Here is a 114,182-nt window from a genome sequence, read left to right as displayed (position 1 = left end):
TCGGCAGGGTACGCGGGCTTGGTCTACTCCGAGGAGAGCGGTCTGGTCAGGCTGGGAAGCGAACCACGTTTTCTGATCTGCGACCCCTACTGCAATACCTCGCTCACCTTCCGAGGTGTCAGGGAGTCCGCGGTCGCGGTATATGAATACACGTTGGCCGGTGTCTTCGTTGCGGGCGCGATCGCGGATCTTCAGATCCCGCGCGTGGTCTGGGCTGACCAGCAGACACCGACAAGTGTGACTCACCTCGGCTTCGAGGGTGCCACTGGGCCGGCGCGGCGCTCGTCCGCAAGTAGCGTCGATGATGCGTTTCTTGTCATCTCCCTCCTCAAGCAGAAGCGACGAGCGGAGACCCCTATGCGGCTGTTCAGAAGAGCTGGGCAGGTAGCAACGATTGATGGGGCAATTGTGGCCGTGCGGCTGGCGGTTGGCGAGATCGACGGCTTCGTCGATTCGACGATTGGTCAACCGTCATATGAGGCGCTTGCCTATGAGTTGGTACGGCGAGCTGGTGGGGTTGTGACGGACGGTGAGGGGGCCGACATCGACTTCCAGATGATTGTGGGCGGCCTTGCCAACGCCGAGGTACGACGGCAGACGGTGGTGGCGGCAGCCAACCGGTCCCTGCACCAGGAGTTGTTGACCCTGCTCGCCTAGCGACCTAAGACACCGAGCGCTTACTTAGGTTCACGCTCGGCGGGCGGCGCGCTGCGGGCTGGCGATCCGCAGGTCGGCATCGATCTTCGCCACCGTGGCCATCAGCAGCGGCAGCAGCTCGCGGCGGATCGACTCGACCGAGTGGCGGCTCGCGTGCACGGAGACGTTGGCGGCGCCCACGACCGCGCCGGTGCGGTCGCGGATCGGGGCGGCCACCGACCGCAGCCCCTCTTCGAGCTCCTGGTCCACGATCGCGTACCCCTGGGCGCGTACCTTGCGTAGCTCGGTGCGCAGCGCGGTGACGTTGCTGACTGTGCGCGCGGTCAGCCGGGTCAGTTTCACCCGGTCGAGGTACGCCGCCAGGTCCTCGTCGGCCATCCCGGCCAGCAGGACCCGCCCCATCGACGTCGCGTACGCGGGGAAGCGGGTGCCGACGTTGATGGCCACCGTCATGATCCGCGAGGTGGGCACGCGGGCGACGTACACCACGTCGTCGCCGTCGAGCACGCAGACCGAGGACGACTCGTGCACCTGCGCGACCAGCCGTTCCAGGTGCGGCTCGGCCACGTCCGGCAGCGACAGGCTGGACAGGAACGCGTAGCCCAGCTCCAGCACCCGCGGCGTCAGGCTGAACAGGCGCCCGTCGGTGCGTACGTAGCCGAGGTCGGTGAGCGTGAGCAGGAAGCGCCGGGCGGCGGCCCGGGTGAGGTCGCAGATCCGGGCCACCTCGCTGAGCGTCAGCTCGGGGTGGTGGGCATCGAAGGCGCGGATGACGGCGAGGCCGCGTTCCAGCGACTGTACGAAGTGGGCCTCGCGCCCCACGTCAGTCATGGACTCTCCTCCGCGAGCACCCGCTGCGCCACCGCCAGGGCACTGTTCGCCGCCGGCACACCAGCGTAGACGGCCGTGTGCAACAGCACCTCGCCGATCTCGGCAGGACTCAGGCCGTTTCGGCGGGCCGCCCGCACATGCATGGCCAGCTCGTCCTCACACCGAAGGGCGGCCAGCACCGCGAGCGTGATGCAGCTGCGGGTACGCCGGTCGAGCTCGTCGCGCCCCCACACCGCGCCCCAGGCGTACCGGGTGATGAAGTCCTGGAACGGCGCGGTCAGCTCGGTGGTGTTGGCGATGGCGCGGTCGACGTGCGCGTCGCCGAGCACCTCGCGGCGCACGGCCATGCCCTTCTGGTACGTCGGGTCAGCCATCGAGATGCTCCATGATCAGATTGGTGACGGTCTCCACCTGCTCCACATTGGCCAGATGGGCGGCCGCCGGGACGAGCGCCAGCCGGGCGCCCGGGATCGCCGCCGCGATCGCCGCGCTGTGCGCGGGCGGGATGGCCGGGTCGTCTTCGCCGTGTACGACCAGGGTGGCGGCGCGGATGGCGGGCAGGTCGGCGGTGAGGTCGAGCCGTTCGAGGACGCCGCAGCAGGAGGCGTACCCCTCGGCGGGCGTGCCGGCGATCATCGCCCGCAGCGTGGCGAGGCGGTCCGGGTGGCGGGCGGCGTACGGCGCGGTCACCCACCGGCTCACCAGCACGTCGGCGATCGATTCGAGGCCGTCCGCGCGCACGGTGCTGGCCCGCTGCGCCCAGGCTTCCGGCGGGCCGGGGCGGGCCGAGGTGCAGCACAGCACGAGCCGGTCGACGCGGTCGGGAGCGTGCGCGCCCAGCCACATGCCGACCATGCCGCCCAGGGACAGCCCGCAGAAGTGGGCCCGCGCCACGCCCAGCGCGTCGAGCAGCGCGAGCACGTCGCGGCCCAGGTCGCCGATGTCGTACGGGCCGGCGGGCACCGGAGAGCGGCCGTGCCCGCGGGTGTCGAAGCGTACGACCCGGAATCGCTCGGCTAGCCGGGGCAGCTGCGGGTCCCACATGTGCAGCGTGGCGCCCAGCGAGTTGCCCAGCACCAGCACCGGCGCGTCGTCCGGACCGTCCACAGTGTAGTAAGGCGTCATGGTTTGCGCTCCCGGTGCCGGCGGACTGCCCGGTCAGTCAGTTCACCGGCGTGGCCCAGGTACGACGCCGGGTCGAGCAGGTCGGCCAGCTCCGCCGGCTGGAAGTGCGCCGCGAACGCCTCGCTCAGCGGCCGGCCGCTCGCGACGGCGGCGCGTACCAGGTCGTGCGCCTCGGTCGCCCCGACCTTGGGGGCGAGCGCGCCGCTGATCCGTTCGGCGAGCAACGCCCCGCCGGTGGCGTCCAGGTTGGCGCGCATCCGGCGCGCGTCGACCCGCAGCGCGGGCAGGCAGGTGGCCAGCCAGTGCACGGCCGAGCCGGTGCTCCGCAGCAGGGCGGTGAGCGGCTGCCACTCGGCGTGCCAGGCCCCGGCGGCCCGCTGATGCTCGTGCGCCATCGTGGCGAGGAGCGTGGCCACCAGGCCGGGGGCCTGCGCCGCGCAGGCGGCGGCGGAGATGGCGGCGACCGGGTTCTGCTTGTGCGGCAAGGTGGAAGACCCGCCCGGCTTGCCCTCGGCCAGCTCGCCGACCTCGGTCTGGGCGTAGAGGACGACGTCGCGGGCCACCTTCGCGACCGCGCCGGCGGCGGTGCCCAGCGCGCCGGCCAGGTCGGCGATCCGGGTGCGGTCGGTGTGCCAGGGCAGCACCGGCTCGGCCAACCCCAGCTCGGCCGCGAACCGCTCCACAGTAGACAGATCGAGCGCGGAGAGGGTGCCCGCGGCGCCGCCCAGCTGGACGGCGAGCCGGTCGTCGCGCACCTCGGCGAGCCGCCCGGCGGCCTCGTCGAGCGCGGTCAGCCAGCCGGCGGCGACGAGCCCGAACGTGGTAGGCAGGGCCTGCTGCAGCAGCGTGCGGGCGGCCAGCGGGGTGTCCCGGTGCGCCTCGGCGAGGTCGGCCGCCGCGTCCGCCGCCGCGGACAGGTCGATCAGGATCAGCCCGAGCGCCTCCCGGGCGACCAGCATCGCGGCGGTGTCGAGGATGTCCTGGCTGGTGGCGCCGCGGTGCACGTACCGCGCCGCGGCGGGGGAGACCGCGGCGCGCAGCTCGCGTACCAGGGGAATGACCGGATTGCCCGCGCCGGCTGCGCCGGCGCTCAGCGCACTCCCGGCAAACGTGCGGCACCCGGAGTCGATCTCCTCAACGACGGCCGGCGGCGCCCCGCTCGCTCGCGCGAGTGCCACCTCCGCGTCGAGCATCGCCCGCAGCCAACTCCCGTCCCCTACGGCCGCCCGCACCGGCCCAGCGGCCAGCACGCCGTCGAACAGTCCCGGATGATCAGGGAACGCCTCGGGCGGGTCGCGGCGCGCCACCAGAGCCGCTCCCTGATCACCGGGATCTTGGGGGCGACCGTCAGATGGCGAAGAAGACGGTTTCATCGGTGCCCTGTAGGCGGATGTCGAAGCGGTAGCCGTCGGGGGCGGGTGCGGCGATGAGCGTTTCGCGGCGGTCCGGCGGGACGGTCAGGAGGACGGGGTCGGTTGCGTTTGCCGGCTCGTTGGGGAAGTAGATGCGGGTGACTACGCGGTGTAGGAGGCCGCGGGCGAAGACGGAGACGTCGATGTGTGGGGCCTGGGGGCCGTCGGGGCCGGGCACGGGACCGGGCTTCTGGGTGCGGATCTCGTACCGTCCACTGTCGTCGGTCGGGCAGCGGCCGAACCCGCGGAATCCCTTGGCGGCGCCGCGCGGGTCGTCGGGATGGTCGAAGCGGCCGTCGGGGTCGGCCTGCCAGGTCTCGATCAGCGCGTCCGGGACCGGCGCGCCGGTGCCGTCGGTGACGATGCCGTGCAACAGGAACGCGCTTGGTGCGTCCGCCTCGACCACGAAGGGCCCGTCCGGCCAGGGCAGCCCGATCGACAGGTACGGCCCGACCGTCTGCGATGGAGTGTGGCTCATGACTGCTCCTCCATCGGGGTGGCCCCGCGTCCACGAAGGACGATGTCGAACTCGAAGCCCAGCGCCCACTCCTCGACCGTCGCGGAGAGGTCGAAGCGGGAGATGAGCCGGTGCCGCGCGTCCTCGGGCACGGAGTTGAACACCGGGTCGTACGGGAAGAGCGGGTCGTCGGGGAAGTACATCTGGGTGACCAGGCGCTGGGTGAACGACCGCCCGAAGAGGGAGAAGTGGACGTGCGCCGGCCGCCAGGCGTTGAAGTGGTTGCGCCACGGGTATGCGCCCGGCTTGATGGTCACGAACCGGTACCGCCCCATCGAGTCGGTCATCGCCCGGCCCACCCCGACGAAGTGCGGATCCAGCGGCGTGTCGTGCTGGTCCAGCTTGTGCAGGTACCGGCCGGCCGCGTTGGCCTGCCAGACCTCGACGAGCGTGTGCGGCACCGGCCGGCCGTCGCTGTCGCGCACCTGGCCGTGCAGGATGATCCGCTGGCCCTGCGCCTCGCCGCCGGCGTTCTTGGTCAGGTCGGCGTCGGCGGCGGTGACCCGGCCCTCGCCGAGCAGCGGGCCGGTCACCTCGGTCAGCGTGTGCGGCAGCAGGATGGGGGCCTGGCTGGGGGCGCGCAGCACGGTGGACTTGTAGCCGGGCGAGAGCAGCGGCGGGTGCGCGCCGGCGTCGTCGCGCTGGTAGCCGGGTACGACGAGGGTCATGCCTCCTCCTTTACACCGTCGAGGGCCCGGAGCGCTGCCAGTTCGCCCGACGTGGGTGACGGCGTGGTGCGCAGGTTCGGCGCGACCGCCAGCTTCCAGCCGGTCGCGGCGCGCGCCTGGTCTGGATCAACCCCGGGTGTACCTGGGTGAGCGTCAGCTCGGCGGTCTCCGGGTCGGGCTCCAGCACGCCGAGGTCGGTGATGACCAGCACCGGCCCGCGCCCGGTCAGCCCGAGCTTGGCCCGGTCGCCGGGGCCGCTGCCGTAGCCGACCGAGGTGACGAAGTCGACCCGCTCGACGAACGCCCGCGGGCTCTGCTTGACGATCACGATCACCTCGCGGCAGGAGGCGGCGATCTCGGGGGCGCCGCCCGCCCCGGGCAGCCGTACCCGGGGGTCGCGGTAGTCGTCGCCGATCACGGTGGTGTTGATGTTGCCGTACCGGTCGATCTGCGCGGCGCCGAGGAAGCCGACGTCGATGCGGCCGGGCTGGAGCCAGTAGTTGAAGATCTCCGGCACGGGCACCACCGCGTCGGCCGTCTCGGCGAGCACGCCGTCGCCGATGGACAGCGGGAGCGTGTCCGGCTTGGCGCCGATCGTGCCGGACTCGTAGATCAGCACCAGGTTGGGCGCGTGCGTACGGCGGGCCAGGTTGGCCGCGGTGCTCGGCCGCCCGATGCCCACGAAACAGCGCGCCCCGTCGCGCAGCGCCCGGGCGGCGGCGACGGTCATCATCTCGTCCGCGGTCCAGCTCATGCCGTAATCCCGATGTGCGAGGACAACCATTCCGTGAACGCCGAACGGTCCCGGCTGATCGCGTCCCACGCCTGGTAGTAGTCGTTGTCCCGCTCGCTGTACCCCATCGCGTACGACGGGTGGGCGCCGCCGGGCACCTCGGCGACGTACGTGATGGCCCAGCCCGGCAGGATCACCGCGCCGGGGCGCGGGTCGAGCTCGTCGACGATCTCCTCGACGGTCACGAGCGACCGCCGGGAGGCGAGCACGACCTCCTTGTGTACGCCGGTGATGCCCCACATCTGCACGTTGCCGGCCCGGTCGGCGCGCTGCGCGTGGACGATGCCGACGTCCGGGTTGAGGGCCGGCACGGCGGTCAGCACCTCGCCGGTGAACGGGCAGGTGATCGGCTTGATCGTCGCGGTCTGCTCGACCAGGTCGGTGCCGACGTACCCGCGCAGCACCGCGAACGGCAGCCCGGAAGCGCCGGCGACGTACCGGTTGGCCATGCCGGCGTGGCTGTGCTCCTCGATCTCCAGCGGCCGGGGCCAACCGTTCTGCACCGCGTCACGGAACCGGTGCAGCGAGCCCACGCCGGGGTTGCCGGCCCAGGAGAAGACCAACTTGCGGGCGCACTCGGCGCCGATCATCTGGTCGTACACGATGTCGGGGGTCATCCGGACGAGCGTGAGGTCGCGCCGGCCCTGCCGGATGATCTCGTGGCCGGCGGCCACCGGGATCAGGTGCGTGAAGCCCTCCAGTGCCACGGTCGCGCCGTCGTACACCAGATCGGCGATCGCCTCACGCAGCGAGGTTATGTCCCCCATATTGCCTTCCTGTGCGCTGGTAGAACCGTAGTTCGCTATCCGAACGCTACGGCGGCGCCCGGATCACTGTCAACGAGCCGGTTGACGTGAGTGAGGTCACCCCCTACGTTCTTCATGAGAACTATCGTTCGTATTACGCACACACCGTTCGGAGGTCCCATGCGCAGGTCCTTCGTCACGTCTGTCGCCGCGTCCACGCTGTTGCTCGCGGCGGCGTGCGGGTCGTCCGACTCCCCCAGGCGCCCGCCAACGAAGGCAGCACCAAGGTCACGGTCGGGATCATCCCGATCGTCGACGTCGCACCGATCTACCTCGGCAAGGAGAAGGGCTTCTTCGCCAGCCGCGGCATCGAGTTGACGATGGAGGCCGGCCAGGGCGGCGCGGCCATCGTCCCCGGTGTGCTCAGCGGCCAGTTCCAGTTCGGCTTCAGCAACGTGACCTCGCTGATGATCGCGCAGAGCAAGGACGTGCCGATCAAGGTGGTCGCCAACGGCGTGGCCTCCACCGGCAAGTCGGGTGCGGACTTCGGCGCGGTCGCGGTCAAGGGCGACAGCACGATCCAGTCGGCCAAGGACCTGGTCGGCAAGAAGGTCGCGGTCAACACGCTCAAGAACATCGGCGACACCGTGATCCGCGAGGCGGTGCGCAAGGCGGGTGGCGACCCGGCGGGCGTCAACTTCGTCGAGATGGGCTTCCCGCAGATGCCCGCCGCGCTCGCCGCCGGTCAGATCGACGCGGCGTTCGCGGTCGAGCCGACACTCTCGGCGATCAAGGCCGCGGGCGGCCGGCCGATCTCCTGGGTGTACGCCGACGTCGCGCCCAACCTCACCGTGGCGGTGTACTTCACCGCCAAGAAGCTCATCGCCGAGAACCCCGACCTCGTCAAGCGCTTCACCGAGGCGATGAACGAGTCGCTGACGTACGCCAACGGGCACCCGGACGAGGTGCGGAAGGTGCTCACGACGTACACGAAGATCGACCAGAAGGTGATCGACGGCCTGACGCTGCCGGTGTGGCCGACCGAGATCAACAAGGCGTCGATCGAAACGCTGCGGACGCTCGGCGAGGGCGACGGCATCTTCGAGAAGACCCCCGACCTCACCCAGCTGCTGCCGTGAATCCTGGTAAGGCGATGCCGGTGATGCTCGGTCTTTCCGGGCTCACCGGCCTGCTGGTGCTCGTCGAGGTGCTGCCGCACACCGGTCTGGTCTCCGCGGACTTCCTGCCGCCGACCAGCCGGATCGCGACGGCGCTGGCCGACGAGGTGACCGACGGCGCCTTCTGGGCCGCGCTGTGGGACACGTTCGTCGCCTGGGCGATCGGGCTCGCCATCGCGGTGGCCGCCGGCATCGTCGCCGGGTTCGTCATCGGCTCGGTGCCGGCGCTGCGGGCGCTGACGGCATCGACCATCGAGTTCCTCCGGCCGATCCCGTCCGTCGCGCTCATCCCGCTCGCCGTCCTGTTGTACGGCACGGAGATCCAGTCCTCCCTCCTGCTCGTCGTGTACGCCTCGTTCTGGCAGGTGCTCATCCAGGTGCTCTACGGCGTACAGGACGTGGACCCGGTCGCGGACGAGACCGCTCGCAGCTACGGCCTCGGGGTGTGGGCCCGCGTCCGGTACGTCATGTGGCCCACCGCCCTGCCGTACGTGATGACCGGCGTGCGCCTCGCCGCCGCGGTGGCCCTGGTGCTGGCGATCACGGCCGAGCTGGTCATCGGCGCGCCCGGCCTCGGCAACCGGATCGCGGTCGCGCAGACCTCCAACGCGGTGCCGAGCATGTACGCCCTGATCGTGGTCACCGGCCTGCTCGGCGTCACGATCAACTTCGCCGCCCGCGCGGTCGAGCGGAGCCTGCTGTCCTGGCACCAGTCGGTCCGCGGCGAGGTGATCGTGTGATCGACGTACTGAAGAAGATCGTGCTCGCGATCGCGCTGCCCGCCCTGCTCTTCGCCGCGTGGTGGTTCGCCTCCGCCGGCAGCGAAAACTTCTACTGGCCGCCGCTGCGCGAGATCCTGCGCACGTTCGGCGAGGTGTGGACCGGCGAGCGGCTGCGCACCGACGTACTCCCGAGCGTGCTCCGGCTCGCCGCGGGGTACGCGGTCGCCGTACTCGTGGGGGTGTCGCTGGGCGTCGTCGTCGGCGGCAACCGGCGGGTGCGCGCGGTGCTGGAGCCGGTCCTGGAGTTCTTCCGAGCCATCCCGCCGCCGGTCCTGGTGCCGGTCATCATGCTTTTCGCGGGCATCGGTGACACGATGAAGGTTGTGGTCATCGCGGCGGGCTGCGTGTGGCCGATCCTGCTCAACACGGTCGAGGGTGTGCGAGCCGTCGACGGCGTCCTCGCGGACACGTGCCGGTCGTACGGCATCTCCGGCGGTGCGCGGCTGCGCCACCTGGTGCTGCGCTCGGCGAGCCCGCAGATCGCGGCCGGCATGCGGCAGGCGCTGTCCATCGGCATCATCCTGATGGTCATCAGCGAGATGTTCGCCGCCAGCAACGGCTTGGGCTTCGCCATCGTGCAGTTCCAGCGTGGCTTCGCCATCCCCGACATGTGGAGCGGCATCCTGCTGCTCGGCCTGCTCGGTCTCATCCTGTCCGTCCTGTTTCGACTGGTGGAAGGCCGGGCGCTGGCCTGGTATCACGGCCAGCGCCGCGCGCAGCGCGGCACCCGCTGAGGAGATTCGATGCTGCTTGAGGTCCATGGGCTGAAAAAGGTGTACGAGGGTCGCCAGCGCTCGGTCGAGGCGGTGCGCAGCCTGACCTTCGGCATCGACGACGGCGACTTCGTATGCCTGGTCGGCCCGTCCGGCTGCGGCAAGACGACGCTGCTCAAGTGCATGGCCGGGCTGCTCACGCCGACCGCCGGCGAGGTGCGGCTGCGCGACAAGCAGGTCACCGGGCCGCCGCCGGACATGGCCGTGGTCTTCCAGGAGTACGGCCGGAGCCTGTTTCCGTGGATGAGCGTGTGGGACAACGTGGAGCTTCCGTTGCGCCAGAAGCGCTTGTCCAAGGGCCAACGCCGCGAACTGGTCGGGCGCGCGCTCACCGAGGTCGGGCTCGCCGACGCCGATGCGGCCTACCCCTGGCAGCTGTCCGGCGGCATGCAGCAGCGGGTGGCCATCGCGCGCGCGTTGGCGTACGAGCCGCTGGTGCTCCTGATGGACGAGCCGTTCGCGGCGGTCGACGCCCAGACCCGCGCGGACCTGGAAGACCTGATCCGCAAGCTGTGGCGCCGGCTGGGCGTCACCACCCTCTTCGTCACCCACGACATCGACGAGGCGGTCTACTTAGGACAGCGGGTGATCGTCCTGTCGTCCTCGCCCACGGTCATTCGCGAGGAGCTCGAGATCGACCTGCCCGACGAGCGCGACCAGTTGACGACGCGGTCCAACACCAGATTCACCGAGCTGCGAGCGCACGTCTACGCGCAGATCCAAGCGGCCAAGCGAGAGTCCACTGTAGGGAGTTATTCGTGAGCAGGGAAGCGTTCATCGTCGACGGGGTTCGCACGCCGTTCGGAAAGTACGGCGGCGCGCTGTCCGGCGTACGCCCGGACGACCTCGCGGCGCACGTCATCCGCTCGCTCACCGCCCGCAACGCGACGGTGGACTGGGCCGCGGTCGACGACGTGGTGTTCGGGTGTGCCAACCAGGCCGGCGAGGACAACCGCAACGTCGCCCGGATGGCCGCGCTGCTGGGCGGGCTCCCGGAGGGCGTGCCGGGCACCACGGTGAACCGGCTGTGCGGCTCCGGCCTCGACGCCGTCGCGTCCGCCGCCCGCGCGATCCGGGCCGGCGAGGCCCACCTGGTCGTCGCGGGCGGCGTGGAGAGCATGAGCCGCGCGCCGTTCGTCATGCCGAAGGCGACGAGCGCCTTCTCCCGCACCGCCGAGGTGTACGACACGACGATCGGCTGGCGGTTCGTCAACCGGTTCATGCGCGAGGGCTGGGGCACCGACTCGATGCCGGAGACGGCGGAGAACGTGGCTTCGGCGTTCGGGATTTCGCGCCAGGCTCAGGACGAGTTCGCGCTGCGCTCCCAGGAACGGGCGGCGAAGTCACGGGCTCGGCTGGCGCTGGAGATCGCACCAATTGAGGCTTTTGAAAAGGACGAGCCGCCTCGCGATACGTCACTGGAGAAGCTGGCCGCGCTGCCCACGCCGTTCCGCGAGGGTGGCACGGTCACGGCCGGAAACGCTTCGCCGGTCAACGACGGCGCCGCGGCGCTGCTCGTCGCCAGCGAGGCCGCCATCGCGCGGTACGGCCTGACGCCGCTCGCCCGGATCGACGGCGCGGCGGCGGCCGGCGTCCCTCCGCGGATCATGGGATGGGTCCGGTGCCCGCCACCCGGCGGCTGCTCGACCGGCTCGGCGTCGCACTCGGTGACGTCGATGTGGTCGAGTTGAACGAGGCGTTCGCCGCGCAGGCGGTGGCTGTGCTGCGCGAACTCGGATTGCCCGAAGACGCGGAGCACGTCAACCCCAACGGTGGAGCGATCGCGCTCGGTCACCCCTTGGGTGCGAGCGGTGCGCGGCTGGCGTTGACCGCCGCGGTGGAGCTGGGGCAGCGGGGCGCCCGGCGTGCCCTGTGCACCATGTGCATCGGCGTCGGTCAGGGGATCGCTCTGCTCTTGTCTGCGCCGTAGCGGTAGGGTGATCGCGAGCTTGGTTCACGTGGGACGCGACCCTCTAGGGCGGACGATGGAACTACCACGCGATGTACCGACCGATATTGACATGAGTCGCCCCAGCGCGGCTCGCGTGTACGACTACTTCCTCGGCGGGGCGCACAACTTCGAGATCGACCGGCAGTTGGCCGAGCAGATCGCGAGCATGACGCCGAACCTGGCCGACACCATGCGGGCCGGGCGGGCGTTCCTGCGCCGCGCGGTGCGATACCTCGCCGCCGAGGGCATCGACCAGTACCTCGACATCGGCTCCGGCATCCCCACCGTGGGCAACGTGCACGAGGTGGCCCAGGACGCCAACCCCACCGCCCGCGTCGTGTACGTCGACATCGACCCGGTCGCGGTGATGCACAGCAAGTCCATTTTGGACGGTAACGAGTGGGCCGACGCCATCCAGGCCGACCTGCGGCAGCCGGAGCTGATCCTGGACGAGGCCCGCAAGCTCGGGCTCATCGACCTGAGCCGGCCGGTGGCCGTACTGCTGGCCGGTGTGGTGCACTTCGTGCCCGACGCCGACCATCCCGGCGACGTCATCCGTACGCTGCGCGACGCCACGGTGCCGGGCAGCTACCTGGTCATCTCGCACTCGACGTACGAGGACCAGCCGCAGGAGATGCTGGACGCGCAGAAGCTCTCGGCGCGTACCGCCACGGAGATCACGCTGCGGTCGCACGCCGAGATCGCCGGCTACTTCGGCGACTTCGCGCTCGTCGAGCCCGGCCTGGTGCACCTGCCGCTGTGGCACCCCGAGACACCGGGCGACGTCGACGAGCATCCGGAGCGGTTCGGCGCCTTCGGCGGTGTCGGGCACAAGGCCGGGTAGCCCTTGGGCACTGGCGGGATGTTCAGCGGGGAGGGAGCGCGGCGGTACGCGCACATATGGGCGCGCGCCGGGGCGGCGGTCGGCTATGTGCCGATGAGCCCCGCCGACACCGAACGGATGCTGCACAACCACACGCTGGTACTGGCGGAGGCGCTGCTCGGCGAGCCGTTCACCGTCCAGCCGGCGCACGCGGTCGGCCGTGCCCTGGTCGAGGCCCACTTCACCGCGCCCGAGTTCCTGGACCAGACGCTGTTGACGTTCGGGCGCGACTTCGTCGTACACCTTGCGCCTGACGGTCTTGCCCACGGCAAGCTCGCGGACCGGGTCGTGGCCCTGGAGGCGGCGCTGGCCGCCGGCTACGCCAGGGCGTTGCGCGACCGCACGTTCGCGCAGCAGGAGCGGATCGGGCGTGCGGTGTGGGACGCCCGCAACCAGATCGAGCAGGCGCTGCGCGCGAGCGAGGCCCGCTTCCGGGCGGTCTTCGCCGGGGCCGCGATCGGGATCGGCATCGGCGACATGGAGGGTCGCATCCTCGACGTCAACCAGGCGTTCGCGGACATGCTCGGATACACCGTCGACGAGATGCGCGAAATCAACGTCGCCGAACTCTTCTACCCCGACGACGCCCCCGGCATGTGGGAGATGTACGGGGAGATGCTCGACGGCAAGCGGGACGGCGCCCGGCTGGAAAAGCGCTACTACCGCAAGGATCGCAGCATCCTCTGGACCGACCTCGCCGTCTCGCTCATCCGCGACGACGACGGGCACCCGCGCTTCACCGTGGCGATGGTCGAGGACATCACCGACCGGTACGAGCTGCAGGAGCGGCTGCGGTTTCAGGCACTGCACGACCCGCTGACCGGGCTGCCGAACCGTACCCTCTTCTTCGAGCGGCTGGCCGCGGTCTTCGACGGCGGCGCCTCGCGCGTTGGCGTGTGTTTCCTCGACCTCGACGGCTTCAAGGCGGTGAACGACAGCCTCGGCCACTACGTCGGCGACGAACTGCTCGTCGTGGTGGCCAAGCGGCTGGCCGCGTGCGTGTCCGCGCGCGGGCACCTGGTGGCCCGGATGGGCGGCGACGAATTCGTCATCCTGGTCGAAGACTCCACCGGCACCGAAGCCGCCATCGCCGTCGCCGAAGCCGCCCTCGCCGCCGTCGCCGAGCCCGTACGCATCGACTCGCACCAGCCGCTGTCCGTCACCGCCAGCGTCGGCATCGTCGAACGGTCCGTCGCCGGCACCAGCCCCACCGACGTGATGAAGGCCGCCGACACCACGCTCTACTGGGCCAAGGCCGACGGCCGGGGCCGGTGGTCGATGTTCGACCCGGTACGCGGCGCGCACCAGCTCGCCCGCGCCGCGCTGGCCGCCGCCCTGCCCGGTGCGCTGGACCGGGGCGAGTTCACATTGGAGTACCAGCCGATCGTCGCGCTGGACGGCGGCGGGCTGCGCGCGGTCGAGGCGCTGGTCCGCTGGCGCCACCCCGAGCTGGGCATGGTGCCGCCGGACCGGTTCATCGGGCTGGCCGAGGAGACCGGCATGATCGTCCGACTTGGACGGTGGGTGCTGGAGACCGCCTGCGCGCAGGGCGCCGCGTGGAATGCTTCGTTTCCCGGCGCTGAGCTTGTGGTCAGCGTCAACCTGGCCGTACGGCAGGCGAACGCCCCCGGCATCGTGGAAGAGGTGGCCGGCGTGCTCGCCCGTACCGGCCTGCCGCCCGACCTGCTCCAGCTGGAACTGACCGAGAGCGCGGTCATGCCGACCGCGGGAGAGCCGGTACGGTCGCTGCGCGGGTTGGCGGCCACCGGCGTGCGGATCGCGATCGACGACTTCGGCACCGGATACTCGAACCTGGCGTACCTGCGGCGGCTGCCGATCCACTCGCTGAAGCTGGCCGGGCCGTTCATCGAAGGGCTGCGCTCCGGCGACCTGATCGACTCGGCGAGCGTGGCCGACGAGCGCATCGTCGACGCCCTGGTACGGCTGGCGCACGCGCTGGGGCTGACCGTGACGGCCGAGGCCGTGGAGACCGTGGAGCAGGCCGACCTGCTGCGCGGGTTGGGCTGCGACACCGCCCAGGGCCTGCACTTCGGCCGCCCCACGCAGGCCGAAAACATCACCGCCGTACTCCGCCGCTCCTGGGTAGCCGCCGTCCCCCGCCCACCCTCCACCCACCTCCCCGTCGCCACCCCCACACCCCCGCCGCCCGCACCGTTCCCGCGGACGTCGCCGTTCCCGCGGACCGTGCCGACCGCGCCGCTCCCGCCGACCGCGCCGCCTCCGCCGACCGCGCCGATCGCGCCGACCGCGCGGACCGCGCCGTCGATCAAGGGCAAACGGCCGTGGATTGATCTCCAAACCACGACCATTCGCCCTTGATCGGCGTGCGATCCCTTGATCGAAGGGCTCGGCGTGATCGGGGTGCGCGCGGTTGGCGCCGCGTACGTGCGCGCGTCCGTACCTGAGTCCGTGTCCGCGCCCGCGTCCCAATAGGGCAGCCCTCTTGGGCGTTGAGACGTGAGTAGGGGACCCCTATACCTGCGTGGGCGTGTACAGGGGCGCCCTACTCACGCGCGCGGGCCCAGCCGGGGCGCCCTATTGGTGGGCAGGCTCGCCACCAGGGTGCGCCCGGCGACGCGAAGATCGCGCACGCCGGTGAGTGGAACACCAGTGCTGTTAAGACGGCCGGATAGCAGCACTGGTGTTCCACCCACGGCGTCGTGCTGCCCACGCGATCGCACCGCCCCGCGCGAGCGCCGATCAAGGGAAAGTGCGTCGATCAAGGGCATACGGTCGTGGATCAGAGATCAAAGCACGGCCGTTTGCCCTTGATCGATGGACAAAGAGGGGGCGGGCGAGGGGCGGGAGGGCTAGGGGCGGATGCGGGAGTGGGAGGGGTCGTATAGGGGGTCTTGGACTACCGTGGCGCCCGCCCAGGTGGCGAACACGCCCACCTCTACGCGGGTGCCTATCGGCACGCTGGCGGGGAGGTAGGCGTACGCGATGGAGGCGCCGACGCGGTAGCCGTATCCGCCGGACGTCACGCGGCCGCAGGGCTCGCCGTTGACGCGTACCGGCTCGGTGCCCAGGCACACGGTCTGCGGGTCGTCCAGGACCAGGCAGCGCAGCCGGCGCGAGGGCCCACCCGCCTCGCGGGCCGCCAGCAGGGCGGTACGCCCGAGGAAGTCCTTGTCCGCCCGCACGGCGAAGGACAGGCCGGCCTCGTCGGGCGTGGTCTCGGGCGTGATGTCGGAGCCCCACACGCGGTAGCCCTTCTCCAGCCGCATCGCGTCGATCGCGCGGTAGCCGGCGGGCACCGCACCGGCGGAGACGAGCAGGTCCCACAGGGTCAGGGTGTATTCGGTCGGGGCGTACAGCTCCCAGCCGTACTCGCCGACGTAGGTGACCCGCTGGGCGAGCACCGGCACCGGCCCGACGGTCAGCTGCCGGGCCTGCATGAAGCGGAAGTCGAGCGGTTCGTCGGTCAACGGCTGGAGCACCGAGCGCGCGAGGGGGCCCCACAGGCACAGGCAGCCGTACGCCCCGGTCACGTCCGAAACGGTGACGTCGGACGGCGCATGCCGGCGCAGCCACGCCAGGTCTCGTACACCGGACGCGGTGCTGGTCACCACGCGGAAATGGTCCGGGCCGAGCCGGGTCACGGTCAGGTCGGCCTCGATGCCGGCGCGCGTGTTGAGCAGTTGGGTGTAGACCACCGTGCCGACCGGCTTGTCCACGTCGTTCGCGCACATCCACTGCAGGAAGGCCGCCGGACCGCGCACGTCGAGCTTGGCGAACGAGGACTGGTCGAACAGGCCGGCCGTCGCCGCGGTCGCCAGGCACTCGGCCTCGATCGCGGGCGACCACACCTGGCCGGCCCAGCCGGCGGGCCGCTCAGCAACAGCGCCCGCGGTCGAGCCAAACCAATTCACCCGCTCCCAGCCGGCTTTCTCGCCGAGCGAGGCGCCGAGCGGGGCCAGCCGTGGCCAGGTCGCCGACCGCCGCAGCGGCCGTCCCGCCGACCATTCGGTGTACGGGTAGACGATGTCGTAGTAGCGGGAGTACGCGTCGAGCGCCTTTTCGGTGGCCCACGAGCGGCTGGCGGCGTGCGCCCCGAAGCGGCGGATGTCCATGTGGGACACGTCGAATTCGGGCTGACCGTCCACAATCCACTCCGCCAGCACCTTTCCGACGCCGCCGGCCGCCGCTAGCCCGTGCACGCAGAAGCCCGCCGCGACCCAGAAGCCGCGAACCGCCGTCTCGCCGAGCAGAAACTCGCCGTCCGGCGTGAACGCCTCCGGCCCGTGCACGACCCGGTCGATCTCCGCCGAGCGCAGCGCCGGCACCCGGCGCCGGGCCGATGCCCAGGACTCCTCGAACTTCGCCAGGTCGGGCGGGAAGAGCGTGCGGGCCGTCGACAGCGGCGCGGCGCCGTCCTCGGGCCAGCACACATCCGGGGTACGGATGTAGCCGCCGACCAGCAGCCCCTCGCCTTCCCCGCGGAAGTAGACGATGTGGTCCGGGTCCCGCACGGTGGGGATGTCCCCAACGTCTCCGATCGAGGAGGACACCACGTACTGGTGCTTGATCGGGACGATCGGGATGGCGACGCCGGCGAGCCGCCCGACGTGGCCGGCAGCGGCGCCGGCCGCGTTGACGACCGCCTCGGTCGCGATGCGGCCCTGGTCGGTGTGGACGGCCCGCACCCGGCCGCCGGCCACCTCGATCCCGGTGACCCGCACGCCGGTGGCGAACGTGACGCCCAGCGCGCGGGCGCCGGCGGCGAGCGCGGCGGCCAGCGGCTCGGGGCGCAGGTAGCCGTCGCCGGGGAGCCAGCCGGCGGCCCGTACGTCGGCGACGTCGAGCATCGGCAGCCGCGCCGCGGTCTGCGCGGGGAGAGGAGTTCCATCTCCAGGCCGTACGTGGTGGCCGCGCTGACCTGCCGCAGCAGCTCCTCTTCGCGTTCCCGGGTGGTGGCCAGCCGGAGCCCGCCGACGCCGTGCCAGCCCGGCTCAAGGCCGGTGAGCGTACGCAGCTCCGCGTAGAGCGCCGACGAGTACATGATCATGCGAGTCTGGCTGATGGTGGACCGGAGCTGACCGACGAACCCGGCGGAGTGCCACGTGGTGCCGTCGGTCAGGTCGTGCTGCTCCACGACGACGATGTCGGTCCAGCCCAGCCGCGCCAGGTGGTACGCGATGCTGCAGCCCGCCACCCCGCCACCGATGACGACCACCCGCGCCTCTGTACGCACACCGGAGTCCTATCACCTAATTGGTCTGACCAAAAGAGCTGAGCGGATACTGAAAACCTAGCCTCCCGAGTATTGACCTCTTTGATCCTTCGGGCTGAGACTCAGCCATGGGTGGACGGATGGTTCGCGTCGAGGACGTGCTGGGACGCGTCTCGATGTGGGCTGGCCAGACGGTCACCCACGGGCCGCTGACGGGCGGCCTGTCGCACCAAATATGGCGGGTTATCGACATGAGGGGCCGTAGCTTCGTGCTGCGCGTGCTCGAGCCCGCGGTCTCCGCGGCGGGGCTGGGGGTGCCCCCGCCGTTGGAGATCGAAAATACCCTGCACGCGGCGGAGTCGGGCGTCGGTGCGCGGGTCTACGAGGTACTTCCCGACGTGCCCGCTCTGGTGCTGGAGTTCCTGCCCGGGCGGACGCTCGACCCGGCCGCGGTGCGGGAGGCGGCCACCATTCCGCGCGTCGCCGCGGCGTGCCGGCGGCTGCACGCCGGGCCGCGCTTCGCGAACGACTTCGACATCACCGTCAAGCTGCACGAGTTGCTGGACATCTGCCGGCGCAACGACCTGCGGCTGCCGGCCGACTACCTCGACCGCCTGTCCACTGTGGAAAAGGTTCGCGCCGCCCTCGCGGCCGCACCATTGAACACCGTGCCATGCCACAACGACCTGCTGGCGGAGAACTTCATCGACGTGGCCGGCACCATCCGGATCGTCGACTACCAGCTGTCCGGCAACAACGACCCAACCTTTGAGCTGGGCGACATCGCGGCCGAGGCCGACTTCGACCCGGATCGCGCCGGCGCGCTCGCCGCCGCGTACTTCGGATCGGAACTGAACTCCGCGCTGATCGCCCGGGTACGGCTGAACCTTTTGCTCTCCAACGCCACGTGGACGCTGTGGTTCTCCGTGCATCACGGGCTGCTCCGCAACCCCGAGTCGGATTTCGACTACTGGGCCGAGGCGGCCGACAAGTGGGCCCAGGCCGTCCGGGACATGGACGCACCGGATCTCGGCCGGCTCATGGAGGCGGCGGCAGGCCGCACGTCCCTACATCCATAGCCAACGGGAGATCTCATGGCTACGAGCGCGCCGGCGACGGCCGAACACCCTATGGACGACGACGCCCACCGACTTGCCGAACTCGGCTACAAGCAGGAACTGCGGCGCAAGTGGAGCGGCTTCTCCAACTTCGCCATCTCATTTTCGATCATCTCGATCCTGGCCGGCTGCTTCACCACGTTCGGCCAGGCGTGGAACAACGGCGGTCCGGTCGCCATCAGCTGGGGTTGGCCGCTCATCTCGGTGTTCATCCTGATCATCGGGTTCTGCATGTCGGAGCTCGTGTCGGCGTACCCGACGGCGGGCGGCATCTACTGGTGGGCCGCCAAGATGGGCAAGCCGGTGCACGGCTGGTTCACCGGCTGGCTCAATCTCATCGGCCTGGTCGCGGTGACGGCGTCGGTCGACTACGGCTGCGCCACGTTCCTCAACCTCACGCTGTCGGCCCTCTTCGACGGCTGGGCCGGGACGCTCAACCAGGCGTTCCTGCTCTTCGTGATCATCCTGGCGCTGCACGGGATCATCAACATCTTCGGGCACAGCATCATCGACGTGCTCCAGAACGTGTCGGTGTGGTGGCACGTGGCCGGCGCGGCCGCCGTGGTGCTGATCCTCGTGCTGGTGCCGGACGACCACCAGAGCTTCAAGTTCGTCTTCACCGAGCGGTTCAACAACTCCGGGTTCGCCGACGGCAGCAACAACAGCCTGATGTTCTGGTTCTACATCATGCCGCTGGGCTTCCTGCTCACCCAGTACACGATCACCGGCTTCGACGCGTGCGCGCACGTGTCCGAGGAGACCAAGGGCGCCTCGAAGGCCGCCGCCAAGGGCCTGTGGCAGTCCATCTTCTACTCCGCGATCGGCGGCTGGATCCTGCTGCTGTCGTTCCTGTTCGCGGCGACCAATGTGGACGCGGTGAACGACGCGGGCGGCTTCTCCGGAGCCATCTTCGAGAGCGCGCTGACGCCGTTCTTCTTCAAGGCCGTCATCATCATCTCCACCATCGGGCAGTTCTTCTGCGGCATGAGCTGCGTGACGAGCATGTCCCGGATGACGTACGCGTTCAGCCGCGACCGCGCCGTGCCCGGCTGGAAGTGGTGGTCCACGGTGGACCGCAACGGCACCCCGGTCAAGGCCATCATCGGCGCGACCATCGCCGGCCTGGTGCTGACCCTGCCGGCGCTGTACAAGAGCCCGGCCGGCATCCCGGTGGCGTTCTACGCGGTCGTGTCCGTGGCGGTCATCGGCCTGTACGTCGCGTTCCTCATCCCGATCGCGCTGCGGCTGCGGATGGGTGACCGCTTCGTGCCCGGTCCGTGGACGCTGGGCCGCAAGTACAAGGTGCTCGGCTGGATCGCGGTCATCGAGATCGTGATCATCTCGATCTACTTCATCATGCCGATCGTCCCGGCGGGCGTGCCCGGCAACGCCGAGTTCAGCTGGTCGTCGGTGAACTACGCGCCCATCGCGATCGGCGGCCTCGTGGGGCTGGTCGCGCTCTGGTGGTACGTGTCGGCCCGCAAATGGTTCACGGGTCCGCGCCGTACGATCGACGAGGCGGAGACCGCGGACGCGGACGCGGCCTGACAAAACGGGGAGAACGCATGCCGAGCGACGCGGTCGCCACACCGGCCGGGCGGGAGTCGAGCACTACCACGCCGATGCCGCTGTGGCGACCCGTGCGCGGCGGCAACGCGTTCGAGATCACCGTGTCCCGGCTGGCCCAGGCGATCAAGCTAGGGCTCGTGGCCGAGGGGAGCGCCTCCCGGCCGAGCGGGAGCTGGCCGAAAAGCTCCAGGTCAGCCGGGTCACGTTGCGCGAGGCGATCAGGGCCTTGCGGGAGGCTGGGTATCTCGAGTCGCGCCGTGGGCGTACCGGTGGAACGTTTGTGGTGTCGCGCTCCGGGACCCCGCCGCGGGCCGTCACGGCGCGGTCCAGGCCGGGAAAGCGGGCGGCGAAGCCGGTCGCCGCCGCCGTCACGCCGCTGGCCCGGCGCGGCACGGCGGCCGACCTGGCCCGGGAGATGGGTGACACGCTGCATGACGCGCTCGACTTCCGGCGGGTGGTCGAGCCCGGCGCCGCGGGTCTGGCCGCCAGCCGGACCCTGTCCGCGGCGGACCGCCAGCACCTCGTCGCGTGCCTGACCGCGTCCCGCGACCGCGACCCGGCCACGCGGCGGGTGGCCGACTCGCGGCTGCACCTGGCGATCGCGGCGGCGAGCGGCAGCCCGTCGCTCGCGTCGGCGGTCGCCGACGTCCAGATCACCCTGGACCGCCTTCTGGCGGCGATCCCGGTCATCAAGCGCAACCTCGACCACTCCGACAATCAGCACACCCGCATCGTCGACGCCATCCTCGCCGGCGACGCCGGCGCGGCCCGCGGGCTGATGGAAGAGCACTGCGACGGTACGGCGGAACTGTTGCTGGGCCTGCTGACCTGATAAAGGTATTAGAGAAGACCTTTTGGAGGCTCCCTTGACCACGACGGCACGCAAGCCGGCGCTCTCGCTCGAAGAGCTGCGCGTGGCGGTGGACGCCGGTCAGATCGACACGGTCGTGCTGGCCCTCACCGACATGCAGGGCCGGCTGCAGGGCAAGCGTTTCCACGCGCGGTTCTTCCTGGACGAGGTGGTCCCGCACGGCAGCGAGGGGTGCAACTACCTGCTGGCGGTGGACGTCGACATGAACACCGTCGACGGGTACGCGATGTCGTCGTGGGAGCGCGGCTACGGCGACTTCGCGATGGTGCCCGACCTGTCCACGCTCCGCCGGGTGCCGTGGCAGCCGGGCACCGCGCTGCTGCTGGCCGACCTGGCCTGGCTGGACGGCTCCGGCGACGTGGTGGCCTCGCCGCGGCAGGTGCTGCGCCGCCAGCTGGAGCGGCTGGCCGGGCACGGGCTGACCGCGTACGCCGGCACCGAGCTGGAGTTCTGCCTCTACCGCGACTCGTACGAGGACGCGTGGCGGCGCGGCTACCGCGACCTGACCCCGGCCAACCTCTACAACGTCGACTACTCGCTGCTCGGCACCGCCCGGGTCGAGCCGGTGCTGCGCCGCATCCGCAACGAGATGGCCGGCGCGGGCCTGGTGCCGGAGAGCGCCAAGGGCGAGTGCAACCTTGGGCAGCACGAGATCGCCTTCCGGTACGACGACGCGGTCGCCTGCGCCGACCACCACGTGATCTACAAGAACGGGGCGAAGGAGATCGCCGCCCAGGAGGGCATGTCGATCACCTTCATGGCCAAGCCCAACGCGCGCGAGGGCAACTCCTGCCACATCCACTTCTCGCTGCGTACGGCCGACGGGAGCCCGGCCATGCACGGGGATGGGCCCGCCCATTTATCCACCACGGGGCAGCGGGTGCTGGCCGGGCTGCTCGCCACGATGCGTGAGCTGAGCCTCTTCTACGCCCCCAACATCAACTCGTACAAGCGTTACCAGGCGGGCTCGTTCGCGCCCACGGCCGTGCGCTGGGGCACCGACAACCGCACCTGCGCGCTGCGCCTGGTCGGCCACGGCGGGCACTCGCTCCGCGTGGAGAACCGGGTGCCCGGCGCGGACGTCAACCCGTACCTGGCGATCGCGGCGCTGGTGGCCGGCGCCCTGCACGGGATCGAAAACGAGCTGGAGCTGGAAGAGGCGTACGGCGGCAACGCGTACGACGACGCCGACGCGCCGAGGGTTCCATCGACGCTGCGCGATGCCCTCGATCTGTGGGAGACTTCCGCGGTCGCGCGCGAGGCGTTCGGCGGCGATGTCGTCGCCCACTACGCCAACAACGCGCGCGTCGAACTGGCCGCATTCGACGCCGCCGTGACGGATTGGGAGATGTTCCGGGGGTTCGAACGGCTGTGACGACGATAGATGTGCTCAACCCGGCGACCGGGCAGGCCATGGCGACCGTGCCGTCGCTCTCGGCCGACGAGGCCGACGCCGCGATCGAGCGTTCGAGGGGGCGTTCGACTCCTGGCGCCAGGTCTCGCCCGGCGACCGGGCCCGGCTGCTGCGGCGGTTCGCCGCGGTGGTCGACGACCGACTGGAGGAGCTGGCCCGGCTGGAGGTGGCCGGGGCCGGCCACACCATCGGCAACGCCCGCTGGGAGGCCGGCAACGTCCGGGACGTGCTCGACTACTACGCGGGCGCGCCGGAGCGGCTGACCGGCCGGCAGATCCCGGTACCGGGCGGGCTCGACGTGACGTTCCACGAGCCGCTCGGCGTCGTCGGCGTGATCGTGCCATGGAACTTCCCGATGCCGATCGCCGGCTGGGGCTTCGCCCCCGCGCTCGCGGCCGGCAACACGGTCGTCCTCAAGCCCGCCGAGCTGACCCCGCTCACCGCGATCCGCCTCGGCGAGCTGGCGCTGGAGGCCGGCCTGCCCGAGGGCGTGCTCACCGTCGTACCCGGAAAGGGGTCCGTGGTGGGCGAGCGGTTCGTGACGCATCCGGCGGTGCGCAAGGTGTGTTTCACCGGATCCACCGAGGTCGGCAAGCGGATCATGAAGGGCTGCGCGGACCGGGTCAAGCGCGTCACGCTGGAGCTCGGCGGCAAGAGCGCGAACCTCGTGTTCGCGGACGCGGACCTGGCGGCCGCGGCCGCCGCCGCGCCGGCCGCGGTCTTCGACAACGCCGGCCAGGACTGCTGCGCGCGGTCCCGGATCCTGGTCCAGCGATCCGTGTACGACGAGTTCCTCGCGCTCCTGGAGCCGGCGGTGCGCGCCTTCCGGGTCGAGGATCCGGCGCTGGAGTCGGCGCAGATGGGTCCCCTGATCTCGGCCGGGCAGCGGACCACCGTCGCGTCCTATGTAGACGGTGCGAAGGTGGCGTTCACCGGCTCGGCGCCGGACGGGGACGGCTTCTGGTACGCCCCGACGGTGCTGCTCGCCGACTCGCCGGCCGACCGGCACTGGCGCGAGGAGATCTTCGGTCCGGTCGTGTCGGTGCTGCCGTTCGACGACGAGGCCCAGGCGATCGCGCTGGCCAACGACACCGAGTACGGGCTGTCCGGCTCGATCTGGACCCGCGACGTGGGCCGGGCGATCCGGGTGTCGCGCGGGGTGGAGTCCGGCAACCTGAGCGTCAACTCGAACTCGTCGGTGCGGTACTGGACCCCGTTCGGCGGGATGAAGCAGTCCGGCCTGGGCCGCGAGCTGGGCCCGGACGCGCTGCACGCGTTCACGGACGTCAAAAACGTATTCATCGCGGCGTGAGGAGTCACATGGATCGGTTAGCGGGGCGGGTCGCCGTGATCACCGGCGCGGGGTCCGGGATCGGGCTCGCGACGGCGCGGCGGTTTCGGGACGAGGGCGCCGTCGTCGTGTGCGTGGACGTGGACGAGAGCGCCGGGAAGGCGGCCGCGTCCGAGGTGGGCGGGGAGTTCGTCCACTGCGACGTGACCGACGAGGCCGCCGTGCGCGAGCTCTTCGACGGCGTCGCCGCGCGGCACGGGCGGCTGGACATCGCGTTCAACAACGCAGGCATCTCGCCGCCAGACGACGACTCGATCCTGGTGACCGGCCTGGACGCCTGGGAGCGGGTCATCAAGGTCAACACGACGAGCGTCTACCTGTGCTGCAAGTACGCGATCCCGCACATGCAGCGGCAGGGCAAGGGCTCGATCATCAACACCGCGTCGTTCGTCGCGCTGATGGGCGCCGCGACCAGCCAGATCGCGTACACGGCGAGCAAGGGCGGGGTGCTGGCGCTGAGCCGGGAGCTGGGCGTCCAGTTCGCGCGGGAGGGCATCCGGGTCAACGCGCTGTGCCCCGGGCCGGTGGCGACGCCGCTGCTGATGGAGCTCTTCGCGAAGGACCAGGAGCGGGCCGCCCGCCGCCTGGTGCACGTGCCGATGGGGCGGTTCGCGCAGCCGGAGGAGATCGCCGCGGCGGTCGCGTTCCTCGCCAGCGACGACTCGTCGTTCGTGACGGCGTCCCAGTTCGTGGTCGACGGAGGGATCACCGGGGCTTATGTCACACCCCTCTAGGCGTCCGATCATCGGGATCACGTCGTATGTCGAGCCGGCCTCGTGGGGGTGTGGCGGGACGTCCCGGCGGCGCTCCTGCCGTACTCCTATGTGCAGGCCGTGGAAGCGGCGGGTGGGCGCGCCGTGGTGCTCCCGCCCGACCCGGCCGGCGCCGAGATCCTGGACGTCCTCGACGGCCTGGTGCTGGCCGGCGGCGCCGACATCGCCGCCGACCGGTACGGCGCGGCGGCCGACCCGCGCACGGACAGCCGGCCGGACCGCGACGCGGGGGAGTTCCCGCTGGTGGACGCCGACCTGCCGATCCTCGGGGTGTGCCGGGGGATGCAGTTGCTGACGGTGGCGTACGGCGGGCGGCTGCACCAGCACCTGCCCGACGTGGTGGGGCACGACAAGCACCGCCCCGACGACGGCGTGTACGGCTCGCACGGCGTCCGCTTCGTACCGGGCAGCCGGATCGACGAGATCATGTCGGGCGACAGCGAGGTCAACTCGTACCACCACCAGGCGATCGCCGACGCGGGCCGGCTGGTGGTCACCGGCTGGTCCGACGACGGCGTGATCGAGGCGGTCGAGGACCCGACCCGGCGCTTCCTGGTGGGCGTGCAGTGGCACCCCGAGGTCGACGGCGATGTCCGGCCGTTCGAGGCGCTCGTCTCCGCCGCGGCCCGGTAGGTTGGCGGTATGGCGCGCCCTGTGATCGGGTTAACGACCTATGCCGAAGAGGCCCGTTTCGGGCTCAACGACACTTTTGCCGCGGTGCTCCCGCTGTCGTACGTCCACGCCGTGCACGAGAGCGGGGGCGGGCCGTCCTGATCACGCCCGACGCCCCGGACTCGGACGTCCTGGACGGGATCGACGGGATCATGTTCACCGGCGGGTCGGACGTCGACCCCGTCCTGTACGGCGAGCAGCCGCACCCCACCACCAACGTCAAGCCCGAGCGGGACGCCGCCGAGCTGCTGCTCATGCGCGCGGCGCTGGAGGCCGACCTGCCCGTCCTCGGCGTCTGCCGGGGCATGCAGCTCATGGCCGTGGCGTACGGCGGCCGCCTGCACCAGCACCTGCCGGACGTGCTCGGCCACGACGACCACCGGCCGATGAGCGGGCCGAAGTTCGGCCACCATCCGGTACGGCTGCTGCCGCACACCCGCGCGCACGCGATCCTCGGCGACGAACTGGTCGTCAACTCGTTCCACCACCAGGGCGTGCGCGACCCGGGCGGGCTCAGCCCGGTCGGCTGGTGCCCGGACGACGAGCTGATCGAGGTGGTCGAGGACCCGCGCCGGGCGTTCGTGCTGGGCGTCCAGTGGCACCCCGAGGACACCAACGACTTCCGGGTCTTCGGTGCGCTGGTCGAGGCGGCTCGGACGCGCAAAATGGCGCTGACTCGGCGTTAGGGTGGATCGCATGACCGTCCGTGCCCCGCTGGCGCCAGGCCAGCTCTCCCCGTGGCGCCAGGTGCCCGCGCAGATCCCCCGACCCGAGTACGTGGGGAAGAAGCGACCCAAGGAGTGGCGCGGCTCGCACGTACAGACGCCGGAGACCATCGAGAAGATGCGGATCGCCGGCCGGATCGCGGCGCAGGCCACCCAGCTCGCCGGCGAGCACTGCAAGCCCGGCGTCACCACCGACGAGATCGACAGGGTGGTGCACGAGTTCCTCTGCGACCACGGCGCATACCCGTCGACGCTCGGCTACAAGGGCTTTCCCAAGTCCTGCTGCACCAGCCTCAACGAGGTGATCTGTCACGGCATCCCGGACACCACCGTGCTGGAGGACGGCGACATCATCAACGTCGACGTCACCGCGTTCGTCAACGGCGTACATGGCGACACCGACGCGACCTTCGGAGTCGGCGACGTCTCAGAGGAGGCGCGGCTGCTCGTCGAGCGCACCCACGAGGCGATGATGCGCGGCATCCGGGCGGTCGCCCCGGGCCGGCCGCTCAACGCCGTGGGCCGGGTCATCGAGGCGTACGCCAAGCGCTTCGGGTACGGCGTGGTACGGGACTTCACCGGCCACGGCATCGGCGAGGCGTTCCACAGCGGGCTCTACGTGCCGCACTACGACAACCCGCGGCTCGACGTCGTGATGGAGCCGGGCATGACGTTCACGATCGAGCCGATGATCACGCTGGGCACGCACGAGTACACGATGTGGCGGGACGGCTGGACCGTGGTGACCAAGGACCGCAAGTGGACCGCCCAGTTCGAGCACACGATCGTGGTCACCGACGACGGGCACGAGATCCTCACCCTCCCGTGACGGCGCCGAAGTCCGCGTGGGTGGCCAGCCACGCGGCGTAGTGCGGGCGGTGGGTGACGACCTCCTGGTACGCGGCGGCGGCCAGGGTCAGCACCTCGGGGCCCGGATGGCGGCGGGGCTTTCCGGGTGCCAGCCGAGCAGGTGCCGCCAGCGCAGCGGCGTGCCGGCGAGCGGGACCAGCACCGTGCCCGGGGGCGGGCGGGAGATGCCCTGGCAGAGCAGCACCGCGGCGCCGCTCAGCACTAGGTCCAGGCAGCCGATGGGATCCGACTCGAGAATCTGGCGTGGGGTGAAGCCGGCTTTCGCGCACGCCTCGGCGAAGCAGTCGATGAAGCAGCCGTCGCCGGGCGCGTTCGCCCACCGGGCGCCGGACAGGTCGCCGAGCGCCACCTCGGCCCGCCCGGCCAGCGGGTGCTGCTCGGCCATGAGGATCCACACCGCGTCGACGGACACCGGGCGCCAGGTGACGCCGTACGGGGTCGGGGTGGCGTCGCCGCAGGCGCCGACGAGGGCGTAGTCGAGCTTGCGGGCGAAGACCATGTCCGCCAGATCCTCCTCCGACCAGTTCGTCTGGGTCGTGACGGTCGCCTCGGGGTACGCCGTGGTCAGCCGGTGCACGAGCCCGCCCATGATGGGTCCGTTGGTCGCGCCGATCCGGAAGCTGAGGGCGGCCTGCCCGGCGTCGGTGAGCCGGGTCGCCTCGGCGTGCAGGTCGTCGACCGCGGGCAGAAGCACCCGGGCCCGGGCGAGGATCAGCTCACCGAGGGGCGTCGGGCGCGCGCCGTTGCGGTCGCGTTCGAAAAGCGGGCCGCCGAGCCCGCGCTCGATGCGCCCGAGCTGCGTGGCCAGGGCGGCCTGGGCGAGCCCCAGCGAAGCGGCCGCCTTGGTCAGGCTCCCGGTCTCCGCGATCGTGCACACCATGCGGAGGTGGCGCAGCTCGAGGTCCATGGCCAGACGGTATGACCGATCGAGGATGGTCGAAAGGCCCAGGAGGTAAACACTCATGCCTCGAAGATCTGGCTGACCGTGGCGTCGACCGGGCGGCCCCGGTTGGCCAACTCCTTCGCCTGCTCGCGCAGGACCGCGCCCAGCTCGGTCATGTCGACGCCGGCCAGACCGGTGCGCTTGACCGCGTCCGCGCTGTTGCGGAAGTACGTCCGGGACAGCAGGCCCACCACCATGGCGGCGGACAGCCGCGACTCGCCGATCATCAGCAGGGCGGTGTCGGTCTCGTACCACTCGGTCAGCCGGATCGCCCGCGCGTGCGCCGAGGCGGCCCGGCACCACGCCTCCCGGGCCAGCGTCGTGAACTCCAGCGACTTGGCGTCGGCCAGCCGGCCGAGGTGCGTGTCGCGCAGGCGTTCCAGCCAGCCGTTCGGGTCGTAGATGGGCCGCGTGGTCACGTAGCGGTCCGCGGCCACCGGCCACGAGGTCGACAGGGTACGCGCGTGCTGCAGGTACTCGTCCGCACCCACGACGCCGAGGTCCACGAGGATCCCGTCGACCCGGCGGGTGACCGGCCGTGGCCCGCTGCCCGGCTTGTACGTCACCACCACGAGGTCGACGTCGCTGGTGTCGGTGTCGTCGCCATGGGCCAGCGAGCCGTGTACGCCGATTGCCAGCACGCCCGCCGGGAAGCGCCGCCGCGCCGCGTCGGCCACCTGCTCCGCGACCACCCACCGCGGATTGGCGAGGTACGGGTTTGGCTCCGCCACGGCGATCATTGTCCGGCATCACTGTGGCGGATCGGTAACTTTATGTTGGTCCGGCCCAGCGTTTCATGCGTTCATCGTGGGGCCGCCTCGCCGCCGGAGCCGGCGCCGCCGCCATTGGTGGCACGTTTCCGTGATCAGGCGTCCGGCGCGAGCCGGAAGATGCGGATGTCCCGCCCGCCGGCACGCTCCACGTAGGTCTCGTACGCCGGCCACTCCGCCACCAGCAGCTGCCACAGCCGTTCCCGTTCGGCGCCGGTGGCGAGCGTCGCGCGTACCGGGAGGTCGGTGCCCTTCAGGGTCACCGTGGCGGTCGGGTCGGCGAGGAGGTTGAGCGCCCACGCGGGCTGGGCGGTCTTGCCCCAGTTCGAGCCGACGACCACGAAGGAGTCGCCGTCGCGGACGTACAAGAGGGGATTTTGCCGTGGTACGCCGCTCTTGCGCCCCGTCGTCGTGATCAACATCGACGGCACCAGGCCGAGGGCGACGACGCGACCGCGGGTGAGCCGTCCGACCAGGCGGTCCAGCGGGACCAGGGCGGACATGGCGCGGGCGAACCAGCGCCCGTGCCCCAGCCGGCGCGTCAAAGCTCTCATGGACCAGAAACTCCAGAAACTGTAGATGCATGGAAGGGCACCTTGCTATGCAAAAAGCGATAACAAGGTGCCCTTCCTTGCATTTAGGTGCGGCGGGTTTCTACCGGGAGGCGGGAGCGGGTCAGGAGGCCGGCGCCGAGCATGGCGACCAGCGGGACCAACAGGACGACCACCAGCGGCTCCCAGGGGACGGCGATCGGGTACGGCGTCTGCTGGGGCCACCGGTCCGCGCTCGCCTGGTTGTACGCGGTCAGCACGGCGGCCGACGCGCCCAGACCGGCGACCACGCCGAGCACCGAGCCCAACCCGGCGATCACCCCCGACTGGCTCAACGACAGCCGGCGGCGTACCCCCGGACTGGCGCCGACGGCGGCGAGGGTGGCCAGATCCGCCCGGCCGTCGGCGGCGGCCAGGCCGGTGGCGATGCCGGCCGCGCCCAGCGTGATGAGCCCGGCCGCGGCGGCGAGGATCAGCAGCGTGGGGTCGGACGACCGGTCCGGCCCGCGCTCGACGGTCAGGCTGAACTGCTCGCTGAGGCCGCGCAGCGCACCGTTGAGGCGGTCCTGCTCCGCCTGCGTGGGCATCCGGGTGGTGGCCACCACGACGCTGTTCTCCTGCTGCGCCATGTTCGCGGCGCGTGCCGCACCCGCCGACAGGATCGCGGAGGGCGGTCGCGTCCCGGTGGTCGGCGCGTACCCGGGAACGGTCACGGTGGGCAGCCGGTCGCGGTCCTCCTCGGTCGTGGTGCCGTCGCCCTGGCGGGCGTCGTAGATCTCCAGGGTGACCTTCCCGTCGACCAGGTAGCGCTCGTCGTTGACCAGCACCCCGCCCGCCTCGATGGTCGCCCGGGCCCGGGCGAGGTCGTCGCCGGTCGCCCCGATCAGCGCCGGCACGGCGTCGGGAGTGGCGATGAGGCCGCCGTACGAGGCGTTGTACCAGCCGCCGTCGGACTGGCAGCGCGGGTCACGGACGGCCTGGCGCTGCTCGTCCCGGCTCAGTGGCCCGCCGGTGTCGTCGAACCACGGGCACTCGCGGTCCTTCGGCATCCGCGGCGACAGGCCACAGTAGACGTCGGCCGGGGTCCCCGCGGGGCAGGCGATCTCGGCCACCACGACCGCGTCGCGGACCGGCAGCGTGTCGCGGGCGAGGGCCGCGACGCTCTGCATGGCGGGTGGCGCTTTCGGCTCGTCGTCCGGCTTGCTGTTGGGCCCGACGTAGCGCGGGTCGAAGTGGATGTAGGCGTGGCCGTGCGGCATGAACTCCGCGTACTCCGAGTCGTTGCGTTCCTCGTCGGCGCTGAAGTAGACGCCGACGGCGACGCTCCCGGCGACCGCGGCCATCACGGCGGCGATGGCGGGCGCCGCGGCGGCCCGGTTGCGCGCGGTGTCGCGCAGCGCGATCCGCGGGGTGAGCGGCAGCACCCGGCCCAGCCGGGCGATCAGACCGACCAGCGTGGGCGTGCACAGCACGATGCCCAGCTCGCCGACGACGAGGCCGGCCAGGATGACGTTGACGTTCACCCGCTGGGCGCCGAACACCGTGACGGCCACGCCGGCGACGACCATCGCGAGGCCGGTGAACAGCCAGCGCTTGCGCGACCGGACCGCTCCGCGCCGGCCGGTCAGGGCCGCGACCACGTCGCTCTTGGCCGCCGTGAACGCCGGTACGAGCGCGGCCAGCAGCCCGGTGCCGATGGCGAGGAGGGTGATGCCGGCGAGCGCCAACGGGAAGATCCGGTAGCCGCCGGCCCGCGCCTGGACCAGGTGTACCTCCACCAGCGGCCGGGCGATGAAGGCCAGGGCGAGGCCGAGCACCAGCCCGGCGGCGGCGCCGAGCGCGCCGAGCACGATGCCGTCGGCCAGCACGATGCGGCGCAGGTGTGCCGGCGTACCCCCGTTGGCGGCGATGAGACCGAGGTCGCGCCGCCGGCGGCGGGCGCCCACCGCGAACGCCGGGCCAGCCAGCAGGACGATCTCCAGGATGCCGAGGCCGGCGATCAGTCCGCTGATCGCGATGGCGTCACCGTTCACGTTGGAGCTTTCGTACCCGACCCCGCTCGCATCGGCGGGCGGGGGGTCCAGCAGGACCGCCCGCGAGATGATCATCATCCCGCGCAGGTTGAGCTGCTTGACCTGCTCCCAGTTCACCGGCCGGGGGGCGTCCCACAGCCACTGGTTGGCGGCGTACAACTGGCCGTTCTCGCTGGGGACCGCACCGGGGCGGAACACGACCGTCTGGTACAGCTCGTCGGGGAACTCGACGATCCCGGTGACCGTCCACGACTTGGTGCCGTCCGGGTTCTGGATGGTGTCGCCGATCTGGGCACCCAGCCGGCCCACGGCCTTCTCGGTGATGGCCACCTCGCCGTCGCTGGCCGGGGCGCGGCCGTCGAGCAGCTTCACCCGGCCGCTCACCAGCGGGCTGGTGAGGTCCAGGCCGGCGCTGTTGAGGCTGCCGACGCCGGTCGCGGTGCGCAGCTCGACGATGCCGTCCTGCGTCGGCGTCACCCGGCTGCCGGGCGGCAGCGCGGCCAGCATGTCCTTCTCCGATACGACGTCCTGCCGCGGCTCGGTCGACGTGGACCAGCCCTGGCCGGTCGGGTCCTGCTCGAGCGGCCCGGTGGTCTCCCACCGGATCAGCGCGTCGGCGGCGCCGAGCTGGCGCGTCACCTTCTCCTCGGGCGTGAGCCGGAACATGTCGTACGACGCGGCGGCGAACGACAGCGCGAACACGGGCAGCGCGATCATCGCGATCACCAGCGCCGAGCGGCCCTTGGCCCGGCGGGACTCCCGCCACGCGATGCGCATCGCGGTGCGCCATGCGCTCATGAGACGGGCTCCAGCAGCTCTTCGGCCTGGGTCAGCGGGCCCGAGGTGTCGACCACGACGCCGTCGCGCAGGAACACCACGCGGTCGGCCCAGCCGGCGTGCCGCGCCTCGTGCGTCACGAGCACCCCCGCGGCGCCCGCGTCGACCCGGGCGCGGAGCAGGCGCAGCACGGCCTCTCCGGTCTGCGAGTCCAGCGCCCCGGTCGGCTCGTCGGCGAGCACCAGCCGGCGGTCGCCGACCAGCGCCCGGGCGATCGCCACCCGCTGCTGCTGGCCCCGGACATCTCGTCGGGGAAGCGCGGGCCCAGGTCGGCGAGGCCCACCTCCTCCAGCGAGGCGAGGGCGAGCCGGCGGGCCGCCCGCACGCTGGTGCCGTCCAGCTCCAGGGGGAGCGCGACGTTCTCCACGGCGGTGAGGCTGGGCAGCAGGTTGAGGTCCTGGAAGACGTAGCCGACCGAGCGCCGGCGTACGGCGGCGAGCCGCCGCTTGGACAGCTCGCCGAGGAGCTGGCCCTCGACGAAGACGCCGCCCTTGCTGGGCCGGTCCAGGCCGCCGGCGAGGTTGAGCAGGGTGGACTTGCCGGAGCCGGACGGCCCCATCACGGCGACGAGCTCGCCGGGGCGTACGGCGACGGTGACGCCGCGCAGAGCGTGCACGGCCGCCTCGCCGGTGCCGTGCGTGCGGGACACGTCGCGCAGTTCGAGGATCGCGGTCACGACTTGACCTCCTGCTGCTGCTCATAGGGAGCGGGGTCGGGTGCCTTCGCGGGTGGCGGGGTATATCGGACGAGGCTGGTCTCGCAGTGGTCCAGCCAGCGGATCTCCGCCTCCGCCTGGAAGATCATGGCGTCGAGGACCAGCCGCCACGGCATGTCGCCGGGCTCGGCCTCGCGGGTCTTGAGCCGCGTGTACTCCTGCAACGCGCGCATGGTGGCGGTGCGCTGCGTCTGCACCACGGCCCGGACGTCAACGCCGGGGGTGGTGAGGGCCAGCGCCAGCTTGATCGCCAACTCGTCGCGCGGCCGGTCGGTACGGCTGATCGGCGTCGCGAACCACACGGTCAGCTCGGCCCGTCCGGAATCGGTGATCTCGTACGGCCGCTGCCCCCGTCGTTTTCCGGCAGCGGACGTACGAGACCGTCCCGTTCGAGGCGGGACAGGGTCGTGTAGACCTGCCCGATGTTCAGCGGCCAGGTGGCTCCCGTGGACTCCTCGAACGCGGCGCGGAGCTGGTAGCCGTACATGGGGCCGCGCTCGAGCAGCGCAAGAAGGCCATGGCGGATGGACATGGCTACTGAGTATGCATACTCAGTATGGCTGGGGCAAGCCTGCTAGGCCGACCGCCCCGGGAAAGGCACGGTCACCGGGGTCACACCAGCGCGAATGCGCCAGCGGGTGGCGCGTACGGCACAGTCGGTGAGGGCGGCCAGCGCCGTGCCGCGGTCGGCGTCCTCCGTCTCGGGCAGGGCGGCCCGCCAGAGCCCGGCCGTCCGCTCCTCGATCTCGATCGCGAGGCGCAGCGCGGCCGCCCGGTCGGTCAGCGGGTACGGCAGGGCGTACGAGGCCGCCGCGGCCGGTGGGGTGGCGCCGAGCGCGGTCAGCCGGAGCATCAGGGCGTCGCGGCGGGACCGGTGGGCCGTCTCGGCGGCGCGCGCGTCCCCGGCCGAGGCGCTGTCCAGGCGTACCCCGATCGGCCCGTACGCGAAGATCGCCGCGTGCTCGGCGGCGAGCGCCGCGCTGAGCGCGTCCGCGGCCGTCACAGTGCTCGCCTTACGTTCGTGACGGCGGGGCTCGCCTGCGGGCGTCCGCGGTCGAGCCCGGGCCGTCGAAGCTCACTCCTCGCAATCACCGTGTCACCTCGAGATGAGTCGTCCGCGCGGCCGCGATCGAGCCCAGCAGGGCGGCCCGGTCGGCGGGGGCGGTCCGGCAGGCGGCCGCGGCGGCCTTCTGCCCCTTCTGCTCGGCCGCCCGCAGCGTGGCGAGCGTGGCCTTGACGTCGGCGGCGGCCGGCGCGCTCGGCGAGGCGGTCGGCGACGCCGGCGCGGCCACCTTGGTGATCCGCGCGAGCTCGGCCGCGTGCGCCCGGTGCGCCGCCGCGACCGGGGTCAGCCGTGCGGCCAGCTCCGGGAATGCGGCCACCGCCGCCTCGTGTTGGGTAGCGAGGTCGAGCGCCTCGGCGAGCAGGGGCGCGAGCGCGTCCGGCGGGGCCGGCGTCTGCTTGGCGTCATCCTCGAAGAGGTCGCAGCCCGCGAGGGGTACGCCGCGGCGGCCCCACCGCCACGACCAGCACACCGCGACGGGAGTGCCGTTGATCTTGTAACCAGCTCCGCACCGGCCAAGTCTGCCGTACGCGTACCACCCGAGGGCGGTGGCGCCCTGGTGGGGAGGCTCGCCGATCAAGGACTTCCTCGCCGATCAAGGGCAAATGGTCGCGGAAAAGAGATCGAACCACGACCGTATGCCCTTGATCGGCGGGAAAAGGCCGGGGAGGGGGCGCGGGACGGGTAAGAGGGGCGCGGCGATCGGTGCGGAAGCGCTTCCGCGCGTTACGCTCTGCGCAGCCGCCGGGCATTGTTGGCCAGGCGGCGCCAAGGCATGGCCGCCGACCAGGGCTTTGATAACGGAGAAGGGGTGCGGAGATGACACAGCGTGGCCGCACCACACCGCCCCGAGTCTCCCGGGACCGGGTGCAGGCCGTGATCGAGCCCGTCGTCGCCGGCGCCGGCTACGAGCTGGAAGACCTCGCCGTCTCCCGGGCCGGCCGCCGGCACCTCGTACGGGTGACCGTCGACGGCGACCGCGGGGTGAGCCTGGACGACATCGCCGACGTGTCCCGGGCCGTGTCCGCGGCGCTCGACGCGGCCGAGGAGGCGGACGGCGACCTGCTGCCCGGCGAGTACGAGCTGGAGGTCAGCTCGCGTGGGGTGGACCGGCCGCTGACCCTGCCCCGGCACTGGCGGCGCAACGCCGGCCGGCTGGTCAAGGTGACCGCCTCGGGTCGGCAGGTCACCGGGCGGATCAAGGCCGTCGACGACGAGCGGGTCACGCTCGACGTGGACGGTGCCATCCACGAGGTGGCCTATGCCGACCTGGGGCCGGGCCGGGTCCAGTTGGAGTTCACCCATTTCGGTGAGGAAGAGATCGACGACGAGGAGGACGAGGAGAGGTGAACATCGACCTCGCGGCGCTGCGCGCCCTCGAGCGTGAGCGGGAGATCCCGTTCGACACGATCCTCGCGGCGATCGAGACAGCGCTGCTGACCGCGTACCGCCACACCGAGGGTGCCGAGGCGCACGCCCGGGTGGAGATCGACCGCAAGACCGGGGCCGCGCTGGTGTACGCCCAGGAGCTGGACTCCGACGGCAGCGTCGTCCGGGAGTGGGACGACACGCCGCACGACTTCGGCCGGATCGCCGCGATGACCGCCAAGCAGGTCATCCTCCAGCGGCTGCGCGAGGCCACCGACGAGGTGCACTTCGGCGAGTACGTCGGCCGCGACGGCGACCTGGTCACCGGCGTGGTCCAGGCGCACGAGGCCCGTTCGGAGAAGGGCATCGTCACCGTCGACCTGGGCAAGCTGGAGGCGGTGCTGCCGCACTCCGAGCAGGTGCCGGGCGAGATCTACGCGCACGGTCAGCGGATCCGCTGCGTCGTGGTGCACGTGGCCAAGGGCTTCCGTGGCCCGCAGATCACGTTGTCCCGTTCGCACCCGAATCTGGTGAAGAAGCTCTTCGCGCTGGAGGTGCCGGAGATCGCCGACGGCACGGTCGAGATCGCCGCGATCGCGCGGGAGGCCGGTCACCGTACCAAGATCGCGGTGCGGTCGACGGCGTCCGGCGTGAACGCGAAGGGCGCGTGCATCGGACCGATGGGCCAGCGGGTCCGGGCGGTGATGAGCGAGTTGCACGGCGAAAAGATCGACATCATCGACTGGTCGGACGACCCCGCCACGTTCGTGGGAAACGCGCTGTCACCGGCCAAGGCGCTGCGCGTGGAGGTCATCGACGCGGCGACGCGCACGGCCCGGGTGACCGTGCCGGACTTCCAGCTCTCGCTGGCGATCGGCCGGGAGGGGCAGAACGCCCGCCTCGCCGCCCGGTTGACCGGCTGGCGGATCGACATCCGGCCGGACAACGAGCCGGCGTCCACGGGCGGACCGGGCAGATCCGGTGGTAGCGATCATGCAACGGAGCCAGGCGGAGCGGTCGCCGGGGCATAGGGTAGACTTTCTGGGTGGTACGACGTGCGCGGCCGGTGCGCACCTGTGTGGGTTGCCGGCGGCGGGCGCCGGCCGCTGAGTTGCTGCGGGTCATAGCGGTTCCCAGTGAGGCTGGACACAGCCTCACGCCGGATCCGGCCCGTAGACTGCCGGGTCGGGGAGCGCATCTGCATCCTGATCCGGCTTGCCTCGCGCTGGCGGAGCGGCGCCGTGCCTTCGGGCGGGCGTTGCGCATCGTGGGTGTCCTGGACACCGACGGGCTGGCCGAGCACATCCGTGCGGTAGCCACTACGACCGATCACCAGATCGGCCGAGGGTCGCAAAGAGCAAGGTAGGACGACCGACATGAGCACACGATGAAGTCGCTGAAATGACCAGGCTTCAAGTGCAGGAGTGAGGTCGCTGCGGGTGCCGCCCGCACGACCTCGGAGTGAGGAGTGCAGTGGCAGGCAAGGCCCGCGTACACGAGCTTGCGAAAGAGCTCGGGGTCGAGAGTAAGACCGTTCTCGCCAAGCTGAAAGACATGGGCGAGTTCGTCAAGTCCGCGTCCAGCACAGTCGAGGCACCGGTTGCCCGGCGGCTGCGCGGGGCGTTCGCCGCGCAGTCGGCCGCGCCGTCGGCACCACCGGCACCGGCACCGTCGGTACCGGCTGGTTCCTCGGCGCCCGCCGCGCAGGCGTCGACCCCCGAGTCCAAGGTGTCGGCCCGGCCGGCACCCCTAGGCGTGCGACACCGACCGCCGCCCCGTCGTCAGCCCGGCCGAAGGGCCCCGTGCCCGGACCGCCGCAGCCGGCGCCGGTGGCCAAGCCGGCGAGCGCCCACGACATCGAGGTCGCCGCGGCGGAGGAGCGCGCGGCCCGGTTGAAGCGCGACCAGGAGGCGACGGTCAAGGCCGCCCAGCAGGCGGCCAAGCAGCGTGAAACCGTCCGCCGGGAGCCCCCGGCCGACGGTGCGACCCGGCCCAGGCCGCCAGGTCCGAGCGCGGTCCCGCCGCGGCCCGGCTCTCCGGCCGCGGGTCGACCCGGCCGTCCCGACGGGCCAGCGCCCGGCGGGCCCCGGCCCGGCCAGCGGCCGCCGGCACGCAGCGGCGGTAACAACCCGTTCGGCATCACGCCGGGTGGCCAGCGCCCCGCGGCGGCCTCCGGCGGTCCCCGGCCCAACCCGGCCTCGATGCCGCCTCGGCCGAGCCCGGCCTCCATGCCGCCCCGGCCGAGCCCGGCGTCCATGCCCAGCCAGCGGCCCGGGCGTCCGGCCGGCGACCGGCCGGGTCGTCCCGGTGGTCCCGGCGGCGGTCCCGGTGGCGGTCGCACCGGCGGCGGCGGTGGCTTCCGCAGTGGCGGCGGTCCCGGTGGCGGCGGCGGTGGCGGTGGCTTCCGCGGCGGTCCTGGTGGCGGTGGCGGTCCCGGCGGCGGTGGCGGTGGCTTCCGCGGCGGTCCTGGTGGCGGCGGCGGTCCCGGCGGCGGTGGCGGTGGCTACCGCGGCGGCCCGGGTGGCGGTGCGCCGGCCGGTGCCGGCGGTGCCGGCCGTCCCGGTGGCGGCGGTCGCGGTCGCGGCGGCGGCGCGGCGGGGCCTTCGGGCGTCCCGGCGGCAAGCCGACCCGTGGTCGCAAGTCCAAGAAGCAGCGCAGACAAGAGTTCGACAACCTGTCCGCGCCGCAGATGAGCTCCGGCGCACCGCGCGGTCAGGGCCAGGTGGTACGGCTCTCGCGTGGCGCTTCGCTGTCGGACTTCGCGGACAAGATCAACGCCAACCCGGGCTCGCTCGTCCAGGAGATGTTCAACCTGGGCGAGATGGTCACGGCGACGCAGTCGGTCTCCGACGACACCCTGTTGCTGCTCGGTGAGCACCTCGGGTTCGACGTGCAGATCGTCAGCCCGAAGACGAGGACCGTGAGCTGCTCGCGCAGTTCAACATCGACCTCGACGCGGCGGTCGCCGAGGACCGGCTGGTCAGCCGGCCACCGGTGGTGACCGTCATGGGCCACGTCGACCACGGTAAGACCAAGCTGCTCGATGCGATCCGCAAGACGAACGTCATCGAGGGCGAGGCCGGCGGCATCACCCAGCACATCGGTGCCTACCAGGTCGAGGTCGAGCACGACGGTAACGAGCGCGCGATCACCTTCATCGACACCCCGGGCCACGAGGCGTTCACCGCCATGCGTGCCCGTGGTGCGCAGGTGACCGACATCGTCATCCTGGTCGTGGCGGCCGACGACGGCGTCATGCCGCAGACCATCGAGGCGCTCAACCACGCCAAGGCGGCCGAGGTGCCGATCGTGGTCGCGGTCAACAAGGTCGACAAGCCGGAGGCCAACCCGGACAAGGTGCGCCAGCAGCTCACCGAGTACGGACTGGTCGCCGAGGAGTACGGCGGCGACACGATGTTCGTCAACGTCGCGGCGAAGCCGGGCATCGGCATCGAGGAGCTGCTCGAGGCCGTACTGCTGACCGCGGACGCGTCGCTGGAGCTGACCGCTCCGGTCGACGGTCCGGCCCAGGGTGTGGCCATCGAGGCGCACCTCGACAAGGGTCGGGGCGCGGTGGCCACGGTGCTGGTCCAGAAGGGCACGCTGCGGGCCGGCGACTCGATCGTCGCCGGTGGGGCGCACGGCCGGGTCCGGGCCATGCTCGACGAGAACGGCAAGCCGGTCACCGAGGCCGGGCCGGCGCGTCCGGTGCTGGTGCTCGGTCTGACCGCGGTGCCCGGGGCGGGTGACACGTTCCTGGCGGCGGCCGACGACCGTACGGTGCGCCAGATCGCCGAGCAGCGGCAGGCGCGGCGGCGGGCGGCGAGCTTCGCCAACTCCCGCGGCCGGGTCACCCTCGAAAACCTCATGGAGCAGATCAAGGAGGGCGAGAAGACCACGCTCAACCTCATCCTCAAGGGCGACGTCTCCGGTTCGGTGGAGGCCCTGGAGGATGCGTTGTTCAAGCTGGACATTCCGGAAGAGGTTCAACTCAAGATCCTCGACCGGGGCGTCGGTGCGATCACCGAGAGCAACGTCATGCTCGCCAGTGCCTCGTCCGAGGCCGCGACGATCATCGGCTTCAACGTGCGGGCCTCCAACAAGGTTCGCGAGATCGCCGACCGCGAGGGCGTGGAGATCCGGTACTACACGGTCATCTACCAGGCCATCGAGGAGATCGAGGCGGCGCTCAAGGGCCTGCTCAAGCCCGAGTTCGAAGAGGTCGAGCTGGGTACGGCGGAGGTCCGCGAGGTCTTCCGTTCGTCCAAGATCGGCAACATCGCGGGTTGCCTCGTCCGGACGGGTCTCATCCGCCGCAACGCCAAGGCGCGTCTGCTGCGGGACGGAGCCGTCGTGGCCGACAACCTCACGATCAGCTCGCTGAAGCGGTTCAAGGACGACGCGACCGAGGTCCGCGACGGCTTCGAGTGTGGTATCACGCTCCAGGGCTACAACAACATCCAGGTAGACGACGTCATCGAGACGTTTGAGATGCGGGAGAAGAAGCGCGCCTGAGCACCTACGCGCTCCTTCTCGCGCCCTCGGCGAACCGTGTCTACGCGGACGCGGCCAGCCGCCTCACCCAGGCGGAACTGGCCGCGTTCGCGGAGGCCGGCGTGCTCGACTCGGCGATTTCCGACGCTGGCGAAGCTTCGATGGGTGGCGTCCCGTACGTCACCTTTCGGGGTGACCTGTCGGACCGGGATGTGGCCCACCTGTCCAACCTGTCGGCGGCGTACGCCCTCTTCTGCCTCCAGGGCGGTGACCTGCTCCGGCCGGTCACGCTGCGGCCCTGGCCCGGTACGACGACGACCTGATCACCATCCCCAAGTACGTCGGCAAGACCAACGAGCAGTTCACCCGGCTGCTGCTCAACGTCACGCTGCTGGCGTCGGCTTCGGCGCCCCGGATGCTCGACGGCGGGCTCACCGTGCTCGACCCGCTGTGCGGCCGGGGCACCACCCTCAACCAGGCCCTGATGTACGGGTACGACGGCATCGGCGTCGAACTCGACGGCAAGGACGTCGACGCGTACGCGGCGTTCCTGCGTACCTGGCTCAAGCGCAAGCGGCTCAAGCACTCCGCCGAGATCACGCCGGTACGCCGGGACCGCAAGCTCGTCGCGCGCCGCTTCGAGGCGGTGCTGGCGTCCACGAAGGACGACTACCGGGCCGGCGACACCCAGCGGGTCACCGTGCTGCACACGGACACCACGCACGCCCGCGACTTCCTCAAGACCGGGTGCGCGGACGTGATCGTGGCGGACGCCCCGTACGGCGTGGCGCACGGCAGCCGTACCCGGGAAAATGGATTGTCGCGCCGGCCGCTGGACCTGCTCGCGGCGGCCGCGCCCGGCTGGGCCGCGCTGCTACGCCCCGGCGGTGCGCTCGGCATCTCGTGGAACACCCACGTCGCCAGCCGCGAGGACGCCGCCAAAATCTTCGTCGATGTTGGCATGCAGCCGATCGATACCCCGACGTACCGTGGTTTCGGGCACTGGGTGGACCAGGCCATCACGAGGGACATCCTGGTCGCCCGCAAACCCGTCTAGGGGTTGCCATGGCGCGGCACTGGTGGTCGATCGAGGTGCGGGACGGCGAGTTCTCGGCCGAGCGCTGGCGCGACGCGCACGGCGAGGCGCTCTTCGAGATGGCGGCCACCCACGGTTCCCGCGACTGGAACTGGGTGGAGCGGCCGTGGGGCCTGGTTCTGGAGATCGCGTTCAAGCAGCCGGACGACTGGCAGCGCTTCCGTGACCTGCCCGGTGTGCGGGCCGCCCTGGACGCCGTCCCGGACCCGGTCAACGGGCTGTACGTCTACCCCGGCCGGGGTGGCAGCGCCGGGGCCGGGAAGCCGCGCCGGCCCCTCCCAACGCTGGGCGCGGGCGCCGCGCCGATCCCCGAGGAGCCGTCGCCAATCATCGTCGCGGGGCGGTCCGCCGTCGCGTAGCCTCAATCGCCGTGTACACAGGTACGGCGGTCTTTGATGTGCTGCTCCCGGGTGACTCCCGGTCCCTGAAGGCGAAGCGGTCGTACGTGCGGCCGATCGTGGCGGCGTTGCGCAAGTTCGAGGTGTCGGCGGCCGAGGTGGGGGCGCTGGACCGGCACGGGCGTGCCGAGATCGGGGTCGCGGTGGTGGCCGCGGAGGCCGGTCACGTCGGCGACGTGCTGGATTCCTGCGAGCGCCTGATGGCCGGCCGGCCCGAGATCGAACTGCTGTCCGTGAGGCGGCGGCTACGCGGGGACGAGGACTGATCCGTCCAGCTCACACAGGTAGTGTTCAGGGGTGCAGGATGCCTCGGAGGTGGCGAGATGACGGACCCGGCCAAGGTACGCCGGCACGCGGAACGCGTGCGGGAGTTGGTCGCTTCGGTGGTGCGTACCCAGATCAAGGACCCCCGGCTTGGCATGATCACGATTACCGACGCGCGGATCACCGCCGACCTGCGCGACGCCACGGTCTTCTACACCGTGCTCGGTGACGCCGCCGCCCAGGCGGGCACCGCCGCCGCGCTCGACAGCGCCAAGGGGATGCTGCGCAGCACGGTGGGCAAGGCGCTCGGGCTGCGGCACTCGCCGACGCTGACGTTCATCCACGACGACGTGCAGGAGAACGTGAAGCACATCGACGATCTGCTGGAGAAGGCCCGCTCGGCGGACGCGGAGGTGCAGCGGATGGCGGCCGGCGCCGCCTACGCGGGGGACGCCAACCCCTACGTCGAGAAGGACGAGGAAGAGCAGTGACGGCCCTCGCCGAGGCGCCCGCGCCGGACACGTCCGTGCCCTCCCCGGACGAGTGGGAGGCGGCCGTCGGAGCCGTCCGGGCCCTGCCTCAGGACGCGCAGGTGCTGCTGGTCTGCCACGTCAACCCGGACGGTGACGCGCTCGGCAGCATGCTGGGCGTCGCGCTGGGGCTGCGCCGGCTCGGGTTCCACAACCTGCAGGCGACGTTCCCGGGGCCGGCTCGCCGCCGGTCGTGCCCGAGCCGTTCCGCTGGCTGCCCGGCCTCGACCTGCTGGTGCCGGCCGCGGCGGTGTTCCCGGCCCCGGACGTGCTGCTCTGCTTCGACGCGGCCAGCGCCTCGCGGCTGGGTGACCTGGTCGACCGGCTCGACACGGCCGGCGCCGCGATCGTGCTTGACCACCATGCGTCCAACACGCGGTTCGGCGGGATCCACCTGGTCGACCCGGGCGCGGCCGCCACGTCCGTGGTCGCCGAGGGCCTGCTCGCGCGGCTCGGCGTGGCGCTCGATCCGGAGATCGCCGAGTGCCTGTACGTCGCGCTGGCCACCGACACCGGCTCGTTCCGGTTCGACATGACCACGCCGGCGGTGCACGAGATGGCCGCCCGGTTGATCGCGGCGGGCATCAGCCCCGGCGAGATTTCCCGCCGGGTCTTCGACACCCGGCCCTTCGGCGCGGTACGCCTCTACGGCGACGTGCTCCAGCGCGCCCAACTCGAGCCGGAGGCCGCCGGCGGGGTGGGGCTGGTCTGGACGTACGCGACGCTCGACGACCTCGCCCGGTACGGCCAGCAGCCGTACGTGCTGGAGCCGCTCATCGACTCCGTACGGATCGCCGCCGAGGCCGACGTGAGCTGCGTGGTCAAGCAGGTCGGCGAGGCCGAGTGGGCGGTGTCGATGCGCAGCAAGGGCGCGGTCGACGTCAGCCGGGTCGCGGTGGCGCTTGGCGGCGGCGGGCACCGGTTGGCGGCCGGCTTCACCGGGCGCGGGTCGGTGGGCGACGTGGTGGCCTCGATCCGGGCCCAGCTGGCGGCTTGATCGGCCGGGCGGCGCTGCTCGCGGCGCTCGCGCTGGTGGGCGGCCAGCTGCCGAGCTTCTCGACCTGGGCCACCCTCTACGTCCTCGGCACCGGCGGGTTGCTGATCTGGCTGGGCCGGCGGGACAGGGCGCGAGCGGAGCGAGCGCCAGCAAGTATGGCCCCGCTCGACCGGGCCGCCGCGTGGTGGCTGCTGCCCGCGGGGCTGTTCGCGGTGCTGGAGGCGACGACGTACCTGACCGGGTCGCTGACCATCTCGCTGATGGCGGACCCGCTCCTGGAGGGCGCGGTGGGCCGGTCGCTGGGCTATTTCGGGTGGCTGGCCGCGTTCTGGTGGCTGGTGCGGCGATGATCGCGCTCGCCTTCGTGCTGATCCTGGTGCTGTTCGCCGCCGTGGAGATCGCCGCCCGGCGCTCCCGGATCCCCACGCTGGCCGACCTGTGCGTACGCCTGCTCGCGTACGAGGTCTGGCGCGTGCCGGTGGGGCGTCTTGTCTTGATCGGGTTGTGGTGGTGGGTTGGTTGGCATTTTCTCGCTCGGTGACTTACCCGTCCGTATTGCGGGAACCGGGAGCGCGCCCACCTGACTTAACGCTAACTTGGCTGAGTACCGCCTCCAGGGTCTGATCGACCCGGGCCTGCACCTTGTCGCTCCGGCGATCCCGGACGTGGCAGTTTCCGGTGCATCTCGAAACTGCCCGATGTGTGGCGCCCGCCGCACACCCTGGGAGGATCCCGACATCATGGCTGCCAAGCCCAAGCCCGAAACCACCGATGAGGCGCGCGAGCAGGCTCGCCGCGCACTGCAGACCTCGATGGACACCCGCCAGTAGGCACGTACTCCCTGCGCCGGATCGCCGCACTCGCGTTCCCCGCGCTGATCGTTCTGGCCGCCGAGCCGCTCTACGTGCTCGTGGACACGGCGGTCGTCGGACATCTCGGCCGCCTCCCGCTCGCCGCGGTCGCCATCGGCGGCACGGTCATGTCGGTCGCCGCCTGGCTCGGCGCCGTCATGGCGTACGGGACGACCGGGCGAGCCGCCCGCCGCTACGGCGCGGGCGACCGCGCGGCCGCCGTCGCCGAGGGCGTGCAGGCGTCCTGGCTCGCGTTCGGGTCCGGACTGGCCCTCGCGGTCGGCATGCAGGTGGCGGCCGGACCGCTGGTGCGTACCCTCGCCGGTGGCGACACCGACGTGGCCGGCGCGGCCGCGGACTGGCTGCGGATCGCGGCCCTGGGCGCCCCTGGCCTTCTGCTCGCGGCCGCCGGCAACGGCTGGATGCGCGGCGTCCAGGACACCCGGCGCCCGCTGTACTACGTGTTGGGCGCCAACGTGCTGTCCGCCGTGCTCTGTCCGCTTCTGGTGTACCCGCTGGGGTTCGGCCTGACCGGCTCGGCGGTGGCGAACGTGGTGGCCCAGACCGCGTCCGGCGGCCTCTTCGCGTGGGCCCTGGTGGCCGAGCGCGTGTCGCTGCGGCCGCACCCGTCGGTGATCGGCCAGCAGCTCGTGCTCGGGCGCGACCTGCTGATCCGAGGTGCCGCGTTCCAGGCCAGCTTCCTGTCCGCGACGGCGGTCGCGGCCCGCTTCGGCGACGCGGTGGTCGCCGCCCACCAGATCGCCATCCAGCTGTGGTACTTCTGCGCGCTGGCCCTGGACGCGGTGGCGATCGCGGCACAGTCCCTGGTGGGCGCCGCCCTCGGGGCCGGCCACGACGGCGAGGCGCGTGAACTGGGGCGGCGCATCGCGCTGCTCGGCGGGGTGTGCGGGGCCGGGTTCGCGGTGCTCATCGGCGCCGGGGCGGGCGTGGTGCCGGGCTGGTTCACGAGCGATCCCGTCGTGGTCGAGCAGGCCATGGTGGCGTGGCCGTGGTTCGTGAGCCTGCTGCCGCTGGCCGGCGTCGTGTACGCCCTCGACGGCGTGCTCATCGGCGCCGGCGACGCCCGCTACCTGCGCAACGCGACGATCGTGGCGGCGGTGGGCGGGTTCCTGCCCGCGATCTGGCTGGCGTACGCGGTGGACGCCGGGCTGGGCGGCATCTGGGCCGGGCTGGCGCTCTTCATCGTCCTACGCTTGGCCACCCTGCTCCTCCGCATGCGCACCGGCGCCTGGGCCGTGGTAGGCGCCGTCCGCTAGCTCTAGATCTTGGTACGCAATCTTGGCTGGGGCAGCGGTGGCGTACCAAGATCTAGCGGGGAGGCTGCCAACCGGCGGCAATCAGGGCGGCGCGGACCTGGGCGAAGAGTTCGGCGGGGCGGTGTCGGGCCAGGTGGGCGGGGAAGCGCAGGACACGGTCGCCTTTGATCCAGAGTTCGTTCTGGCGCCTCATGTCGGCCCACTGATGGCGGGGGTCGTTGTGTTGGGCGCCGTCGATCTCGACGTGGACGCCCCACTGTTCGTAGTAGACGTCCAGGTAGCGGCGCTTACCGCTCGCGTCACGGCGGACCACCTGCCGGCTGGGTTCGGGCAGTCCGTACCGGCGGCCCAGCCGGAGGTAGTCCAACTCGGCCAGCGAATGGGATCCGCCCGCGGCGTCCAAGGCGGTAGCCGCGATCACGGCTCGCCGGCGGGCGCGGGGCAGCCGGTCGAGGACCGCTGTGATCTCCTCGACGGTGACCAGATGCCGGCCGAACGCCGCGGCGACGATCGCGCAGGCCGCGTCGTCGGATCCGGCCCACGCGGCGGCGTCGACCACCGACCGCGGCGGCATCGTGCGCGGCGGCGCGGCCATCGCGTGGACGTCTTCGGCGGGCAGCACGGTGGTCCGGTGCACGACCACACCGCGTGGGACGGTGCGGGCCTGCCGATCAGCGGGCAACAGCACATGGATGCCGGGGCCGGCGTAGCGGTGCAGGCCGTAACCGTCCAGCGCCGTACCGCCGGCGATGACCGCGCCGTCGCCCGCTGCCAGCACGGCGATCCACTGCTGCTGCTCCGGGCCGACCGGACCGCTGTGCGTGACGTACACCTTTCGGTGCACCCGGCGCCACCGGCCGGAGGCGAGGCGGTGCCGGATAGCGGCCTCGGTCAGGAACCTTCGCGCCTGCGCCCACGACACCACGCTGTCCTGCCGGAACAGCAGCCAGGTCAACTCGTCCGCCTCATCCGACGGCAGCGGCATCACATCAGTCGGATCTTGGTACGAAATCGTGGTCAGGGCGACGATTTTGTACCAAGATCTGACTGATATCTGCGTTGGGCATGCGGTCGAGGGTGCCATGAGGCGGTCGTTTTGGGGGACCCGGCGTCTGGCAGGCTGGCGGCGTGAGTACAGACGGGCTCGTTGTGGTGGACAAGCCGGGCGGGATGACGTCGCACGACGTGGTGGCGCGGGTACGGCGGTTGGCGCGTACCCGGCGGGTCGGGCATGGCGGCACGCTCGACCCGATGGCGACCGGCGTCCTGGTTATCGGTGTGGGCAGAGGGACCAGGCTCTTGACGTACGTGATCGGCTCGGCCAAGGGCTATGCGGCGACGATCCGGTTGGGGCAGAGCACGATCACCGACGACGCCGAGGGTGATGTGGTCGCCACCGCGCCCGCCGGGCACGTCACCGACGAGGCGATCGGTGCCGGGCTTGCCGCCCTCACCGGCGACATCCAGCAGGTGCCGTCCGCGGTGAGCGCTATCAAGATCGACGGCAAGCGCGCCTACAAGCGGGTACGCGAGGGCGAGCAGGTGGCCCTCGCCGCCCGCCCGGTGACGATCTCCCGGCTGGACCTGCTGGCGATCCGGCGCCCCACTGCCGACCTGGTCGACGTGGACGTACAGGTGGAGTGCTCGTCCGGGACGTACGTGCGGGCGATCGCCCGGGACCTCGGCGCCGGGCTGGGCGTGGGCGGGCACCTGACCGCGCTGCGGCGTACGGCGGTGGGCGGTTTCACCCTGGCCGAGGCGTCGACGCTGGAGGAGTTGGAGAAGGTCGCCCCCGACGTGGTCAACCTGCCGCTGGCGGCGGCGGCCCGGCGGTTCTTCGCCGCCCGCGAGGCGTCGTCCGACGAGGCGAAGGTGTTGTCGCACGGTGGGCCGCTCGCGGAGGCGGGTCTTGCGGGTCCCTACGCGGTCTTCGCTCCGGACGGCGGGCTGCTGGCGGTCGTGCGGGAGCGCGACGGCCGAGCCCGCCCGGAGGTCGTCTTCACGGGTTGACGCCGCTCAGGAAGCGGCGCACCTCGCCGCTCTCGCCGAGCACCTCCACGCCGCCGGGCACCTCCACCTCCACGCCCGCGCGCCCGGCCAGCGGACGCAGGTCGAGCGGGCCCCTACCGTTGTAGCGAATCATGATCTTGGGTACTGCGGCGTCGCGCAGCAGGGACAGGTCGGGCGGATCACCCGTCGCGAAGAGACCGAGGCGCTGGAGGGCGGGCGCGTCCGGCAGGGCGTCGATCGCGTGCGGGTCGCTGAGGTTCAGCATGAGATGCATGACCCTGGGGAGCCTGATCGCAGGCAGTGGTGCCAGGCTCCAGACCTCGTTAAGCGCCAGCGATCGCAACGCCGGCCACTCGGTGGCGTCGATGCCGTAGAACCGCAGCGCCTCCATGCTCAAGTGCCGCACGGCAAGCCCGGGGAGCACTTCTCCGTTGATCACGTCGCAGCGCAGGCCGACGCGGTCGAGGCGCGGCAGGGTCCCGAGCGGCGCCAGGTCCACCGGCCAATCACCCGATCCAAGGACAACGAGGTCCTCCAGGGGGTGTCCGGCCAGGGGAGCCAGATCCGCGACACGCGCCGCACTGAGCTGGCGTAGCGCGGGGAGCGCGCGGACGAAATCCAGGTCGACGGGGTCGCGGCGGCGCAGCGGGATCACCGTCAGGCGGGTGAGGTGCCGCAGGTGGCGCAGCGCCGGCAGCAACCGGCGATCCTCGACGATCAGGGAGCCGGCATTCAGGGGTGAGTCGCGCAGCACGGTCTGGGCGTACTCGTCCGGGTCGAAGCGGGGCCACGCCTTGACCAGGGCGTTCACGACGTCGGGGCGGGCGTCGGCGCCGTACCGGGCCAGGAGCGGCAGCGCGGCGGGATCGCCCGCCTCGGCGGCCGCGGAGATCATCAGTACCACGCCGTACTCCGTCGGGGCGGGGCCTGCATGAGCAGGTCGATCGCGAACGGGCCGGCCCGCCCGAGCGCCTTCGCGGCCGCCTCGGTCCGGGGCGGCACCAGCTTCGCGGTGGCCTTCCGGATCGCAGCCTCCATCTCGGGCGATCGCTCCGGGGAGGTCTCCAGGCAGCCGAGCGCCACCAGGCGCAGCAGGTCGCGCTGCTCGTGCGGGATGCCGGTGGTGTCGGCGAGGCGGAGCAGCCCGCTCAGCAGCGTCTCCCGCCCCGTGGCGGTCGCGTGGCCGGCCGCCATCACCACCACCTCGTGCCACTGCGGCAGGTGCGCGTGGGATCTCAGCACGCCGTAGTCGCCCTCGTCGATGGCCTGCTTGGCGGCCAGATACTCCTGGAAGGAGCGGTGCACGAAGTCCACCCGCCCCTCCACCTGCTCGCGCAGCAGGCCGCTGCGCTCCAGCAGTACCCGGTAGACCCGCTCCGGATCGGCGGTCACCCGGGGCATGGCGCGCAGCTTCGCGGCCAGCCAGCCGATCACGTCGGCCCGGGGCGCGTCCGACCACTCGTTGCGGATCAGCCGGTACGCCAGGTCGCACAGCAGCAGGGTCTGCTCGGTGCGGCCGAGCGCCGGCCCGGTGGCGATCCGCCGCTCCCGGTCGCGGCGCTCCAGCAGCATGTGCAGCGCCACCTCGTACAGCTCCATCCGGTTCGCCGGGAGCTGGCCGTGCCGGTCCCGGTGCAGCGCGCAGAGCAGGGCGCACAGCAGCGGGTACCCGGCCAGCTGGCGCAGGTGCCGGTGCTTGTCCAACCTGGCGATCAGCCGCTGCTCCTGCTCGGTGACCTCCTCGCGCTCCGCCTCGGTGCGGCGGCGGTGCTCGCGGTCAGGCTCAGGTAGGCCACCGAGAGCGGATAGCGCCGGCTGGACTCGGACAGGGTGGCGCCGAAGAACTCCACCTGATCCAGCCGGTTCGCCACGAGCTGGCGGTAGTCGCGCTCGAAGTCGACCACCCCGCGCCGCTCGGGCAGCCGGGCGAGCACCGTACCGAGGTCGTCGAGGATCTGGCGGTCGCGGCGCAGCAGCTCGGCCACGCCGGCCGCGCCGGAGCCGGGCAGCGTGCGGGCCACCTCGATGGCGTACGCGGAGCACTCCCGCAACACCAGGTCGTAGAGGCGGACCGCGGCGTCGGCGAGCCCCGCCCGGCGTACCCGATCGGGATCTTGAGCGCGCAGGTAGCGGTCGAGGTAGCCGGCGTCGAGGTCCTGCTTGAACAGGTCGTCCTCGGTGAGGGCGGCCACCTGGAAGGTGTCCCGGACCGCGTCGAGCGCGGCCACCCGCTCGTGCGGCGGCAGGTCGCGGAACTCGCGCTCCACCAGGGGCTCCACCCGTTCGGCGATCAGCTCCGCGGCCTGGTCCCAGACCCGGCGGAACTGGCGCTGCTCCCGGACCGAGGTCAGCCGCTGGGCGGCCAGGTCGATCACGCTTTCGCCCACCGAGGAGGCGAGCTTGTGATCGCCGAGCCAGACGCCGCAGGCCGCCTTCGCCACCGCCGCGCCGAGCGCGATCGCGGCAACCTCAAGACCCGGCACGAGACGAGGGTGGCACAGCGAGACAAGATCTTGTGACATGGCTCGCAAACGGGGACCGATCGCCTGCACATAAGCTGGGCAGCATGCAGAGGTGGCGGGGCTACGAGGCGGTCCCGAGCGGGTTCGGTCGCTCGGTGGTCACCATCGGCGTGTTCGACGGCGTCCACAGGGGACACCAGGCGACCATCGGTCATGCGGTGGAACGCGCGCGGGACCTGGGACTCAAGTCGGTGGTGGTCACGTTCGACCCGCATCCGTCGGAGGTGGTGCGGCCCGGGACGCATCCCGCCGTACTGACCGAGCCGCGGCGCAAGGCAGAGCTGATCGAGGCGCTCGGCGTCGACGTGCTGTGCGTGGTGCCGTTCACGCTCGACTTCTCCCGGCTGCCGCCGGAGGCGTTCGTGCACGACGTGCTGGTCGAGCACCTGCACGCCGCCGTGGTCGTGGTGGGGGACAACTTCCGGTTCGGGCACAAGGCCGCCGGTGACGGCGCGCTCCTGCGCAGCCTGGGCCGGACCTTCGGGTACGCGGTGGAGGACTCCGCCCTGGTGACGAGCGGCGGCACGATCTTCTCCTCGACGTACATCCGTGCCTGTGTCGCGGCGGGTGACGTGCGGGCGGCGGGCGAGGCGCTCGGGCGCCCGCACCGGGTGGAGGGCGTGGTGGTCCGCGGCGACCAGCGCGGCCGGACGCTGGGCTTCCCGACCGCCAACTACCTGACCGGCCCGCACACCTCGATCCCGGCCGACGGCGTGTACGCCGGATGGGTGATCCGCCGGGGCGAGCGGCTCCCGGCGGCGGCGTCGGTGGGCACGAACCCGACGTTCGCCGGGGAGGATCGCCGGGTGGAGGCGCACATCCTGGACTTCGACGACGACCTGTACGGCGAGCGGCTCGAACTGGAGTTCGTGGAGAACCTGCGCGGCCAGGTCAAGTTCGACGGCGTCGAGCCCTTGATCGCCCAAATCAAGCAGGATGTCGCGCTGACGCGGACGGTGCTGGGCGGCTAGATCAGCGTGGGCTGGTAGTGTTACCGGGACGTCGTGTTACGACGTTGGGTTCCGTGTGCCTGCACGACGCCGCGGGGCGGGACTGCGACAAGCCCACAGAAATAGGGAGAAAATGGCGCTCGACCAGCAAGCCAAGGCCAAGATCAGGGAAGAGTACGCGACCGTCGAGGGTGACACCGGGTCGCCCGAGGTGCAGGTCGCGGTGCTCACCAAGCGGATCGCCGACCTCACCGAGCACCTCAAGGTGCACAAGCACGACCACCACAGCCGTCGTGGTCTGCTGCTGCTGGTGGGTCGCCGGCGTCGCCTGCTGAACTACATGGCCAAGAAGGACATCAGCCGCTACCGGACGATCATCGAACGGCTCGGTCTGCGGCGATAACACCCGGGGAGCGGCGAGAGTCGCTCCCCTACCCACCACAGGGGCCCGGGAGCGGACGACGCACCGGTCCTCGGTAGTGGCCCCCGGGCAGCCGGTCACAGGCCGGCCCCCGGGCGCTTCGATCGAAGACCGGCCCGTCTGAGTAGCTCCCCAAGGTTGTGGCCCCACGACCAAAAGAGGAGCACGTCTCTGACATGACCGAGCAAACCAGCCTCGGCGCACAGCACAGCACCGCGGTGATCGACAACGGGTCCTTCGGCACCCGGGAGATCACCTTCTCCACCGGCCGCCTCGCCAAGCAGGCCGCCGGCTCCGTGATCGTCCAGCTCGGCGACACGGTTGTCCTCTCCGCGACCACGGCCAGCAAGCACCCGAAGGAGCAGTTCGACTTCTTCCCGCTGACCGTCGACGTCGAGGAGCGGATGTACGCCGCGGGCCGCATCCCCGGCTCGTTCTTCCGTCGTGAGGGCCGGCCCAGCGAGGACGCGATCCTCACCTGCCGCCTGACCGACCGGCCGCTGCGCCCCAGCTTCGTCAAGGGCCTGCGCAACGAGGTCCAGGTCGTCGCGACGATCCTGGCGCTCGACCCGGCCCACCCGTACGACGTGATCGCGATCAACGCGGCCTCGATGTCGACCAAGCTGTCCGGCCTGCCGTTCTCCGGCCCGATCGGGGCGACCCGGATGGCCCACATCGACGGCCAGTGGATCGCCTTCCCGACCCACGAGGAGCTGGCCCGGGCCACCTTCGACATGGTGGTCGCCGGCCGGGTCCTGCCCGACGGCGATGTCGCGATCATGATGGTCGAGGCCGAGGCGACGCCGAACGCGGTGGCGCTGGTCGCCGCCGGCGCGGTCGCCCCGACCGAGGAGGTCGTGGCCAGCGGCCTGGAGGCCGCCAAGCCGGCCATCCGCGAGCTGTGCCGGGCGCAGGACGAGATCGCGGCCGTCGCGGCCAAGCCGGTCGCCGAGTTCCCCGTCTTCCTGGAGTACCAGGAGGACGTCTACGCGGCCGTTGCCAACGTCGCCAAGGCCGAGGTCGCCGAGGCGTTGAAGATCGCCGGCAAGGCCGACCGCGAAGAGGCCCTCGACCGGGTCAAGGACAAGGCGGTCGAAGAGGTCGCGCCGCAGTTCGAGGGGCGCGAGAAGGAGGTCGGCGCAGCCTTCCGGTCGCTGGTCAAGTCCGAGGTCCGGGTCCGGGTGCTGCGCGACCAGGTGCGCATCGACGGCCGTGGCCCGCGCGACATCCGGCCGCTGACCGCCGAGACCCAGGTGCTCCCGCGGGTGCACGGCTCGGCGCTGTTCGAGCGGGGCGAGACGCAGATCCTGGGCGTGACCACGCTCAACATGCTCCGCATGGAGCAGCAGCTCGACACGCTGTCGCCGGAAAAGCACAAGCGCTACATGCACAACTACAACTTCCCGCCGTACTCGACCGGTGAGACCGGCCGGGTCGGCGCGCCGAAGCGGCGCGAGATCGGCCACGGCGCGCTCGCCGAGCGGGCCCTGATCCCGGTGCTGCCGAGCCGCGAGGAGTTCCCGTACGCGATCCGGCAGGTGTCCGAGGCCCTCAGCTCCAACGGTTCGACGTCGATGGGCTCGGTCTGCGCCTCGACGATGTCGCTGCTGTCCGCCGGTGTGCCGCTCAAGGCGCCGGTCGCGGGCATCGCGATGGGCCTCATCTCCGACGAGGTCGACGGCAAGACGCAGTACGTCACGCTGACCGACATCCTCGGCGCCGAGGACGCGTACGGCGACATGGACTTCAAGGTCGCCGGCACCCGTGAGTTCGTCACCGCGCTGCAGCTGGACACCAAGCTCGACGGCATCCCGTCGGACGTGCTGGCCGGCGCGCTGCAGCAGGCCCACGAGGCGCGGCACACGATCCTCGACGTCATGCAGGAGGCCATCGAGGCGCCGGCCACGATGTCCGAGTACGCGCCGCGGGTCACCACCGTGAAGATCCCGGTCGACAAGATCGGCATGGTGATCGGGCCGAAGGGCCAGACGATCAACGCGATCCAGGACGAGACCGGCGCCGAGATCTCCATCGAGGACGACGGCACGATCTACGTCGGCGCGACCAACGGCCCGTCCGCCGAGGCCGCGGTCGAGCGGATCAACGCGATCGCCAACCCGACGCTGCCGAAGGTGGGCGACAAGTTCCTCGGCACGGTAGTGAAGACGGCCGCGTTCGGCGCGTTCATCTCGCTGCTGCCGGGCCGCGACGGCCTGCTGCACATCTCCAAGGTGGGCAACGGCAAGCGGGTCGAGAGGGTCGAGGACTTCCTCAACGTCGGCGACAAGGTCGAGGTCCAGATCGCCGACATCGACCAGCGCGGCAAGATCTACCTGGACAAGGTCCGCGCCGAGGGCGAAGAGGCCCCGGCCGAGGCCGACGGCGGCGAGCGTCCGCCGGCCCGCGACCGCGGCGACCGGGGTCCGCGCGACCGTGCCGACCGGGACGGCGCCGACCGCGGCCCGAGCCGCGGCGAGCGCGAGGGCGGCGGCGGCGAAGGCGACAGCGAGGGCGGTCCTCGCCGGCGCCGGCACCGCCGCTAATGGCGCTCGACCAACGCGATGGAGGCAGCACGGTACGTCGTACCGTGCTGCCTTCGGGCCTTCGGGTGCTGACCGAGGCGATCCCGTCGATGCGGAGCGTCTCGGTCGGCGTGTGGGTGGCCATCGGCTCCCGGGACGAGGCGGCGGAGCTGTCCGGCGTCTCGCACTTCCTGGAGCACCTGCTCTTTAAGGGCACCGAAAAGCGGTCCGCGCTGGACATCTCCGCGCAGATCGAGGCGGTGGGCGGCGAGACCAACGCGTTCACCACCAAGGAGTACACCTGCTACTACGCGCGGGTGCTCGACGAAGACCTGCCGCTGGCCATCGACGTGATGTGCGACGTGGTCGCCAACTCGGTGCTCGACCCGGCGGACGTGGAGACCGAGCGGGGCGTGATCCTCGAAGAGATCGCCATGCACGACGACGAGCCCGGCGACGAGGTGCACGACGTCTTCGCCGAGGCCATCTTCGGTGCTCACCCGCTGGGCCGGCTGATCTCCGGCACCCAGGCGACGATCTCGCCGATGACCCGCGACCAGATCGAGGGCTTCTACCGCTCGCATTACACGGCGCCGTCCATCGTGATCGCCGCCGCGGGCAACCTGGACCACGACACCGTGGTGGAGCTCATCGCCGGGTCGCTCGGCGCGGGCTCCGCGACACCCGCGCCGCTGCGGCCCGCGTCGGTGGTGCCCACCCGGTCGCCGGACACGGTCGTACGCGACAAGGACACCGAGCAGGCGCACGTCGTACTCGGGTGTCCGGGCATCGACCGGCCCGACGAGCGGCGCTTCGCGCTCGGGGTGCTCAACAACGTGCTGGGCGGCGGCATGTCGAGCCGGCTCTTCCAGGAGATCCGGGAGAAGCGCGGGCTCGCGTACTCGGTCTACTCCTACTCCACCCAGTACGCCGACACCGGCCTCTTCGCGGTGTACGCCGGCTGCGCGCCGGGCAAGGTCGACGAGGTGCTCGAACTGACCCGCGCCGAGCTGGCCGCGGTCGCCGCGAAGGGCTTCACCGAGGCGGAGCTGGCCCGCGGCAAGGGCATGGCCAAGGGCTCGTACGTCCTGGGCCTGGAGGACACCGGCTCCCGGATGAGCCGGCTGGCCAAGGGCGAGCTGCTCTACGGCAACCTGCTCACGGTCGACGAGATGCTCGCGCGGGTGGACGCCCTGACCCTGGACGAGGTCAACACCCTGGCCGCCGACCTCCTGACCCGCCCGACCTCCCTGGCCGTCATCGGCCCCGTCTAGCTGCAAGGAAGGGCACCTTGTTATCGCTTTTTGCATAACAAGGTGCCCTTCCTTGCAAGATCAGTGCGCGAAGAAGTGTGCCAGGTCGCGGTCGCGCGCCGACAGTTCGGCGGGGTTGGCTGGGTGGCCGGTCGACAGGACGTAGAGGTGCTTGGGGCCCGCCAAGGCTTCGTAGACGGCGAACTGGCCGTCCGGGAGCACCGCCGGGTCGCGGCGGGCCGCGCTGACGTACACCGGAATGTGGATGCGGCGCGCGGCGATGGCGGCGTCGAAGTAGTCCAGGACGGGCCGCAGGTGCGGCTCGCGGGCCAGCAGCCGGCGGACCGCCTCGCCGCTGCCGGTGCTGGGCGCGGCGAGCCGGAGCGGATGGTGGCCGAAGCTCGGCACGTACAGGTGGGCGCGGGTGAAGCGGTCGTCCCACGGCAGCGCGAGCGCGCCGATGCCCCCGCCGAAGCTGCCGCCGTTGTAGTCCAGCCGTTCCGCCCCGGGAAGCGCTCCAGCAGCACGGACGCGGCGCGCCAGACGTCCGCGGCGCAGAAGCGGTGCACGTACGTCTCGCGGGCGCGGATGCCGTGCAGCACGTGCTCGGCGGCCCTCGCCGGGATGGTCGCGGAGTGGCTGCGGGGGAGTCCCGGCGCGCACGGAAATATCTTGGCGGCCCCGGGCACCGGCACGTGCTCGTCAGGCCCGTCCGGGCGGCCCTGGTAGCCGTGGCTGACGACCACGCCGCGCCGGATCGGTGCGCGCGCCGGATAGGTGATCCAGGCGAACGCCCGCTCCCCGGTCGACGAGTCGAACGTGACCTCCTCGACCCGGCGGCCGAGAGTCGCGTCGTCGTACTCCCGCTCGATCCGCCAGCGCAGCGGCCCCCGCATCAGCTCCGCCCGCGTCGTACGCCAGAAGTCGGCGAAGTCGGCGGGCTCGGGCGGGAGATCCATCGTTCCCTATGGTGGGGCCGTGTCGGCACGATAGTCATCAGCTGATCCGGCGGCGTGGGATAAGTTCTCCACGTGAGCGATGAGCGTGAGCCGATTCGGGTCGGTGTCCTGGGAGCCCGGGGGCGGATGGGCGTCGAGGTGTGCAAGGCCGTCGACACGGCGGACGACCTCGAACTCGTGGCGATGATCGACCAGGGTGACTGGCTGTTCAACGCCTCGGACGCCGGTGCGGAAGTCGTCGTCGACTTCACCAACCCGGACGTCGTCATGGACCACCTGCACTGGTGCATCGACCAGGGCATCAACTGCGTGGTCGGCACCAGCGGCTTCACCGAGCAGCGGCTGGAGCGGGTGCGCACCTGGCTGTCGCACAAGCCGGAGGTCGGCGTGATCATCGCGCCCAACTTCGGGGTGGGTGCCGTGCTGATGATGGAGTTCGCCGCCCGGGCCGCCCGGTTCTTCGAGTCCGTCGAGATCATCGAGATGCACCACCCGGGCAAGCTCGACGCGCCGAGCGGCACGTCGGCGCACACGGCGCGCGTCGTGGCCGAGGCCCGCGCGGCCGCCGGCATGGCCGGCATGCCGGACGCGACCAAGGACGAGGTGGCCGGCGCCCGCGGTGCCGACCTCGACGGGGTACGCGTGCACTCCGTGCGCGCCGCCGGTCTGGTCGCCCACCAGGAGGTGCTGTTCGGCACGACGGGGAGACGCTGACCATCCGGCACGACTCGTACGACCGGGCGTCGTTCATGCCCGGCGTGCTGCTGGCCATCCGCGAGGTCCTCACCCGCCCCGGCCTCACGGTCGGTCTCGGCCCCCTGCTCGGCTGACCCCCTCCGTGATCAGGGCGTCCTTCAAGTCGCTATAACAACTTGAAGGACGCCCTGATCACGTGAGGGTGGTGGTGCCGAGCGCGTCGACGGTGGCCGTCACCGGGGCGCCTCCGATGCGGAGGCCGCGCGCCGTGATCGCGCCCAGCGGCACGCCGGGGCGCAGCGTCACGCCGCCGCCCGGCACGTCGGGGTAGAGGCCCAGCGCCGCCTGTAGCAGCGCCACCGCGGCCGCCGCCGACCACGCCTGGGGCCGGCAGGCCGCCGGGTACGCCACGGGCCGCCCCACCTCGGCCCGGGAGTCCCCGCCGTACAGCTCGGGGAGCCGGTAGTCGAACGCCTCGGCGGCGGCGAGTACCCCGTCGGCGAGGCGCGCGGCGGCGGCCCCGAAGCCGGCCTGCGCCAGCCCGCCGATCACGATCGCGGTGTCGTGCGCCCAGATCGACCCGCAGTGGTACGACAACGGGCTGTACCCGCCGTCCTGTGTGGACATCGTGCGCAGCCCGAACCCGCTCGACATGGCCGGCAGGGCGAGCGCGTCGGCCACCGCGGCGGACTCCTTGGGCGTCAGCAGCCCGGTGCCGAGCAGGTGCCCGATGTTGCTGGTGAGCGCGTCGACCGGGCGCCCGCCGCCGTCGAGCGCCAGTGCCGGGTACGCCCGTGCGGGCCGTCCACCCAGTACGCGGCGCGGAACCGCTCGGCCAGCGCGTCGGCGTACTCCCGCCACCGGTCGCCGCCCGGCCGGCCGAACGCGTCCAGCAGCGCGGCGCCCTGCACGGCCGCCTGGTACGCGTACCCCTGCACTTCGGCCAGCGCGATCGGCGGCTCGGCGCGGCGACCGTCGCGGAACCGCACCGCGTCGCCGGAGTCCTTCCAGCCCTGGTTGGCCAGGCCCCGGCCGGTCGTGTCGACGTACCGGAGGAAGTCGGCGTGGCCGCCGAGCCAGTCGAGGGCGGCCTCCAGGGCGGGCAGCAGCGCGGCCACCTCGTCCGCCGGCATGCCCCACCGCCAGGCGTCGTGCAGCAGGCTGACCCACAGCGGAGTGGCGTCGACGGTCCCGTAGTACGCGGGCGGGAGGCTCGTGAACTCGTCCCGGCGCAGCTCGTGCATGATCTTGCCGGGCTCCTCGCCGGTGTGCGCGTCCACCCGCCGTCCCTGCCGGCGGGCGAGCACCCGCAGCGTGCCGGCGGCCAGGCCGGTGCCGAGCGGCAGGAGCATGCGGGCGGCCCAGATGCTGTCCCGGCCGAAGAGCGTGAGGTACCAGGGCACGCCGGCCGCGAGGAAGGTGTCGCCCTGCTCGGCGAGCCGCAGCGTGGCGAGGTCGTCGAGGGACCGGTCCAGCAGCCGGACCAGCCGGTGGTCGTCGGCGGTCACCTCCGGGCGGGACCACTCGATCGGCCCGCTCGGCGCGGCGACCGCGGCCCGGGTGTCGTCCACCCGCACCTGCCAGCGCAGCGTGGCACTGCCGCGGGTGGGCAGGTCGACGTCCCAGAGCAGGCCGCTGCCGGAGGCCGTGCCGTCGCCCGTCACGCGCACGGTCGTGCCGTGCGCGATCCAGGTCAGCGCGTCCGCGGGGGACACCGGCGGGACCGAGCCGCCGGACTTCACCACCTCCATCGGCGCCAGGTCGCAGGCCACCTCCAGGGTGACCGTGGCCCGGACCGGCACGTCGGCGGTCGAGCTGACCACGATCTCCTCGCTCATCCCGCCGGGGACCACCCGGCGGAGCCGGTCGACGCGGACGGTGGGGTCGGGGATGGGGTCGCCGAGCCACCGCACGACGGAGACGAAGCGGTCGGCGCCCGGCCCCGCCGGCGCGTACCCGATGGGCTCCGGCTCGCGGCCGTCGACCAGCAGCGACGCCCGCGCGAGCGCGCGGGCGTCGGCATGGAACACGCCCTGGACGCCAGTGCCCCGATCTGCCCGTCCGGCCCGCTGAGCGCGGTCGTCGGCGCCGACGTCGTGGTGACGAGGTCGTGCAGCAGCGGTTGCAGCTTGCGGTCCGGCACGGGCGGGGTCCTCCTGATCAGAGTCTTGACAGATCGGCGCGCGCAGAGCAAAGTGCGAAACAACCCCGAAACTTGAACGATCCAATCATGCACTACGCCGTTTTGAACGTTCAAGACCTTGGACGGAGTGAATGGTAGAAAAGGTGACGATCGCCACGGTGGCCGAGCACGCTCGGGTGTCCCGGCAGACCGTGTCGAACGTGCTGAACACCCCGCACCTGGTCCGCGAGGAGACCCAGGCCCGGGTGCGGGAGGCGATCACCGCCCTCGGCTACCGGGCCAACCAGGCGGCCCGGCAGATGCGCACCGGCCGGTCCCGGCTGCTTGCCGTGCGGATCGAGCCCACCCGGGACGGGATCAACGGCACGGTGCTCGACCGCTTCCTGCACGGGCTGACCGAGGCGGCCGCCCCGGCGGGCTACCGGGTCCTGCTCTACGCCGCGGCCGACGACACGGCCGAGATCGCCACGTACGACGACCTGCTCGCCGCGTACGACCTGGACGCGTTCGTGCTGACCAGCACGCACCACGGCGACGTGCGCACGTCCTGGCTGGCCGAGCGGGGCGTGCCGTTCGTGACGTTCGGCCAACCGTGGGGGCGCCCGCCAGCCATCCGTGGGTGGACGTGGACAACGCGGCCGGCACCGCCGCCGCGACCCGCCGCCTGCGCGACACCGGGCACGAGCGGATCGGCTTCATCGGATGGCCGGCCGGGTCGGGCGTCGGTGACGCCCGGCGCTCCGGCTGGGCCACCACCGCCGGGCCGGCCTGCGCGGAGCTGGATCGCTCCACGGTGGACGGTGTGGCCGAGGGTGAGGCGGCCGCCCGCGACCTGCTCCGCCTCCCGGAGCCGCCGACCGCCCTGGTCTGCGCGAGCGACTCCCTGGCCGTGGGCGCCGTCGCCGCCGTACGCGACACCGGCGTAGCCGTCACCGGCTTCGACGACACCCCGGTCGCCCGCGTGCTCGGCCTCACCAGCGTGGCGCAGCCGCTCGCCGAGGCCGCCGCCCGCTGCGTCGCCCTCCTCGCCGGCGTGCTGGACGGGGTGCCGCGCCGGAACCCGTACTCCTCCAACCCTCCCTCGTGATCCGCCAGTCAGCCTGAAGGAGAGACCGGACATGACACGCACGAGAGTCCTCGCCGCGCTGGCGGCCGGTGCATTGCTGGCCACCGCCGGGTGTGGCAACGGCTTCGACGACTCCTCATCGGACAGTGGCCAGGAGGCCGGACCCGCCGCGCTGCAGATCCTCATCGGCTCGTCCGGGCAGGCCGAGACGAAGGCCGTGCAGGACGCGGCCGCCGCGTGGGCCAGCTCCAGCGGCAACACGGCGACCGTGACGCCGGCGCAGGACCTGGTGCAGCAGCTCGGGCAGGCGTTCGCCGGCGACAGCCCGCCGGACGTGTTCTATGTGGACGCCGGCCGGTTCGCCGACTACGCGAGCGTCGGGGCGCTGGAGCCGTACGGCGACAAGATCAGTAACCCGGACGACTTCTACGAGAGCCTGCGCACCACGTTCACGTACGACGGCAAGTTCTACTGCGCGCCCAAGGACTTCTCCACCCTGGCGCTGCAGATCAACACCGACCTGTGGACCAAGGCCGGCCTGACCGACGCCGACGTGCCGACCACCTGGGATCAGCTCACCTCGGTGGCCCAGAAGATCAAGGGGTCCGGCACCGTGCCGCTGGCGCTGGGGACACCCGGGACCGGATCGGCGCGTTCATGGTGCAGGCCGGCGGCTGGATCACCAGCGCGGACGGCAAGCAGGCCACCGCCGACTCGCCGGAGAACCTCCAGGCCCTCCAGTACACCCAGGGCCTGCTCAAGCAGGGGCTGGCCCGGTACCCGAAGCAGCTCGACTCGGGGTGGGCCGGCGAGGCGTTCGGCAAGGGCAAGGCCGCGATGACCATCGAGGGCAACTGGATCAAGGGGGCCATGCAGGCCGACTTCCCGAAGGTCAAGTACACCGTGCACCCGCTGCCGGCCGGCCCCAAGGGCAGGGCACCCTGTCGTTCACGAACTGCTGGGGGATCGCGGCCAAGAGCAAGCACAAGGACCAGGCGATCAAGTTCGTCGAGGCGATGACCACCGTGGACCAGCAGATGGCGTTCGCCAAGGCGTTCGGCGTCATGCCGTCGCGGCAGTCCGCCGGCGCCCAGTACACCCAGCAGTTCCCGGCCGACAAGGCGTTCATCGACGGCGCCGCGTACGCCCAGGGCCCGGTCAACGCGCCCAAGATGGACAGCGTGCTGGCCGACTTCGACGCCGGGCTCCAGGGCCTGACGAACGGCGACCCCAAGGCGCTGCTGGCCCGCGTACAGAAGAACACCCAGTCGGCGCTCGGAAGGTGAGGAACTCGCGGGAAGGGCTGGCTGGTTGGCTCTTCGTCGCACCGGTGGTGCTGATCCTCGGCGTCTTCCTGCTGCTGCCGATCGGGATGGCGCTGTGGGTCAGCCTCACCGGGTGGAACGGCCAGGGCAGCCCGTTCACCAGTGATGTGCCGTTCGTCGGGGCGGACAACTACACCCGCCTGTTCACCGAGGACGGGCTGGCCCGCCAGGACTTCATGACGAGCATCCGCAACAACGTGTACTACGTGGCCGTCGTCGTACCGCTGCAGACCGTGCTCGCGCTCTTCCTCGCGCTCGTGGTCAACCAGCGGATGCTGAAGGGCAAGGGGTTCTTCCGGACCGCGTTCTACTTCCCGTCGGTCACCAGCTCGGTGGCGATCAGCGTGGTGTTCCTCTTCCTCTTCGCCAACTCGGGGGCGGTCAACGCCCTGCTCGCGGCGGTCGGGATCGACGGGCCGGTGTGGTTCGACGACTCCCGCGGCCTCGTCCACCTGGCGCTGGGCGCGGTCGGCGTGGACTCCGCGCCGGCCGCGCTCGCCGACGGCGGCGTGCTGGGGTTGAGCTGGTGGGACTGGCTCTCCGGGCCGAGCGTGGCCATGTGCGCCATCATCGCGCTGGTCGTGTGGACCACGTCCGGGACGTTCATGCTGATGTTTCTCGCCGCGCTGCAGAACCTCCCGCAGCAGCTCGACGAGGCCAGCCTGATCGACGGCGCCAACCGCTGGCAGCGCCTGCGGTACGTCACCCTGCCCCTGCTGCGCCCCACCCTCTTCCTGGTGCTCACGCTGGGGCTGATCGGCACCTGGCAGGTCTTCGACCAGATCTATGTGATGAGCCAGGGCAATCCGGCCAAGACCACGCTCACGCCGGCCTTCCTGTCGTACCGCACGGCCTTCCGGGACTTCGAGTACGGCTCCGGCGCCGCCATCTCGTTCGTGCTGTTCCTGATCATCGTGGTGATGACGCTGTTGCAGCGCTGGATCCTGCGCGAGAGGCGGCCCTGATGCGTCGCCTCGTGAACACCTTCGTCGGGTACGCCATCCTGATCTTCTTCGCGCTCGTGTTCCTGTACCCGTTCGTGATCCAGATCGCGAACTCGTTCAAGACCGAGCCGGACGCGGCGGCCAACCCGCTCTCGCCCGTGCCCGACCCGATCTCGCTCGCCGGGTTCGAGCGGATCTTCGAGGGCACCAACTTCCCGCTGTGGCTCGGCAACTCGCTCCTGGTGACGGTGGTGATCACGCTCGGCCGGGTCTTCCTCGACTCGCTGGCCGGGTACGCGCTGGCCCGGCTGCGCTTCCGCGGCCGGCGGGCGATCTTCGCGGGCGTCATCGCCGTGATGGCGGTGCCGGGCGTGGTCCTGCTGATCCCCAAGTTTCTGGTGCTCAACCAGCTCGGCATCTACGACAGCTACACCGCGCTGATCCTGCCGGTCATCGTGGACGCGGCCGGCGTGTTCATCATGAAGCAGTTCTTCGAGTCGGTGCCGGTCAGCGTCGAGGAGGCGGCCCGCATCGACGGGGCGGGCGTGTTCCGCACGTACTGGTCGGTGGTGCTCCCCATGGCCCGGCCCGCCCTGATCACGCTGACGATCCTGTCGTTCCAAGGCTCCTGGAACGAGTTTCCGCACACCCTCGTCGCCGTCCAGAACCCCGACCTCTTCACCCTGCCGCGCGGCCTGGCCGACCTGGTCAGCGGCTCGCTGGGCACGGGCACCCAGTACCCGCTGAAGCTGGGCGCCGCACTGCTGGCGACGATCCCGGTGGCCCTGATCTTCGTGGTGTTCCAGCGCTACTTCGTGCGCGGCGCGACCGAGGGCGGCGAGAAGTAGGTGTGCAGGCGGTGCTGCGCGATGAGCTGATCGTCCACGTCGAGCGCGCGGGCGGCCCCGTCCGGCTCCCACCCGGCTGAGGCTAGGAACTTTTGGGTGGCTGGGTCGCCGTCGTAGATCCAGGCGACGGCGGTACTGAAGCCGTCCTCGCGCCACAGGTCGACGCACGCGGCCAGCAGCCGGCTCCCGTGGCCGCGCCGGCCCCACCGCGGCTCCACGAGCAGGTCGGTGAAGGCCGCGACGTCCGCGCCGAGCGGCGCCTCGTCGGGCGCGAGCGCCTGCTCGTCGGCCGGCCCCGAAGCCGCAAATCCCACCGTGTACGCCTCGTCGGCCTGCTCGACGGCCACCAGCACCCGGTGTCGCGGGGACGGCGACGCCGTGATCGCCTCGGTCCACTGGGCCGCCAGCCACGCCTCGTCCAGCCGGTCGAGCGCCCGCTGCGGCAGCACCCGCCGGTACGCCGTCCGCCACGTCGCGAGTTGGATGCGTGCGATCTCGCCGGCGTCCTCGGGACGCGCCGGCCGGACGTACCCGAGCGCCATGAGTGCCCAGCCTACGGAGCCACCCGGCAGCCACGTGACCGGGGCACCCATCCCGCAGCTAGCGCCCGGAGAGCGCCTCCTCCGCCGCGCCGATCTCCGCCTTCCCCGGTCGCGCCGATCGCCGCCTCCTCCGCCGCGCCGATCGCCGCCTTCCCCGTCGATCAAGGGCAAACGGTCGTGGTTCGATCTCCTTTCCGCGACCGTTTGCCCTTGATCGACGCGAAAGTCCTTGATCGACGGAGCGGGGGAGGGTGGGTAGCGCGGCGTCGATCGGGGGGTCAACGCGGTACGGCGTCGGCGGTGCTGGCTCGGCGGGCGGCGGTCAGGCCCGAGCGGATCGTGCGCGCTGTCTCGTACGCCCCGAGGCCGGCGGCGCGGGCGGCGTGGGTGAGCGCGTCGGTGACCTCGTGCTCACCGAGGTGCCCGGCGGCGGCCAGCCGGCCCAGGCTGCGCGCCGCCCGGTAGAGCGTGTTGTTGCGCTGCCCCACCGGCGCCGACCGGACCCGGATCGCCTCGTTGTCGAGTGCGGCCGCGGCGTACCGGGTCGGGTAGCGCACGACCGGGGGTGGGGGCGGGGCGGCGGCATCACCAGCGAGATCAGCTCGGACGGGCAGTCCGGGGCGGGACCGTGCCGGATCCATCTGTAGCGGCGGCCGTTCGCGTGGATGGACGGGGGCGCGACGACGTACCCGTCCTTGCCCCGCCAGTCGACGCCGGGCAGCACCCGTACGCGGTTGGGCGCGCCGGTCGCCGCGAAGTACAGGTGGAGGCCGCCGGAGCCGGTGCGTACGGCGGGGACGGCGGCGTCGTCGACGAGTGCGCTCAGCAGCCGCAGCCCCACGGGAGTGTCCACGTCGCACACGTCGACGGTGACGCCGGTGCGGAGCCCCACGTTCGCGCGCGGCCAGGCGGTCCACCACCGTACGACCTGGTCCGGGTCGGTGGTCGCCTGGTGCAGGCCGGCGGTGATGAGCCGCGGGTGCCACCGCGGGTGCTTGCCGGGGCGGTCGCAGTGCGGGCGGCGGCAGGAGCAGCGGCCGCCGCCGCCACCGGTGTGCAGCGGGAGGACCGGCACGCCGCTGGCCGCGTACCACAGGGCGGTGGCGAGCGGCTCCACGCCGCCAGTCTATCGAACAAGTGTCCTAATAGCTCGCCTTCTGTGTAGCGGATGGTTGCTCCCCGTGAATGTCGTACCGGTGGGTTAGCTTCTGACGCGATGGCCGTACCCGAATTTTTGTCGCTTGCGCAGGCCCGCCGGATCGCGTTGGCCGCGCAAGGCTTCGCGGACCCCGCGCCGGCGGGGCCGCCCACCATGCGGCACGTGCGCCGCGTGCTCGCGCGCACCGGACTGTTGCAGATGGACTCGGTCAACGTCCTGCAGCGGGCCCACTACCTGCCGCTTTACAGCCGGCTGGGGCCATACCCGACCGGGCTGCTCGACCGGGCCGCCTACGGGCGCCCGCGGGAGCTGTTCGAGTACTGGGGGCATGAGGCGTCGCTGATCCCGGTGGCGCTGCATCCCGCGCTGCGCTGGCGGATGGCCGCGGCCAGCACCGACTCGTGGGGCGGCATGCGGCGCATCGCGGACGAGCAGCCGGAGCTGGTCGCCTGGGTGCTCGACGAGGTGCGCGTCAACGGCCCGCTGACCGCGGCGGAGATCGAGCACGACGCGCCGCGCGAAACCGGCAACTGGGGGTGGAACTGGTCGGCCGTCAAGCGGGCGCTGGAATACCTGTTCTGGTCCGGTGAGGTCGCCGCCGCCACGCGCAACGGCAACTTCGGCCGCGTCTACGACCTGGCCGAGCGGGTGCTGCCCGCCGAGGTGCTGGCCGCGCCGACACTCGCGCCCGCCGAGGCGTACCGGGAGCTGGTGGCCGTGAGCGCGCGGGCCCTGGGCGTGGCCGCGGAGTTCGAGCTGCGCGACTACTTCCGGCTGCCGGTCGCCGGTGCCCGCACGGCGATCGCCGAGCTGGTCGAGGCCGGCGTGCTGCGGCCGGTCACGGTGCGCGGGTGGCGGCAGCCGGCATATCTGCACGCCGAGGCCAAGCTGCCGCGCTGGGTGCGGGGCGACCGGCTGATCAGCCCGTTCGACCCGCTGATCTGGGAGCGGGCGCGCACCGAGCGGCTCTTCGACTTCACCTACCGCATCGAGATCTACGTGCCCGCGCCGCGCCGCGTCTTCGGGTACTACGTGCTGCCGTTCCTGCAAGGCGAGCGGTTCACCGCCCGCGTCGACCTCAAGGCCGACCGCAAGGCCGGCGTGCTGCGCGTGCCGGCGGCCTGGCTGGAGCCGGGCGCCGACCCCGGCGAGACGGCGGAGGCCCTCGCCGTCGAATTGAGCCGCCTGGCCGGCTGGTTGGGCCTGTCGGAGGTGTCGCCGCCCGAGCGGGGAGACCTCCAGTTCAAGAGCGTCACCGGTGTACGGTGACAGCGTGACCAGCGTGGCCGATCCGACCGCCGCCCCGCCGCCCTACTACGTGCCGCCACCGCCCAACCGGTTCGTCCGGTTGATGGCCCGGGCGCCGAAGTGGCTGGCCCCGGTCTCGGTCCTGGGCTGCATCGCCGCGGCGGCCGGCTACACCATGCTCGCCGACCCCACCGAGAGCCGTGCCGACGCGGCCCCGACCTGCCTGCTCAAGCTGACCACCGGGCTGGACTGTCCAGGCTGTGGGGGCACCCGCGCGTTCTGGTACGTCCTGCACGGCAACCTGCCCGCCGCGGCCCGCCACCACGCGCTCTTCGTGTTCGCGCTGCCGTTCCTGCTCTACCTGTACGTGGCCTGGACCGGGCAGCGGGTCTTCAAGCGCAAGCTGCCCCCATTGCGCATCACGCCCACCATGATCGGCGTGTTCCTGGCCGTATGGCTGGGCTTCAGCATCCTGCGCAACCTCCCCTGGGCCCCTTTCACCTGGTTCTACGTGTAGCCTCCCACCGCCCTCCGCCCTGCCCCCTCCTGCGCGTGCGCCGCTTCCCGCGGCATGTGGCGCTCATGGGCTTTGCCCGTCGATCAAGGGCATACGGTCGTGGTTTGATCTCCAAACCACGGCCATTTCTCCTTGATCGACGCGAAATCCCTTGATCGACGCGGTCCACGCTGCGCCCGTCCCGTCTACGCGTCCGTTCGGAGGACTGGCGCGTCTTTTCTTGGTGGTCGCGGCGCCGGGCGTACACCAATGGGGGCGCCCCACTCCCGTGCGAGCGCCCAAAGCCCTCAGCGACGCCAAGAGCCTTCAGCGCCCTCGGGTGATCATGAAGTTGTCGCCCGCGAGAGCGCTCCCTTCGGGCGATAACTTCATGATCACCGCGGCGGGTCGGGGTGGTCGGGTGGGCAGGCCCTACAGGCGGGTGGGGACTGCGGCCGTTTGCCCTTGATCGGTGAGGAAGTCCTTGATCGGCGCGCGTCACGCGGGCGCGGCAGCCGGCACCCGGCGGATGTCGATGTCGCCACTCACCGTGCGTACGTCGAGGCTGAGGTCGTGCCCGCCCTCGCCGCCGCCCGTGCCCATGTCGAGATCGTTGCGGGTGTGCCCCGACAGCGTGCTGACGTCCAGCCAGACGCCCGTGCCGCTGCGTACGCCGACCGAGACCGCACCGGACGTCGTGCGGACCTTGACGGTGCCACGCTGGGCCGTCCCGATCCGGACCGAGCCGGAGGCGGACTTGGCGGACACGCCCGCGCCGGCCTCGCCGACCTCGACGTTGCCGCTGGCCAGGTTGGTGTCGACCAGGCCGCCGACGTGCCGGGCGGAGACGTCACCGGCCGCGCCGCCCACCTGCAACTCGCCGTCGACCTGGCCGGCCGTCACGTCGCCGCTCGCGATCTTCACCCGTGCGTCGCCGGTGACGTGCTCGAAGGAGATGTCGCCGGAGGCGCTGTTTACGTCGATGGCGGCGAAGCGGCCGCGACAGGCGGTGTCGGCCGACGCCGCCTTGAGCCGGAGTGAACTGTCCAGCGGCACCCGGATGGTGACCTGGATGGCGGCGGAGCGGCGGCCGAGCCAGCCGCCTTCGGGAGCGGTCACGGTGAGCGTGTCGCCGTGAAATTCAATCTTGGTGCGCTCGGCGGCCTCGTCGGAGCCGTTGCCGAACGACTCGACGTCCACGACCGTGGTGTCGCGCTCCTCGGCGGTGATCTCCAGAGCGCCACTGGCCAGCTTGACGACGACGTTGACCGGCCGGGGAGAGGGGAACTCGGGCATGACTCCTCCTTGGAGTGAATCAGGCTCGGCCGTAGCCGGTGATCCGGCGGGCGGCGTTGCCTCTGCGGGGTGGGGTTGCCGGACCGGCGGGACCGGCCTGGACGGCGGACTGCACCGCGCGGACAAGCCACGCGTTGACCGAGACGCCCTCCGCTGCCGCCGCCTGCTCCACCGAGTCCTTGAGCGACTCGGGGAGGCGCAGCGTGATGCGGGCGACGTCACCGGTAGGCTCGGATGGCGGCACAGTGACGTCATTGACCCGCTCGACGTCGGTGACGACGAGGTCGGCCTGGCGTCCGCGCAGGCGTACCTCGACCGTTGTCGCCGGTAGCCGCGCGGTGATCTCGTCGGCCGCGTCGGACAGCACCTCCAGCAGGCACAGCCGGACGGAGGCGTCGAGCGCGCCGGCCAGCAACTCGGCGGCGCGGGCGACATCCGGCCCGCCGGGAGCCGCACTGGCGGCGAGGTCGCGCCGGAGAGCGTCGAGATACGGTGCCAGGTCCATGACATCACTATGACATCACCATGACGTCATTCGCAAGGCCCGCAGGACCGGGGGCCGTGCCCCCGCCCCGGCGCGTCCTGCGCGCCGATCAAGGACTTTCACGTCGATCAAGGGCATACGGTCGCGGATCGGAGATCAAACCACGGCCGTATGCCCTTGATCGACGGCAGAGGGCCGCGCAACGCGCGCTGCGCCCGCGTCCCGCACGGCGGGCGCGGCGGGCCGCGGGGCGCGGCGGGCCGCGCGGGCAGCGCGTACGGCGCAGGGCGGGGACCGAGGGAAGGGCGGTGGGGAGGCGGGCGTAGGGGCGGTGTCGGCGTGGGAGTGTCGGTAGGGTCGGTTACGCTCCCGGGCATGCCGGATGTAGTCCCGCCCCAGGTCAAACTCATCGCTTGGACGCACTTTGAGGCGCCGGACGACGTGCCGTGGTCGACCGACGCCGACGGGGGTCAGGCGCTCGCCGAGTTCGCCGGCCGTGCCTGCTACCAGTCGTGGAAGAAGCCCAACCCGGCCACCGCCACCAACGAGGGCTACCTCGCGCACATCCTCGAGGTCGGTCACCTGTCCGTGCTGGAGCACGGCTCGGTCACGTTCTATTTCACCGGAGTGTCGCGCTCGTTCACGCACGAGCTGATCCGGCACCGGCACCTGTCGTACTCCCAGCTGTCGCAGCGCTACGTGCCTGAGCGGGAGGCCGCGATGGTCGAGCCGTCGGTGATCGCCGAGGACGCGGAGCTGCACAAGAAGTTCGTCGAGGCCACCGAGGCCAGCCTGCGCGCCTACAACGAGCTGCTGGAGGGCCTGGAGCGCAAGTTCGCCGACGTCGCCAACGGCACGCTGCGCCGCAAGCAGGCCCGGCAGGCGGCGCGCGCGGTGCTGCCCAACGCCACCGAGACGCGGATCGTGGTCACCGGCAACTACCGTGCGTGGCGGCACTTCGTCGCGATGCGTGCCACCGAGGCGGCCGACGTCGAGATCCGTGAGCTGGCCGTGGAGTGCCTGCGCCAGTTGCAGGGCGTCGCGCCGAACGTTTTCAACGACTTCACCATCTCCACGCTTGACGACGGCACGGAGATTGCGTCCAGCCCGTATGCTCAGCTGCCCTAACCACTTCGGGCGTCCTGCGCGGGTCCGCTAGGTTGTCAAGCATGACGCACGACCACCGACCCTTCGGGCGGTTGCTCACCGCGATGGTGAGCCCGTTCCGCGCCGACGGCTCGCTCGACGTTGAGGGAGCGGCCCGGCTCGCCACTTACCTGGTGGATGAGCAGGCCAACGACGCGCTGGTGATCAACGGCACCACCGGCGAGTCGCCCACCACCTCCGACGGGGAGAAGGAGCAGCTCATCCGGGCGGTGGTGGAGGCCGTCGGCGATCGCGCGAAAGTGGTCGCCGGCGTGGGCACCAACGACACGCGTCACACGATCGAATTGGCGGCCTCGGCGGAAAAGGCCGGCGCGCACGGGCTGCTCGTGGTCACGCCGTACTACAACAAGCCGCCGCAGGCCGGCCTGGTCAAGCACTTCACCGCGGTCGCCGACGAGTCCGGGCTGCCGATTCTCGTCTACGACATCCCGCACCGCACCGGCACCGCGATCGCGACCGAGACGCTGGCCCGGCTCGCCGAGCACCCGCGGATCGTCGGTGTGAAGGACGCCAAGGGGGACCTGACCGCCACCTCGTGGGTCACCAAGCGCACCGACCTGGCCATCTACTCCGGCGATGACGCGATGACGCTGCCGCTGCTGGCCGTTGGCGGCGTCGGCCTCGTGGGCACCTCCACCCACCTGTCTGGCACGCGGGCCAAGCAGATGATCGATGCCTACGAGAGCGGGGCAATTGACATCGCGCTGGACCTGCACCACCAGCTGTTGCCGATCTTCACGGGCGTCTTCCGCTGCCCGGGCACGACGCTGGTCAAGGCCGCGATGAACCTGCGTGGCCTGCCCGCCGGTCCGGTACGGCCCCCGTTGATCGACGCGACCGATGCCGAGATAGCGCAGCTCCGCGAAGACAGCGCCGCCGCGGGACTTCCTCTATGACCGGGGCACACCTCGACCTCGAGCTTCCGCCGCCGCTGCCGCAGGGCGGGCTCCGGATCGTCCCGCTCGGCGGCCTCGGCGCCATCGGCCGCAACATGACCGTTTTCGAGTACGACGGAAAGCTGCTCGTCGTCGACTGTGGCGTGCTCTTTCCCGACGTGGAGCAGCCGGGCGTCGACCTGATCCTGCCGGACTTCACGTCGATCCTGGACCGGCTGGCCGACGTACAGGCGATCGTCCTCACCCACGGGCACGAGGACCACATCGGCGCGGTGCCGTACCTGCTCGCCCACAAGCCGGACATCCCGCTGGTGGGTTCGCAGTTCACGCTGGCGCTGGTCGAGGCGAAGCTGGCGGAGCGGCGGATCGAGCCGTACGCGCTGACCGTGCGGGAGGGGCGGCGGGAGCGGCTCGGCCCGTTCGAGTGCGAGTTCTTCGCGGTCAACCACTCGATCCCGGACGCGCTCGCGGTCGCGATCCGTACGCCGGCCGGCCTGGTGCTGCACACCGGCGACTTCAAGATGGACCAGCTCCCGCTGGACGGCCGGATCACCGACCTGGCCGGCTTCGCGCGGCTCGGCGCGGAGGGCGTCGACCTGCTGCTGTCCGACTCGACCAACGCGGAGATCCCGGGTTCGTCACCCCGGAGCGGGACATCGGGCCGGTGCTGGACTCGATCTTCTCCAAGGCGACCGGCCGGATCATCGTGGCCAGCTTCGCCTCGCACGTGCACCGCGTGCAGCAGGTGCTCGACTCGGCGTACGAGTACGACCGCAAGGTCGCCTTCATCGGCCGGTCGATGGTGCGCAACATGGGCATCGCCCGCGACCTCGGCCTCTTGCGGATCCCCGGTGGCCTGGTGGTCGGCCTGGACGAGGCCACCTCGCTGCCACCCGACCGGATCGTGCTGATGTCGACCGGTTCGCAGGGCGAGCCGATGAGCGCGCTGGGCCGCATGGCCACCGGTGACCACCGGCACATCACGGTGGCGCCGGGCGACACCGTGGTGCTCGCGAGCTCGCTGGTGCCGGGCAACGAGACGTCCGTCTACCGGGTCATCAACCAGCTCTCCCGGGCGGGTGCGACGGTGATCCACAAGGACGTCGCCAAGGTGCACGTCTCCGGCCACTCGCCGGCGGGTGAGCTGCTTTACCTGCTCAACGTCGTACGGCCGAGCAACCTGATGCCGGTGCACGGCGAGTGGCGCCACCTGCGCGCGCACGCCCGGCTGGGCATCGAGTCGGGCATCGCCGCGGACCGGATCGTGCTCTGCGAAGACGGCGACGTCGTCGATCTGGTCGACGGCCACGCGCGGCTCGTCGGGCACGTCAAGAGCCGGTACGTCTACGTCGACGGCCTGGCGGTCGGCGACGTCGGCGAGTCGCTGCTTACCGAGCGGCGGATCCTCGGCGACGGTGGCTTCATCGCGGCGACCGTGGTGGTCGACTCGGTCACCGGCAAGGTCGTCGGCGGTCCCACCGTGTCCACCAAGGGCTTCAGCGAGGACCCGGCGGCGTTCAACGCGGTCGTACCGCTGATCACCGAGGCGCTCGACCGGGCCGCGCTGGAGGGCGTCACCGACCCGCACCAGCTCCAGCAGATCGTCCGCCGGGTGGTCGGGCGCTGGGTCAACGAGGCGTACCGCCGGCGGCCGATGATCGTGCCAACCGTCGTCGAGGTGTAGCAGCCTTTACGCTATCTGCTACATCGCAGACTGCGGTGTAGCGATCATGGTCCGTGGGCGTCTCCATGCTGTCCTCAGCAAGAAGCGGTGCCCGGCTCGCACCCGGGCACCGCAGTGGCCCTCACCCAAATGCCAAGAGCGGCGGGCGTTTCCCATCCGCGACCTGGCCGGCGTCGCGGTGGTCGCGGTCGTGACCCGCGGGTTCGGCCTGCCGACGCCATTGGCCGTGCCCGTGCTCCTCTTCACCGCCACCGAACACCCACACCTTTGGTCAGGTGAAACGCGCTCTCGTGCGGGCCTGGGAGCAACGCGCCGATGATTAGCTCGGAAAGACACACCGAGCGCGCTTCCGTCCGCCGACAGCACGGTGTACCGTCACAGCGTCATGTCGGAAGGAATCATCGCCTACTGCTACATAGCAGAATGCTAGTTGGCGAAAGGTGAGCGTGGCCTGATGGGCATCGGGGAGTCCCCCGCCGCGGCGCGGCGTCGCGTGCGCCTCGCACTCCGCAGGGCGCGGGACGCGCGCGGACTGACCCAGCAGCAGGTCGCGGATGGGCTCGACTGGAGTCTGTCCAAAGTCAACCGCCTGGAAAAGGGCGAGGTCACCGTTTCCCGTACGGACTTGCTGGCGCTCCTGGAAATGTACGGCGTGGCCGATTCAGCGGTGATCGACGATTTGGTCGGCGCGGCCCGCAGATCGCGCCAACGCGGGTGGTACGACGAGCCGCGCTATCGCGAAACCCTCACCACCGCGATGCTTCAGCTCTACCAGTTCGAGGCCGAGGCGACCGCGATTCGCTTCTACCATTCCACGCTGATCCCGGGCCTGTTGCAGACTCCGGCGTACGCCGAATACATCCTCAATTTCTGGCAGCAGGAGCTCGCCGATTCGGTGCGGGCGGCGCGGCTGGAGACGCGGATACACCGCCGGGGCCACGTATTCGATCGCGACGATCCGCCGGATTACCTGCTGATCCTTGACGAGTCCGTCCTGCACCGCGAGGTCGGCGGGCCCAAGGTGATGGCCGAGCAGCTGCGTGACCTGCTCAACATGATGGCACGGCCCAACATGCACGTGCGGGTCCTACCGCTGCGGGAAGCGGCGATCCTGGCCATGCTCGGACCGTTTCAGCTTTTCGACCTCGGCGATGAGGAAAACGCGGTCCTTTATCGGGAAACCGTGTTGAAGGACGAGATCCTTTTCGCCGGCGAGGCGATCGATCGCCACCGCGGCTACTTCGAACAGATGTGGAGTCAAGCCTTTCCGGAGGACGCCTCGGCTCGCCTGATCGAGGCGCAGGCGGCAGCCATGCTGTCCGCACTCGATCGATATCAGCCCACCTGAGTCCCGCGAATCAACGGGTTTCAGGGGTGATTACTGCCCGTTGTCGCGCGCACGCCTGGGGAGATCCAGTCCGCTACAACGAGTAGTAAGGAATCCATCTGACCATGTCGCAACCATCTCTGGTGTGGCGCAAGAGCCAGCGCTGCGAGTCGAACGCCTGCGTCGAGTGGGCGCCTACCAACGACGGTGTCGCCCTGCGCGACTCCAAGGATCCTGACGGCGCGGTCCTGCTCTTCTCGCGCGCCGAATGGGCAGCCTTCCTGACTGATCTCAAGCAGGACGGCGTTGCTGGCTAGCTGCACCTGTTGACATAAACGCATTGACGGGTTTGATCTTTCGATCGGGCCCGTCATTGTCATTTCGGCGGCCACTCAATGAGCGCGACTAGTATGCCCATCTTGCCCGGGTTCGTCCGGCCGTCTTGTGCCGATTTCTCGCACGCCCCTTTTGTGGGACGCGCCGACTTCGTAAGGTAGTCATACCTTGACACAGTGGAGTCGGTGATGGCAGACACCGCAAACCCCCGTTGGCGAAAGAGTTCCCGCTGCGATTCCAGCACCTGTCTGGAGGTGGCCCGCGTGGCGGACCGGGTCATTGTGCGGGACAGCGCGGATCCGAGTGGTCCGACGCTGACGTTCTCGCCCGGCGACTGGACGGCGTTTATCCGTACGGTGATCGGTTCACTACGGAGTGATCTTTCTTTGTGAGATGGGCCACTGATCGCTCATTCATCCGCGTCTAGCTCTTCCCACGTACCCCGAATTGCCTACTGGGGACGGCTTTGCGGAGGTGACGCGGATGGACCGCAGGCGTGCGCTGGCGATAGGTCTGGTCCTGGCGGCGGTCGGAGCCGCTGCCGGAGTCACGATCCCGGCTGTGGCGACGACGAAGCCGCGGACCGTGGCCCCGGACGTCGAGCCTGAGCTCCTCGCTGCCCTGCAGCGCGACCTCGGACTGACCGCCAACCAGGCGCGCGGGCGGTTGAGCGCCGAGCGGGCCGCCACGCGTACCGTCGCGGATCTTCGAGACGACGCGGCCGGAGCCTGGGGTGGGGCCTGGCTCAGCGCGGACGCCGGCCGGCTGACCGTCGCGGTGACCGATCCCGCGCTCGCTGACGAGGTCCGGGCGGCCGGCGCCGAGCCGAAGGTCGTCGCGCGCAGCGCCGGCGAGCTCGACGCGGTCAAGCGGAGCCTGGACGACCGGGCCGGCGTGGCGACGCCGGACCTGCCCGGCTGGTACGTCGACGTCGCCTCGAACTCGGTCGTCGTGCTCGCCGCGCAGGGTGCGGAGGACGCGGCGCGGTCGTTCGCCGAGGCGAGCGGCGTGCCCGCGGAGAGCGTGCGGGTCGTGTCGACGGACGAGACGCCGGTGCCGCTCTTCGACGTACGCGGTGGGGATCCCTACTTCATCAACGGCAGCGCGCGCTGCTCGATCGGCTTCTCGGTGGTCGGCGGGTTCGTCACGGCCGGCCACTGCGGGCAGCAGGGCGACTCCACGACGGGCTTCAACCAGGAGGCGCAGGGCACGTTCCGGGCGTCGTCGTTCCCCGGCGACGACTACGGCGTGGTCGAGGTCAACGGGGACTGGACCCCGCGCCCGGTGGTCAACGACTTCAACGGCGGCGAGGTCGTCGTCGCCGGCTCCGACGAGGCGCCGGTCGGTGCGTCGGTGTGCCGTTCCGGCTCGACGACCGGCACCCGGTGCGGCGTCATCCAGGCCAAGAACGCGACGGTCAACTACGCCGAGGGCACGGTGACCGGGCTGACCCGGACGAACGTGTGCGCGGAGCCCGGCGACTCGGGCGGCTCGTGGATGTCCGGCGACCAGGCCCAGGGCGTCACGTCGGGCGGCTCGGGCAACTGCACGGTTGGCGGCACGACGTTCTTCCAGCCGCTGAACGAGATTCTCCAGGCCAACGGGCTGACCCTGGTGACCTCGGGCGGCGGGTCGACGCAGCCGCCCGCGACGAGCGCGCCCACCACGGCGCCGCCGACCAGCCAGCCGCCCGCGAGCGGCGGGTGCGCCGACGAGGAGAACACGGTGACTGGCGCGCTGAGCCAGACCGGCGCCCGCCAGTCCCAGCCGAACGGCCGCTTCTTCCGGTCCGGCGCCGGGACGCAGACCGCCTGCCTGGACGGGCCGTCGGGCGCCGACTTCGACCTGCTCCTGCAGCGGTGGAACGGCCGCAACTGGCAGACCGTGGCGCGGGCCTCCGGGCCGAGCGCGGACGAGCAGCTGACCTTCGCCGGAAACGCGGGCGTGTACCGCTACCGGGTGCAGTCCGACCGGGGTGCCGGCGAGTACACGCTGGGGTTCAGCACCCCCTGACAGCATGGCGCCGTGGATGATCCGGTACCTGCCAGCTGGATCCCCCACGGCGCGCGCCGCGGCGGGCGTCGCCTCCTCGCCCGCGGCGGTGGTAAGGGCTCGCAGATGCCGCCTCTCGGGCCGGCGGCGAGGCGGGCCGGGCCGGATGCCGGCGCCCGGGTACGGGGCGCCGGCATCCCGCACATTCTTGAGTACGCGACCCCAGGCCACCTCCCACGGGCGGTCATACCCTGGGGGTCATGGGGTACCGGATCCTCACCACGCTGATTCTCGGGCTGCACTTCGCGTTCCTGGCGTACGTGGTGGTGGGCGGGTTCCTGACCTGGCGCTGGCCGCGGACGATCTGGCTGCACCTGGCCGCGGGGGCCTGGGGCTTCGTGGTGATCGCGGCGAGCCTGACCTGCCCGCTGACGTACGCGGAGGACTGGTCGCGGCGGCGGGCCGGCGAGGCCGGGGTGACCCGTGGGTTCATCGACCGCTACATCGAGGGCGTGATCTATCCGGAGCGCTACACCCATCTGGTGCAGGCGCTCGTGGCGGCCACCGTGCTGGCCTCGTGGGTGGGGTTCGTGGTGAGGCTGCGGCGCCGGGCGGCCGCGCGGATCAAGGATTTCCACGCCGATCAAGGGCAAACGGTCGCGGATTAGAGATCAAACCACGACCGTTTGCCCTTGATCGACCCGCAAGAAGGGCCTGCGGCCCGCGCAAGCTAAGGGAGCTGCATGACCTCGTCTGCGAACTGGGCGCCGGTCACGATCGCGGCGTGCAGGAGGACCGCCAGTTGGGGCGCGGCCACGCCGTACTCCAGGTCGGTGGTGATGTCGCCGGCCAGGATCAGCTCACCCTCCCCGGTGTCGTGCACGTACGCCTTCGGCAGCAGCTTGTCGTGGTTCCAGGCGTTGCAGAACGCGTACGCCTCCATGAGCCGGTCGGCGGGGAGCCGGCGCTGGGCGATCACCCGTACGTGCAGGATCTCGCCGCGCTCGCCCATCCGGTCGAACGTGAACGAGCCCTTGCCCCACTGACCGCCGATCGAGCCGTCCTCGTCCACGAAGTACCGGTCCTCGCGGTCGTCCAGGATCGCGGTGATGGCCTGCACGTTCAGCGGCTCGACCACCTCGTCCCGGCCCTCCGGCGGCAGCCCGACCTCCGGGTCCCACGTCGAGGTGGGCCGGTCCGGCGGCAACTCGATCCCGTCGGTGATGGGCTCGGCCGACATCCAGAGCGCGATCCGGCGGGACTGGTGGTCGGTGCCGTTGCGGGCGTCGAACTGGCTCGCGATCTGGCGCGCCGTGGCGGCGAGGTCGTTGCCGAGCTGCGCCAGGGTCAGGTCGGCCTCGGGGCGGCTCTCGAACGACGGCCGGTGGATGACCCGGTCGGAGTCGCCGGCCAGCCGGCAGACCAGCACGCCGGACGCCGCGAACTCCATCGCGGACGACTCGTCGAACGGCCGGTCCAGCCAGCTCAGGTGCTCGGCGAGGATGTCGAGGCCGCGGTCCACGTGGCCGGTCAGCGCGCAGAACCGGATGTGCTCGGCCAGGTAGGGGAACGCGTCCCGCTCGTGCTTGTGCCGCCGGTACGCCCGCACGTGCGCGCGGGCGGCGTCGTCGTAGCGGCCCAGCCGCAGGTACGGCATGAGCACCGAGACGAGCGCCTTCTCGGGCTGCTCGGCGCACCCGAGCACACCGCTCAGCACCGGCTCGACGGTCTTGAGCGACTCTTCCCATTCGCCCCATCCGGCGAGCATCTCCGCCTGCCGGGACGGGTCGCAGCCGGCGCAGTCGCTGTTCTCGTCGCGCTCGGCCGTACGCCACTGGTCGAACCACCGGCGGGCCTCCGCCTGGTCGCCGACGTGGTCGGCGATCTTGCAGCGGAGGTTGTAGATGGTCTGCATGCTGTGGCCGCCGGCCCGGAAGCGCCGCTCCATGTCGTCGAGCGCGGCCACCGTCTGCGCCAGGCCCACCCGGGGCGTGCTGCGCAGCGTCGCGACCGCCCACTTGTGGTACCAGCGCAGCTGCTCGGCGTCCCAGTCGTCGAACATGGACGGATCGCGGTCGAACGTGGCCAGGCACCAGCCGAACGCGGGCAGCATCCGCCACCGTTCGGTGTGGTTGTTGTACGCGTCGATCAGCTGGATCCGGGCGTCGTACGCGAGCCGGGTGTCGCCCGCGGCGTCGGCGTGCGCGGTGATGCGCTCCAGCTCGGCGATCTTGCCGTCGCCGTCCGGCATGTCTTCGGCCTCGTCGAGGGCGTCCCGCAGGTCGGGCAGGCTGGTCATGAGTTCTCCGTCAGGGGAAGGCTCGGTCTAGCAGTGCGAGGAAGGATCGGTTCAGCGCGGCGGTGTCCACCGCGCGCAAGGGATGGTGCCCGGCGAGCAGGGCCTGGCCGTACAGCGCCTCCACGGCGTGCCGCAGCGCCGGCCCGGGCGGGTACGACGTGAGCTTGCGGATGAGCGGGTGCCGCCAGTTGAAGACCAGCTCCGGCCGGTGCTCCACGGTCACGTCGTCGAACGCGGACAGCACGTCGGACCACAGGTCGTCGACCGCCTCGATGCTGCGTCGCACGGTGTCCTGGGTGCGGGCCTTCTGGCTGATCACGTACAGGGCCGGCATGCTCACCGGGTCGAACTGGCGGATCAGCGGCACGCAGTCCAGCTCGCGCAGCACGGCGCGGGCGGTCTCCAGGAACGGCGCGACCGCCTCCTCCTGGCCGGGCGGGAGCGGGTCGAGCTTCGCGGCCAGCTCACCCGGGTCGAGCCGGCGCACCCGCGCGTCGGGGTCCACCCTGGACAGCCGTTCGAGGATCTCGGTGTCGTAGGCGTACCCGGCGTTGACGACCGGGGTACCGGCCGCGCTGGCGATCGCGGCCAGCGAGCGGAACTCGTCGACCGTCTCGACGTACCGGATCATCGACATGCCGCGGCGGAACGTCCGCAGCGCCATCGTGCCCCGGCTCGTCTCGAACGGCAGCCACGCGTCGACCAGGCGCAGCATCTCGTCGTCGCGGACCGCCAGGGCCTTGACGCCGAGGTGGTGCACGCGCAGGAACGCGGCCAGCCGCTCGGGGTGGTTGACCGACAGGTCCAGCAGCCAGTTGCGGATCTGCTCGCCGAGCCCCTCGCGCACCGTGGAGAGCAGGTCGTCCTCGTACAGCGCCTCGCGGCTCGCGGTCGGCCGCAGCATGCTCGTGTCGACCACGCACCGGACGAAGAACGCCCACTCCGGCACCAGCTTGCTGGCGTCCTCGCTGAGCAGCATCCGCTTCAGGTAGACCCGGTGCCCGCCCTGGCCCACCGCCGCGGGCGAGGCCAGCACGAAGCCGAGGCCACGCAGCCCCGCCTCGGGCACGTTCAGGTCGATGACCTCCATCGGGCGGCTGCCGAGCACGCGCGCGCCGTAGTCGAGGAGCGCGGCCCGCCGTACCTCCGGATCGTCGTGCGCGACCTCCCACGGAGCCTGCGGCTCCGTGATCCGCTGGCCACTCACCGTCACCTCGACGTCCAGCAGATGCGCGTACGACGACGCGAGATCGCGCACGGCCTCGGGAGTGAGCCAGTGCTCGACGCCGGCGCGCGGGCGCAGGGTAACGGTCGTGCCGACGTCCGCGGCGTCCGCCGTGCCCACCGTATAACGGCCGTCCGCGTACCCGGTCCAGCTCACCCCGGACCCACCCTTGGCGGAACGGGACTCGACCTCGATGGCGTCCGCGACCATGAAGCAGGACAGCAGCCCGATGCCGAACTGGCCGAGGTAGTCCTGCCGGGCGAAGCCCAGGTCGTCGCGCTTGGACGTGCGCCCGACGCTGGCGAGGAACGTGTGCACCTCCTCCTCGGTCAGGCCGATCCCGTTGTCGGTGACCCGCAGCGCGCCGTCGGGCAGCGGTTCGATGACCACGCGGCCCGCGGGCGGGTCTTCCTCCGCGGCGCGCCGTGCGGTGATCGCGTCGGTGGCGTTCTGCAACAGCTCGCGTACGTAGACCCGCGGGCTCGCGTACAGATGGTGGCTGAGCAGGTCGACGACGCCGCGCAGGTCGACCTGGAACCGGTGCTCGATCACGCCTTGAGCCCCGCCGCGGCCTCGGCGAGCTGGCAGCCGGTGGAGATGCCACAGCCGAGGAGCTGGTCGAGCTGGCCCTGCGACACGCCGCGCTCCAGGTCGGTGGTGACCTCGCCGAAGACCCGGACCGTGCCGTCGTCGTTGACGTGCACGAACGCCTTGGGCCACAGCCGATCGTGGTTCCACTCGTTGCAGAACGCGTACAGCCGCGGCACGTCGTCGACCGTGAACTCCGTCGCGGCGAGCGTGCGGACCTGGAGCATCTCGCCCTTCGAGCCGCGCCGGAAGAAGTAGATGAGGTTGTCGTCCCACATCCCGCCGATGTCGCCATCGTCGTCGGTGCCGAAGTTGTATCCACGGGCGCTGAGCACGGCCGCGATCAGCTCGTTCGTCAGCGGCGCGAGGGTCTGCACCTCGCCGTCGGATGGCATGCGAGAAATTCCCTTCGGTTCTTGGTGCCCTTGAGACCGGGTTACGTCAAGTACGCGGGGCACGATACGACGGCCACGCCAACTGTCGGTTAAGACCCCAGACACGCTGCCAAAAGCGAGGATTCGCCGATCCTCGACGCTACCGTGTGATCCTATGGCGGGCCGTACCACTCAGGCGAGCCGGCGGCGCGGCGCGACGACGACGCGGGCCGCGAGCGCCCGTGCCCGCCAGACGGCCCGTTCCCGCGCTCGACGTTCCAACGGAGCCGGCCTCGCCGTCCTTGCCGGACGCGCCGTCGGCGCGGTCTGGATGGGTGTCGCCCACAGCATCGGCTGGGTGGTGCGGGGCGTCGGCCGGCAGGCCGCCACCGCCCGCGACCTCGACCCGGAACACCGGCGCGACGGCGCCGGCCTGCTGATGCTGGGCATCGCGATCCTCACCGGCGTCGCGGTCTGGTTCTCCGCCGGCGGGCCGGTCGGCGAGCGGGTGGCCGACACGGTACGGCTGTTCTTCGGCGCGATCTCCGCCGCGCTCCCGCTGCTGCTGCTCGTGTACGCGATACGCCTGATGCGCGAGCCCGGCGACCCGGCGACCCGGGGCCGGGGCGTGGTCGGCTGGTTCGCGCTCATCGTCTCCGCGGCCGGCCTGCTGCACCTCGCCCAGGACCCGACCACCAACGCGCAGCGCGACTACGCGGGCGGCCTCATCGGTGCCGGCCTCGGCGAGCTGCTGGCGCGGGCGGTCACCGAGTGGGTGGCGGTCCCGCTGCTGATCCTGCTGCTGCTCTTCGGCCTGCTGGTGATCACCGCCACACCGATCAACAAGGTGCCCGAGCGGCTGGGGCTGCTGGTGGCGTCGGTGCTGGGCCGGCCGCTGCCGTCGTCCGAACCGGAAGAGGATCTCGACGAAGAAGAGCCGCTTCCTGCCCGGCGTCGGCCCTCGCGCCGGCGTCAGGCCAGCCTCGCCGCGGAGGAAGCGGACGAGGACGAAGTCGTCCACGACACCGTCGTGCTGCCGCGCAAGCCGCCCGCCGCGGTGCCGGCCGCCCGCAAGGTCGTCGAGCCGCCGGAGCACTCGCCGCCGCCCACCCGGGCCGAGCAGCTGGCCATCACCGGCATGGCCGGCGACTACAAGTTGCCCCCGCCCAACCTGCTCAAGCAGGGCGTCGCCGCTAAGACCCGCAGCAAGGCCAACGACGAGGTCATCGCCGCCCTCCAGGGCGTATTCGAGCAGTTCGACGTGGACGCCGCGGTCACCGGGTTCACCCGCGGGCCCACGGTCACCCGGTACGAGGTGGAGCTCGGCCACGGCGTCAAGGTCGAGCGGATCACCCAGCTGTCGCGCAACATCGCGTACGCGGTGAAGTCCCCCGACGTACGCATCCTGAGCCCGATCCCGGGCAAGAGCGCGGTCGGCGTGGAGATCCCGAACTCCGACCGGGAAGACGTGGCGCTCGGCGACGTGCTGCGCTCGCGCACCGCCACCAGCGACCACCACCCGATGCTGGTCGCCCTTGGCAAGGACATCGAGGGCGGGTACGTGGTGGCCAACCTGGCCAAGATGCCGCATATCCTCATCGCCGGCGCGACCGGTGCCGGCAAGTCGTCGTGCCTCAACTCGCTGCTGGTGTCGATCCTGTCCCGGGCCACCCCGGACGAGGTGCGGCTGGTCCTGATCGACCCGAAGCGGGTGGAGATGACCTCGTACGAGGGCATCCCGCACCTGGTCACGCCCATCATCACCAACCCGAAGAAGGCGGCCGAGTCGCTCGACTGGGTCGTGCGCGAGATGGACATGCGGTACGACGACCTGGCCGCCGCCGGCGTACGGCACATCGACGACTACAACCGCAAGGTGCGGGCCGGCCAGATCAAGCCGCCCCCGGGCAGTGAGCGGGAGATCCGCCCGTACCCGTATCTGCTGGTCGTCGTCGACGAGCTGGCCGACCTGATGATGGTGGCGCCGCGCGACGTCGAGGACTCGGTGGTCCGCATCACCCAGCTGGCCCGGGCCGCCGGCATCCACCTGGTGCTGGCCACCCAGCGCCCCTCGGTCGACGTGGTCACCGGCCTGATCAAGGCGAACGTGCCGTCCCGGCTGGCGTTCGCGACGTCCTCGCTCGCCGACTCGCGGGTCATCCTCGACCAGCCCGGCGCGGAAAAGCTGATCGGCCGCGGCGACGGGCTCTTCCTGCCGATGGGCGCGTCCAAGCCGATCCGCATCCAGGGCGCCTGGGTCGCCGAGACCGAGATCAACGACATCGTCAAGCACTGCAAGGGGCAGCGCGAGCCGGAGTTCCGGCCGGACGTGCTGACCCCGGTGCAGGACCCGAAGAAGAAGATCGACGAGGAGGTCGGCGACGACCTCGACCTGCTGATCCAGGCGATCGAGCTGGTGGTGACGTCGCAGTTCGGGTCGACGTCGATGCTCCAGCGCAAGCTGCGGGTCGGCTTCGCCAAGGCGGGCCGGCTGATGGACCTGATGGAGACCCGCGGCATCGTCGGCCCGTCCGAGGGTTCCAAGGCGCGCGACGTGCTGGTCAAGCCGGACGAGCTGGAAGAGGCGCTGGCGCAGCTCCGGCCCGAGTGAGGCTCTATTGTCAATGAGTGGATGATTTAGAGTCGCTTTCGCTGCTGACCGACCCCGTGCGGCGGTCGGCGTACCAGGCGGTCGCCGCCGCCGGCGCCGAGCCGGTGGGGCGGGACGAGGTGGCCGCGGCGCTCGGCGTCGGGCGCACCCTGGCGGCCTTCCACCTCGACAAGCTCGTGGACGCCGGCCTGCTCGAGGCGTCGTACGCCCGCCGCTCCGGCCGCTCCGGCCCGGGTGCCGGCCGCCCGGCCAAGCTGTACCGGCGGTCCGGCGTCGAGCGAGCGGTCAGCGTGCCGCCGCGGGCGTACCGGTCGGCGGCCGAGCTGCTGGCCGAGGCGGTGGAGCGCGCCGGCGCCGACGAGACGCTGTACGAGGTGGCGCGCGCCCACGGCCGTTCCGCGTCCGGTGCGGACCTCGTCGGGGAGATCGTGGCGCGCGGCTATGAGCCGGTGGTCGAAGGCGACACGATCCGGCTGCGCAACTGCCCGTTCCACGTACTCGCGGAGGGGTTTCCGCCGCTGGTCTGCGGGATGAACCTGGCGCTGCTGTCGGGCCTGCTGGAGGAAGTGCCGGGCTGGCAGGCCAGGCTCGCGCCGGCGCCGGGGCAGTGTTGCGTCGTGCTCTCTAAAAACAACTCTGATGGTTTATAGTGCGGTGGTGACTTCGTTTCATCTGGCGCAGCTCAACGTCGCCTCCCCCGCGCCCCGATCGACGACCCGTCCATGGCCGGCTTCGTCAAGGAACTCGAGGTGATCAACGCCCTCGCCGACGCCGCACCCGGCTTCGTGTGGCGCCTGGTCGGCGAGGGCTCGGACGACGCGACGGCGCTGCGGCCGTTCGGCCCGGACCTGATGGTCAACATGTCCGTGTGGGAGTCGGTGGAGGCCCTGCGCGACTTCACCTACCGCGACGCCGACCACCTCGAGCAGCTGCGCCGCCGGCGGGAGTGGTTCTCGCACACGGGGCTCGGCTCGCACCTCGTGCTGTGGTGGATCCCGGCCGGCACGATCCCGACCCTGCAGGAGGCTCGGGAGCGGCTGGCCCTGCTGGACGCCAACGGCCCCGGCCCGGACGCCTTTACCCTGCGTACGCCGTACGACAGCCCTTGATCGGCGGGACTACCGGGGCTTGGCGGCGCCGCGCCGGCGCCCACCGACCCGGATGCCCGCGGAGAAGGCCGCCGCGCCCTTGGTCCCGGTCGTCGACGGTGCCGCGGCCGTGCGGGCGCCCGGCTTGGCAGACGCGCTCTGGCCGCCCCGTCGCCGGCCGCCGGTGCGCCGCGGCTGCTCGGTGGCGGTCCTGTCGCCCGTGCGTCGGGCCGGCTCGGTGGCGGGACGGTCGGCGGCGGCGATGAACGCGCGGGGCCCGGGAGCGAGCTCGGTGAGGAGCGGGTGGCCGGGGCGCAGCCGCGTGGTCGACGGCTTGATGCCGGCCAGCCGGGTCAGCTCGCGAACGTTCTGGACCTGCTCGTCGGTCATCAGCGTGACGACGGTCCCGGCCGCGCCGGCGCGGGCGGTGCGGCCGGACCGGTGCAGGTACGCCTTGTGCTCCTGCGGCGGGTCGGCGTGAATGACCAGCGCGACGTCGTCGACGTGGATGCCGCGCGCCGCGATGTCCGTCGCCACCAGGGTCGTCACGTTGCCGCTGGAGAAGGCGTCCAGGTTGCGGCTACGGGCCGCCTGCGCGAGGTTGCCGTGCAGCTCGACGGCCGGCACGCCGGCGTCGACGAGCCGCCGCGTCAGCGTCCGGGCGCCGCGCTTCGTGCGGGCGAACACCAGAGTGCGACCCGGCGCGGCCGCGAGGTCGATGAGGACCGGGAGCCGGTCGTCCCGGCTGACGTGCAACACGTGGTGGGCCATGGCGGCCACCGGCGACCGCGCCGAGTCCACGCTGTGCGTGACGGGGTCGGTCAGGAACCGGCGCACCAGCACGTCCACGCCCGCGTCCAGCGTCGCGGAGAAGAGCAGCCGCTGCCCGTTCTTCGGGGTCTGGTCCAGCAGCCGCCGTACGACCGGCAGGAAGCCGAGGTCGGCCATGTGGTCGGCCTCGTCCAGCACCGTGACCTCCACCGCGTCCAGCCGGGCATGGCCCGCGCTGACGTGGTCGTCCAGCCGGCCCGGGCAGGCCACCAGGATGTCGACGCCCGCGCGCAGGCCGCGGATCTGCGGGTTCGCACCCACCCCGCCGAAAACGGTGAGCGTGCGCAGCGACAGGGCCTGTGCCAGCGGGGCGATCGTGGCCTCGATCTGAGTGGCCAGCTCGCGGGTGGGCGCGAGGATCAGCGCGCGCGGACGGCCGGGGAGCCGCGGCGTGCCGCTGGCCGCCAACCGGGCCAGCACGGGCAGGGCGAACGCGTACGTCTTACCCGATCCGGTGCGCCCGCGGCCGAGGACGTCGCGCCCGGCCAGGGTGTCGGGCAGCGTCGCCGTCTGGATCGGGAACGGCGCGCTGATGCCGGCGGCCGCGAGCGCCCTGACGAGCACGGTTGGCACGCCAAGGTCGGTGAACGTAGAGGGCACAGGGGTGGTGCGGGGGCGGCGTGCCGCCATGAAGTCTCCGAACGTAGCAGGGCCGCCCTGTACGCCCAGGCCATGGGGCCGCGGCAGGTCGGGGATCGACGTGGAAGTAACCCAGCCTACCTGAGATCTACTCGCCACGATCGCGGGGAAAACGTCCAGCGGCCAGGGCGACCGTGGACACCACCGCCCAGGTGGCCTCCAGGAGGAGGAAGCCCCAGGCGGAGTGTGCGATGGCGATCACCGCCAGCACCGTGGAGCCGGCGGCGTTGAGCACCAGGTACGTCGGGGAGTGGGCATCCAGCCGCCCCAACTGGGTGGCGGCGAACGCGGCGAGGATCAGCAGCGAGCCGCCGACCTCGATAAAAGTGAGGGTCATGGCCGTCTGCGCGCCGTCTTTGCTGGACCGGGTACGGCAGCGCTCTCGTCCGGGGCGGTCGCGAGTGGCGCCGCCTGCCGTCCAGGCTACCCAGCCGCCCGCGGATCCGCCCGTTTTGGTGGGATAGTTCACCAGTCCATCGAGGCTAGTCCGTCGAGCATGTCGTTGCGGAAGACGCCGGCGGGGTCGTGGCGGCGGGCCAGGGTGGCGAAGTCCCGCAGCCGCTCGTACCGCTCGGCCAGCAGGTCCGGGGCCATCACGAAGACCTTGCCCCAGTGCGGCCGGGCGGCGAACGGCGCGAGCCGCTCCTCGATCGCGGCGAGCACCGGAGTGACCGCCGCGGTGTCCTTGACCCAGGTGAAGTGAAACGCGACGCTGTCCCGCCCGTACGCCGGGCTCAGCCACAGGTCGTCCGCGGCGATCGTGCGGATCTCGGAGATCTGCAGGACCGGCGCGATCCGGTCGCGGATGCCATCCAGGGCGACCAGCGCGTCGACCGCGTCCCGGCGCGCCACGAAGTACTCGGACTGCAACTCCTCGCCGCTGCTCGGGGTGAACTCCAGCTGGAAGTGCGGCAGCCGCTCGTGCCAGGGACCGGGCACGCCGAGCTGTTCGGTGCAGTTGCTGGCCGGCATGCCGGGCACGGGGTGCCGGGGCCCGTCCGCCGGGGTGGCGCCCAGCCAGCGGCCGGCCGGCGCGGGCGGGCCGTCGACGCGGCGCTTGAGCCAGATGGTGAGCGTCCCCGCCCAGGCGGTGAACGCGCTCACGCTGTAGCCGGCGCCCATCACCTCGGCGAAGTGCTCCCGGAACGCGTCGAACGGCAGGCCGTCGTACACGTGCTGCTCGACCTCGAAGGTCGGCTGGAGGTCCAGCGTGACGCTCGTGGCGACGCCGAACGCGCCGAGCCCGACCACCGCCGCGGGGAAGAGCTCGCTGGTCCGGTCCAGCTTGACCTGTTCACCGCCCGCGGCGACCAGCTCCAGGCCCGATACCGCGGTGGCCAGGCCGCCGTTGCGCTCGCCGGACCCGTGCGTACCCGTCGCGCAGGCGCCGGCGATCGACAGGTGCGGCAGCGACCCGAGGTTGTGCAGCGCGAACCCGTTCTCGTGCAGGTACGGCGCCAGCTCCCCGTACCGCAGCCCGGCGCTCGCGGTCACGGTGCGGCCGGCGGAGTCGATGTCCATCAGCCGGGGCAGCCCGGCGACGGAGACCAGATCGCCGGGCGAGTCGGCGATCCGGTTGAACGAGTGCGCGGTGCCGAGGGCGTGGACCTTCGGCGCGCCCGCGACGAGGTCGCGGATCTCCGCGACGGAGGAGGGGCGGTGCAGGCGCTTTGCGTCGAACGTGACGTTGCCGGCCCAGTTGACGATGCGGTCGCTCATGCAGCAGATCGTCCCTCACCCGGTACCCTCGGGTGGTGTCCGCATCTTCCCCGGTTGGTCGCCGTGTTGCCCTGTTGACGTTGGGCTGTGCTCGCAACGAGGTCGACTCGGAGGAGCTGGCGGGACGGCTGCACGCCGAGGGGTGGGAGGTCACCACCGACGGCGAGCGCGCCGACGTGGTGCTGGTCAACACGTGCGGCTTCGTGGAAAAGGCCAAGCAGGACTCGATCCAGACCCTCATGGCGGCCGCGGACACCGGCGCCAAGGTGGTCGCGGCCGGCTGCATGGCCGAGCGGTACGGCCGGGAGCTGGCCGACAGCCTGCCCGAGGCGCACGCGGTGCTCGGCTTCGACGACTACCCGGACATCTCGGCCCGGCTCGGCGCGGTGCTGGCCGGTGAGCGGCACGACGCGCACACCCCGCGCGACCGCCGCGAGCTGCTGCCGCTCACCCCGGTGGCCCGCCGGGACACCGACGTGGTGCTCCCCGGACACCTGCCCAAGCATCTGCGCCGGCGCCGCCTCGCCGACGGCCCGGTCGCCTCGCTCAAGCTCGCCAGCGGCTGCGACCGCCGGTGCGCGTTCTGCGCGATCCCCGCATTCCGCGGGGCCTTCGTCTCGCGTACGCCGGACGAGCTGCTCGCCGAGGCCGAGTGGCTGGCCAAGACGGGCGTGCGCGAGCTGGTGCTGGTGAGCGAGAACTCCACGTCGTACGGCAAGGACCTGGGCGACCCGCGGCTGCTGGAGCGGCTCCTGCCGCAGTTGGCCGCCGTCGACGGCATCGTGCGGGTACGCGCCAGCTACCTCCAGCCGGCCGAGACCCGCCCCGGGCTGGTCGAGGTGATCGCCACCACGCCCGGCGTCGCGCCGTACTTCGACCTGTCCTTCCAGCACTCCAGCGAGCCGGTGCTGCGCCGGATGCGCCGGTTCGGCTCCACCGGCCGCTTCCTCGACCTGCTGTCGTCCGTGCGTTCGTTCGCGCCGTCGGCGGGGGCCCGGAGCAACTTCATCGTCGGCTTCCCCGGCGAGACCCGGTCCGATGTGGACGAATTAGTGCGCTTCCTCACCGACGCGCGGCTGGACGCCATCGGGGTGTTCGACTACAGCGACGAGGACGGCACCGAGGCCGCCACCATGTCCGGCAAGGTGAGCCGGGCGACGATCAAGCGGCGGTACGACAAGCTGCTCGCGCTCGCCGACGAGCTGTGCACCCAGCGGGCGGAGGAGCGGCTCGGCTCGACGGTGGACGTGCTGGTCGACTCGGTCTCGGGCTCCGCTTCGTCCGGCGAGATCGAGGGGCGGGCCGCGCACCAGGCCCCCGAGGTCGACGGCTCCACCACACTGGTGGCCGGCGACACGGGCGTCGACCTCGCCGCGCTGCGCCCCGGTGACCTGGTCCGCGCCACCGTCACCGCCACCGAGGGCGTCGACCTCGTGGCCGTACCGACCGAGATGGTCTCGGCGGCCCCGGGGTCGGCGGAGTCCGGAGCTTGGCGCGGAGCGGCAAGCTCGGAGTCTGCCGGCAGCCGGGGCCGAAGCGAGCGCAGCGAGCCAGCCGGCGGAGCACCTATATGACGGATCCGGCCGTGCGGGCGTCGATTCCTCCGGTGCCCGTGGTGAACGCCGCGAACGCGATCACCACGCTCCGGCTGTTCCTGGTGCCCGTCTTCGTCCTCATGGTCACGGCTTCGGAGATGACCGACCGGGACTGGCGGATCGCGGCCTGCGTCACGTTCGGGGTGGCGTCGCTCACCGACTTCATCGACGGCTGGATCGCCCGGCGGTACGGCCTCGTGACCGCGTTCGGCAAGGTGGCCGACCCGATCGCGGACAAGGCGCTGACCGGCTCCGCGCTGGTGCTGCTGTCCTGGTACGACCTGCTGCCGTGGTGGGTGACCGCCGCGATCCTGGTCCGCGAGATCGGCGTGACGCTGCTGCGCTTCTGGGTCATCCGGTACGGCGTCATCGCCGCCAGCCGTGGCGGCAAGATCAAGACGACGCTCCAGATCCTCGCGATCACCTGGTACCTGTGGCCCTTCACCTCCGGGCTCGCCGACGTCGGACCGTGGATCATGGCGGCGGCGGTGATCGCGACGGTGGTGACCGGCCTCGACTACACCGTCCGCGCCCTCCGGCTCCGGAGCGCCCCCTGATGCGCTTCGTTCCCACGGCTTGGCGGGCGCCCTGATCATGGAGCCATCGGCCGCTGCCGGCGTGATCCACGCGCTGGTCGAACGCAAGCAGACGCTGGCCGTCGTCGAGTCCCTGACCGGCGGCCTGGTGGCGGCCGCGATCGTGGAGGTCGCCGGGGCGAGCGCGGTCTTCCGGGGCGGCCTGGTGGTCTACGCCACCGACCTCAAGGCCACCCTGGCCGGCGTACCGGCCGACCTGCTCCACGCCCGCGGACCGATCGACCCCGACGTGGCGATCGCCATGGCCGAGGGTGGCCGGGCCCGGTGCGGCGCCGATTGGGGGCTCTCCACTACCGGTGTGGCCGGGCCCGAACCGCAGGACGGCCGGCCGGTCGGCCTGGCGTACGTGGCGGTAGCCGGCCCATCCGGGTCCGACGTGCGCGAACTCCACCTCGACGGGGGTCGCCAGGCCGTACGGGACGGCACCGTCACCGCGGCCCTCCGCCTCCTAGCCGCCCACCTCTAACCCCCTCCGCCCCCCGGGCCACAGCGTCCCCTGCCGTTCGATCAAGGCTTTTCCCGCCGATCAAGGGCGAACGGTCGTGCTTTGATCTCCGATCCACGGCCATTTGCCCTTGATCGACGCACAAGCCCTTGATCGACGCGTCCTTGATTGGCGGCGGTGGCGCCGCGAGCGAGGCGGTGGAGGCTAGGCGCGTGCCGGGGTGTCTGTTTTGTGACTCTGTGCGGGCAAGATCGATGGAGTGGGAAGCTGTCGTCGCGCTCTGGAGCGGGTACGGTTGCGAGAAGCGTTCCCAGGGGAGGTGCGATGGTCCTGCTACGCCGGGTGATCGGTGACGCACTGCGCGCGCGCCGGCAGGGGCAGCACCGCACCCTGCGCGAAGTGTCCACCGCGGCCAACGTGAGCCTCGGCTACCTCTCCGAGATCGAGAGGGGCCAGAAGGAAGCCTCCAGCGAGCTGCTCGCCTCGATTTGTGACGCCCTCGGTGCCCAGCTCTCCGAGGTGTTGCGCGAGGTGAGTGACACGTTGGCGCTCTCCGAGGAGATGGCGGGCGTGCTGGTGCCGGCGCAAGGTGGCGACCACGCGTCGTCGGCCGCCGCACCCGCTGGCGCGCCGACCTCTCCGGCACCCGCGGCCTCCTCGGCCAAGGCGGAGGCCGGTGTGCACCGGATCAGCGAAGGCTCGGTGTCGGTCTCGATCCGGCAGGAGACGCCGCTCAAGGCCGTCCTGCGGTCCACGCGCAACGTGCGCACCGCGCCCCGCGACCGCGATGTAGTCTGCGCCGCCTGAGCGGGCGTAGGGTTAACGCGCGGGGCGGCAGGGACGGGTGCTTACCCGGATATCCCCCTGAGGACGCATGACGCACTGGCGTCGGGCTGGGAGTATGGAACTCTGCCGGACCGCGGGGGCGCGTCGCTCGTGCGGCGCCGGCTCCGACCGGAGTGCAGACACTGAGGGGATACCGCGGAGATGGCGAACCCGTTCGTCAAGGGCTGGCGCTACCTGATGGCGTTGTTCGGCGCCAGGATCGACGAGTACGCCGATCCGAAGGTGCAGATCCAGCAGGCCATCGAGGACGCCCAGCGCCAGCATCAGGCGCTAGTGCAGCAGGCGGCCGCGGTCATCGGCAACCAGCGGCAGCTGGAGATGAAGCTGTCCCGCCAGATGTCCGAGGTGGAGAAGCTGCAGTCGATGGCCCGCCAGGCGCTGGTCCTGGCCGACAAGTCGCGGGCGGGCGGTGACGAGGCCGAGGCCGGCAAGTACGAGCAGACGGCAACGACTCTCGCCACCCAGCTTGTCGCCGCCGAGCAGTCGATGGAAGACCTCAAGACGCTGCACGACCAGGCGTTGGGGGCTGCCGGCCAGGCGCGCCAGGCGGTGGAAAACAACGCCATGATCCTCCAGCAGAAGCTCGCCGAGCGCACCAAGCTGCTCAGCCAGCTGGAGCAGGCCAAGATGCAGGAGAGCGTGGCCCGCTCGCTGGAGTCGATGTCGGCGCTGGCCGCGCCCGGCAACACCCCGTCGCTCGACGAGGTGCGGGAAAAGATCGAGCGGCGGTACGCCAACGCGATGGGCCGCGCGGAGCTCGCCGGCAACTCCGTCGAGGGGCGGATGCTGGAAATCCAGAAGTCCACGTTGGACCTGGCCGGATCGTCGCGGCTGGAGCAGATCCGGGCCAGCATGGCCGGGGAAAAGCTCGCTTCGAAGCCCGCCGCTCCCGCCGTCGAGCCGGCCGCCAGTGCCGCCGACACGGCCGGCGTCGCCCGGCTCGACCAGCTCCGGGCCAGCCTGGCCAACAAGGATAAAACCTCCGGCGACGCCAGCGCTGCCGGCTGAGCAGGGGAGTGACCCGTGGCTGACCCGCGAGCCCGCTACTTCCGACGTCTGCGCCGGCTGCGCCGGTCCGCGCGCCGCTGGAGTGTGCTCGCGGGGGCCTCGGGGCGCCGCTGCCGTGCTCACCCCGTACGCCGGGCTGGGCCTCGCCGACGCCTTCTGGGCCGCTGCGGCGGGCGGATCGGTCGTCATGGCCGCGTGGCGCTGGGTCGACCTGCGCGCGCTCGCCGCACAGCCGGCGCCGCCGCCGCTCGACCCGGCCATGGCCGGGGAGCAGGCCCGCGCCCGGCTGGTCGCCGCCGTGCAGCGGCTGCCCGTCGGGCGTTCGGCCCTCGATGAGGTACGTCGTCAGCAGGCCCGATTCGCCCTGCGCGGCTCGGTGGCGGCCGGCCCGTGGACCCGGCTCGACCGGGCCGCGGCGACCCTGTCGGGCCTCGCCGGCCGGCTGACCGGGCCGGGTGAGCCGGCGCTGCTGGAGGCGGCGGTGGCCGAGCAGTCCCTGCGTGACCTCGCGCACCGGGTGGCCAGCGTGGAAAAGGCGCTTCGGTTCGCGCCGTCCGACACCCGGCCGGCGCTGGAGGATGCCCGCGCCAACCTGGTCGAGCAGTTGGAGGGCGGCGTCGCGGCGTACGAGCGGCTGGTCGCGGCCGCCGCCAGCTACGTCGCCGAAGACGGCCGCATGGTCACCGAGCACCCCGCTGTCTCCCGCCTCACCGAGGCGAGTGACCTGCTGAGGGGCGTAGCGGCCGGCCTAGCCGAGCTCCGCGACCTCTCCGACCCCATGCGCACCCGAGGCTCCCAAACCGCCTGAGCCCCCGGAGCTTGGTGGGGCAGGGCGGGATCTTGCGTCCGATGTGTCCGCCACAACCGGGCCCAAGGTCCCGGCGTACCCCACCAAGTCGAGTGACCGAATCGATCTAGGAAGAATCGTGGGTATAAATCGGACTCGATACCCACGATAAGTCCTAGATCGACGCCAGCCTGCGGTGATCATGAAGTTAGCGTTGGGGAGAGCGCTTGCCCTGACGCTAACTTCATGATCACCGCAGAAATCGGACCACCGGCGACGCATCCAGCCTTGGGGGCGGCCTACTCAGGGCGGCTTGGCGGGCGGCGGGGGCTGTGGGCGAAGCATTAGCTGGTTATCAGGGCTACTGGGCCGAGGAGCCAGGCGTCGCGGGTTGTCGAGGCGGTCAGCGTCGGCGTCGAGGTGGGTAGCCGGCCGGTCAGGCGGCGGGCGTCCGCGCCGAAGGTGTGCCAGCCGTCCGGTGTGCCGTCGGCGCGGCTGCTGGCGAGGTTGGCGTCGCCGAGTGGCCGGCCGCCCAGCGTGACCCGCTCGCCGGTCAGCGTGCGGTCGCCTTCCCAGGCGACCAGACCGACCGTCGCCGCGCCGGCCGCGCCCCACACCGGCGACGAGAACGACGCCTCGCGCGGCAGCGGCGTGAACCCGTCGAACACCGCGACCGTGCGTTCCGGCCCGCCCGCGTCGACGATCAGCAGCAGCGCCCAGCCGCCGAACGCGTTCACCCCGCGCTCGAACGCCTCGCCGTCCACCGCGACCCACCACGTGTCGCCGCGGGTGCCGCGTACGAGGTGGGTGACGTCGGCCGACGCCTGGTACGTCGAGCCGTCGAAGTCGTCGTGCGAGGCGTGGTCCACGCGGGTCGCGGGGACGGTGGTGTAGCGGGTGCCGCCGGGTATGTGGAGTCGGGCGGTCGCGGAGTCGGGTGGCGATCCGGTGCCCGCCCAGTAGAGCCCGGCCCACATCACCTTGCCCCGCACGGGGATCCGCGCGCCGCTCACCATCGAGCCGTACGGGTAGCCGGGTGGGGCGGCCGGGTCGGCGTACCGGGTCATGCGGAAGTCGCCGTTGTCCGCCTCGCGCCGGCCCTCCCGGACTGAGTCGCAGGTCGGCGACATGCCACCGCAGGACAGCAGCGAGTTGCCGCCGACCGCGACGGTGGCCGGCATGGTGCCGGCGAGTACGGCGGCGAGCCCGCCGGCGCGTACCCCGGCTGGGGAGACCACCCGGGTCGCGACCGCGCGGGGCGCGGTGAGCCGGACCCGCGGCGCGCCCTCGGCCGCCGTGGCGGAGACGCTGACCGGCAGGTACGCGCGGGTGGTCGCGCCCGGCGGTAGGGAGGACCGGCGGCACCGGGTGCCGGCGCAGCGCCAACCGTCGCCCGCTGAGCCGCCGCGCAGCGTGACGCCGCGCGGCAGCCAGATGTGCGCGGTGAGCGGTCCGGTGTCGGGTACGGGAACCGGAGCGGCCCAGCCGCCCGACCCGCCCGACCGTCCGGAGTGGACGACGGTCAGCGCGAGCACGCCGGGCCGGCCGCGCACGAGCGTGCCGACCGGCTGCAAGCGGGCGTCGAGCGCGGCGATGCCGGGCGAAGGGGACGGGGAAGGGGGCGGCGGCTCCACATAGGACGCGACGGGGGTCGGCGCCACCAACGAAGGTGACACAGACACAGACACAGACGGAGACACAGACGGAGATGGCGGGGGCAAAACCACCGGAGTGGACTGTCCAGTCAGGACCATCGCGAGCACCAGCAGCCCGGCGACCACGGCCGCACCGGCGGTCGCCGCCTGGGTCGAGCGCCGGCGCACGAGCCGCCCGAAGAGGCCGGCGACGGTGGGCGCGGCGACGTACGCGCTGGCGGAGCCGGCCAGCAGCGCGCCGCCCAGGACCTCGCGCATGCCGGCGTTGACCTCGGCGAGTTCGACGAAGAGCAGGTGGCAGCGGCGGCACTCGGACAGGTGGTCGTCGACGCGGCGGTTGTCGCGGCGGGACAGCCCGCCCCGGACGTGGGCGCCGAGGCGTTCGATGGCCCACCGGCACTCGTCGGCGGGCCCGGCGGCGATGTGCTCCTGCAGGTAGTGCTGGCGCAGCCGTTCGCGCGCCCGGTACGCCATGGCGGCGACGCCGTTCGGGGTGAGGCCGAGCAGCGGCGCCACCGCGGCCGGAGGCTCGCCCTCGACCTCGGTGTGCCACAGCACGGTCTGCCACCGTTCGGGCAGCCGGGCGAAGGCGCGCGCGACGAAGGCGTACTCGATGCTCTGCACCGCCGTGTCCACAAAGGGCACGCCGGGGTCGTGGGCCGCGGGGTCGTCGGTCACCGACTCGCGGCGGTCCCGCCGGGTGCGGTCGTAGAAGAGCCGGCGGATCGTGGTCAGCAGGTACGGCCGGAAGGCCGTGTCCGGCCCGCCGCCCGCGCTCAGCGTGGCGAGCAGCTTGGCGAACGCCTCGGCCACGAGATCGTCGACGTCGGCCCGGTCGCGGACGAGCGTGCGCGCCACCCGGCGGGCCGCCTCGACGTGCCGGCGGTACAGCAACTCATACGCGGCGGTGTCGCCGGCGCGGACCGCGGCGATCAGTTCTGGGTCGCTCGGGTATTCGTCTGTCATCGTCCTGCCACCGGTCGGGGGAAACCACTGAAGCCAACGGCCGAGCGGTGGAGCTGTGACGCCCACGTCCGAGTTGTCCTGATAAATCCGTCCCGGAAATCCGCGTCATGACCGAGCGGCTGACCAGTCGTCGTGGTGGAGGTGAGGTCATGATGGACGACGAGCGATGGTTGACGGCCAAGGCGGCGGAACGGCGGGCCCGGACGACCTACCGCTACCGGACGGACGCCGCCGCGCTCCGGGACGCCTGGCGGGCCGCGACCGGCGAACGCGGCTGGGCGCCGGACGAGTGGTGGACGCCGGCGGTGGACGCGGTCACCCGATCACTGACGGAGGGTCGGGCGGCCGGACCGGCGTACGCGCAGCTCGGGCGGGAGCGGGCGGAGTCCGGGCACGGCATCCGGGCGGCGCTGGACGACCTGGCGGCGCTGCACGACGGGGACCCGCCGTCCCCGGCCGTACGGGCGGTGGTCGAGGCGTGGGCCGGCGTGGCGCTCGCCCCGGCCCGGGTCCGCTTCTGCCCCGACCCGCCCACGCCCGCGCACCTGCGCGCCCGGGTCGCCGAGCTGTACAGCCACCCGCACGACGGGCTGGCCCTGCTGGTGGTGCACCACCACGGGTGGGAGGCGGTGGCCGCGCTGCTGGAGGCCGGCGCCCGCACGCCCGCGGCCTTTCCCCTGGACACGCAGGTGGCGCGGCTCGCGCCCGGCCGGCTGGTCGCCCTGGTACGGCAGGACGGCGCCGCCCCGCTCCGCGCGGCGCTGGCGGACCAGGCGCGGATCGTCGCCCTCCCGGCGGACCTGCCCGGCGCGACTCAACTGGTAGAAGGCTGGCAGACCGGGCACCAGTAGGTGACCCGGTCCGCCTGTTCCACTTTGCGGATCGCCGTGCCGCAGCGGCGACAGGGCTGCGCGCGGCGGCCGTACACGTAGGTGGTCTCGGTCTTGCGAAGTGAGCCCGTCGTGGTCTGCGTCCAGCGGCCGCGGTTGGCGGCCAGGAGCTTGTGCGCGAGCGCGACCAGCGCGGGCAGGTCCGGGACGTCGCGCATCGGGGCCCACGGGCTGACGCCGCGGAGGAAGAGCACCTCGCACTTGTAGAGGTTGCCGATGCCGGCGAGGTTGGTCTGGTCGAGCAGCGCCTCGGCGATCGCGGTGTCCGGGCGTGCGGCGAGCCGGCTGACCGCCTCGGCCGGATCCCAGTCCGGGCCGAGCAGGTCCGGCCCCAGGTGCCCCACCAGCGTCTCCTCGTCTTCGGTCGGGAGCAGCGCCAACTCGTGCAGGTGGTAGCCGACCGCCACCGCGTCGGCGGTGCGCAGCACGGCGCGGATCAGGTGGGCGGGGCGGGCGGCCCAGCGCTCGCCCGGCGCGTACGCCCGCCACGCGCCGTCCATCCGCAGGTGCGAGTGGAGCGTCAGCCGCCGCGCCCCGTCCGGGTGGCGCACGCGCAGCAGGAGGTGCTTGCCGCGGCAGGCGGATTCGAGCACGGTCCAGCCGGACAGGTCGGTGGTGGCCAGCTGCGGCACCCGGAAATCGGTGGCGGTCAGGTGCCCACCGGCCAGCGCGCGGTGCAGCGCACGGGCGGTATTCCAGACGGTGTCACCCTCGGGCACCCGGTAATCCTCCCGCAGTTCCTAACATGAGCACGTGGACATCGAGATCTGCACGGTGGCGGACCGGCCGGACTGGGGCACCATGGTCGGCCAGCTCGACGGGTTCTGGCCGACCTTCATGTCCAACGACCCGACGGCGCGGCTCTACTACGGCTACTTCCTGTCGGCGTACCCGGAATTTACGCTCATCGCCTTCGACCACGAGGCCGGGCAACCTGTCGCGAAGGGCCATTCCGTCCCGATCTTCTGGGAGGGCGACCCGGCGGACGGCATGCCCGACGGCGGCTGGGACTGGGCGGTTCGGGCGTCCGCGTACGACCGGCTGGGCGGCGCGACGCCGACCATCGTGTCCGCGATCGAGATCCTCATCCGGCCGGACATCCGCGGCTCCGGCCTGTCCGCCCAGATGCTCGCCGCGATGCGCACCAACGCCGCCCGCCACAAGTTCGCGGACCTCGTCGCCCCGGTCCGCCCCAGCGGCAAGCACGAGCACCCGGACGTGCCGATCGAGGAGTACGTCACGTGGACCCGCGACGACGGCCTACCCGTCGACCCGTGGCTGCGCGTGCACGTACGGGCCGGCGGGCGGATCGTCAACGTGGCGCACACCAGCATGGTGTTTCCCGCCCGGCTGGCCCGGTGGCGGGAGTGGACCGGGCTGCCGTTCGACACGAGCGGCCCGGTGCGCGTGCCGCAGGCGCTCAACCCGGTGCACTGCGACATGGCGCAGGACCACGCGGTCTACGTCGAGCCGAACGTCTGGGTGCACCACCCGCTCAGCTAGCCGCGATCCGGACCACGTCGCCGGGCACCACGGACAGCACGACCGCGGCCCGGCCGCCGTTGACCGCGACCGCCGCGCGGCCGGCCGAGTCGACGTACACGACGAGCCCGCCGGGCTTCGCCTCCGCGAACGTGGTGCCGCGGATCGCCCGTACGCCGCCGACCCGCATGTTGGCCCCGAGCCCGTCGAGGGCCTGCCCGGTCGCGGCGAGCTGCACGTTGCCGAACCGGTCGATGGTCAGCACCTCCGCCTCCAGCCAGCCGTCGCCGACCGCGACGACCGGCTCCGGCAGGCGTACCAGGGAGGCGGGGTCCGCGCCGGGGCCGGCGTCGGCGAGGTCGGCGCCTCGCGCGAGCCGCGCCGCCACCGGCGCGAAGATGTCCCGGCCGTGGAACGTGCGCGACACGTCGGTCAGGAACCAGTCCGGGTTGGCCAGCTCGACCAGCGCCTCGACGCCGCCGAGCGCGTCCGCCGCCCACGGCAGCAGGCCATTGTCCGGACCGACCAGGAGGCCGCCGGGCGTCCGTGCCGCCACGCCCCGCCGGGCCGTGCCGACCCCCGGATCCACCACCGCCACGTGTACGGCGGGCGGCAGGTGGGGGACGGTCTGCGCGAGTACGGCGGCGCCCCGCGCCACGTCGCCGGGGGCGACTCCGTGTGAGACGTCGATGACCCGCACCGCCGGTGCCAGTCTGGCGATCACGCCGTGGCAGGAGGCGACGAACCCGTCGGAGAGCCCGTAGTCCGTGGTGAACGAGATCCAGTCGTAGGCGGCCATGCCAGAACGTTAGCGGTCGATCGCGATTCGTGTCGGTGCGGGCCCGATAGGGTTGTGCGCATGCGGCTGTGTATCTTCACGGAACCCCAGGAAGGCGCCTCGCACGACGATCTGCGGCGGGTCGCCCAGCGCGCCGAAGAGTGCGGGTTCGACGGGTTCTTCCGTTCGGACCACTTTCTGGCGATGTCCGGTGACGGGTTGCCCGGCCCCACCGACGCCTGGCTGACGATCGCCGCGCTCGCGGTGCAGACCAGCCGGATCCGGCTGGGCACGCTGGTCACGTCGGCGACGTTCCGGCTGCCCGGGCCGCTGGCGATCGCCGTGGCGCAGGCCGACCAGATGAGCGGCGGCCGGGTCGAGCTTGGCCTTGGCGCCGGCTGGTTCGAGGCCGAGCACACCGCGTACGGCATCCCGTTTCCGCCGGTCGGGGAGCGCTTCGACCGGCTGACCGAGCAGCTGGCCATCGTGACCGGCCTCTGGGGCACACCGGTGGGGGAGCGGTTCACCTTCCACGGCCGCCACTACGACCTGATCGACTCGCCGGCGCTGCCCAAGCCGGTGCAGACGCCCGGCCCGCCGATCATCGTCGGGGGCGCCGGCCCCAAGCGGACGCCCGCCCTGGCCGCCCGGTACGCCGACGAGTACAACGTGCCGTTCCGCGCGCTGGACGAGACGCGCCAGGCGTACGAGCGGGTCACCGCCGCCTGCGAGGCCGCCGGCCGGGAGGCGCCCATCGTGTTCTCCGCCGCCCAGACCGTCGCATGTGGACGTACGACGGCCGAGGCAAAGTCCCGCGCCGAGCGGCTCAGCCTGACGCCCGGCATCTACGGCACGCCTGCCGAGGTGGTCGACCAGATCGGCCGGTACGCCGAGGCCGGCGCGACCCGGTTCTTCCTGCAGATCCTCGACCTGTCCGACCTGGACCACCTGGACCTGCTCGCCGGGGAGGTCGCACCGCAGCTGCCGTGAAGCGGATCCCCGGGTTGGGGCATACCTCCTTGACAGTCCCCGCGAGGAGGTAACCGTATGAACGGCCATACCAGGTGAACGCGCCGCCGGAGGCTGACCGGGACGTCCGGCGCGCCGACGACCTCGCCGTCCTGGTCGAGTCGCGCGCGGACCCGGAACGCTTCGAGGCGCTCTTCGACCGCTACTACCCGGAGATCCACCGGTACGCCCGCGGCCGCCTCGGTGCCGCCGCGGCCGACGACGTGGCGTCGGAGACGTTCCTCATCGGCTTTCGCGGGCGGCGAGACTTCGACGGCGGGCCGTCGGGCGGGCACGTCCGCGCCTGGCTGTACGGCATCGCCACGAACCTCATCCGCCGGCACCACCGCGACGAGGAACGCCGCTTCAACGCGATGGTCCGCGTCCCCGCCGACCCGGTCGACGCCGGGCACGACGAGCGCGTGGTCGTCCGCCTCAGCGCGGAGCGCATCCGCGGCGAGCTGGCCGCCGCCCTCGCCGAGCTGCCCGCACGCGACCGGGACGTCCTGCTGCTCATGGCGCTCGGCGGGCTCGACCACCACGAGATCGCCGCCGCGCTCGACATCCCCTACGGCACCGTCTGCTCCCGCCTCAACCGCGTACGCCGCAAGGTCCGTGCCGCGCTGGGCGTCGACCCCACCCTCCCCGACTGAGCACAAGGGACACATGCGTCATGGATGACCTCAACATGATCCGCGCGGTCCTCTCGGTGGACCCCGAAACCGACAGCCAGGCCGCCGCCCGCGCGCGCCTGCGGCAAGAGATCCAGGCTTCGCGTACGGCCACGCGCGCCCCCCGATCGGCCTGGGCGATCCTCCGCTGGCCCCTGGCCGGCACCGGGCTGGTCGCCACCGCCGCGGCCGTCGCGATGGTCGTCGGCCTGGGCGGACCGGCGCCGTCGACGGACCAGGGCCCGCCCGGTGCGCAGGTGACGACCGCGGCACCGGCCAACGCCCAGGAGTTCCTCCTAGCCGCCGCGACCCAGGCCGAGAAGGAGCCGGCCACGTCCGGCCGGTACTGGCACGTGCGCTGGCTGATGAAGACCCCGGAGAGGCGGAGCGGGCCCTCCGGAACGCCCACCGACTTTCGCTGGCGGATCGTCGACCAGTGGGAGGCGGCCGATCCACGGGACGGCAACTGGTGGGGAACCCTGGAGTACAAGGACGGCAAGCAGGTCCGCGCCACCGATTTCGACAAGACGGACTTCGGCGGCTTCGGTGCCGAGGCCGAGTTCAGCCTCGCCGAGGTACGCCAGCTGCCCACGGAGCCGCAGGCGCTGCGGACCGTCCTGGAGGCGAAGGCGCGGAAACTGGGCAGCGACGTCGGCCACCTGACCCCGGACGGGACCGAAGGGTACGTGTTCGAGGCGAGCGCCGGCCTGCTCGCCCGATCGCCCGCGTCGCCGCCCCAGCGCGCCGCCGCGTACCGGCTGCTGGCGACCCTGAAGAACGTGCGGATCGCGCGGATCGCCACCGACAGCCAGGGCCGGACCGGGGTCTGCATCGTCCGCGAGGGCAGCAAGGAGGTGACCCAGCTGATCGTCGACCCGAAGTCGTACCAGATCTTGACCATCCTCACGAACCCCCAGCCGGGTGCGCGCGCCCGCCCCATCCAGGCGGACGGGGAGATGCTCACCACCATCCGCGAATGGACCGACGAGACACCCACCGCGCCGACGTTCCCGTAGGGTCCATCGATGACCCGTGTGCTGCTGGTGCCCGGCCGGAGTCCGGCCGGGCCCGACCACTGGATGACGCTGTGGGCGCAGGACCATCCCGAGTACGTGTGGGTGCGCCGCCGCACGACGCCGGACACCGACCTGGACGACCGGGTCGCCGCGCTCGACGCCGCCGTCAACGCGGCCGCCGAGCCGGCGATCCTGGTCGCGACGTCGCTGGGCTGCCTCACGGTGGCACGCTGGGCCGCGTCGCACGAGACCCGCCCGGTGCGGGCGGCCCTCCTGACCGTCCCGCCCGACGTGCCCGAGTGGGCGGAACCCTTCCAGCCGCTGCCGTTCCGGAGCATCGTGGTCGGCAGCCGCAACGACGAGCACATGTCCTTCGAGCGCGCCCAGGCGTACGCGGCCGGTTGGGGCGCCGAGTTCGTCGACGCCGGCGACGTCGGCCACCTGAACACCGCCAGCGGCCACGGCCCCTGGCCACTCGGCGACCAACTCCTCGTCCGTTTGGAGTAAACTGTCCAATCTCGGGGCGGCCCCAGTGGAATGCGCTCGCCTACGATGGAGGAATGCAGGTGCCGTACGCGGATCTTCACGAGATGTTGGACCGCCTGACTCCTGAGCAGGCGGAGGCCATCCGCGGCGTCATGCGCCAGTTCGCGGCGGCCGGTCGCCCAGGCCAGGAGCGGGGCGAGGATCTGCCACGGCGGTTGTCCTTCGTCGGCCAGGTTACTGACGGGCCGAGCGATCTCGCCGAGCGGTCCGAGGAGATCATCCGAGCCAGGTTCAACGACGCCGCGTGATCGTCGTTGACACCGGCCCGCTGGTCGCGGCCATCAACGCGAAGGATGCGCATCACGAGTCATGCGCCGCGCTGCTGCGCTCGCATCCCGGCCCGCTGATGGTGCCCGCACCGGTTATCACCGAGGTGTTCTGGCTGTTGGAGAGCACGCAGGGACCACAAGCCGAGGCGGCCTTTCTGGACGCCGTCGCGCGCAGCGAACTGGATGTGGTTGCCATAACGGCGCTCGACGCATATCGCATGGCCGAACTCGTGCGCCGCTATGCCGACCTGCCTCTCGGGGCGGTGGACGCCTCAGTCGTCACCGTCGCGGAGCGACTCCGCGTTACCGAGATCGCCACCCTGGACCGGCGGCACTTCACTGTCGTGCGGCCAGCCCACGTCGAGGCATTCACACTGCTCCCGGAGCCGACCTAACGCTGACGGGGTCATGCCTAGCCGCGTAGGCGGAGGCCCTTCGGCGTGGCACGGAAGCCGGCCGAGGTCAGCGCGGCGCGCAGGGGGACGTGAAGACCGCCTCGCCGTCCGCGCGCTCGACCGACAGCGCGCCGAGCGCGCCGGTATGGACCGCGTCCGCGAGCGCCTTCGCCGCCGCGGCCAGCGCGTCATCGTCGTCCACAAAGGACAATAGGGTACGCCCACCGCGCTCGACGTACAGCACCAGCTCGCCGCCGACCAGGACTACCAGGGCGCCCGCCTTGCGACCCGGCCGGTGCCCGGTGCCCTCCTGGGCGACCACGCGCTCGGGCCAGGGCAGCGCCGCGCCGTACGGGCTGGCCGGGTCGGTGGCCGCCAGGACCAGGGCGGTGGTGGATCGGCGGTGCTCGTCGGCGAGCGCGCGGAGTCGGTCGACCGCGCCCGGCACGGCGAACTGCGCCGCGCCCAGTCCTTCCACGAAGTAGCCGCGCCGGGCGGCGCCGCGCTCCTCCAGGGCGGCGAGCACCGGGTAGACGGCCGCGAACCCGCCGGTGACGCCCTCGGCGGCGACCGCGCCCCGGGTCACCACGCCGTGCCGCTCCAGCAGCGCGTCGGCGAGCGCGGCGGTCCGCCGGGTGGGGTCGGTGTCGCGCTCGGGCAGCCGGGACCAGCGACCGGCCACGGTGGGCGGGCCGGTGCGCGACGGCAGGGCCACCCGCCCCGGCCGCCGGTAGCGGGTGCGCGGGGCGCCCGGCTTCGCCCGGTGGGCACCACCGCCCCCGCCGAGCAGGGTGCGCAGCGGCGCGAGCGTGTCGTTGGTCAACCAGCCGGCCCACACCAGATCCCACACCGCCGCGATCAGATCCGCGTCGTCCACGGATCCCACGCGGTCGGAGAGCGCGCGGAAGAAGAGCGCCTGCCCACCGTCCAAGGCGTCGAGCGCCGCCTGATGAAGTGGGGTCAGGGCGAGCGACTCGTCGAGCGGTGGGAGCAGCAGCGGGGCCGTGTCCGCGTACGCCAGGGTCACCCAGCCGTCGCCGCCCGCGATCGCGCCCGACCCGGCCCACAGCACCTCACCGCTCGCGCACAACTCGTCCAGGTACGCGGGGGAGTAGTCGGCGACCCGCGCGGGCAGGACGAGCCGTTCGAGTGCGGACGCCGGCACCGCCGTGCCCTGGAGCTGCTCGATCGCGGCCGCCACCGCCTCGACGCCGCGCGCGGACGCCCCCACGTGCTGCCAGCGGGGCAGGAACGTGGTGAGCACGCGCGGCGGCACCGGCTCGATCTCGCGGCGCAGCGCGGCGAGCGAGCGGCGGCGCAGCATGCGCAGCACCTCGGCGTCGCACCACTCGGCACCGGCCCCATCCGGCGAGAACTCCCCGGAGACCACCCGGCCCGTCGCCGCGAGCCGCCGTAGCGCCTGCTCGACCACGAACACACCCAACCCGAACCGGGCCGCGCAGGCAGCCGCCGTGAACGGCCCGTGCGTGTGGGCATACCGGGCCACCAGGTCGCCGAGGGGATCGGGCACCGGCTCGACATACGCCTGGGCGACGCCGACCGGCAGCGCCACGCCGAGCGCGTCGCGGAACCGGCCCGCGTCTTCGACGCCGATCCAGCGCTGCTCGCCCGCGATGCGTACCCGGATGGCCCGCTTGGCGCCCTCCAGGGCGACCGGCCAGTCCGGCGCCACCCCGCGCTCGGCCAGCTCGGCATCGGACAGGTCGCCGAGCAGGCGCAGCAGCTCGGCGACGTCTTCGGCGTCGCGGGGCCGGCGCTCCTCGGTGAGCCATTGCAACTGCCGCTCGGTGGCGGTGACCACGGCCGGCTCCAGCAGCTCGCGCAGGTCGACCCGGCCCAGCAGCTCGCCGAGCAGGGTGGAGTCGAGGGCCAGCGCGGCCGCCCGGCGCTCGGCCAGCGGCGCGTCGCCCTCGTACAGGAACGCGCCGACGTACCCGAAGAGCAGCGACCGGGCGAACGGCGACGGCTTCGGACTCTCCACCTCCACGAGCCGGACCTTGCGGGCCGCCACGTCGCGCATCAGCCCGGCCAACCCGGGCACGTCGAACACGTCCTGCAGGCACTCGCGCGCCGCCTCCAGGGTGATCGGAAAGTCCGCGTACTCCCGGGCGACATCGAGCAGCTGCGCGGCCCGCTGGCGCTGCTGCCACAGCGGCTGGCGGCGGCGCGGGTCGCGGCGGGGCAGGAGCAGGGCGCGGGCCGCGCACTCCCGGAAGCGGGACGCGAAGAGCGCCGAGGTGCCGACCGACTCCTCGACCATCTGGGTGATCTCGTCCGGCTCGAACGCGACCAGCTCCGCCCCGGCGGCTGCTCCGCGGTGTCGGGCAGCCGCACCACGATCCCGTCGTCCGACGGCATGACCTGGGCGTCCACCCCGTATCGCTCGGCGAGCCGGCGGGCCACCGCGAGCGCCCACGGGCCGTTGACCCGGGCACCGAGGACACAGTGGACGGCCAGCCGCCAGTCGCCCAGCTCGTCGCGGAAGCGCTCGACCACGATCGTGCGGTCGTCGGGCAGCGCCCGGGTCGCCTCGCGCTGCTCGCGCAGGTAGGCCATCAGGTTGCCGGCGGCCCACTCGTCGAGCCCGTCCCCGCGCAGCGCCGCGATCGCCGCCTCGTCGTCCTGCCGTACGAGGGAGCGCAGCCGGGCGCCGATCGCACGGCCCAACTCGACCGGGCGACCGAGCTGGTCGCCCTTCCAGAACGGCATCCGCGCCGCCGCACCCGGCGCAGGTGAGACGAGCACCCGATCGGGCGTGATGTCCTCGATGCGCCACGACGTCGAGCCGAGCAGGAAGACGTCGCCGACGCGCGACTCGTACACCATCTCCTCGTCGAGCTCGCCGACGCGGGCCGCGCGCTCCGCGCCGGCCAGGAAGACCCCGAAGAGGCCGCGGTCGGGGATGGTGCCGCCGCTGGTGACGGCCAGCCGCTGGGCGCCGGGCCGGCCGGTGAGCAGATCGGCGGCGCGGTCCCACACCAGGCGGGGACGCAGCTCGGCGAACGCGGTCGACGGGTAGCGCCCGGAGAGCATGTCGAGCACCGCGTGCAGGGCCGAGTCGGGCAACTCGGCGAACGGCGCGGCCCGCCGGACCAGCGCGGCCACGTCGGCGACCGGCCACTGGTCGAGCGCCACCATGGCGACGATGTGCTGGGCCAGCACATCGAGCGGGTTACGCGGGTAGCGCAGCTCCTCGATCGCGCCGCCGATCATCCGCTCCGCCACCACCGCGCAGGAGAGCAGGTCACCGCGGTGCTTGGGAAACACGACGCCGCGCGAGACCGCGCCGACCTGGTGGCCGGCCCGGCCGATCCGCTGCAGGCCGGCCGCCACGCTCGGCGGCGCCTCGATCTGCACGACCAGGTCGACCGCGCCCATGTCGATGCCCAGCTCCAGGCTGGAGGTGGCGACCACGGCGGGCAGCTGGCCGGACTTGAGCGCCTCTTCGATGTGTTTGCGCTCTTCGCGGGAGACGCTGCCGTGGTGGGCGCGGGCGATCACCGGTGGCGCGCCGGTCGCGGCCCCGGACTGCGCCATGATGGCCGCCGGCAGGGCGCCGATCTCATGGCGCTCCGCTGCCAACTCGTTGAGCCGGGCGCACAGCCGCTCGGCGCTGCGCCGCGAGTTGGTGAAGACGATGGTCGAGCGGTGCTGGCCGATGAGGTTGAAGACCCGCTCCTCGACCGCCGGCCAGATCGACGCCCGGCGCGACCCCTCCTCCGGCTCGCCCACCTCGTCCAGCTGGGTCATGTCTTCCACCGGGACCTGCACGCTGACCTCGATGGTCTTGGCCGCGCGCGGCTGGACCACCTCGACCGGCCGGGACCCGCCCAGGAACCGCGCGGTCTCATCGATCGGGCGCACCGTGGCGGACAGCCCGATCCGCTGGGCGGGCCGGGGCAGCAGCGCGTCGAGCCGCTCCAACGACAGCGCGAGGTGGGCGCCGCGCTTGGTGGCCGCCACCGCGTGCACCTCGTCGACGATCACCGTCTCGACGCCGGCCAGGGACTCCCGTGCGGCCGACGTGAGGAGCAGGAAGAGCGACTCCGGCGTGGTGATCAAGATGTCCGGCGGCGTGCGGGCGAAGCTGCGCCGCTCGTCGGCCGGCGTGTCACCGGTACGCATGCCGACGGTGATGTCGGGCTGCGGGACGCCCAGCCGGGACGCCGCGTGCCGGATGCCGGCGAGCGGGGCGCGCAGGTTGCGCTCGACATCGACGGCGAGGGCCTTGAGCGGGCTCACGTAGAGCACCCGGCAGCGGTGCTTGGGGTCGGCGGGGAGCGGCTCGCGAGCGAGCCGGTCCAGCGACCAGAGGAACGCGGCGAGCGTCTTACCGGAGCCGGTCGGGGCGACGACCAGGGCGTGATGCCCCTCACCGATCGCCTGCCAGGCGCCGGCCTGCGCCTCGGTCGGCGCCGCGAAAGCGGCGCCGAACCACTCCCGCGTCGCCCGTCCGAACCGCGCCAGCACATCAGCCACGCGTCCAATCTTGCCTTCCGGGTACGACACAACCGATGGCGTCGCGCACCACTGCGACTGATGAGGCAATTGGTACGACATACGCACTTGCCGGTATTGCACGAAATCTAGTAGCTTCGCCGGCAACGCCAGGACAGTGCTGAGGGGGAACTGGTGTGATGCGTGGATTTCAGCACGATACGGACGTACTCGTACACCAGGTGGAGCGCCACCTGGTGCTGTTGCGGCTGTCCGGCCGGACCGGCCATGACCTGACGTTGGCCGAGCGGCTCGCCACCAGCCTCCGTGAGCTGATCGTCAGCACCACCCGGGCCAGTGCCGCCGACCGGGCCCGCGTACGAGCGGCCGTCCATTACTTCGTGTTGCGCCGGGAGAGCCGCAGCGACCGCCTGCCGGCTCGCTCCCTCACCGCCGACCAGCGGGTGGTCAACGAGATCGCCCGCGCCCTGGGCCGCGACGACCTGGTCGTCCAATCCCTCGCCGCCTAACCTCGCTCGCCCACCCCGGGCCCCCGCGCGCGCCCTGCTGCCCGCGCCCTGCCGCCCGCGCCCTGCTACACGCGTCGATCAAGGACTTCTGCGTCGATCAAGGGCATATGGCCGTGGATCGGAGATCAAAGCACGGCCATATGCCCTTGATCGGCGAGCAAGCCCTTGATCGACGTCCGCCGCGCGTGGGTCTGTCGCGCCCGGTCCGGCCCTGTCCCCGCCCGTCCCGGCCTGCTCGTCCGTCCGTGCCTGGCTGCGTCGATCAAGGACTTCTGCGTCGATCAAGGGCATATGGCCGTGGTTTGGAGATCAAAGCGCGACCATTCGTCCTTGATCGGCGAGCAAGCCCTTGATCGACGCGGAAGTCCTTGATCGACGCAGCCAGACCTTGATCGACGTGGCGTGGCGCGGATCGCGCTGCGGCGGAGCGGAGCAGCGCGGGGCGTAAGAGCGGTAACGGGTGAGGTGCGGCCTGTATGCTTACCGTTCGGCTAGTGGGCAGGAGATGGTGTGCGAGGTGACAGGACGGTCGTCGGCCGTCTGGTCGCCGCTGCCCTCCTGCTCGTGCTCGCCGTCACGTCCGTGCACGGTGCGGGCTCCACGGCCGCCCCGGCGGGAGCGATCGCCAACGGGCCCGCCTCGATCGGCGCCGCCGTCGTCCAGCACGCGCCCACCGCCGCGAGTTCCGACCATGACCTTCAGGTACCCGTACCGGAGCCGGTCGGGGCGCCGGAGCCCGATCCGGCGGCCACCGGCGACGCCACCTCCCCGACCGTACGGCCCGCGACGCTGGCCGCCGCCCCACACTCCTCCCGGGCACCACCCTCCACGTTGATCTGAGCTGCCCGACAGAGATCAACCCCGCGCCGGCGATAGGGCGCGGAGTGGAGGCGTACACGCATGCATATCGGAGACGCACTTGTCGCCCTGGGTGGGGCGTTCCTGGCGGCAGCCGTACTCGCTCGCCTCGGCGCGCGGATCGGCCTGCCCACCATTCCTCTCTTCATGCTCGCCGGGGTGGTGTTCGGGCCGCACACGCCCGGCATCGCGCTCGTCGAGAACCCCGACGACCTGGCCCTGGTCGCCGCGCTGGGCCTGGTCTTCCTGCTCTTCTACCTCGGTCTGGAGTTTCACACCGACGACCTGGTCGCGGGCGGGCGGCGGATGCTTGCCGCCGGCCTCGGCTACCTCGCGCTCAACATCGGCGGCGGGCTGGCGCTGGGGTTCGCGCTGGGCTGGGGCGCCCGCGAGGCGCTCGTGATCGCCGGCGTGGTCGGCATCTCCTCGTCGGCGATCGTCACGAAGCTGCTGCTCGAGACCGGACGCATGCGCAATCGGGAGTCCCGGCTCATCCTCGGCGTCATCGTGATCGAGGACATCTTCCTGGCGCTCTATCTGGCCATCCTGCAGCCGGTGCTGGGCAACGCCAGCGGTGCGGCTGAGGTGGCGCTCGACCTCGCCAAGGCGTTCGCGTTCCTGATCGTGCTCGCCGCGCTGGCCCGCTGGGGTGCCCGCGCCGCCGGCCGCCTGCTGCGGGTCTTCAACGACGAACTGCTGGTGGTCTTCTTCGTCGGGCTCGCGGTGCTGTCCGCGGGCGTCGCCGAGGAGCTGGGCGTGTCGGATGCGATCGGGGCGTTCATGATCGGGTTGGTCCTGGGCGGCTCGACGGCCGCCGAGCGGGTCCGCACGCTCGTGCGGCCGCTGCGGGACGGGTTCGCCGCGATCTTCTTCTTCACCTTCGGGCTGACCATCGACCCCGGCGACATCGGCCCGGTGCTGGTGCCGATCGCGGTGGCGGTGGCCGCCACCGTGCTGCTCAACATCGCCGCCGGCGCGCTTGCCGCGCGTTTGCACGGGTACGGCCGGCAGGAGGCGGCCAACATCGGCCTGACCGTGCTGACCCGGGGCGAGTTCTCGCTGATCCTCGGTTCGCTGGCGGTCGCCGCGGGGCTGGATTCGCGGATCGCCCCGTTCGTGGCCGGCTACGTGTTGATCCTCGCTGTGATCGGGCCGTTGGCCGTGCTGCGGTCGGAGCGGCTCGCCGCGCTGTTCCCCAAGCCTGTCTCACAGGAAACGTCCAGCTTATCTCGATAGGATGCGCCCATGATCGCGACCACTGCCCAGGAGGGCAGTAGTACCGAGCCGGGTGACCCCCGGCGATTCGTGAGCCGGTCGTGCTGATCGCGGTCGGTTTCCTGCTCATCCTGCTGCTCACCGCCCTCACCGGCTACTTCGTCGCGCAGGAGTTCGGCTACGTCGCGGTGGATCGCGGCAAGCTGCGCCGCCTCGCCGGCGAGGGCGACGCCGCCGCCGCGCGGGCGCTCAAGGTGACCGGGCGGCTGTCGTTCATGCTGTCCGGGGCGCAGCTCGGCATCACCGTGACGGTGCTGCTGGTCGGGTACGTCGCGGAGCCCTTCGTCGGCGAGGGGCTCGCCGACCTGTTGGGTACGGCGGGCGTGCCGCAGTCGGTCAGCCTGCCGGTCTCGGTCGTGCTGGTCCTGCTCATCTCCACCGTCGTGCAGATGGTGCTCGGCGAGCTGGCTCCGAAAAACCTGGCCATCGCCCGCCCGGAGGCGCTCGCCCGGCGGCTGAGCCGGTCCACGCTGCTCTACCTGGCCATGTTCGGCCCGGTGATCCGGATCTTCGACCTGGCCGCGGCCCGGTTGCTGCGGCGGGTCGGCGTCGAGCCGATCGAGGAGTTGCCGTCCGGCGCCACCGCCGAAGACCTGGAGCAGATCATCGCGGAGTCCCGCGCCGAGGGGCACCTCGACGTGCAGATCTCCACGCTGCTCGACCGCGGGCTGGACTTCCGGCGGCTCACCGCGGGCGAGGTGATGGTGCCGCGCGTCGACGTGCACACCATCCGTGCCGACGAGCCGGTACGTCGCGTCGTCGACCTGCTGGAGACCGGCCACTCGCGGTTCCCCGTGCGGGGCGCCGACGGCGTCGACGACGTGGTGGGCGTGGTAGGCATCGCCGACGTGATGGAAGTGCCGCCGGGCGAGCGCGCGACCACGCCGGTGCGGGACGTGGGCGTACCCCCGCTGCTGGTGCCGACGACGCTGCCGCTGCCGGCGGTGCTGGACCGGCTGCGGGCCGGGCATCGCCAGATGGCGTGTGTGGTGGATGAGTATGGCGGCTTTGCCGGCGTCATCACGCTGGAAGACATCGCCGAGGAGCTTGTCGGCCCGATCCGCGACGAGGACGACCACCCGGAGCCGGCGCCGGCACGCCAGTCGGACGGGTCGTGGCTGGTGCCGGCGCGCTGGCGGATCGACGAGGTGGCCGACGCGACGGGCATCGAGCTGCCCGCGGCACCGGAGTACGACACGCTTTCCGGCCTGGTGATGCGCGAGTTGGGCGAGTGCCCACTGTGGGCGATCGGATGGAGCTCGGCGCCGTCGTCCTCAGTGTCCAGTCGGTCGAGCGTCACGTGGCCGAGCAGGTACGGCTGGAGGTGGTGTCGTGAGCACCACCTGGGCCCTGCTGTTGTCGCTCCTGCTGCTGGCGCTGAACGGCTTCTTCGTGGCGGCCGAGTTCGCGCTCGTGGGCAGCAAGCGCTACCGGTTGGAGCAGGCGGCGGCGTCCGGAAACCGGGCGGCGCGGGCGGCCCTCGACGGCACCCGCGAGCTGTCCGTGATGCTGGCCGGCGCGCAGCTCGGCATCACGCTGTGCACGCTGGGTCTCGGCGCGCTCGCCGAACCCGCCATCGAGCACGTGCTGGGGCCGGCGCTGCACGCGGTCGGCCTGCCGGACACGGCGAGCCACGTCATCGCGTTCCTGGTGGCGCTCTTCGTTGTCGGGTTCATGCACCTCGTCGTCGGCGAGATGGCGCCCAAGTCGTGGGCCATCACCGATCCGGAGCGTTCGGCGCTGCTGCTGGCGTTGCCGTTCCGCGCGTTCGCGCGGCTGACCCGGCCGGCGCTCGTCCTCTTCAACGGCCTCGCCAACGCCGTGCTGCGACTGGCCAAAGTGGAGCCGCAGGACCACCTCGCGCACGTGCACGGGCCGGAGGAGTTGCGCATCCTGCTGGAGCAGTCGCGCGAGCACGGCACGCTGGCCGCCGACCAGGAGCAGTTGCTGTCCAGCATGCTCCAGTTGCAGCGCACCACGGTGGCCGACGTGATGACGCCGGCCGACCGGCTCGTCACGGTCGCGCCCGGCGACAGCGCGGAGCGGATCGAGGCGGTGTCGCGCTCCTGCGGGCGGTCCCGGCTGGCCGTGGCGGATTCCGGCCTGGTGGGCCTGGTCCATGTGCGGGACGCTGTACGGGCGACCACGTTCGGGCGACCGGCGACCGCGGCCGAGTTGATGGCGCCGCCGTTCACCCTGCCGGGCACGGCGACGGTCACCGAGGCGGTCGCGGCGATGCGGGCCGACCGGGCGCAGTTCGCCCTGGTCCGCGACGGCGCGGCCACGGTCGGGTTCGTAGCCCTGGAGGACCTGCTCGAAGAGGTCATCGGCGAGTTCGACGACGAGACGGATGCCGTGCCGCGAGGCCGGCGGATGCGATAGGAGCACCAATGGTTTTCAAGAAGTTGTTGGGTGCCTTCGGCGTCGGCGGGCCGTCCGTCGACACCGTGCTGGCCAACCCCAACACGCGACCGGGCCTGACCCTGGACGGGCAGATCCACATCCTGGGCGGCGACCACGCGGTCAACATCGACCAGGTCGCGCTCGGGCTGGTCACCCGGGTCGAGGTGGAGGGCGGCGACGCGTCGTACGACTCCACGGTGGAGTTTCACCGGATCGCCGTGGCGGGCGCGTTCCCGCTGGGCGCGGGGGAGCGCAAGGACATCCCGTTCAGCTTCCCGGTGCCGTGGGAGGCGCCGGTCACCGACGTGTACGGCCAGCGCCTGCGCGGGATGACGATGGGCCTGCGCACCGAGCTGGCGGTGGCCCGCGCGGTCGACAAGGGCGACCTGGACGCGGTGCACGTGCACCCGCTGCCGGCCCAGGAGCGGATCCTGGACGCGTTCAACGGGCTCGGCTTCCGCTTCAAGAGCGCCGACCTGGAGCGCGGCCGGATCCACGGGGTCAACCAGACGCTGCCGTTCTACCAGGAGATCGAGTTCTGGCCGGCCCCGCAGTACGCGGGCGCCATCAACGAGGTCGAGCTGACGTTCGTGGCCGACCAGCGGGGCGTCGAGGTGATCCTGGAGTTCGACAAGCGGGGTGGCCTGTTCGCCGGCGGGCACGACGCGTTCGGGCGCTTCCGGGTCGAGCACGCCACGGTCGACCAGACCGACTGGGCGTCCGTCGTCGACGGCTGGGTACGCCAGGCGAGCGACCGCTACTCCGCGTTCCGCTCGTCGCACGGCACGCACGGCGGCCACCACGGCCACGGGCGGGGCATGGGCGCCGGGGCCGTGATCGCGGGCGCGGGCGCCGGGCTGCTCGGCGGGATGGTGCTCGGCGAGGCCATGGAAGACGTCTTCGAGGGCGACTTCGGCGACTTCGGGGAGTAGCCACGTCGTGATCAAGGCGTCCTTCAAGTCGCTCCAACGACTTGAAGGACGCCTTGATCACGGTCAGGCCGGCCGCGTCAGCCGGGCAAGCGGATGAACGTCACCGAGTACGCCGGGAAGTCGTACTCGAAGCGGGTGCCCAACCCGGGCTGCGGATAGGTGACGGGGACGGCCTTCCTCGGTTCGGTCAGCGAGTTCGTGTCGGTCAGCGACTTGGCCGTGTACGACGTGACGGTGCCGGTGCGGTGCACCCGCACCCCGTCGAGGGCCACCGTGGCGCGGGCGGCCGTGGCGCGGGCGTTGACCACCTTGAGCACCACGTCGCCGGTGCGCTTGTCGCGGGTCACCACCTGGTAGAGCGGCTCGACGGCGCCGTCGACGAAGTCGTTGACCTTGACGCCGTCGAGGTACGTCGTGATCTTCCGGCCGCTTACCGTGATCTTGAGGTGGTACGTGCGCCCGGTCTCGATCGTGTGCGAGCTCGTCGCGATCGTCGCCTTGCCGCCGCCCGCCGCCTTCTCGATGGCGGACGTGGTGTTGCCCCACCCGCCGAGGTTCCACCAGTAGTGGTTACCGGTGTCCTGGACGCCGAACATCACCAGGAAGCCCTCGGCCCCACCCGTCTTGCGGGCGGTCGCCTCCAGCGTGTAGTTGGACCAGTCCGCGCTGCCCGCCGTCGTGCGCGCGTCGGTGGCGCCGGACGTCTGCACGTACGCTCCATCCTGGACGGACCAGGCGCCGGTCTGCGGCGTCCACGCGGACGCCCCGGCGGAGAAGTCGTCCGCGAGGAGCACGCTGCCGTCCGCGGCGGTCACCTTCACGTCGTCGTACGCGGCCTGCGTGTTCCAGGTGGCGAGGCCCACGCCGCCGGCGATGTCGGGCGGCCCCGGCACCGAGCCGCCGGAGTAGCCGCTCGGCAGCACCGCGTCACCCACGTTGTCGGCGAAGAGCTTCTGCACGTAGTAGCTCGTCGAGCCGTACACCTGGTCGTTGTCGAACCAGATCAGGTCCGGCGTCCAGTCCACGTAGTCCACATTGGCCAGCAGGGGCGCGTACGACGCCAGGTCCACCACGTCGGAGTTGCGCTCGATGCCGGTGAGGAACGACGCCTCGGCGAGCGCGTTGTAGAAGGTGTTGCCGCGCGAGGCGTACTCGCCAAGGAACACCTTCGGCCCGGTGCGGTCGTACCCGTCGTACCGGTGGTTGTTGGTGAGGAACCACTCCGGGCTGTTGTAGTAGTGCTCGTCGACCAGGTCGGCGCCCTGCTCGCGGGCGAACTCCCAGCCGCGGTCGAAGATGGCGCCGGCCGACGTCTGCCCGCTGTTCGTCACGATCTTGATGTTCGGGTACGCTGCCTCGATCGCCCGCGCGAAGTGCGGGTAGTTGCGGTAGAACTCCGGGTAGATCTCCTCGTTGCCGAGCCCGATGTACTCCAGTCCGAACGGCTTCGGGTGCCCCATCGCGGCCCGTACCGCGCCCCACTGGGTCTTCACCGAGCCGTTGGCGAACTCGATGAGGTCCAATGTGTCCTGTACCCACGGGGCGAGCTGGTCCTCGGCCAGCGGACGGTTCTCGTTGCAGCCGTTGACGCCGACCGAGACCACCGGCAGCGCCTCGGCGCCGACGTCCTCCGCGAACTGGAAGTACTCGAAGTACCCGATGCCGTACGACTGGTTGTAGCCCCAGAAGTTGAAGTTGGTGGGCCGCTGCTCGACCGGGCCGACCGTCTCCTTCCACCGGTAGATGCGCCGGCGGTCGGGGAACGGCGCGTAGTTGCCGACGTTCGTGACGCACCCGCCGGGGAAGCGGAGGAACTTGGGGTGCAATGCGGCGATGCTCTGTGCGAGGTCCTTGCGCATGCCGTTCGCGCGCCCCTTGAACGTGTCCCGGGGAAGAGCGAGACCATGTCCAGCTTGACGGTGCCGGCGCCGCCCGCGACGACGGCGAGCCGCCCGTCAGCGGTGGTGCCGGTGGCGGTGAGCCGGGCGGTGTACCTGGTCCACGTGTCCGACGCGACGGTGACGGCGGCGCGGCCGTACACGGTGGCGCCGTC

The 114,182-nt window shown here is 71.8% G+C and carries 97 protein-coding genes, 22 pseudogenes and 1 riboswitch (2 of these 120 cut by a window edge); of the genes and pseudogenes, 77 read left to right on the top strand and 42 right to left on the bottom strand.

Annotated features, from left to right (window positions below; all coding sequences use genetic code 11):
* Positions 1-657, top strand: partial view of an inositol monophosphatase family protein gene (locus tag Prum_RS12415; protein ID WP_173076573.1) — the 3' portion only. 180 nt of this gene lie to the left of the window's left edge; 657 of the gene's 837 nt are visible here — the last part of the coding sequence; its start codon lies beyond the left edge, outside the window; its stop codon occupies positions 655-657.
* A 30-nt stretch (positions 658-687) separates the two neighbouring features.
* Here the strand turns inward: Prum_RS12415 and Prum_RS12410 are convergent, their stop codons facing one another.
* From Prum_RS12410 to Prum_RS12375, 8 genes are read right to left on the bottom strand one after another with little or no spacing between them, the layout of a single operon-like run.
* Positions 688-1,488 (bottom strand): IclR family transcriptional regulator domain-containing protein, encoded by an 801-nt coding sequence (locus Prum_RS12410; RefSeq protein ID WP_173076571.1) that lies wholly within the window; start codon positions 1,486-1,488, stop codon positions 688-690.
* A complete protein-coding gene (gene pcaC / locus Prum_RS12405; RefSeq protein ID WP_173076569.1) occupies positions 1,485-1,862 on the bottom strand; it encodes a 4-carboxymuconolactone decarboxylase in 378 nt (125 codons plus the stop codon). The genes Prum_RS12410 and pcaC overlap by 4 nt, the downstream gene beginning before the upstream one ends.
* The gene (gene pcaD, locus Prum_RS12400) at positions 1,855-2,613 is read right to left on the bottom strand and encodes a 3-oxoadipate enol-lactonase (protein WP_173076567.1); all 759 of its coding nucleotides are present in this window, start codon (positions 2,611-2,613) and stop codon (positions 1,855-1,857) included. Before pcaD ends, pcaC begins: the two co-directional genes overlap by 8 nt.
* Positions 2,610-3,920, bottom strand: a complete 1,311-nt coding sequence (pcaB, locus tag Prum_RS12395; protein ID WP_218577217.1) for a 3-carboxy-cis,cis-muconate cycloisomerase — start codon at positions 3,918-3,920, stop codon at positions 2,610-2,612. The genes pcaD and pcaB overlap by 4 nt, the downstream gene beginning before the upstream one ends.
* A 40-nt stretch (positions 3,921-3,960) precedes the next feature.
* Positions 3,961-4,503: a protocatechuate 3,4-dioxygenase subunit alpha gene (gene pcaG, locus Prum_RS12390; protein ID WP_173076563.1), complete on the bottom strand. Its 543-nt coding sequence runs from the start codon at positions 4,501-4,503 to the stop codon at positions 3,961-3,963.
* Positions 4,500-5,210, bottom strand: a complete 711-nt coding sequence (pcaH, locus tag Prum_RS12385; RefSeq protein WP_173076561.1) for a protocatechuate 3,4-dioxygenase subunit beta — start codon at positions 5,208-5,210, stop codon at positions 4,500-4,502. Before pcaH ends, pcaG begins: the two co-directional genes overlap by 4 nt.
* Before the next feature lie 10 nt (positions 5,211-5,220).
* Complete coding sequence (locus Prum_RS12380) at positions 5,221-5,964, bottom strand: CoA-transferase subunit beta (protein ID WP_246277844.1); 744 nt, start codon at positions 5,962-5,964, stop codon at positions 5,221-5,223.
* Positions 5,961-6,770: a CoA transferase subunit A gene (locus tag Prum_RS12375; RefSeq protein WP_173076559.1), complete on the bottom strand. Its 810-nt coding sequence runs from the start codon at positions 6,768-6,770 to the stop codon at positions 5,961-5,963. Before Prum_RS12375 ends, Prum_RS12380 begins: the two co-directional genes overlap by 4 nt.
* A 215-nt stretch (positions 6,771-6,985) precedes the next feature.
* Here Prum_RS12375 and Prum_RS12370 point away from each other — a divergent pair, with 215 nt between their 5' ends.
* The 7 genes and pseudogenes from Prum_RS12370 to Prum_RS12340 all read left to right on the top strand — a co-directional run.
* Positions 6,986-7,888 carry an ABC transporter substrate-binding protein gene (locus Prum_RS12370; protein WP_246277843.1) on the top strand — a complete coding sequence of 301 codons (903 nt, stop codon included), beginning with the start codon at positions 6,986-6,988 and terminating at the stop codon, positions 7,886-7,888.
* The gene (locus Prum_RS12365; protein ID WP_246277842.1) at positions 7,885-8,667 is read left to right on the top strand and encodes an ABC transporter permease; all 783 of its coding nucleotides are present in this window, start codon (positions 7,885-7,887) and stop codon (positions 8,665-8,667) included. The genes Prum_RS12370 and Prum_RS12365 overlap by 4 nt, the downstream gene beginning before the upstream one ends.
* Complete coding sequence (locus tag Prum_RS12360) at positions 8,664-9,443, top strand: ABC transporter permease (RefSeq protein ID WP_173076557.1); 780 nt, start codon at positions 8,664-8,666, stop codon at positions 9,441-9,443. Before Prum_RS12365 ends, Prum_RS12360 begins: the two co-directional genes overlap by 4 nt.
* Positions 9,444-9,452: 9 nt before the next feature.
* A complete protein-coding gene (locus tag Prum_RS12355; protein WP_173076556.1) occupies positions 9,453-10,244 on the top strand; it encodes an ABC transporter ATP-binding protein in 792 nt (263 codons plus the stop codon).
* Positions 10,241-11,412, top strand: a pseudogene (pcaF, locus tag Prum_RS12350) (3-oxoadipyl-CoA thiolase). The gene Prum_RS12355 and the pseudogene pcaF overlap by 4 nt, the downstream one beginning before the upstream one ends.
* A gap of 55 nt (positions 11,413-11,467) precedes the next feature.
* Entirely contained in the window at positions 11,468-12,277 is an 810-nt protein-coding gene (locus Prum_RS12345; protein ID WP_173076554.1) for an SAM-dependent methyltransferase, read from the top strand.
* A gap of 18 nt (positions 12,278-12,295) precedes the next feature.
* Positions 12,296-14,413: pseudogene (locus Prum_RS12340) on the top strand (putative bifunctional diguanylate cyclase/phosphodiesterase); the annotation flags it as partial.
* A gap of 734 nt (positions 14,414-15,147) precedes the next feature.
* Here Prum_RS12340 and Prum_RS55045 read toward each other — a convergent pair.
* Positions 15,148-17,283, bottom strand: a complete 2,136-nt coding sequence (locus Prum_RS55045) for a GcvT family protein (protein ID WP_371871365.1) — start codon at positions 17,281-17,283, stop codon at positions 15,148-15,150.
* Positions 17,193-17,513 (bottom strand): annotated as a pseudogene (locus Prum_RS55040) (NAD(P)/FAD-dependent oxidoreductase); the annotation flags it as partial. The pseudogene Prum_RS55040 and the gene Prum_RS55045, both read right to left, overlap by 91 nt.
* A 125-nt stretch (positions 17,514-17,638) precedes the next feature.
* Between Prum_RS55040 and Prum_RS12330 the strand changes: the two are divergent.
* The 10 genes and pseudogenes from Prum_RS12330 (at position 17,639) to map (ending at position 26,832) form a co-directional block, all read left to right on the top strand.
* The gene (locus tag Prum_RS12330) at positions 17,639-18,589 is read left to right on the top strand and encodes a phosphotransferase (RefSeq protein ID WP_308785353.1); all 951 of its coding nucleotides are present in this window, start codon (positions 17,639-17,641) and stop codon (positions 18,587-18,589) included.
* Between the two features lie 15 nt (positions 18,590-18,604).
* Entirely contained in the window at positions 18,605-20,176 is a 1,572-nt protein-coding gene (locus Prum_RS12325) for an amino acid permease (protein ID WP_173076546.1), read from the top strand.
* An 82-nt stretch (positions 20,177-20,258) separates the two neighbouring features.
* A pseudogene (locus Prum_RS51345) lies at positions 20,259-20,468 on the top strand (GntR family transcriptional regulator); the annotation flags it as partial.
* 12 nt (positions 20,469-20,480) lie between these two features.
* Positions 20,481-21,029: a FadR/GntR family transcriptional regulator gene (locus Prum_RS12320; RefSeq protein ID WP_246278556.1), complete on the top strand. Its 549-nt coding sequence runs from the start codon at positions 20,481-20,483 to the stop codon at positions 21,027-21,029.
* Positions 21,030-21,063: 34 nt separating this feature from the next.
* A complete protein-coding gene (locus Prum_RS12315) occupies positions 21,064-22,443 on the top strand; it encodes a glutamine synthetase family protein (protein WP_173076544.1) in 1,380 nt (459 codons plus the stop codon).
* Between the two features lie 38 nt (positions 22,444-22,481).
* Positions 22,482-23,794, top strand: a pseudogene (locus tag Prum_RS12310) (aldehyde dehydrogenase family protein).
* 8 nt (positions 23,795-23,802) lie between these two features.
* Positions 23,803-24,567 (top strand): 3-oxoacyl-ACP reductase, encoded by a 765-nt coding sequence (locus Prum_RS12305; RefSeq protein ID WP_173076542.1) that lies wholly within the window; start codon positions 23,803-23,805, stop codon positions 24,565-24,567.
* Positions 24,568-24,609: 42 nt separating this feature from the next.
* Complete coding sequence (locus tag Prum_RS12300) at positions 24,610-25,239, top strand: gamma-glutamyl-gamma-aminobutyrate hydrolase family protein (RefSeq protein ID WP_308785352.1); 630 nt, start codon at positions 24,610-24,612, stop codon at positions 25,237-25,239.
* Between the two features lie 137 nt (positions 25,240-25,376).
* Positions 25,377-25,964, top strand: coding sequence for a gamma-glutamyl-gamma-aminobutyrate hydrolase family protein (locus Prum_RS12295; RefSeq protein WP_246278555.1), 588 nt, complete (start codon positions 25,377-25,379; stop codon positions 25,962-25,964).
* A gap of 10 nt (positions 25,965-25,974) precedes the next feature.
* Entirely contained in the window at positions 25,975-26,832 is an 858-nt protein-coding gene (gene map / locus Prum_RS12290; protein WP_173076540.1) for a type I methionyl aminopeptidase, read from the top strand.
* Here the strand turns inward: map and Prum_RS12285 are convergent.
* From Prum_RS12285 to Prum_RS12250, 8 genes and pseudogenes are all read right to left on the bottom strand, one after another.
* Positions 26,819-27,780: pseudogene (locus tag Prum_RS12285) on the bottom strand (LysR family transcriptional regulator). The gene map and the pseudogene Prum_RS12285 overlap by 14 nt on opposite strands.
* Positions 27,781-27,833: 53 nt before the next feature.
* Positions 27,834-28,547: a nucleotidyltransferase domain-containing protein gene (locus Prum_RS12280; RefSeq protein ID WP_246277839.1), complete on the bottom strand. Its 714-nt coding sequence runs from the start codon at positions 28,545-28,547 to the stop codon at positions 27,834-27,836.
* Between the two features lie 134 nt (positions 28,548-28,681).
* Positions 28,682-29,140, bottom strand: a complete 459-nt coding sequence (locus tag Prum_RS12275) for a nitroreductase/quinone reductase family protein (protein WP_173076536.1) — start codon at positions 29,138-29,140, stop codon at positions 28,682-28,684.
* Between the two features lie 83 nt (positions 29,141-29,223).
* Positions 29,224-31,968 carry an FtsX-like permease family protein gene (locus Prum_RS12270; RefSeq protein ID WP_173076534.1) on the bottom strand — a complete coding sequence of 915 codons (2,745 nt, stop codon included), beginning with the start codon at positions 31,966-31,968 and terminating at the stop codon, positions 29,224-29,226.
* Positions 31,965-32,683 (bottom strand): annotated as a pseudogene (locus Prum_RS12265) (ABC transporter ATP-binding protein). The gene Prum_RS12270 and the pseudogene Prum_RS12265 overlap by 4 nt, the downstream one beginning before the upstream one ends.
* A pseudogene (locus tag Prum_RS54475) lies at positions 32,680-33,254 on the bottom strand (PadR family transcriptional regulator). The pseudogenes Prum_RS12265 and Prum_RS54475 overlap by 4 nt, the downstream one beginning before the upstream one ends.
* 42 nt (positions 33,255-33,296) lie before the next feature.
* Positions 33,297-33,725 carry a ferritin-like domain-containing protein gene (locus tag Prum_RS12255; protein WP_173076532.1) on the bottom strand — a complete coding sequence of 143 codons (429 nt, stop codon included), beginning with the start codon at positions 33,723-33,725 and terminating at the stop codon, positions 33,297-33,299.
* 85 nt (positions 33,726-33,810) lie between these two features.
* Positions 33,811-34,365 (bottom strand): hypothetical protein, encoded by a 555-nt coding sequence (locus tag Prum_RS12250; RefSeq protein ID WP_246277836.1) that lies wholly within the window; start codon positions 34,363-34,365, stop codon positions 33,811-33,813.
* Between the two features lie 239 nt (positions 34,366-34,604).
* Between Prum_RS12250 and rimP the strand changes: the two genes are divergently transcribed.
* From rimP to Prum_RS12175, 14 genes and pseudogenes are all read left to right on the top strand, one after another.
* On the top strand, positions 34,605-35,135 hold the full coding sequence (gene rimP, locus Prum_RS12245) for a ribosome maturation factor RimP (protein ID WP_173076530.1): 531 nt from the start codon (positions 34,605-34,607) through the stop codon (positions 35,133-35,135).
* Positions 35,132-36,184, top strand: coding sequence for a transcription termination factor NusA (nusA, locus tag Prum_RS12240; protein WP_173076528.1), 1,053 nt, complete (start codon positions 35,132-35,134; stop codon positions 36,182-36,184). Before rimP ends, nusA begins: the two co-directional genes overlap by 4 nt.
* Before the next feature lie 14 nt (positions 36,185-36,198).
* Entirely contained in the window at positions 36,199-36,519 is a 321-nt protein-coding gene (locus Prum_RS12235; protein ID WP_173076526.1) for a YlxR family protein, read from the top strand.
* A 107-nt stretch (positions 36,520-36,626) separates the two neighbouring features.
* A pseudogene (locus Prum_RS55035) lies at positions 36,627-36,825 on the top strand (translation initiation factor IF-2 N-terminal domain-containing protein); the annotation flags it as partial.
* A gap of 56 nt (positions 36,826-36,881) precedes the next feature.
* Positions 36,882-39,668: pseudogene (gene infB / locus Prum_RS51330) on the top strand (translation initiation factor IF-2); the annotation flags it as partial.
* Positions 39,665-40,704 (top strand): annotated as a pseudogene (locus tag Prum_RS12215) (TRM11 family SAM-dependent methyltransferase). The pseudogenes infB and Prum_RS12215, both read left to right, overlap by 4 nt.
* An 8-nt stretch (positions 40,705-40,712) precedes the next feature.
* Positions 40,713-41,102, top strand: a complete 390-nt coding sequence (locus tag Prum_RS12210; protein WP_173076523.1) for a hypothetical protein — start codon at positions 40,713-40,715, stop codon at positions 41,100-41,102.
* Between the two features lie 11 nt (positions 41,103-41,113).
* Positions 41,114-41,407: a DUF503 domain-containing protein gene (locus Prum_RS12205; RefSeq protein WP_173076521.1), complete on the top strand. Its 294-nt coding sequence runs from the start codon at positions 41,114-41,116 to the stop codon at positions 41,405-41,407.
* A 57-nt stretch (positions 41,408-41,464) separates the two neighbouring features.
* Positions 41,465-41,896: a 30S ribosome-binding factor RbfA gene (gene rbfA / locus Prum_RS12200; RefSeq protein ID WP_173076520.1), complete on the top strand. Its 432-nt coding sequence runs from the start codon at positions 41,465-41,467 to the stop codon at positions 41,894-41,896.
* Positions 41,893-42,932: pseudogene (locus tag Prum_RS12195) on the top strand (DHH family phosphoesterase). Before rbfA ends, Prum_RS12195 begins: the two are co-directional and overlap by 4 nt.
* Positions 42,929-43,282, top strand: a complete 354-nt coding sequence (locus Prum_RS12190; RefSeq protein ID WP_173076518.1) for a hypothetical protein — start codon at positions 42,929-42,931, stop codon at positions 43,280-43,282. The pseudogene Prum_RS12195 and the gene Prum_RS12190 overlap by 4 nt, the downstream one beginning before the upstream one ends.
* Positions 43,279-43,473: a DUF6186 family protein gene (locus Prum_RS12185; RefSeq protein WP_173076516.1), complete on the top strand. Its 195-nt coding sequence runs from the start codon at positions 43,279-43,281 to the stop codon at positions 43,471-43,473. The genes Prum_RS12190 and Prum_RS12185 overlap by 4 nt, the downstream gene beginning before the upstream one ends.
* A gap of 55 nt (positions 43,474-43,528) precedes the next feature.
* The gene (locus Prum_RS12180) at positions 43,529-43,762 is read left to right on the top strand and encodes a hypothetical protein (protein ID WP_173072736.1); all 234 of its coding nucleotides are present in this window, start codon (positions 43,529-43,531) and stop codon (positions 43,760-43,762) included.
* A gap of 11 nt (positions 43,763-43,773) precedes the next feature.
* Complete coding sequence (locus Prum_RS12175; RefSeq protein ID WP_173083679.1) at positions 43,774-45,060, top strand: MATE family efflux transporter; 1,287 nt, start codon at positions 43,774-43,776, stop codon at positions 45,058-45,060.
* Positions 45,061-45,112: 52 nt separating this feature from the next.
* Here Prum_RS12175 and Prum_RS12170 read toward each other — a convergent pair whose 3' ends face one another.
* Positions 45,113-46,045, bottom strand: a complete 933-nt coding sequence (locus tag Prum_RS12170; RefSeq protein WP_173076514.1) for a DUF559 domain-containing protein — start codon at positions 46,043-46,045, stop codon at positions 45,113-45,115.
* Positions 46,046-46,188: 143 nt separating this feature from the next.
* Between Prum_RS12170 and truB the strand changes: the two genes are divergently transcribed.
* Positions 46,189-47,070 carry a tRNA pseudouridine(55) synthase TruB gene (gene truB / locus Prum_RS53730; RefSeq protein WP_173076512.1) on the top strand — a complete coding sequence of 294 codons (882 nt, stop codon included), beginning with the start codon at positions 46,189-46,191 and terminating at the stop codon, positions 47,068-47,070.
* Here truB and Prum_RS12160 read toward each other — a convergent pair.
* From Prum_RS12160 to Prum_RS12150, 3 genes are read right to left on the bottom strand one after another with little or no spacing between them, the layout of a single operon-like run.
* Positions 47,060-47,974 (bottom strand): hypothetical protein, encoded by a 915-nt coding sequence (locus tag Prum_RS12160; protein ID WP_173076510.1) that lies wholly within the window; start codon positions 47,972-47,974, stop codon positions 47,060-47,062. The two genes, truB and Prum_RS12160, sit on opposite strands and share 11 nt — an antisense overlap.
* On the bottom strand, positions 47,965-48,774 hold the full coding sequence (locus Prum_RS12155; protein WP_173076508.1) for an NACHT domain-containing protein: 810 nt from the start codon (positions 48,772-48,774) through the stop codon (positions 47,965-47,967). Before Prum_RS12155 ends, Prum_RS12160 begins: the two co-directional genes overlap by 10 nt.
* A gap of 8 nt (positions 48,775-48,782) precedes the next feature.
* Positions 48,783-49,553, bottom strand: a complete 771-nt coding sequence (locus Prum_RS12150) for an NACHT N-terminal Helical domain 1-containing protein (RefSeq protein ID WP_173076506.1) — start codon at positions 49,551-49,553, stop codon at positions 48,783-48,785.
* Positions 49,554-49,636: 83 nt separating this feature from the next.
* Here Prum_RS12150 and Prum_RS12145 point away from each other — a divergent pair, with 83 nt between their 5' ends.
* From Prum_RS12145 to Prum_RS12130, 4 genes are all read left to right on the top strand, one after another.
* Complete coding sequence (locus Prum_RS12145) at positions 49,637-50,563, top strand: bifunctional riboflavin kinase/FAD synthetase (protein WP_173076504.1); 927 nt, start codon at positions 49,637-49,639, stop codon at positions 50,561-50,563.
* 112 nt (positions 50,564-50,675) lie between these two features.
* Positions 50,676-50,945: a 30S ribosomal protein S15 gene (gene rpsO / locus Prum_RS12140; RefSeq protein ID WP_173076502.1), complete on the top strand. Its 270-nt coding sequence runs from the start codon at positions 50,676-50,678 to the stop codon at positions 50,943-50,945.
* 194 nt (positions 50,946-51,139) lie between these two features.
* On the top strand, positions 51,140-53,506 hold the full coding sequence (locus Prum_RS12135) for a polyribonucleotide nucleotidyltransferase (RefSeq protein WP_173076500.1): 2,367 nt from the start codon (positions 51,140-51,142) through the stop codon (positions 53,504-53,506).
* Entirely contained in the window at positions 53,506-54,759 is a 1,254-nt protein-coding gene (locus Prum_RS12130; RefSeq protein WP_173076498.1) for a M16 family metallopeptidase, read from the top strand. Before Prum_RS12135 ends, Prum_RS12130 begins: the two co-directional genes overlap by 1 nt.
* A 60-nt stretch (positions 54,760-54,819) precedes the next feature.
* Here the strand turns inward: Prum_RS12130 and Prum_RS12125 are convergent, their stop codons facing one another.
* Both Prum_RS12125 and Prum_RS55030 read right to left on the bottom strand, forming a co-directional pair.
* A complete protein-coding gene (locus Prum_RS12125; protein WP_173076496.1) occupies positions 54,820-55,401 on the bottom strand; it encodes an acetylxylan esterase in 582 nt (193 codons plus the stop codon).
* Positions 55,323-55,634 (bottom strand): annotated as a pseudogene (locus tag Prum_RS55030) (hypothetical protein); the annotation flags it as partial. The gene Prum_RS12125 and the pseudogene Prum_RS55030, both read right to left, overlap by 79 nt.
* 189 nt (positions 55,635-55,823) lie before the next feature.
* Here Prum_RS55030 and dapB point away from each other — a divergent pair.
* Positions 55,824-56,527, top strand: a pseudogene (dapB, locus tag Prum_RS12120) (4-hydroxy-tetrahydrodipicolinate reductase).
* Positions 56,528-56,585: 58 nt separating this feature from the next.
* On the opposite strand, the gene Prum_RS51310 reads toward dapB, so the two are convergent.
* Both Prum_RS51310 and Prum_RS12115 read right to left on the bottom strand, forming a co-directional pair.
* Positions 56,586-57,074 (bottom strand): glucosidase family protein, encoded by a 489-nt coding sequence (locus Prum_RS51310; protein ID WP_246277835.1) that lies wholly within the window; start codon positions 57,072-57,074, stop codon positions 56,586-56,588.
* A 20-nt stretch (positions 57,075-57,094) separates the two neighbouring features.
* On the bottom strand, positions 57,095-58,423 hold the full coding sequence (locus tag Prum_RS12115; protein ID WP_246277834.1) for a glycogen debranching N-terminal domain-containing protein: 1,329 nt from the start codon (positions 58,421-58,423) through the stop codon (positions 57,095-57,097).
* 244 nt (positions 58,424-58,667) lie between these two features.
* Here Prum_RS12115 and Prum_RS51305 point away from each other — a divergent pair.
* The 6 genes and pseudogenes from Prum_RS51305 to Prum_RS12095 form a co-directional block, all read left to right on the top strand.
* A pseudogene (locus Prum_RS51305) lies at positions 58,668-58,760 on the top strand (hypothetical protein); the annotation flags it as partial.
* 368 nt (positions 58,761-59,128) lie between these two features.
* Complete coding sequence (locus Prum_RS51300; protein ID WP_308785351.1) at positions 59,129-59,623, top strand: substrate-binding domain-containing protein; 495 nt, start codon at positions 59,129-59,131, stop codon at positions 59,621-59,623.
* A gap of 31 nt (positions 59,624-59,654) precedes the next feature.
* A pseudogene (locus Prum_RS51295) lies at positions 59,655-60,622 on the top strand (extracellular solute-binding protein).
* Positions 60,544-60,888, top strand: a complete 345-nt coding sequence (locus Prum_RS51290) for an extracellular solute-binding protein (protein WP_371871364.1) — start codon at positions 60,544-60,546, stop codon at positions 60,886-60,888. Before Prum_RS51295 ends, Prum_RS51290 begins: the two are co-directional and overlap by 79 nt.
* On the top strand, positions 60,885-61,892 hold the full coding sequence (locus Prum_RS12100; RefSeq protein ID WP_173076494.1) for a carbohydrate ABC transporter permease: 1,008 nt from the start codon (positions 60,885-60,887) through the stop codon (positions 61,890-61,892). Before Prum_RS51290 ends, Prum_RS12100 begins: the two co-directional genes overlap by 4 nt.
* A complete protein-coding gene (locus tag Prum_RS12095) occupies positions 61,892-62,719 on the top strand; it encodes a carbohydrate ABC transporter permease (protein ID WP_173076492.1) in 828 nt (275 codons plus the stop codon). The genes Prum_RS12100 and Prum_RS12095 overlap by 1 nt, the downstream gene beginning before the upstream one ends.
* Here the strand turns inward: Prum_RS12095 and Prum_RS12090 are convergent.
* Positions 62,680-63,261 carry a GNAT family N-acetyltransferase gene (locus Prum_RS12090; RefSeq protein ID WP_173076491.1) on the bottom strand — a complete coding sequence of 194 codons (582 nt, stop codon included), beginning with the start codon at positions 63,259-63,261 and terminating at the stop codon, positions 62,680-62,682. The genes Prum_RS12095 and Prum_RS12090 overlap by 40 nt on opposite strands.
* A gap of 322 nt (positions 63,262-63,583) precedes the next feature.
* Positions 63,584-64,378, bottom strand: a complete 795-nt coding sequence (locus tag Prum_RS12085; RefSeq protein WP_246277830.1) for a bifunctional DNA primase/polymerase — start codon at positions 64,376-64,378, stop codon at positions 63,584-63,586.
* 99 nt (positions 64,379-64,477) lie between these two features.
* On the opposite strand from Prum_RS12085, the gene Prum_RS12080 reads away from it, so the two are divergent.
* Both Prum_RS12080 and Prum_RS12075 read left to right on the top strand, forming a co-directional pair.
* Positions 64,478-65,689, top strand: coding sequence for a winged helix-turn-helix domain-containing protein (locus Prum_RS12080; protein WP_173076489.1), 1,212 nt, complete (start codon positions 64,478-64,480; stop codon positions 65,687-65,689).
* 4 nt (positions 65,690-65,693) lie between these two features.
* Positions 65,694-66,185 carry a DUF2752 domain-containing protein gene (locus Prum_RS12075; protein ID WP_371871225.1) on the top strand — a complete coding sequence of 164 codons (492 nt, stop codon included), beginning with the start codon at positions 65,694-65,696 and terminating at the stop codon, positions 66,183-66,185.
* 477 nt (positions 66,186-66,662) lie between these two features.
* Here the strand turns inward: Prum_RS12075 and Prum_RS12070 are convergent, their stop codons facing one another.
* Entirely contained in the window at positions 66,663-67,460 is a 798-nt protein-coding gene (locus tag Prum_RS12070; RefSeq protein ID WP_173076487.1) for a DUF4097 family beta strand repeat-containing protein, read from the bottom strand.
* A 19-nt stretch (positions 67,461-67,479) separates the two neighbouring features.
* Positions 67,480-67,965 carry a YlcI/YnfO family protein gene (locus tag Prum_RS12065; RefSeq protein ID WP_173076485.1) on the bottom strand — a complete coding sequence of 162 codons (486 nt, stop codon included), beginning with the start codon at positions 67,963-67,965 and terminating at the stop codon, positions 67,480-67,482.
* Between the two features lie 354 nt (positions 67,966-68,319).
* Between Prum_RS12065 and thyX the strand changes: the two genes are divergently transcribed.
* The 8 genes and pseudogenes from thyX to Prum_RS12025 all read left to right on the top strand — a co-directional run bounded on the left by thyX (position 68,320) and on the right by Prum_RS12025 (position 76,014).
* The gene (thyX, locus tag Prum_RS12060; protein ID WP_173076483.1) at positions 68,320-69,072 is read left to right on the top strand and encodes an FAD-dependent thymidylate synthase; all 753 of its coding nucleotides are present in this window, start codon (positions 68,320-68,322) and stop codon (positions 69,070-69,072) included.
* A 41-nt stretch (positions 69,073-69,113) separates the two neighbouring features.
* Entirely contained in the window at positions 69,114-70,007 is an 894-nt protein-coding gene (gene dapA / locus Prum_RS12055) for a 4-hydroxy-tetrahydrodipicolinate synthase (RefSeq protein WP_173076481.1), read from the top strand.
* Positions 70,004-71,691: pseudogene (locus Prum_RS12050) on the top strand (ribonuclease J). Before dapA ends, Prum_RS12050 begins: the two are co-directional and overlap by 4 nt.
* Before the next feature lie 454 nt (positions 71,692-72,145).
* A complete protein-coding gene (locus tag Prum_RS12045; protein ID WP_173076479.1) occupies positions 72,146-73,039 on the top strand; it encodes a helix-turn-helix domain-containing protein in 894 nt (297 codons plus the stop codon).
* 104 nt (positions 73,040-73,143) lie between these two features.
* Entirely contained in the window at positions 73,144-73,335 is a 192-nt protein-coding gene (locus Prum_RS12040; RefSeq protein WP_173076477.1) for a DUF397 domain-containing protein, read from the top strand.
* Between the two features lie 207 nt (positions 73,336-73,542).
* Positions 73,543-73,746 carry a DUF397 domain-containing protein gene (locus Prum_RS12035; protein ID WP_173083675.1) on the top strand — a complete coding sequence of 68 codons (204 nt, stop codon included), beginning with the start codon at positions 73,543-73,545 and terminating at the stop codon, positions 73,744-73,746.
* 91 nt (positions 73,747-73,837) lie between these two features.
* Positions 73,838-75,367 (top strand): S1 family peptidase, encoded by a 1,530-nt coding sequence (locus Prum_RS12030; RefSeq protein ID WP_173076475.1) that lies wholly within the window; start codon positions 73,838-73,840, stop codon positions 75,365-75,367.
* Positions 75,368-75,606: 239 nt separating this feature from the next.
* A complete protein-coding gene (locus Prum_RS12025) occupies positions 75,607-76,014 on the top strand; it encodes a DUF2784 domain-containing protein (RefSeq protein WP_173076473.1) in 408 nt (135 codons plus the stop codon).
* A gap of 62 nt (positions 76,015-76,076) precedes the next feature.
* Here Prum_RS12025 and Prum_RS12020 read toward each other — a convergent pair whose 3' ends face one another.
* From Prum_RS12020 to Prum_RS12010, 3 genes are read right to left on the bottom strand one after another with little or no spacing between them, the layout of a single operon-like run.
* A complete protein-coding gene (locus Prum_RS12020) occupies positions 76,077-77,645 on the bottom strand; it encodes a type III secretion system chaperone family protein (RefSeq protein ID WP_173076471.1) in 1,569 nt (522 codons plus the stop codon).
* Positions 77,646-77,655: 10 nt separating this feature from the next.
* A complete protein-coding gene (locus Prum_RS12015) occupies positions 77,656-79,422 on the bottom strand; it encodes an HSP90 family protein (RefSeq protein WP_308785350.1) in 1,767 nt (588 codons plus the stop codon).
* Positions 79,419-79,853: a type III secretion system chaperone family protein gene (locus Prum_RS12010; RefSeq protein ID WP_173076469.1), complete on the bottom strand. Its 435-nt coding sequence runs from the start codon at positions 79,851-79,853 to the stop codon at positions 79,419-79,421. The genes Prum_RS12015 and Prum_RS12010 overlap by 4 nt, the downstream gene beginning before the upstream one ends.
* Before the next feature lie 154 nt (positions 79,854-80,007).
* Between Prum_RS12010 and Prum_RS12005 the strand changes: the two genes are divergently transcribed.
* The 3 genes from Prum_RS12005 (at position 80,008) to Prum_RS11995 (ending at position 83,552) form a co-directional block, all read left to right on the top strand.
* Positions 80,008-82,443, top strand: a complete 2,436-nt coding sequence (locus Prum_RS12005) for a DNA translocase FtsK 4TM domain-containing protein (RefSeq protein ID WP_173076467.1) — start codon at positions 80,008-80,010, stop codon at positions 82,441-82,443.
* A 17-nt stretch (positions 82,444-82,460) separates the two neighbouring features.
* A complete protein-coding gene (locus Prum_RS12000; RefSeq protein WP_173076465.1) occupies positions 82,461-83,093 on the top strand; it encodes a helix-turn-helix transcriptional regulator in 633 nt (210 codons plus the stop codon).
* A gap of 72 nt (positions 83,094-83,165) precedes the next feature.
* Entirely contained in the window at positions 83,166-83,552 is a 387-nt protein-coding gene (locus tag Prum_RS11995; RefSeq protein WP_246277829.1) for a DUF3291 domain-containing protein, read from the top strand.
* A 9-nt stretch (positions 83,553-83,561) separates the two neighbouring features.
* On the opposite strand, the gene Prum_RS11990 is transcribed toward Prum_RS11995, so the two are convergent.
* The 3 genes from Prum_RS11990 to Prum_RS11980 form a co-directional block, all read right to left on the bottom strand.
* Positions 83,562-84,992, bottom strand: a complete 1,431-nt coding sequence (locus Prum_RS11990) for a DEAD/DEAH box helicase (protein WP_173076463.1) — start codon at positions 84,990-84,992, stop codon at positions 83,562-83,564.
* A 97-nt stretch (positions 84,993-85,089) separates the two neighbouring features.
* Positions 85,090-85,338 (bottom strand): CBU_0592 family membrane protein, encoded by a 249-nt coding sequence (locus Prum_RS11985; protein ID WP_173076461.1) that lies wholly within the window; start codon positions 85,336-85,338, stop codon positions 85,090-85,092.
* 7 nt (positions 85,339-85,345) lie between these two features.
* A riboswitch (guanidine-III (ykkC-III) riboswitch) is annotated at positions 85,346-85,415 on the bottom strand.
* A gap of 51 nt (positions 85,416-85,466) precedes the next feature.
* Positions 85,467-86,720 carry a D-arabinono-1,4-lactone oxidase gene (locus Prum_RS11980; RefSeq protein WP_173076459.1) on the bottom strand — a complete coding sequence of 418 codons (1,254 nt, stop codon included), beginning with the start codon at positions 86,718-86,720 and terminating at the stop codon, positions 85,467-85,469.
* A 32-nt stretch (positions 86,721-86,752) separates the two neighbouring features.
* Here Prum_RS11980 and rimO point away from each other — a divergent pair.
* The 6 genes and pseudogenes from rimO to pspM all read left to right on the top strand — a co-directional run.
* Positions 86,753-88,198: pseudogene (gene rimO / locus Prum_RS11975) on the top strand (30S ribosomal protein S12 methylthiotransferase RimO); the annotation flags it as partial.
* Between the two features lie 92 nt (positions 88,199-88,290).
* Complete coding sequence (gene pgsA, locus Prum_RS11970) at positions 88,291-88,872, top strand: CDP-diacylglycerol--glycerol-3-phosphate 3-phosphatidyltransferase (RefSeq protein WP_173076455.1); 582 nt, start codon at positions 88,291-88,293, stop codon at positions 88,870-88,872.
* A 37-nt stretch (positions 88,873-88,909) separates the two neighbouring features.
* On the top strand, positions 88,910-89,377 hold the full coding sequence (locus Prum_RS11965; RefSeq protein WP_173076453.1) for a CinA family protein: 468 nt from the start codon (positions 88,910-88,912) through the stop codon (positions 89,375-89,377).
* 303 nt (positions 89,378-89,680) lie between these two features.
* Entirely contained in the window at positions 89,681-90,163 is a 483-nt protein-coding gene (locus Prum_RS11960) for a helix-turn-helix domain-containing protein (protein ID WP_173076451.1), read from the top strand.
* A gap of 180 nt (positions 90,164-90,343) precedes the next feature.
* Positions 90,344-91,210, top strand: a complete 867-nt coding sequence (locus Prum_RS11955) for a PspA/IM30 family protein (protein ID WP_173076449.1) — start codon at positions 90,344-90,346, stop codon at positions 91,208-91,210.
* Positions 91,211-91,225: 15 nt separating this feature from the next.
* Positions 91,226-92,018 (top strand): annotated as a pseudogene (gene pspM / locus Prum_RS11950) (phage shock envelope stress response protein PspM).
* Positions 92,019-92,341: 323 nt separating this feature from the next.
* On the opposite strand, the gene Prum_RS11945 reads toward pspM, so the two are convergent.
* Positions 92,342-94,618, bottom strand: a complete 2,277-nt coding sequence (locus Prum_RS11945; RefSeq protein ID WP_173076447.1) for a sigma-70 family RNA polymerase sigma factor — start codon at positions 94,616-94,618, stop codon at positions 92,342-92,344.
* Positions 94,619-94,767: 149 nt separating this feature from the next.
* Between Prum_RS11945 and Prum_RS11940 the strand changes: the two genes are divergently transcribed.
* Positions 94,768-95,469, top strand: a complete 702-nt coding sequence (locus Prum_RS11940; protein ID WP_218577215.1) for a hypothetical protein — start codon at positions 94,768-94,770, stop codon at positions 95,467-95,469.
* On the opposite strand, the gene Prum_RS11935 is transcribed toward Prum_RS11940, so the two are convergent.
* Positions 95,433-96,227: a zinc finger domain-containing protein gene (locus tag Prum_RS11935; RefSeq protein ID WP_173076443.1), complete on the bottom strand. Its 795-nt coding sequence runs from the start codon at positions 96,225-96,227 to the stop codon at positions 95,433-95,435. The two genes, Prum_RS11940 and Prum_RS11935, sit on opposite strands and share 37 nt — an antisense overlap.
* A gap of 34 nt (positions 96,228-96,261) precedes the next feature.
* Here Prum_RS11935 and Prum_RS11930 point away from each other — a divergent pair, with 34 nt between their 5' ends.
* Positions 96,262-97,011, top strand: coding sequence for an N-acetyltransferase (locus Prum_RS11930; protein WP_173076441.1), 750 nt, complete (start codon positions 96,262-96,264; stop codon positions 97,009-97,011).
* Here Prum_RS11930 and Prum_RS11925 read toward each other — a convergent pair.
* Entirely contained in the window at positions 97,004-97,789 is a 786-nt protein-coding gene (locus tag Prum_RS11925; RefSeq protein ID WP_173076439.1) for an SAM hydrolase/SAM-dependent halogenase family protein, read from the bottom strand. The genes Prum_RS11930 and Prum_RS11925 overlap by 8 nt on opposite strands.
* A gap of 60 nt (positions 97,790-97,849) precedes the next feature.
* Here Prum_RS11925 and Prum_RS11920 point away from each other — a divergent pair, with 60 nt between their 5' ends.
* The 6 genes from Prum_RS11920 (at position 97,850) to Prum_RS11895 (ending at position 101,673) form a co-directional block, all read left to right on the top strand.
* A complete protein-coding gene (locus Prum_RS11920; RefSeq protein ID WP_173076437.1) occupies positions 97,850-98,758 on the top strand; it encodes an LLM class F420-dependent oxidoreductase in 909 nt (302 codons plus the stop codon).
* 74 nt (positions 98,759-98,832) lie between these two features.
* Entirely contained in the window at positions 98,833-99,429 is a 597-nt protein-coding gene (locus Prum_RS11915; RefSeq protein ID WP_173076435.1) for an RNA polymerase sigma factor, read from the top strand.
* A 20-nt stretch (positions 99,430-99,449) separates the two neighbouring features.
* Positions 99,450-100,463 (top strand): CU044_5270 family protein, encoded by a 1,014-nt coding sequence (locus Prum_RS11910; protein WP_173076433.1) that lies wholly within the window; start codon positions 99,450-99,452, stop codon positions 100,461-100,463.
* 9 nt (positions 100,464-100,472) lie between these two features.
* Positions 100,473-100,970: an RBBP9/YdeN family alpha/beta hydrolase gene (locus Prum_RS11905; RefSeq protein ID WP_173076432.1), complete on the top strand. Its 498-nt coding sequence runs from the start codon at positions 100,473-100,475 to the stop codon at positions 100,968-100,970.
* 53 nt (positions 100,971-101,023) lie between these two features.
* Positions 101,024-101,257: a hypothetical protein gene (locus Prum_RS11900; RefSeq protein ID WP_173076430.1), complete on the top strand. Its 234-nt coding sequence runs from the start codon at positions 101,024-101,026 to the stop codon at positions 101,255-101,257.
* The gene (locus Prum_RS11895; protein ID WP_173076428.1) at positions 101,254-101,673 is read left to right on the top strand and encodes a type II toxin-antitoxin system VapC family toxin; all 420 of its coding nucleotides are present in this window, start codon (positions 101,254-101,256) and stop codon (positions 101,671-101,673) included. Before Prum_RS11900 ends, Prum_RS11895 begins: the two co-directional genes overlap by 4 nt.
* Before the next feature lie 17 nt (positions 101,674-101,690).
* Here the strand turns inward: Prum_RS11895 and Prum_RS11890 are convergent.
* Positions 101,691-106,161: pseudogene (locus Prum_RS11890) on the bottom strand (ATP-dependent helicase); the annotation flags it as partial.
* Between the two features lie 170 nt (positions 106,162-106,331).
* On the opposite strand from Prum_RS11890, the gene Prum_RS11885 reads away from it, so the two are divergent.
* From Prum_RS11885 to Prum_RS11860, 6 genes and pseudogenes are all read left to right on the top strand, one after another.
* Positions 106,332-106,661, top strand: a complete 330-nt coding sequence (locus tag Prum_RS11885) for a hypothetical protein (RefSeq protein WP_173076426.1) — start codon at positions 106,332-106,334, stop codon at positions 106,659-106,661.
* A 510-nt stretch (positions 106,662-107,171) separates the two neighbouring features.
* Entirely contained in the window at positions 107,172-107,501 is a 330-nt protein-coding gene (locus Prum_RS11880; RefSeq protein WP_173076425.1) for a hypothetical protein, read from the top strand.
* A gap of 60 nt (positions 107,502-107,561) precedes the next feature.
* Complete coding sequence (locus tag Prum_RS11875; protein ID WP_173076423.1) at positions 107,562-108,755, top strand: cation:proton antiporter; 1,194 nt, start codon at positions 107,562-107,564, stop codon at positions 108,753-108,755.
* 80 nt (positions 108,756-108,835) lie between these two features.
* Positions 108,836-110,130, top strand: a pseudogene (locus tag Prum_RS11870) (hemolysin family protein).
* On the top strand, positions 110,127-111,176 hold the full coding sequence (locus tag Prum_RS11865; RefSeq protein WP_173076421.1) for a hemolysin family protein: 1,050 nt from the start codon (positions 110,127-110,129) through the stop codon (positions 111,174-111,176). The pseudogene Prum_RS11870 and the gene Prum_RS11865 overlap by 4 nt, the downstream one beginning before the upstream one ends.
* 8 nt (positions 111,177-111,184) lie before the next feature.
* On the top strand, positions 111,185-112,129 hold the full coding sequence (locus tag Prum_RS11860) for a sporulation protein (RefSeq protein WP_173076419.1): 945 nt from the start codon (positions 111,185-111,187) through the stop codon (positions 112,127-112,129).
* 77 nt (positions 112,130-112,206) lie between these two features.
* Here Prum_RS11860 and Prum_RS11855 read toward each other — a convergent pair whose 3' ends face one another.
* Positions 112,207-113,988, bottom strand: a complete 1,782-nt coding sequence (locus Prum_RS11855) for an alpha-L-arabinofuranosidase family protein (RefSeq protein WP_371871223.1) — start codon at positions 113,986-113,988, stop codon at positions 112,207-112,209.
* A gap of 134 nt (positions 113,989-114,122) precedes the next feature.
* A pseudogene (locus Prum_RS11850) lies at positions 114,123-114,182 on the bottom strand (beta-xylosidase family glycoside hydrolase) (its annotated part continues 1,377 nt past the right edge of the window); the annotation flags it as partial.

It is taken from the genome of Phytohabitans rumicis (genome assembly GCF_011764445.1).
In the GTDB taxonomy this organism is placed as follows: Bacteria; Actinomycetota; Actinomycetes; order Mycobacteriales; family Micromonosporaceae; genus Phytohabitans; species Phytohabitans rumicis.
The sequence above is the reverse complement of the archived record's forward strand: the minus strand, read 5'-3'. Positions and strand labels throughout refer to the sequence as shown.

Coding starts and splice junctions, on each gene's coding strand:
- Prum_RS12410 (WP_173076571.1), bottom strand. CDS start 1,488: ATGACTGACGTGGGGCGCGAGGCCCACTTCGTACAGTCGCTGGAACGC.
- pcaC (WP_173076569.1), bottom strand. CDS start 1,862: ATGGCTGACCCGACGTACCAGAAGGGCATGGCCGTGCGCCGCGAGGTG.
- pcaD (WP_173076567.1), bottom strand. CDS start 2,613: ATGACGCCTTACTACACTGTGGACGGTCCGGACGACGCGCCGGTGCTG.
- pcaG (WP_173076563.1), bottom strand. CDS start 4,503: ATGAGCCACACTCCATCGCAGACGGTCGGGCCGTACCTGTCGATCGGG.
- pcaH (WP_173076561.1), bottom strand. CDS start 5,210: ATGACCCTCGTCGTACCCGGCTACCAGCGCGACGACGCCGGCGCGCAC.
- Prum_RS12380 (WP_246277844.1), bottom strand. CDS start 5,964: ATGAGCTGGACCGCGGACGAGATGATGACCGTCGCCGCCGCCCGGGCG.
- Prum_RS12375 (WP_173076559.1), bottom strand. CDS start 6,770: ATGGGGGACATAACCTCGCTGCGTGAGGCGATCGCCGATCTGGTGTAC.
- Prum_RS12355 (WP_173076556.1), top strand. CDS start 9,453: ATGCTGCTTGAGGTCCATGGGCTGAAAAAGGTGTACGAGGGTCGCCAG.
- Prum_RS12345 (WP_173076554.1), top strand. CDS start 11,468: ATGGAACTACCACGCGATGTACCGACCGATATTGACATGAGTCGCCCC.
- Prum_RS12330 (WP_308785353.1), top strand. CDS start 17,639: ATGGGTGGACGGATGGTTCGCGTCGAGGACGTGCTGGGACGCGTCTCG.
- Prum_RS12325 (WP_173076546.1), top strand. CDS start 18,605: ATGGCTACGAGCGCGCCGGCGACGGCCGAACACCCTATGGACGACGAC.
- Prum_RS12305 (WP_173076542.1), top strand. CDS start 23,803: ATGGATCGGTTAGCGGGGCGGGTCGCCGTGATCACCGGCGCGGGGTCC.
- map (WP_173076540.1), top strand. CDS start 25,975: ATGACCGTCCGTGCCCCGCTGGCGCCAGGCCAGCTCTCCCCGTGGCGC.
- Prum_RS12275 (WP_173076536.1), bottom strand. CDS start 29,140: ATGAGAGCTTTGACGCGCCGGCTGGGGCACGGGCGCTGGTTCGCCCGC.
- Prum_RS12270 (WP_173076534.1), bottom strand. CDS start 31,968: ATGAGCGCATGGCGCACCGCGATGCGCATCGCGTGGCGGGAGTCCCGC.
- rimP (WP_173076530.1), top strand. CDS start 34,605: ATGACACAGCGTGGCCGCACCACACCGCCCCGAGTCTCCCGGGACCGG.
- Prum_RS12210 (WP_173076523.1), top strand. CDS start 40,713: ATGGCGCGGCACTGGTGGTCGATCGAGGTGCGGGACGGCGAGTTCTCG.
- rbfA (WP_173076520.1), top strand. CDS start 41,465: ATGACGGACCCGGCCAAGGTACGCCGGCACGCGGAACGCGTGCGGGAG.
- Prum_RS12185 (WP_173076516.1), top strand. CDS start 43,279: ATGATCGCGCTCGCCTTCGTGCTGATCCTGGTGCTGTTCGCCGCCGTG.
- Prum_RS12170 (WP_173076514.1), bottom strand. CDS start 46,045: ATGCCGCTGCCGTCGGATGAGGCGGACGAGTTGACCTGGCTGCTGTTC.
- Prum_RS12145 (WP_173076504.1), top strand. CDS start 49,637: ATGCAGAGGTGGCGGGGCTACGAGGCGGTCCCGAGCGGGTTCGGTCGC.
- rpsO (WP_173076502.1), top strand. CDS start 50,676: ATGGCGCTCGACCAGCAAGCCAAGGCCAAGATCAGGGAAGAGTACGCG.
- Prum_RS12135 (WP_173076500.1), top strand. CDS start 51,140: ATGACCGAGCAAACCAGCCTCGGCGCACAGCACAGCACCGCGGTGATC.
- Prum_RS12130 (WP_173076498.1), top strand. CDS start 53,506: ATGGCGCTCGACCAACGCGATGGAGGCAGCACGGTACGTCGTACCGTG.
- Prum_RS12095 (WP_173076492.1), top strand. CDS start 61,892: ATGCGTCGCCTCGTGAACACCTTCGTCGGGTACGCCATCCTGATCTTC.
- Prum_RS12090 (WP_173076491.1), bottom strand. CDS start 63,261: ATGGCGCTCGGGTACGTCCGGCCGGCGCGTCCCGAGGACGCCGGCGAG.
- Prum_RS12080 (WP_173076489.1), top strand. CDS start 64,478: ATGGCCGTACCCGAATTTTTGTCGCTTGCGCAGGCCCGCCGGATCGCG.
- Prum_RS12070 (WP_173076487.1), bottom strand. CDS start 67,460: ATGCCCGAGTTCCCCTCTCCCCGGCCGGTCAACGTCGTCGTCAAGCTG.
- Prum_RS12065 (WP_173076485.1), bottom strand. CDS start 67,965: ATGGACCTGGCACCGTATCTCGACGCTCTCCGGCGCGACCTCGCCGCC.
- thyX (WP_173076483.1), top strand. CDS start 68,320: ATGCCGGATGTAGTCCCGCCCCAGGTCAAACTCATCGCTTGGACGCAC.
- dapA (WP_173076481.1), top strand. CDS start 69,114: ATGACGCACGACCACCGACCCTTCGGGCGGTTGCTCACCGCGATGGTG.
- Prum_RS12045 (WP_173076479.1), top strand. CDS start 72,146: ATGGGCATCGGGGAGTCCCCCGCCGCGGCGCGGCGTCGCGTGCGCCTC.
- Prum_RS12040 (WP_173076477.1), top strand. CDS start 73,144: ATGTCGCAACCATCTCTGGTGTGGCGCAAGAGCCAGCGCTGCGAGTCG.
- Prum_RS12035 (WP_173083675.1), top strand. CDS start 73,543: ATGGCAGACACCGCAAACCCCCGTTGGCGAAAGAGTTCCCGCTGCGAT.
- Prum_RS12030 (WP_173076475.1), top strand. CDS start 73,838: ATGGACCGCAGGCGTGCGCTGGCGATAGGTCTGGTCCTGGCGGCGGTC.
- Prum_RS12025 (WP_173076473.1), top strand. CDS start 75,607: ATGGGGTACCGGATCCTCACCACGCTGATTCTCGGGCTGCACTTCGCG.
- Prum_RS12020 (WP_173076471.1), bottom strand. CDS start 77,645: ATGACCAGCCTGCCCGACCTGCGGGACGCCCTCGACGAGGCCGAAGAC.
- Prum_RS12010 (WP_173076469.1), bottom strand. CDS start 79,853: ATGCCATCCGACGGCGAGGTGCAGACCCTCGCGCCGCTGACGAACGAG.
- Prum_RS12005 (WP_173076467.1), top strand. CDS start 80,008: ATGGCGGGCCGTACCACTCAGGCGAGCCGGCGGCGCGGCGCGACGACG.
- Prum_RS11995 (WP_246277829.1), top strand. CDS start 83,166: ATGGCCGGCTTCGTCAAGGAACTCGAGGTGATCAACGCCCTCGCCGAC.
- Prum_RS11990 (WP_173076463.1), bottom strand. CDS start 84,992: ATGGCGGCACGCCGCCCCCGCACCACCCCTGTGCCCTCTACGTTCACC.
- Prum_RS11985 (WP_173076461.1), bottom strand. CDS start 85,338: ATGACCCTCACTTTTATCGAGGTCGGCGGCTCGCTGCTGATCCTCGCC.
- Prum_RS11980 (WP_173076459.1), bottom strand. CDS start 86,720: ATGAGCGACCGCATCGTCAACTGGGCCGGCAACGTCACGTTCGACGCA.
- pgsA (WP_173076455.1), top strand. CDS start 88,291: ATGACGGATCCGGCCGTGCGGGCGTCGATTCCTCCGGTGCCCGTGGTG.
- Prum_RS11965 (WP_173076453.1), top strand. CDS start 88,910: ATGGAGCCATCGGCCGCTGCCGGCGTGATCCACGCGCTGGTCGAACGC.
- Prum_RS11960 (WP_173076451.1), top strand. CDS start 89,681: ATGGTCCTGCTACGCCGGGTGATCGGTGACGCACTGCGCGCGCGCCGG.
- Prum_RS11955 (WP_173076449.1), top strand. CDS start 90,344: ATGGCGAACCCGTTCGTCAAGGGCTGGCGCTACCTGATGGCGTTGTTC.
- Prum_RS11945 (WP_173076447.1), bottom strand. CDS start 94,618: ATGACAGACGAATACCCGAGCGACCCAGAACTGATCGCCGCGGTCCGC.
- Prum_RS11940 (WP_218577215.1), top strand. CDS start 94,768: ATGATGGACGACGAGCGATGGTTGACGGCCAAGGCGGCGGAACGGCGG.
- Prum_RS11925 (WP_173076439.1), bottom strand. CDS start 97,789: ATGGCCGCCTACGACTGGATCTCGTTCACCACGGACTACGGGCTCTCC.
- Prum_RS11920 (WP_173076437.1), top strand. CDS start 97,850: ATGCGGCTGTGTATCTTCACGGAACCCCAGGAAGGCGCCTCGCACGAC.
- Prum_RS11910 (WP_173076433.1), top strand. CDS start 99,450: ATGGATGACCTCAACATGATCCGCGCGGTCCTCTCGGTGGACCCCGAA.
- Prum_RS11905 (WP_173076432.1), top strand. CDS start 100,473: ATGACCCGTGTGCTGCTGGTGCCCGGCCGGAGTCCGGCCGGGCCCGAC.
- Prum_RS11900 (WP_173076430.1), top strand. CDS start 101,024: ATGCAGGTGCCGTACGCGGATCTTCACGAGATGTTGGACCGCCTGACT.
- Prum_RS11885 (WP_173076426.1), top strand. CDS start 106,332: ATGCGTGGATTTCAGCACGATACGGACGTACTCGTACACCAGGTGGAG.
- Prum_RS11875 (WP_173076423.1), top strand. CDS start 107,562: ATGCATATCGGAGACGCACTTGTCGCCCTGGGTGGGGCGTTCCTGGCG.
- Prum_RS11860 (WP_173076419.1), top strand. CDS start 111,185: ATGGTTTTCAAGAAGTTGTTGGGTGCCTTCGGCGTCGGCGGGCCGTCC.
- Prum_RS11855 (WP_371871223.1), bottom strand. CDS start 113,988: ATGCGCAAGGACCTCGCACAGAGCATCGCCGCATTGCACCCCAAGTTC.